Consider the following 111,110-nt stretch of genomic DNA (forward strand, 5'->3'; position numbering starts at 1 on the left):
GTGTATAAGCGACAGGCCCGGGGCGGGGGCGGACCGGCACGGCCGGTGTCACGGTGAAACGGGAGCCACTGGTGGTGCGGGTGTCACTTCTGCTTGATCGTGAAGACCTTCGTCGCGCCGGCGACGTTGGCGTTGCCGCCGTAGACCGCCTTCAGCTTGTTCTTGCCCTTCGCGAGCTTGAGCGTGAACGTCGCCTTGCCGCCCTTGAGCGTGGCGCTCTTGAGCGTCTTGTTGCCGAGCTTGATCTTCACGGTGCCGGTGGCGGTCGCGCCGTCGGCGACGACCTTGACGGTGCCCTTGGCCTTCGCGCCCGCCGCGACCGAGGCCGGGAAGGTCTCGGAGATGGTGGCGGAGGTCTTCACCCGCACGGTGGCGGTGCCCTCGGACGCCTCGAAGATCGAGCCCTCCGCGGGCTGGAACACCGCCCGGTAGGTGTGCGATCCGGCGGCCACGCCGGTGAGCGTGGTGCTAGCGGCACCCGAGACCATCGGCACGTCGTTGGCGACCTGGGTGTCGCCCTCGAAGAAGTCGACCGAGCCCGACGGCGGGGTCGAGCCGCTCACGGTGGCGACCAGGGTGGCCGTCTTCGCCTTGGCGCTGCTGGCCCGCAGCGAGGTGGTGGTGGTGACCTGCTGGTTGATCGTGAAGTTCGTGGTCGCGGTCTGGGTCGGCGAGCCGCACACGCCGCCGTGTGCCGCGGTGGCCAGCTGCTGGAACCCGGACTCCTCGATCAGTGCGCGAGCGTCGGTCGAGCACACGAAGCCGTCCTCACCGAAGACCGACTGGATGTCGGCGCGGGCGAGGTCGGCGCCGCGGACGACGGTGTACAGGGCGCGGTCGGCGCTCCAGCCCTTCTCGAGCTGCAGCGTGGTGCCGAGAAGCCCCGCGCGGCCCTTGGAGAACGGGGCGATCGCGTTCGGGTCGTTCTTGATCGGCGCGTCGTCGTGCTCCTGGACCTCGGCCACGCTCGCGCCGAAGTCGACCGCCACGCCGCCGTTCATCGCCTTGAGCTGGTCGGTGAAGAAGCCCCGGGTGCCGGAGCCCGGCTGCGGGATCTTGGGCGCGATCACACCGGCCTGGCCGCCGAGCTGCGACCAGTTGGTGACCTCACCCTTGTAGATCGAGACGATCTGCGCCGGCGTGAGCGTGTCAGGCGCGTGGGTGGGCGTGCTGTGGGACACGGCCATCACCAAGGTGTCCAGAGCGAACGGGATGCTCTGCAGACCGGCCTGGACCTCCTTCGTGCTGGGCCCCGAGGACGAGCGGGCGAAGTCGATGTCGACGTTGTTGCCGGCGCCGTACAGCAGCGCCTTGCCGGCACCCGAGCCGTTGGGCCGGGGGATCGTGCCGCTCGGCAGGGTGATGTTGCCGCCGCCCAGGGCCGCGAAGCTCGCGATCCTGTACGCGGGCGCGGGGGTCTGCGCGTTCCAGCCCCGCTCGGCGAGCAGGTGGAGGGTGGTCTGGATGGTGTCGGACCCGACGCCGATGAGGTCACCGGCGACGGGGGTGAACGTGGGGTCGTCTGCTTCGGCGGCCGAGGCCGTTCCGGCCGACAAGACGACGGCCGAGCCGGCGAGGGCGGCCGTGATGACGGCTGCGAGGGACTTGCGTACCAACATGTGTCGTTCGCTTCCTGTGATGATGTGCATTGGCTGTCGTGAAGACGCCGCCCCGAGACGGCACGGACGGTCAGATCAGGTTGGGCAGCAGTCGCATCACCACATCCGTGGAGGCCCAGGACAACGCGATCGCGAGGGGGCTGGCGACCACCCACACGAGCGCCGTCGACCATCGCTGACGGGCGGCGACGACCCCGAGGGTCAGCGCCAGGAGAAGGGCCAGGCACAGGGCGAGGAGCGGCAACGCTCCGGCGTCCGCGGCCATCGCCTTCTCCGAATCGGGGACCACCGAGGGGCGGCCGGGAGGCGCGGGGTACGCCTTGGTCGTGTCCGCGTCCACGTAGACGACGGACTCCGGCGCGATCGCGCCGAGGCGACCGGCGCCCTCCGCGGTGACGAGCGTCAGGCGGCCGCCGCCCTCCACCACGGGCTGCGGCAGCGGGTCGCCCGCGCGGCGCACCCCGAGGACGGTGTAGGTGGCGACGCCCTGGGCGCCGGTCACCTCGATCTCGTCGCCCGCGTGCAGGTCTGGCAGGTCGGCGAAGGGCGCGCCGTACGACGCCGCCCGGCCGTAGACGACCGAGGTGCCGACCTGACCCGGGAGCACGGTGTCGCGGCGGTGGCCGGGACCGGCCAGGAGGTCGCCGGAGGCGGTGCCCTCGACGACCACCTGCTCGATGCCCAGAGAGGGGATCGTCAGCAGCGCGATGGGGTCGCCGACCGGGACGACCGGGCCGACCGGCGCCGTGGCCCCGGCCAGGTCGGTGCGCAGCTCGCCGTAGAGCAGGTCCTGCGCACGCTGCTGGGAGATCGAGCCGAGGAACAGCAGTTGGGCGGCCATCCAGAGGCAGACGATCGCGATCATCGTGAACGACGTGGACAGCACGGAGGCCGCGGTGTCCGTGCTCGACGGTGGCCCCGCGGGTCGCGGCGCCGGGCGCGGTCGACGGTCCGCCTGCCGCCGACCCGGTCGCGCGCCGGGCAGCTGGGGCCTCCGCAGAGACCGCGGCCGGCCCGCCGGCTTCTCGAGCGTCACCGTCATCCCCGCCTCCGGACCACGGGCGCCGCCACCCGCAGCGCCGTCGCCGCGACGCAGCCGACGGCGCCGAGCAGGATGAGCAGGGGCAGCAGGCCTCCGGCGAGTTCCGAACCCACCGGCTCGGTGGCCGGCATCGAGACGGCGGTCGGAGGCGCCGACGGGGCAGCGGACGGGACCGGCTCGGTCGACGGCTCCTCCTCGTCGGGCACACCCGGCGGGGGGGCGACCGAGCCACCGTCCGAGCCGCCAGCATCCGGACCGTCGGTCGGTGCCGGTCCTGTGGTGTGCTGCGCCTCGATCGCGTCGGCCGTCTCCTGGGCGGCGTCGAAGAGCTTCGCGGTCGGCCCGGTCCGGGTGATCGGCAGGAAGCCGCCGGGCAGCTCTCCGTTCCCACTACCGGTCTTCTGGCCCTCGGTCGTGGAGATCCGGATGAACTGGGCGACCTTGGCTGCGTCGTCCTTCGCCAGGTTCTGCAGCCGGGCCGCGGTGTAGACGACCATGGTCCCCGGGTAGGCGGCGCCGGATCGACGCACGTCCCCCTGGTCGAGTGCGAACGGGTGGTACTTCTTGCGCTGGTCGGCCAGCTGCACAGCGGCGGCCAACGACCGGGAGTCGGGTTCGACGTACGTGCCCGGCTTGGCCTCGAGCGCGGCCGCGCGCAGTCCGTAGCGATCGGCGTCACCCAGGCTGACGATGCCGAGCATGAACCGGGAGCCGTAGGACTGCCGGTCGATCCGGCCGAGCTTGTAGAGGCCCGTCCCCAAGTCCTTCTCGCACCGCGTCTGGACGTTGGGCCAGGAGTCGAGCAGGGCGTCCGCGATGTCCCGCATCGTGCTCACCGGGGCGGCCAGCTGGCTGAAGTACACCGCCGGGTTGTCCTGGCGGCACGTGTTCTGCGTCTCGGGGACGTAGGTGTCGAGCATCGGCCAGTCGGCCCGCGGCACGTCGATGTTCTTGTACTTCGGGTTGACGACCATCCCCCACGGGTCCTTCTTCCCGTGGATGAACGCCATCGCGGCCTGGTCGTGGGCGATGTAGTCCGTCAGCTGCTCGATGACGTCCGAGGAGTTCGAGAGCGACAGGACGGTCGCGCCGGCCTCTTGGGCGTTCGGGCTGAGCCCCGGGTTCAGCTTGATGAACTCCGGGTCGCTCATGATCGCCAGCGGGTTGTCGCCGATGCCTGGGTGGGCTCGCCCGAGGTCGGAGCCCAGGTAGGACTGGGTCAGCAGCTTGGCGAGCAGCCGCCCGTTGAGCCTGAGGTCGGTGTACTCGCCGGCGTTGTCCGGCTTGTCGATCTGGTAGCCGATCGCGAAGCCGGTCACGGCGGTCGGGGCGTAGCCGATCGGGTCGGTGCCGCTGCGCGGGTGCTCGGAGGACACCTCCGCCGCCACGCCGCCGCCGTTCTCCATCAGGTTCCAGCCCGCGATGTCCGGCATCTGGTTGAGCTGGAACTTGAAGCGCTGCTTGTTCAGGCAGTACGCCGGCGCCCACTGCAGCGCGGCCTGGGCGAGCAGCTCGGAGCCGTAGAAGCCGGTCGGCGGCCGCGGGTCGAGCAGGTCGCAGGTGTCCGGCGGCAGACCAAACGTGATCGGGATCGAGAAGCGGTTCTGCCAGTTCGACGGCGCCCACCACAGCGCGGGCGAGGCCGCCTGGTCGACGCCCTCGTTGGCGAAGTTGCTGGAACCCGCGGGGAACCTGCCGCCCTTGCGGCAGGCCTGGTCGGAGATCGTCATCGGCGTCGACGGCTGGTCACAGCTCAGGCCGACGATCGGGATCACCACGATCGAGCAGGCCACCTTGTCGCTGCAGCCCAGCGACTCGTTCTCGACGTCGGTGCGCACCTCGAACTGCACCGACCCGGTGCCGTCGGTGTCGGTGAAGGCGGCGATCTCGGCGGGCGGGAAGGCCGCGTCCACGGCCGCCTCCGGCGGCATGTGGTCGGCGTCGCAGGCCACGAACGTCTCACCCTTCGCGGTGGCGAACGGGGTCAGCTTCGTGAAGTACGGCGAGATGTCCGCCGCCGGGCACTCCTCGGCCGTGGGGAACGGGTCGAGCCCGGTGATCCGGCCCTTGTCCTCGGGCGCCGCCGCCAGGTCGTGGGTCCAGGACGCCTCGCCCTCGGAGCGGGTGATCTGCGAGCGCTGCACGACCGAGGCGGTCCAGCAGGTCTCGGGCCGCAGCTGCTTCTTCGCCGGCAGTGAGAGGTCGTCGACGCCCCGGCACTGCATGACGACCACCGGGTACTCCTGGTTGAGCCCGTTCTCGCCGTACGGGTTGCTGGCCCGGCCACCGCTGGGCTGCGCGCCCTTCCAGCGGATGAGGATCCGCTGGCGGCCGCGCAGGTTCGTGGTCTCGTCCGCGGTCACGGTGACCGTGTGGCTCGGGAAGGAGTACGTCGAGCCGTCCGCCTGGACGAACTTCCGGGACAGCGTCTTGGTCTCGCTCCACCCGCTCTTGGCCGTGCGCCGGTCGAGGTGCGAAGGCGCGCCAGCGCGAGCCGTCCGCCGGTCGAGGTGCGAAGGCGCGCTAGCGCCTGAGCCTCGAGACCCCTCAAACCCGCCGCCGACAACAGGCCGCGCACCAGCTGCCGCGGGCACAGCGAGCCCGATCACCAGCAGCGCCAGTGCCAGCGCGCGCCTCACGACCGGCCACCGTTCACCCGGCGGCGCAGCGCTGCGACGTAGAACCCCGGCAGCAGCACGAGCGCCAGCAGCTCGAGCACCGCCAGCCAGCCAAAGGTCCGCTGGTCGACGGCCCGGTTGGCGGCGAGCTCGGTCGGGTTGGCGAACACCGCGTCCCCGGAGGTCGCCGTGCCCGTGTCGCCGACGGCCAGGCCGGTCTCCGGATCGATGGCGGCCGGCGCGTCACCCGGCCCGCCGGCGCCCGACCCGGCGCCCGCGTTCCCGCCGCCATCGCCACCGCCGGTGCCGTCACCGCCCGACGCGTTGGGGTCGTCGGTGCTGGGCTGGTTGGTGCCGGTGGCGGTTCCGCACGGGCCTGCGCCGACCTTGTCGCAGGAGGCGGGCTGCGGAGCCTTCTCCGCCAGCACGTTGTGGCTGAGGTTCTTGCCGTCGAACGTCGGGTTGTTGCAGCTGGTGACGTCCCGGTCGGTGAGGTCGACGTCCGGGTCCGCCGTCTTCAGCTTCGCGATCTGGGAGAACCCCGCCTGGACCAGGTTGAGCGGCAGTGGGGAGTAACCGTAGGGGCCGGCCTTCGTCTGACCGGCGCACAGCGAGTAGTAGGTGAAGTCCGCCAGCGTCTGCCGCTTCGCGGTCGTCATCCTCGGGTCGTCCTTGCCCGTCGGGATGATCATGTAGGAGTACGACGAGATCGGGTACGCCCGCGGGTCCGGGTTGGTGTAGACGTCGTCGAGGATCTGGGTCAGGTAGAGCTGGCTGTTCTTGTCCTGGTTGATCTTCGCCCTGGTCAGCGCGACGGCGGTGTTGTACTGCGTGGGCTCCACGAAGTAGCCCGCCTTGTTCAGCACCTTCACGACCGGGAAGTCGGCGTTGAGCGGGTAGGAGTACTCGACGTACCCGATGGTCCCGTTGCCGGCGAAGCCCTTGATCGTGTTCATCACCTGGTCGGAGCCGGCCTGGCTGATCATCTGCCCGCCGTGCTTGGGGTAGTACGACGTCAGCCCGGACTGCCCGAAGTAGGGACGCCAGATGCTCGGGTACTCGTGGTCCATCCACGTCGTGAACTGCGCGGTGGTGCCGGATCCGTCCGAACGGACGACAGGCTTGATCGGCATCGACGGGAACTTGCGACCGTTGTTGTCCTCGGTGATCGCCGGGTCGTTCCAGTTGGTGATCTGGTTGGTGAAGATCTTCGCGAGCGTCTCGCCCGAGAGCCGGAGGTTGCGGACCAGGTCGTTGCCGACCTTGAGCTGGTAGGTGAACGCCGTACCGCCGGCCACGATCGGCAGGTAGGCGAACTCGCGGCCGTTGCTCGTGTCGGCCTGACCCTGCTCGTCGGTGCCCTGGTAGGGGATCTCGGAGATCGCGAAGTCGGTGCTGTCCTGGGAGAAGTCCTTGCGGCCCTTGGTGGAGCCGCCCCCGGTGTAGACGACCTTCATGCCGTTGGCGTCGACGTCCGCGATCCACTGCTGGACGATCAGCTCCGACCAGGTCGAGCCGGTGCCCTCGATCTGCGCGTAGACGGTCGCGCTCGCCGTACCCGGCAGGGCCGCGATGCAGGCCAGGGTCAGGGCGAAGGCCACGATCGTGCGGATCAGGCGGGTCACGGGATCTCCTCGGTCGGAGCGGGTGGGTAGCGCTGCGCGAGCTCGTCGGCGGGGTTGACCGGGCCCATCGCGGCGAGCGGATCGCCCCGGCGCAGGTTGAGACCTCGCCGGTTCGTCCCGCCGGTGAGCCGCCGGCTGACCTTGGTCCGCTTGGTCCGCTTGGGCCGGGCCAGCAGGCGTGCGAGCACGAACAGGACGAGGACGATGGCCAGCAGGACGGTGGCGGCCGCGAACGCCCGGGCGATCGCGGTGGGCTCACCGGAGCGCACGAGCGAGTAGATGAACAGCGGGAGCGAGTTCATCACGCCGTCGGTCGGGTTCGTGACGAGGAACTGGGCGTTGCCCGAGGTCAGCAGCACCGGGCTCGTCTCACCCACCCCGCGCGCGACACCGAGGATGCAGGCCGTCGCGAGACCCGGACGAGCCGTCGGCAGCACGACGTGCCACACGGTCTTCCAGCGGCTCGCCCCGAGGGCGAGGCTGGCCTCTCGAAGGCCGCTCGGGACGACGCGCAGCACCACGTCCGAGGCGCGGGCGATGATCGGCAGCATCATCACGCCGATGGCGAGCCCGGCCGCCAGGCCCGACCGGGGATAGCCGAGGGCGACGATGAGCACGGTGTAGATGAAGAGGCCGGCCACGATGGAGGGCAGCGCCGTCATGGCCTCCACCACGGTCCGCACCACCCGGGCGTAGCGGCCGCCGACCTCGCTCATGAAGACCGCGGTCCCGATGCCGAGCGGCAGCGTGACCGCGACCGCGATGCCGACCTCGATCAGCGAGCCGACCACGCCGTGCAGGACACCGCCCTGGGTGAATGCATCCTTGGGCCCGACGCCCGCCATGTCGTCGGTGAAGAAGTTGAGGTGGGTCATCGGCCGCCAGCCGCGCAGCGCCACGAACACGATCGCGCTGACCAGCCCGGCACCGACGACGGCGGCGCCGGCGGTGATCGTGGTCGCCGCGATCCGGTCGCGGATGTCGACCGGTCCGCCCGACAGACCCGCGGTCACACCGGTGACGGCCAGCACGCAGACGAACCACACCACCAGCAGCCAGGGGAGGCCGGCCAGGGGCAGCAGTCGCTGGGTGATCAACCAGGCGAGAGCGAAGCCGGCCGCGACGGTGCCGTAGCGGACGAAGCGCTCGTCGGCCGTGGGCTTGCCGAGGGCGGGTCGCGGGATCGCGGGCGGGGCGTCGTCGTCGTACCCGGGCAGGTGCGTGGTGCCGGCGGCCGCGACGCCGGTCTCGGGTGCGAGCGTCATCTCAGGCGTCCGTCCCGGCGCCCGAGCGGCTGCGGTTGACGATCACGGCGGCGAGCGTGTTCACCGCGAGGGTGACGAGGAACAGCACGAACCCTGCGGCCAGGAGCGCCGAGAGCTGGGTGTCGTCGGCATCCCCGAAGCGGCCGGCGATCAGGGCGGAGACCGTGTTGCCGCCGATCTCGAGGATGCGGCCCTTGACCTCGAACGACGGCGAGAGGATCAGCAGCACGGCGATCGTCTCACCGAGCGCTCGACCCAGGCCGAGCATGGTGCCGCCGATGATCCCGCCGCGCCCGAAGGGGAGCACGACCGTGCGGACCATCCCCCACTTCGTCGCGCCGAGGGCGAGCGCCGCCTCCTTCTCACCCTCCGGGGTCTGGGAGAACACCTGACGCATGACGGCGCAGGACATCGGCAGCACCATCATCGCCACCGCGATGCCGGCGCAGAACATGCTGAAGCTGTACTGGGAGATCACGGTGTCGACGACCGCGGCGTTGGGATCGGCGTCGTGGACGTCGAAGAACGGCAGCCAGCCCAGGTTGCGGTCCAGCCACATCGCGAGCTCCGCGGCGTGGGGCATGATCAGGAAGAAGCCCCAGAGGCCCCAGATGATCGAGGGCACCGCGGCCATCAGGTCGACCAGGGAGACCAGCGTGTTCTTGAGGAACGCGGGTGCGTACTCGCTGATGTAGAGGGCGGTCAGCAGCGCGAGCGGGAAGGCGATGACCATCGCCACCGTCGCCACGCAGAAGGTGCCGGTCAGCACCGACGCGATGCCGACGACGTCGGCCTCCGGCAGCCACCTCGACTCGGTGAAGAAGCCGAGGCCGTAGTTCTGGGCCGTCGGGTAGGCCTGCCAGCCGAGGAACAGCCCGACCCCGCCGGTGATCACGAGGACGACGGTCCCGACGGTCCGGATGGTGTGGATGAATACCGCATCGGCTCCCGTGGACTTGCGGGAGATCTTGCGGGGACGGACGTCTGTGGACGTGCCCGGCACAGGAAGGGTGGTCACGCGGTGCCTTCTGACGATGCGCTCGGTGGAGCGGGGTGCTGGATCGCCTGAAGTGTCGAGACGTCACCAGAACGACGGGACCGTCGCCGATGAACGCCGCGCGAACAGCGCCGGCTCCTTTGACGAACTCACCGACCCTCGACGTTTCACCTGGTCGGATCGGGTCATACTCGCCCGTCGATCCGTAGTCCGAACGGGCCAGGGGTGCCTTCCCCGGGCTCGTTCACCTGTCGTTCTCCGTGCTGCGGCGGCTACCCCGCGAGCTCACCCTCCGAGCGCAGGATGCAGAACTCGTTGCCCTCGGGGTCGGCGAGCACCACCCAGCCCGTGCCGGGCCCGTGGAGCCCCCGCAGGTCGGCCACCTGCACCGCACCGTGGGCGAGCAGCCGCTCGACCTCCGCGTCCCGGGTGCCGCTGCGCGGTCGGAGGTCGAGGTGGAGCCGGTTCTTGCCGACCTTCTCCTCGGGCACCTCGATGAACAGCAGCCGGTGTCCGGTCTCGGGATCGCGGATCATGCACTCCTCGTGCCCGGGCAGGTTCGGGTCGCCGTCGAGGTCGACGTACCCGAGCACGCGCTTCCACCACTCCGAGAGCTCGTAGGCGTTGCGGCAGTCGATGGTCGTGTGTGCGACAAAGGCCGTCATGGGACGACCCTCGCGCTTGCGGCCGCCTCTGGCAACGGACTAGCGCCCCGGTTCGACGCCGTGGCCGGCGAGCAACGACCACAGCTCGGGCAGACCCCGGGTGAGCTCCCAGTGCTCGGCGGCGAGGCCGGCCGCCCGCGCCCCCTCGACGTTGGCGACGTTGTCATCGATGAACAGGACCTGCGCCGCCGGGACGCCGATCTGGTCCAGGGCCCGCTCGAAGTAGGCGCGCTCCGGCTTCACCGCCCCGAGATCGCAGCTGTAGCAGCTGACGTCGAACAGGTCGTCGTAGCCGAGGACCGTGCGCATGTACGCCGCGCGGTGCCGCTCCTGGTTGGTCCCCAGGTGCACGCCGTACCCACCCGCGCGCAGCTGGTGCACGAGGTCCACCGACTCCGGCGCCACCTCGATGGCGTTCCAGACGGCGCGGTAGAACTCCGCGGCGTCCACGTCGAGGCCGCGGCGCTCCACGGCGCGGGTGAACTCGGCGAGGAAGTCGCCCTCCCCACGCAGCGCGGGCAGCTCCTCGGCCCACGTCTGCTCCAGGAACTCGATCGCACCGTCACCGACGAACTGCTCGACGGCCGCGAGCCAGCCACCAGGCACGCTCTGCAGGACACCGTCGGCGTCGAGGAGCACATGCCGGATCGTCATTCGAGGCCGTGCTCCTTGATGAACGCGACGATCCGCTCGGCCAGCTCGGGACGGCACACGATGAGGTCCGGGAGGTAGACGTCCTCCTGGTTGTAGAGCAGCGGCGTGCCGTCGATGCGCGAGGTGAACAGGCCGGCCGCCCGGGCGACCGCCACCGGCGCGGCCGAGTCCCACTCGTACTGCCCGCCCGCGTGGACGTAGGCGTCGGTGAGGTCGCGAGCGACCGAGATGACCTTGACCCCGGCCGAGCCCATCGCGACCAGGTCGGCGCCGAGCTCCTCGGCGAGCGCGTTCACGAACGCGGGCGGGCGGCTGCGCGAGACGGCGATGCGCGGCCGCGGCGCGGTGCTCGGGGGTACGACGGGGGGCGCGCCGGTGTGGAAGGTCTCGCCGAGCGCCGGCTGGGCGACCGCGCCGGCGACCAGGTCACCGTCCGCCCACAGGGCGACGTGCACGGCCCAGTCGTCGCGCGGCACCTCGGAGAACTCCCGGGTGCCGTCGAGCGGGTCGACGATCCAGACCCGGCTGCTCGCGAGCCGCGCCTTGTCGTCCTTGCCCTCCTCGGACAGGACGGCGTCCCCCGGACGGTGCTCGGCGAGCAGGCCCATCAGCAGCTCGTGGGCGGCGCGGTCGCCGGCGTCCTTGAGCTCGCGGCCCTCCAGGCCCTCCGTGCGCACCTCGAGGAGGCGCTCGCCGGCGACGGTGGCCAGCCAGGCGGCGAGCACGTGGTCGTCGGTCGCGGCGGCGGCGGGCGGGGTGCCGGGGTCGAAGCTCATGTGCGGAACCCTATCGAGCACCGGATCCTGCGTTGACCCGCCCGAAAGTTTCGGGCGGGTCGACGTCGATCAGGAGTTGAAGCGCTGCTGCGTGGTCTCGAGCCCCTCGGTGATCAGCGTCTCCACGGCGTCGGCGGCGCGATCCACCTGGAACGGCAGGATCTTGCGCTCGGCGCTGGAGTAGTTCGACAGCACGAAGTCCGCGACGTCCTGTCGCCCCGGCGGACGGCCGATCCCCACCCGGACCCGGTAGAAGTCACCGGTGCCGAGCGAGGAGCGCATCGAGCGCAGGCCGTTGTGCCCGTTGTCGCCGCCGCCAAGCTTGACCCGCATCGTGTCGAACGGGATGTCGAGCTCGTCGTGGATCGCCACGATCCGCTCCGGCGGCACCTTGTAGAAGCCGGCGAGCTGCTTGACCGGGCCGCCGGACTCGTTCATGTAGCCGCGCGCCCGCATCAGCACGACGCGCGGGCCCGGCTGGCCGGGCATCCCCAGCCGGCCCTCGACCACCTCGGCACGCCCGGACTTGTGGGCACGGAACGACGCGCCCATCCGGGTGGCGAGCTCGTCGGTGACGAGGTAGCCCACGTTGTGCCGGTGGCCGGCATAGGAAGGGCCGGGATTGCCCAGCCCGACGACCAGCCACACGGGCGCGCTGGAGTCGGCCACGGGATCCCGGCCCTTTCTACGAAACAGGTGGAGCAGGGTCACTCCTCGGACGAGGACCCCTCGGAGGACTCGGCGCCAACCTCGTCGACGTCCTTGTCGGACTCCTCGCGCTCGATGCCGGCCTCGGCCTCGGCCTCCTCCAGCTCGGCCTCGAGGGCCTCGGCGGACTGCTGCGCGGTCACGTTGACGACCAGCGCCTCGGGGTCGAGGAGCAGGGTGCTGCCGGAGGGCAGCTTGAGGTCCGAGGCGTGGATCTGGGTGCCGGCCTCGGCGCCCTCGATGTCGACCTCGATGTACTCGGGGATGTGCGTGGCCTCGGCCTCGAGCTGGATCGTGGCGTTCTCGGTCACGACCAGGGTCTCGCGGGCGGCCTCGCCGACCAGCTGCACGGGCACGTCGACGGTGACCTTCTCACCCTTGATGACGGCGACGAAGTCGACATGCTCGAGGAGCCGCTTGATCGGGTCGATCTGGACCTGCTTGGTCAGCGCGAGCTGGGTCTTGCCCTCGATGTCCAGCTCGAGCAGGGCGTTCGCGCCGCCGTGCTTGAGCGCCATCATCGTCTCGTGGCCGGGCAGCGTGACGTGGATCGGGTCGTTGCCGTGGCCGTACACGACGGCCGGGACCTTGTTCTCGCGGCGGATCCGGCGGGCGGCGCCCTTGCCGAACTCGGTGCGGGTCTCGGCCTTGATCTTCTCGGACATGGTGGCTCTTCTCCTCGGTGGTGCTGGCTGTTTCAGGTCTCGGGCCGCGGCGCGCGGTGCAGATCGCGGGGGCACATCCGGACGGATCAGCCAGCCCTGTCGATCACGGAGCCCACTGGGGTGCTCCCTCGCCGAGGCAACCTCGAGAGTCTAGCGGGGTCACGGCGCTGGGAGCCAATCCGTAGGGTCGGACCATGTCGTTCAGCAGGTCCCTCACCCTCGCGGAGGCACGCGCCCGCGCCGCCGCCATCTCGGAGGTCTCGTACGCCGTCGACCTCGACCTGACCTCGCCCGCCGCCGGGACCTTCGGGTGCCGCACCAGGGTGCGTTTCACGACGAGCGCGCCGGAGACCTTCCTGGAGCTGACCGCGGCGACCGACCTGTCCGTCACACTCGACGGCCGCGTCGTGCCGCCGGCGTACGACGGCCGGCGACTGCGGCTGTCCGGGCTGGCGGGCGCGCACGAGCTCGTGGTGGCGGCCCGGCTGCCCTACGTCACCGACGGCGACGGCATGCACCGGATGACCGACCCGGCCGACGGGGCGACGTACGTCGGCGCCTACCTCGGCATGGACATCGCCCAGAAGGTGTTCTGCTGCTTCGACCAGAACGACGTCAAGGCGCCGATCGCGCTGACGGTCCGGGCCGACCCGGGCTCGACCGTGCTGGCCAACGGCCGGACGCTGTCCTCGCCGTCGGAGTCGGAGGCCGGCGAGTGGTCGTTCGCGCCGACGCCGCCGATCCCCCCGGCGCTGTTCGTGGTCGCCGCCGGGCCCTGGGTCTCGCGGCGCTGGGAGCACGCCGGGCTGCCGTTCGGCTGGCACGCCCGCGCCTCGCTCGCCGCCGAGCTGGACCGCGACGCCGAGGAGCTGCGGGCGATCACCGAGGGCTGCTTCGACCACTACGCCCGCATCTTCACCGAGCCCTACCCGTTCGACTCCTTCGACCAGGTCTTCGTCCCGGGCCTCAACTGGGGCGCCCAGGAGATGCCGGGCTGCGTCACCTACCGCGACGAGTACCTCCCCCGCGGCGCCGTCCCCGAGGACCTGCGGATGTTCCGCGCCGCGGTCATCGCCCACGAGATGTCCCACATGTGGTTCGGCGACCTGGTGACGATGACCTGGTGGGAGGACACCTGGCTCCAGGAGTCGTTCGCCGACTACATGGGCTACCGGGTCGCCGCCGACGGCGCCGGGTTCCCCGGCGCGCTGCTCGGGCACGAGGCCCTGCGCAAGCCCGGTGCGTACGACGCCGACGAGCGCCGGTCCACGCACCCCGTGGCCCCGGACGCCGAGGACGTGCCCGACGTCGACTCGGCCGCGACGATCTTCGACTCGATCTCCTACGCCAAGGGCAACTCCGTGCTGCGGCAGCTGGTGACCTGGCTCGGTGACGAGACGTTCCTGCGCGGGGTGAACACGTACCTGACCCGGCACCGCTTCGCGAACGCCACGCTCGAGGACTTCGTCGCCGCCCTCGACGAGGCCTCCGACCGGGACGTACGGGAGTGGGTGCGGCTGTGGCTGCGGACCACCGGCTTCGACACCGTCCGCGTGCAGCGCGGCGGCCCGGACGGCACCGTGCCGGTGCTGCACCGCGACGGCGTCCGGCCGCACCGGCTGCGGGTGACGGCGTACGACGACTCCTGGGCGGAGGTCGGCAGCGAGCTCGTCGACCTGGGCGACGAGCCGGTGCCCCTGCCCGCGTTCGCCGGACGAGTCGTCGTGGCGAACAGCCACGGCGAGACGTTCGCCCGGGTCGTGCTCGACCCCGCATCGCGGGCGGCGGTCGGGAGCGGACTCTGCCGGGTCGACGACGACCTGACCCGGGCGGTGCTCTGGACGATGCTCTTCGACGAGACGCAGACCCGGGCGCTCGACCCATTGGCCTTCGTCGACGTCGTCGAGCGGCACCTGGCCGGGGAGCGGAGCGCGTCGCTGGTGTCGGCGGTGCTGTCGCGGACGCTCGACCGGGTACTGCCGCTGCGGGTGCCCGCCGGGGCCGCGGCGACCACCCTCGACGGGATCGCGTCGGCGTGCGAGACCGGGCTCATGCACGCCTGCACCCCCGAACTCGCGCTGGCGTTCGCGTCCGGCTTCGCTGCGACCTCGCGCGAGGCCGCGACGCTCACCGGCTGGCTCGAGTCCGGCCGGGTCGGCGAGCTCCCGCTCTCCCCCGCGCTGCGCTGGCGTGCGGTGCGGCGGCTGGCGGAGACGGGCGCGGCGGACGCCGCGTTCGTCGAGGAGCAGCGGCTCCGCGAGCCCGGCGTGGAGGCCGAGCTCGGCGCGGCTGCCGCGCTCGCCGCCCGGCCGACCGAGCAGGCCAAGGCGGAGGCGTGGGCCGCGGCGGCCGACCCGGACGTCGACAATCGTCGCTTCGGCGCGCTCGTCAGCGGGCTCTGGTCGGCCGAGCAGGCCGGGCTGCTGGCGCCGTACGTCGACCGCTACCTGCGCGAGGCGCCGGGCTGGGCCGGCCGCGGGCAGGCCTTCGCCCAGGTCGTCGGCCGGGCCCGGCCGGCGCTGGCGCTCGACGCGGCGCAGGTCGCGGCGCTCGAGCAGGCGCTCAAGGGCGACCTGCCGACCGTGCTGCGCCGGCAGTGGGAGGACTGGCGGGACGATCTGAGCTGAGGTCGGTGACTAGGCGTGCCCGTCGAACATCGAGGTCACCGAGCCGTCCTCGAACACCTCACGGATCGCCCGAGAGACGAGCGGCGCGATCGAGAGGCTGGTGAGCTTGTCGAACTCCCGCTCCGGGGGCAGTGGCAGCGTGTTGGTGACCACGACCTCGGCGGCCGGGGAGTTCTTGAGCCGGTCGACGGCCGGGTCGGAGAGGATGGCGTGGGTCGCGGCGATGATCACGCCCGCGGCGCCGTCGTTCATCAGCGCCTCGGCGGCCTTCACGATCGTGCCACCGGTGTCGATCATGTCGTCGACCAGCACGCACATCCGGCCGTGCACGTCGCCGACGACCCGATTGGCGACGGTCTCGTTGGGCCGGTCGGTGCGGCGGGTCTTGTGGATGAACGCCAGCGGCGCGCCACCGAGGCGGGCCGACCAGCGCTCGGCGACCTTGATCCGGCCCGCGTCCGGCGACACCACCGCGAGCGGCTGGTGGCCGTACTTGTCGCGGACGTAGTCGGCGAGGATCGGCAGCGCCATCAGGTGGTCGACGGGACCGTCGAAGAAGCCCTGGATCTGGTCGGCGTGCAGGTCGACGGTGATCAGCCGGTTGGCGCCGGCCGTCTTGAACAGGTCGGCCATCAGCCGCGCCGAGATCGGCTCGCGTCCCTTGTGCTTCTTGTCCTGGCGGGCGTAGCCGTAGAACGGCATCACCACAGTGATCCGCTTGGCGGAGGCTCGTTTGAGCGCGTCCACCATGATCAGGTGCTCCATGATCCACTCGTTGATCGGAGCCGTGTGGCTCTGGATCACGAACGCGTCGCAGCCGCGCACCGACTCCTCGTAGCGCACGTAGATCTCGGAGTTGGCGAACTCGTAGGCCGACTGCGGAGTCAGCGGGGTGCCCAGCAGGGTGGCGACCTCCTCGGCGAGCACGGGGTGGGCCCGGCCACTGAAGACCATCAGGTTCTTCTCGGTGGTCTTCTTCATTCCGGTCACGGTGCGTTGCTCCTCGGTCGCCGGAGTGGGATGGTCAGGATTCTGCCACGTCCCGTTCACCGTCCGGACCGACGACCGGTCCGTCCTCGGCGGCGAGCGCCTCCTCGGCGGCACGCGACTGGGCGGTGCCGGCCCGCTTGGTCAGCGCCCAGCGCTCGATGTTGCGCTGGGGTCCGCTCGACACGGCCAGGGCGCCCGGCGGCACGTCGCGGCGTACGACGGTCCCAGCACCGGTGCCGGCCCCGTCGCCGATCTCGACCGGCGCGACGAAGGTGCTGTTGGAGGCGGTCTTCGCGTGCCGACCGACCTTCGTGCGGTGCTTGTCGACCCCGTCGAAGTTGGCGAAGATCGTGCCCGCGCCGATGTTGGCGCCCTCCCCGATGTCGGCGTCGCCGACGTACGAGAGGTGCGGCACCTTGGCCCCGTCGCCGATCGTCGCGTTCTTGGTCTCGACGAACGCGCCGATCTTGCCGCCGGCGCCGAGGTTGGTGCCCGGGCGCAGGTAGGAGAACGGGCCGACAGTCGCCTCGCCGCCGATCACGGCCAGCTCGGCGTGCGAGCGCACGACCCGGGCACCTGCCCCGATCTCGCAGTCCTTGAGCGTGGTGTCGGGGCCGATCACCGCGTCCTCGGCGACGACCGTGGTGCCGAGGAGCTGGGTGCCGGGCAGGATCGTGACGTCCGGCGAGAGCTCCACGTCGGCGTCGATCCAGGTCGTGGCGGGATCCATCACAGTGACGCCGTCGTGCATCCACCGGGTGACGATGCGCCGGTTGAGCTCGGCGCCGAGCCGCGCGAGCTGGGCGCGGTCGTTGACGCCCTCGGTCTGCATGACGTCCTCGATCGTGTGCGCCCCGACGGTGAGGCCGTCCTCGCGGGCGATCGCGATCGTGTCGGTCAGGTAGTACTCGCCCTTGGAGTTGTCGTTGCCGATGCGCGGCAGCGCGCTGCGCAGGAACTCCGCGTCGAAGGCGAGGATGCCGGAGTTGATCTCGCACACCTCGCGCTGCTCCGGCGTCGCGTCCTTCTCCTCGACGATCGCCTCGACGTCGCCCTCGTGGTTGCGCAGCACCCGGCCGTAGCCGAACGGGTTGTCGACGATCCCGCTGAGCACGCTCACCGCGCGCTCCGCGGCCTCGTGCTCCGCGGCGAAGACCCGCAGCGACTCGCCCTCCAGCAGCGGGGTGTCGCCGTACGCCACCACCACGGTGCCGGACGTGTCACCGACCGCCTCCATCGCGACCCGGACGGCGTGCCCGGTGCCGAGCTGCTCCTCCTGCACCGCGAGCACCACGTCCGGCCCGAGCTCGCGGATGTGCTCGGAGACCTGCTCGCGCTGGTGGCCCACGACCGCGACGATCCGGTCGGGCTGCATGGCCCGGGCCGCCGTCAGGACATGGCCGATCATGGTGCGCCCCGCGATCGGGTGCAGCACCTTCATGGTCTTGGACTTCATGCGCGTGCCGCCGCCGGCGGCCAGCACGATGACGGTCAGTCCGGTCGACTGTCCTGCGCTCACGCAGATCCCCCTCCGAGTGGTCGGAAGCATCACTCTATTGCGTGCAGGTCCAGCTCCCAGGTCTGGCCGACCAGTTCGTGCCCGAAGCTGTGGTGAGGCTGCTCGCCGACCAGCTCGAACCCGGCCGCCTGGTAGATCCGGCGGGCCGAGGTGAGGACGCTGTTGGTCCACAGCGTCACCCGCGCGTAGCCCGCGTCCCGGGCGAACTCCACGCACCGGGCCACGAGCTGCGTCCCCAGGCCGAGGCCGCGGTGCACCGGGTGGACCAGGAGGATCCGCAGCCGGGCGGTGTCCTCCTCGTCGCTGCGCATGCAGAACACGCAGCCGGCCCGCTCGCCGTCGACCTCGGCCACCCAGGCGCGCTCCCGGTCCGGGTGCCTCGCCGTGGCGTACTCCGCGACGATCCCGGCGACCAGCTCCTCGAAGGTCGCGTCCCAGCCGTACTCCCGCGCGTACAGCTCACCGTGGGCCATCACCACCCAGCCCAGGTCGCCGGGCCGCCCCAGCTCGCGGATCACCATGTCCATCTCGCCTCCCGCTACTGACACGACTGTTTCAGTGGTGTCACACTAGGCGGGTGCCACCTCCCTCGACAAGCCCCTCGGCCCGCGAGACCGAGCTGCTCGAGCTGGCCTATGAATGGACGCTCGAACACGGACTGAGCGACCTGTCACTGCGCCCGCTGGCCGCGGCGATCGGGTCGAGCCCGCGAGTGCTGCTGTTCCTGTTCGGCAGCAAGGAGGAGCTGGTACGCCGACTCCTCGCGCGGGCCCGCGAGGACGAGCTCGCGTGGCTGCGATCGCACGAGCCCGCCACCCGCGGGCTGGCCGGCACGCTCGTCGAGACCTGGGCCTGGCTCGCCGACCCGGCCCACGACGCACTGCTGCGCATCTGGGTCGAGGCCTACGCCCGCTCCCTGGTCGACCCGACCGGGCCCTGGGGCGACTTCGCCCGCACGACCGTCGAGGACTGGATCGGCCTGCTGGCGCGGGCCCAGCCCGCGTCCGAGCGCCGTACGGCCCGCGGCCGGAACCGGCGGACGCTCGCCCTCGCGGTGCTCCGCGGCGGCCTGCTCGACCTGCTCGCCACCGGCGACCGCGCCCGCGTCGACGCCGCCGTGCGGGTCGCCGCTGCGGAGCTGGAGCTCCCCGGGTAGGAGTCGAACCTACGTCGCTAGTCCTGATTCAAAGTCAGGCGGGCCCTGCCGGCAGACCAACCGGGGATAGGTGAGAAAGCCTAGGGCCCGCCTGGCGGGGCAGCACCTCGGCCCGGCAGACCAACCGGGGATAGGTGAGAAAGCCTAGGGCCCGCCTGGCGGGGCAGCACCTCGGCCCGGCAGACCAACCGGGGATAGGTGAGAAAGCCCAGGGCCCGCCCGGCGGGGCAGCACCTCGGCCCGGCAGACCAACCGGGGATAGGTGAGAAAGCCCAGGGCCCGCCCGGCGGGGCAGCACCTCGGCCCGGCAGACCAACCGGGGATAGGTGAGAAAGCCCAGGGCCCGCCCGGCGGGGCAGCACCTCGGCCCGGCAGACCAACCGGGGATTGTCAGCCCACAGGTTGCGCCGGCCGCCCAGCCCTCAGGTACCGGACCTTCCCGCCGATGCACACCACGGGGCCCGACCGATTTCCAGCGGAGAGCGGGCCACCTGCCGCAAACTCGGATGTGGAGGGAACACCGTGAGAACGCGCAGATCGACGTCTCTGGTCGCGCTGACCGCCATCGCCGCGATGGCCCTGGCCGGCGTCCTTGCGGCGCCCGGTGCACCGGCGGCCGGGTCGGCTCCGACGGCCACCGTCAAGCAGGCGGCCGGCACGGGGACGCTCGCCGTCTCCCCCGCCCGGTTCGTCGGCGGACAGTCGCTCACTTGGACCGGCCGGCTCCCGCGGCCGGGCGTGCGCACCATCACCATGCAGCGCTTCCTGAACCGCCCCGGCGACAGCTGGCTCGACGTCGACGGGTTCTCGGCCAGGACCCGGGCGGACGGGTCGTTCTCGTTCCGCTACCCGGCCCCGGACATGATCGACATCGGGTTCCGCGTGAAGTCCGGGGCGCTGGTCACCGAGAAGCTCGACCTCTTCCCGGACCAGCAGGACGTCGTGCTGTGGGCCGAGCAGCTCGTGCCCGGATCGGGGCGGGCGACGGCCACCACCACCGTCACGGCTGGGCTGCCGTTCGTGATCGTCGCCGACACCGCGCCCAAGGCGGGCATGCCGGTGTTCCCCGGCCGGGTGCTGACCCTGCAGCGCCGGGTCGGTGCGACCGCGTGGCTGCCCGTCGGCGTCACGGTCGTGGGGCCCACGGGCGAGGGCCGCTTCCTGGACCTCACCCAGGGCATCGGGACCCCCGTCTACCGGGTGGTCGAGGCCGACGTGACCAGCGATGGGAACCGGATCGGCTGGTACCCGTCGTTCCCGACCTACTTCGACGTCGTGGCGTCGACCGACCGGCCCGCCGTCGCCACCCGGACGCCGGAGCGGCCCGACCGGACGACGTACGCCGCCGCCCCCCGCCCCAGCCTGAGGCGGACGTCCCAGACCGCCGCCCTGCGGTGGAACTGGGGCTACCCGATCTTCGACTTCGACTGGACCTCCGGTGAGTCGCTGACCTCCAAGCCCTGGCGGGGCTCGCGGCCCCGGGGCGTGTGGACGGAGTACCTCGGCGGCACCGGGCGGGTCGCCAAGCGCAGCGGCCAGCTCGGGCTGTCGAGTGGACGCACCGACCGCTACGGCAGCGGCAACCGGGGGACGACCGCCACCACGCTGCACGGCAACGCGCAGAGCTACGGCCGGTGGGAGGTCAAGCTCAGGACCGTCACGCTGACCGGCGGCGCTCGCTACCTGGTCCGCGCCGAGCTGGTGCCCGAGCGGGCCCGGGACTACGACTGCGGCGCCCACAACATCACGATCGCCGAGGTTCAGCAGGGCCAGGCGACCGCCCTGATCGGCGCCGCGAAGGGCACGACCCGCTGGACGCGCACGATCAACCTCGGGGGCATCGAGGGCAAGGCGCCCTCCGTCGCCGTCGAGCTGATGGACGACCACGTCACCTGGTTCGCGGACAACCAGCCCGTCGGCGTGCTCAAGGCCCGCAGGATCACCGGCGGGGTGCCGATGACGCTGCGGCTGAGCCTGGTCGGCGTCGACGGTGGCGTCGAGATGGCCAACACCACGCTGCTCTCGGACTGGCAGCGCGGCTTCCCGCTCAACCGCTCGCCGGGAGTGCTCAAGGGCCCCTCGCTCACCAAGTCGACGCGCACGGCCTCCTGCGGAGGCTGACGAGCGGCGGCCGGATCGAGGCTGAGGCTAGCCTCGACCCCGTGGACCTGCCCGTGATGCCGCCCGTCCAGCCGATGCTCGCGAAGTCCGTGTCGGGGATCCCCGACCCGGCCAAGCACGGCGGCCTGAGCTTCGAGCCCAAGTGGGACGGCTTCCGCTGCATCCTGTTCAAGGACGGCGACGAGGTCGAGCTGGCCAGCCGCAACACCAAGCCGCTGACCCGCTACTTCCCCGAGGTCGTGGCGGCCGCCCGCGAGCGGCTCCCCGACCGCTGCGTGCTGGACGGCGAGGTCTTCGTCGCGCTGCGCAACGACCAGGGGCACCAGCGGCTGGAGTTCGAGGTGCTCCAGGAGCGGATCCACCCGGCCGCGTCGCGCATCGACATGCTCAGCGAGAAGACCCCGGCCTCGTTCGTCGCGTTCGACCTGCTGGCGCTCGGCGACGAGTCGTACGCCGAGCGGCCGTTCGCGGAGCGGCGGGCCGCGCTGGAGCAGGCGCTCGCGGGGCTGACCGGCCCCTGCTACCTCACCCGTACGACCACCGACCCGGGGCTGGCCGAGGAGTGGTTCCACCAGTTCGAGGGGGCCGGGCTGGACGGCGTGGTCGCCAAGCCGCTGGGGTCGGCGTACCAGCAGAACGCTCGCAGCATGCTCAAGATCAAGCACGAGCGCACCGCCGACGTCGTGGTCGCCGGCTACCGCGAGCACAAGACCAGCACGCCCGAGAAGCCGCTGCTCGGCAGCCTGCTGCTCGGGCTGTACGCCGATGGGGAGCTCCAGCACGTCGGGGTGAGCGCGAGCTTCACCGCGGCTCGCCGGGCCGAGCTGATCGAGGAGCTTCAGCCGCTCGTCGTGGACATCGCCGATCACCCGTGGGGACGTTGGAACGAGTTCCTGACCGCCAACCCGGACCGGGCGCCGGGCACCCAGAGCCGGTGGAGCCAGGGCAAGGACCTCTCGTTCACCCCCCTGCGGCCCGAGCGGGTGCTCGAGGTCGCCTACGACCACATGGAGGGCCGGCGGTTCCGGCACACCGCCCAGTTCCGGCGGTGGCGCCCCGACCGCGATCCCGAGTCGTGCGGCTACGACCAGCTCGAGGAGCCGGTCAACTACGACCTGGCTAGGATCCTGAGCGTCGACTGATTCGACGAACGGCCGACAGAGAGGCAGCGCTCCATGTCCGACAACTCATCCGACAACTCGTCCGGAGGCCCCGGCCAGGGTTACGCCGTCGTGCTTCTCGTCGAGCAGGCGCTCACCGCCCATGACGCCGCCCAGGTGCACTCGTTGCACGAGGCTCTCGAAGAGCCGGTGACCTATCACGTGCTGCTCCCACTCGAGGACGCCGCAGCCCGTATCGAGTCCGCGATGGGCTCGCTGACCGCCGGCGACATGCTCGCCACCCCGACGATGCCGATGGGGGAGGTCGACCTCGACGCGGTGCGCAAGGACTGCGAGGAGCGCTCGAGCGCCGAGCTCGCGACCACGATCGAAGCGCTGCGCGCGAGCGGCGCCACCGCGATCGGCGAGATCGTCACCGACCCGCCCATCGACGCGCTGGCCGCCAAGGTGGCCGCTGTGGACGGCCGCGAGGCGATCATCCTGACCAGGCCGCACGTGGTGGCGGAGTTCTTCCACCTCGACTGGACCTCCAAGGCCCGACGCCGGATCGGGGTCCCGATCCTCCATCTGCTCGAGCACGAGACCTTCGACGAGCAGGCCGAGGGTTACGGCGACGAGGGCGTCACGGGGCTCTGATCGCGGCGTGAAGCTCTCCCCCCGGCTGGGGCGTTCGACCGCTCAGGCCGACCTGCCCGCCTCCGACGACCCGCCGCCACCGCCGCCGCCGGCGCCACCGCGCGGCAGCCCGGTCGCCGCCTACGCCGGCGTCCTCGACGGGCACACCCTGTGGCTGGCGGTCGACGCGGTGCCCGGCACGCTCGCGCTGCGCGACGACGCGGGCGGGGTGCACGTGCTCGACAGCGACCTACCCGAGCACGACCCGGCGTACCGCTCGGTGCGCAGCGACCTCCTCGACCTGCCAGGCGCCGACGAGGGCGGCTACGACGTCGTCGTGGTGCCTGCCCGCGGGCGCACGCCGCGCACCGTGTGGACCGCGCCGTTCGAGCGCACACCGATGCGCGTCCCGCCCGCTCCCGGTGGGGATTGGCAGTTCGCTCTGGTGCGGACCGAGGAGGGCATGCTCCGGGTGCGGCGCTCCCGCCCCGAGCCCCGCGCCGACGTGCTCGAGGTCGGCCTCACCGACGACGGCATCCGCGTCGTGCTCGCCCAGCCCCCGCAGCTCGGCCGGGGCGAGCCCCTGCTGCTCGCGCTGGACGGCGGCGAGGTGGTGGCCCGCTATCGCGTCGAGCGCCACGACGACACGCTCGTCGCGGTCATCACCTGCGACGGTCTGCCCGAGGGCCGCGACCAAGTGGTCCGCTGGGCGCTCGGCTCCCCCGAGGCGTGGGTGCTGACCCGCCGCCGGGCCAACGACCTCGTCAACCCCAACGCGGCCGTCCTGCTGCCGGTGCTCCCGGGCCCCGACTCCGAGGACCGGCTGCGGCTCAGGTACGGACCCGACGGCGCGCTGGCGGCCCGGGTCGTCGGCGTCGCCGAGGAAGGCGAGGACGCGTGAAGATCGCCTACGTCGTGTTCAACCTCGACGGGATGGGAGGCACGTCCCGCTCGGCGATCACCCAGGCCAACGCCCTGGCGGATGACCACGACGTACGGCTGGTGAGCATCACCCGCAGCGCCGACCGCCCCCACTACGGCATCGCCCCCCGGGTCGCCGTCGACTACCTCACCGACCTGCGCGAGGAGGCCCTGACCGACCCCCAGGCCCAGACTCTCAGCGAGCGCGAGTCGGTGCTGGTCCCGCGACGCTGGGACGCGCAGTACTCCGCCCTCACCGACCTCGCGATGACCCAGGCGCTGCCGGCGCTCGACGTCGACGTGGTCGTGACCGTGACCCCTGCCCTGTTGGCGGCGGTCGCCCAGCTCGTGCCGGACCGCGCGGTGCTCGTCCACCAGGAGCACCGCTCCTCCTCCGACCGCACCTCGGGGCTCGAGCCGCTGCTCGCCTTCGCTCCTCGCGCCGACGTGGTGGCGATGCTCACGCCGACCAACGCCGACTGGCTGCGCGAGGAGTTGGGTGACCTCACGCCCGAGATCGTCGTGATGCCCAACCCCCTCCCGCTCGGCTTCGCCCCGCGCTCCAAGCTCGACGGCCGGTTGATCATGTCGGCGGGCCGCTTCGCGCTCGAGAAGCAGTTCCACAAGCTCGTCCAGGCCTTCGGCGAGGTGTCCGACCAGTTGCCGGGCTGGCGGCTGCGCATCCTCGGCGACGGCTTCCAGCGCCACGAACTGCGCCGCCAGGCCCGCAAGTTCGGCCTGTACGACCGGCTCGAGATGCCCGGCAGCACAACGGACATGGCTGGCGAGTGGGCCAAGGCCAGCATCGCGGCACTCACCTCGCGAGCGGAGGGATTCCCCCTCGTGCTGCAGGAGGCGATGGCCGCCGGGGTGCCGGTCGCGAGCTTCGACTGCCCCTCCGGCCCGCGCGAGATCGTGGAGCACGAGGTCAACGGCCTGCTCGTCGCTCCCGACTCGGTGGCCGGCATGGCGGCGGCGCTCCTGCGTCTCGCGACCGACGACGACCTGCGCGTCCGGCTCGGCGCCGGCGCGCTCCACTCCTCGCGGCAGTGGGACGCTCGCGTGCTGGCCGAGCAGTGGATCGGGATCTTCGCCGACGCCCGCGCCCGCCGTGGCTCGCTCGGACGGGTCGCCGCCCGGGTCCAGGCACCGCCCCGCCGGGTCACGGCGGCGCCCGAGGCTCCTGCCGAGATCAGCGGCGTCACCCCGGCGCAGGCGCGTCACGTCGCGCTCGCGGCTGCAGTTGCCGCCGCCCGCTCGGTCACCGAGGAGTGGTTCGTGATCCCCGAGCACGAGTCGTCCACTCCCGCGGTCGTGGTCCCGATGACCGCCCGCGACGGGTTGCTCGCCGCGCTCGCCGAGGCCGATCTGCCGGCGTACCTGTCGCTGCGCGACCCCGGCGCGCAGGGCTGGCCCGAGCGTCGCGGCCCGGTCGCCACGCTCGCCACCGAGCTGCGCCGCGGCCGCACCGGAGCGGTCGTCCTCGAGCCCTGGCCCGACGACGGTGAGCGGGCCAGCCTGCTCGGGCACGGGTGCGGGGTGGCGCTGGAGTTCTGGGAGACCAGCATCGACGACGAGCTGGTCTCGACTCGGCCCAACCGCTACGCGCGCCGTATCCCGCGCGGCATCGCCACCATCGAGGCCGAGGTCGACGGCGTCGCCGTGCGCACCCTGCCGCTCATGACGGAGCGCACGGTCAACGAGTGCGGCTTCCCCATCGACGTCGTCTACACCTGGGTCGACGGCAACGACCCCGATTGGAACGCCGCACGCCAGCGACGGCTGGCCGGGCTGAGCGGCACCGCCCTGACCCGCGAGTCGAGCGGGCGGGCGCGCTACATCTCGCGCGACGAGCTGCGCTACTCCATGCGCAGCCTGCACCTCTTCGCGCCGTGGGTGCGACGGATCCACCTCGTCACCGCCGGGCAGGTGCCCGACTGGCTCGACACCTCCCACCCGGCGGTCCGGGTCGTCGACCACGCCGACATCCTCCCGCCCGAGGCACTGCCCACGTTCAACTCGCACGCGATCGAGACCTCGCTGCACCACGTCCCCGACCTGACCGAGCACTTCGTCTACGTCAACGACGACGTGTTCCTCGGGCGGCCCGTGCGGCCCGAGGTCTTCTTCAGCCCGGCGGGCCTGTTCGCGGCCTTCATGTCGCCCACCCAGGTCGGCCTCGAGGACGCGGCGGGGGCCGCACCGTTCCTCAGGGCCGCCTGGAACAACCGCCGGCTGCTGCAGGACACCTTCGGTGCCGTCACCACCAACAACCTCGCCCACACGCCGCACCCGCACCGTCGGTCGGTGCTCGACGAGATCGAACGCCGGTTCCCGGAGGCCGTCGGCGCGACCGCGGCGGCGCCGTTCCGCTCCGACAGCGACGTGTCGATGCTCAGCTCGCTGGCGCAGCACTACGGCCTGCTGACGGGCACAGCCTACGAAGGTGAGGCGACGTTCGAGTTCGTGAACCTCAGCAACAGCGACCTCGTGCGCCAGCTCAACCAGTTGCTGCGGCGCGACCAGGACTTCTTCTGCCTGGGCGACCACCACGACTACGCGGTGCCCGCCGCGCGCCTCGACGAGGAGCTGTCGGCGTTCTTCTCGACCTACTTCCCCGTCAAGGCGCCCTGGGAGCGCTGAGCTGCTCCTCGAGGCGGGCGATGCGCCGGTCGCGATTGGCCAGCTTGCGGTTGAGGTTGCGCCGCACCCGGCCGACCTGCGCCGTGGTCTCGTCGAGCGCGATGGCGGCCGCGAACTCGTACATCTCGACGTACTCCCCGTGGAGCTGCTCGAGCACGCCCTGCGCGCCCGCGTCGTGCGGCTGGTCGACGAGCGTGTTCACCGCCGCCCAGGTGCGCTCGGCGAGGTCACGCAGCTGCGGGGCGACCTCGAGGTCGTCCCACGTCACCTGCGAGCGGTTGAGCCGCTGGTCGACGAAGTCGTCGACCGGGTGCGGCGCGGTCAGGTCGCCGTCGTAGGTGACCGCGAGCTGGTCACCGGCCCGGGTCATCGCACGACGCCAGTCGGAGACGAGGTCGGCGTACGGCACGAACGCCCGCCGGTGGCTGCGCGTGACCCGCTCGGTCTCGAACGCCGCGTTGACCCACGCCGCGACATTGGTGGTCTCGCGCTGGCGGCGGAACGCGGGCGACTGCTCGGTGAGGTACGCCGTGTCGCGGCTGCGGACCACCTCGGTCGGGTGGCGCAGCATCGTGAGCGTGGCGACCTCGGCGCCCAGGGCACCGGCGACCCTCAGCCACAGGTCGTGCACCCAGAACTCACGCGGGTCCTTGATGAGGACCTGCGGGTGGTCGAGTTGGCCGGCGAGCCAGTCGTGGAGGCGTTGCTCGACCTCGGGCGTCACCGCCGCGGACGCCTGCTCGGCGGCGGTCGGGCGCGAGTCGATCGTGCGGACCGGGATCGGGTTGAGCAGCTCCTTGTGGAACTCCGTGACCCAGAGCGGCTCGTAGTAGCCGCGCGGGTTGGACTCGTCTGCGCCGACCTCGGGCTGGGGCACGTGCAGGCCCAGCCGCTTGAGCGTGCCGGCGACGCTGCTCGTGCCGCTCCGTCCGGAGCCGGTCACGATCACGAGCTTGACGTTGGTGGGCACCCCGGGAGGCTATCGCGACGGCTCAGCCGAGCCGTGGGAAGGACAGGCGGTGCCAGCGGGGTCCGATCGGGGTGACCTCGACACGGCGCGGGTCCGGGCCATCTTCGGCTCCGTCCGGATCCTGGCCTCCGCCGCGCGAGATCACCACCTCGAGACGCGACTCCGCGAGGCCTTCGGCGAGGCCTTCGCCCCACTCGACCACGGTGACGGCGTCGTCGACGGAGGTGTCGAGGTCGAGGTCGTCGAGCTCCTCGAGACCGCCGAGCCGGTAGGCGTCGACGTGGACCAGGTCGGGGCCACCGACCAGGGACGGGTGCACCCGGGCGATCACGAACGTCGGGGAGGTGATGTCGCCGCGCACGCCCAGGCCCGCCCCCAGGCCCTGGGTGAACGTCGTCTTGCCCGCGCCCAGCGCGCCGGTCAGCACGATCAGGTCGCCGGCCGCGAGCTGCCCGGCCAGCGAGCGCCCCAGCCCGCGCATCGCGTCCGCGTCGGGCGCCTGCCAGACGTGGGTGCGCAACGGCCGGCGCAGCTCCACGTTGGGCGAGTCGCGCCGGATCTCGCGGAACCCCTGCCGCTGCCAGAACCGGATCGTGGCGGGCAGCTCCTCGCGGGCGACCACGGTCAGGTCGTCGGACCCGTCCGCGGCCTCGACCGCCGCCTCGATCAGGGCCGCGGCGACGCCGTGCCCCTGAGCGGCCGGCACCACCCCGAACCGGCGCAGGTACGTCGTGCTCCCGACCGGGTCGAGCACCAGTGCCCCCGCCGGCTCGCCGTCGAGGCGGGCGAGCAGTCCGCCGCGGGCGGCGAGCAGCCCGGCGATGCTCTCCTCGGTCTCGCTCAGCGCCGCGGCCGGCGGGTCGAGCGTGGGGCGGACCTCGAAGGCCGCCCGCACGACGGCCAGCACCGCTGCCGCAGACTCGGGGCCGACGCGAGTGATCTGCAGCGCGCTCTCGTGGCGGGTCACCGCGGCTCCACCGTGCCGGTGGCGTCGAGCACCCCGTCGAGCTCGCCGTTGACCTCGTCGGACCGCTCCAGGATCACCATGTGCCCCGCACCGAGGCACTCCAGCAGCGTCGAGCCCGGGATCAGCGAGTGCAGCTTGCGGCTGTGCCCGACCGAGGTGAGCCGGTCCTCGGTCCCGCACACGATCGCCGTGGGCACCTTCGCCAGCACCCCGACCGCGTGGAACTTGTCGAGGCTGCCGAAGCCGGGGAAGAACTCCGCGACGACCTCGAACGGGGTGTCGGAGAGCATCTTGTCGACGAACTCGACGTAGCTGGCGGGGACCGGATCCCCGAACGCGAGCTGGTCGGTCGCGACCAGGGCGATGTCGCGGCCGAGGCGGCGCACGACGTCCACGGCCCGGTGTCCCCGGGCCAGCGCGGCGACGCCGCGGTGGACGCCGACGCCCGCCCACGGCGGCGCGATCGGGAGCAGCACGCGGCTGGGGTCCAAGCCGCCGGCCGTCGTGGAGAGCAGGGCGGTGCCGACGACCCGGTCGCCGAACAGCTCGGGGTGCTCCTCGGCGAGCGCCACGATCGTCATGCCGCCCATCGAGTGGCCGACCAGCACGACCGGCCCGTCGGGCGCGACGGCGTCGAGGACGGTGAGCAGGTCGCGGCCCAGCTGGTCGATGGTGGCGTTGCCGATCGGCGACCGGCCGGACCGGCCGTGCGAGCGCTGGTCGTAGTAGACGGCGCGCACCCGGCCGCGGTAGTGCTCGCGCTGCAAGTGCCAGCAGTCGAGGCTGAGAGCGTAGCCGTGGCAGAACACCAGGGTCACCGGCGATCCCGCGCACTCGTCGACCTCGACGTGCAGCGGGGTGCCGTCGTCGGCGACCACGGTCACCGGCTCCGAGCGCAGCGAGCCGAAGGCCGGGTGGCGATCCGCCGGGCGCCGGTTGATGGCCCGGCGCTGGCGCGCGACCCCGACGCGGGCGCCGGCGGCGGCGAGCCCGGCGGTCGCCGCGGCGCCGATCAGGTGGGTGCGGAGCCTCATCTGCCGACGTACCTCCTGGCCATCCGGCCGCCGATCCTGGTGACGATCTCGTAGGAGATCGTGTCCGCCGCCTCGGCCCAGTCCTGGGCGGTCGGCTCGCCGCGGGTGCCGGGCCCGAACAGCACGACGTCCTCGCCCCGCTCGGGCAGGTCGCCGTCGAGGTCGACCACGAACTGGTCCATGCACACCCGGCCCCGCAGCGCGCGTCGCTTGCCCCCGACCAGCACGTGGGCGGTGTTGCTGGCGTGGCGCGGGATGCCGTCGCCGTACCCGGCGGGCACCAGGCCGAGGGTGGTCGCGGTGTCGGCGACCCAGGTGTGGCCGTAGGACACGCCGGCGCCGGCCGGGATCGACTTGACCATCGCGAGGCTGGCGCGGACGGTCATGGCGGGGATCAGGTCGAGGTCGGGCGTGTGCCCGGGCGCCGGGTCGAGGCCGTACGACGCGAGCCCGAACCGGACCAGGTCGAAGCGGCTGCTCGGGCGCAGGAGCGCGCCGGCGGAGTTGGACAGGTGCCGCACCTCGGGGCGCAGGCCGGCGCGGTCGGCGACGTCGAGCGCGTGCCGGAAGGCCGCCTCCTGGGCGTCGTTGGCGGGGTGGTCGGGCTCGTCGCTGCACGCGAAGTGGGACCAGATGCCGGTGACCCGCCAGCGGCCGACCTCCTCACCGGCGCGGGCCGCGGCAACGACCTCGGGCCAGGTGTCGAGGGGCGCCCCGTTGCGGGACAGGCCGGTGTCGACCTTCAGCTGGACGCGGGCCGCGGCGCCGGTGGCCGCGATCTCCTCGAGCTGGGCGACCGAGGAGGCGGTGACGTCCACGTCGGCGGCGATCGCCGCCGCGAAGTCCTCGCCGGGCACGGCCAGCCAGCACAGCAGCCGGCCGCGGTCGCCGGCGGCGCGCAGCGCGACCGCCTCGTCGAGGGTGGCGACGCCCAGCCACTCGGCGCCCGCCTCGCGGGCGGCCCGGGCGACCTCGACCATCCCGTGGCCGTAGCCGTCGGCCTTGACCACGGTCATCGTCGGCACGCCGGCGACCTCGCGGAGCCGGCGGACGTTGTGCCGGACGGCGTCGAGATCGACGACGATCTCGGCGCGCGCGGCCGGGTGGGGGTTCATTCGGGGTCCCCGCGGAATCGGGCGGTGGAGGAGCGCAGCGGGGGGACCGTGCGATTCCGTGGGGTGAAGCTCATGCAGTCGATTGTCCCATCACGCCCGGGGCAGGCTGCGGACGGCCGCCGGGATGGACCGGGCCACGTCGCCCGCCACGAGCGGGCCGCCGTCCGAGGCCAGGGTCGCGGCCGCGCCGTGCAGCCACGAGCCGACCGAGGCCGCGTCGTACGGTGTGAGGCCGCCCGCGAGCAGGGCGCCGACCAGGCCGCCGAGCACGTCGCCGGCGCCGGCCGTCGCCAGCCACGGGGTGCCGGTCGTGGTCACCCGGACCAGGCCCTCGGGGGTCACCACGAGCGTGTGCCGGCCCTTGAGCAGCACCACGCAGCGGTACGTCGCCGCCGCGTGGCGGGCGTGCTCGAGCGGCCGGGCCTCGATCGCGGCCCGCTCGACCCCGAGCATCCGGGCCAGCTCGCCGGCGTGCGGGGTCAGCACCGCGGGCACCGGCAGCGAACCGTCGACGTGCGCGAGGGCGTCGGCGTCGACCACCACGGGCACCCCGTCCGCGAGCGCCGCGTGCAGCTCCTCGCCGGCGTGGTCCCCGCCGCCGGATCCGACCACCCACGCCTGGACCTGCCCGGCGCCGACCACCTCGGGGTGGGCCTGGCGCACCCGGTCCGCGACCGACTCGTCGCCGACGTACCGCACCATCCCGCACAGGCCGCTGGACGCACCGGCCACGCTCAACAGCGCGGCACCCGGGTAGCGGGCGGAGCCGGCGCGCACCCCGACCACGCCGCGCTGGTACTTCTGCACCTCGCCGTGCGGCCGCGGCAGCAGCGCGGCCACGTCCTCGGGCTGGAGGGACTCGACCGGGGCGGGCGGCAGCTCGAGGCCGATGTCCACCAGGTGCACCACGCCGCTGGCCGCGGCCGCCGGGTCCACCAGGTGCGCGACCTTGTGGGTGCCGAACGTGACCGTGAGGGCCGCGGTCACGTGCGGTCCGTCGAGCTCGCCGGTGTCGACGCCCACGCCCGAGGGCGTGTCGACCGCGACCACCGGGACGCCCTCGACCGTGGCGAGGGCGGCGACCGCGTCGTCGCGCAGCCCGCCCTGGCCGCCGATGCCGACGATCCCGTCGACCACGAGGTCGGGCCGTCGCGGGTCGCCGGCGATCGTGCGCCCGCCGGCCGCGCGCAGCGCCGCGACCCCGCCCGGGTGCGCCCGCTCGGAGAGCAGCCACGCCTCGACCTGGACGCCGCGCCGGGCGAGCAGCGCCCCGGCGTACAGCGCGTCCCCGCCGTTGTCGCCCGACCCGACCAGCAACAGCACCCGCCGACCGTACGCCGAGCCGAGCAGGTCGAGCACCGCGTACGCCAGCCCGGCCGCGGCCCGCTGCATGAGTGCCCCGTCCGGCAGCCGCGCCATCAGCTCGGACTCCGCCGCTCGCACCTGGTCGACCGTGTGCGCGCTCCTCATGCCTCCACGCTAGCGGTGTCCCTCGGGGAGCCGTGGGCGGTACTCCCTGACGATCGGGCCCCGTGGGAACGATCCCAAGGGGCCCGATCGTCAGGGAGTACCCGTCCCGGACCTCAGGACTCGAGCACCACCACGGCGGACGCGATGCCGGCGTCGTGGGACAGCGAGACGTGCACGGAGGCGACGCCCAGGTCGGTGGCCTGGGCCAGCACCGAGCCGCGGATCTCGAGCAGCGGCCGGCCGGACTCCTCGGAGACGATCTCGGCGTCGTGCCAGTGCATGCCCACCGGGGCGCCGAGCGCCTTGGCCAGCGCCTCCTTGGCCGCGAACCGCGCCGCCAGCGACGCCAGCGGACGGACCGCCTCCCGGGGCGTGAAGAGGCGGTCGACGAGACCCGGCGAGCGCTCCAGGGAGACCCGGAACCGTTCGACGTCGACCACGTCGATGCCGACCCCGACGATCATCGCGCGGTGCTCATTCGGGGTCCCCGCGCGAAGGCAAGCGACGCGCGTTCGCGTGGGGTGATCATTCGACCGTGACGGACTTGGCGAGGTTGCGGGGCTGGTCGACGTCGTGGCCCATCACGGTCGCCAGCTCGCACGCGAACAGCTGCAGCGGCACCACCGCCACCAGCGGCTGCAGCAGCACCGGCACCCGCGGCAGCCGGATGATCGCGTCGGCGTACGGCGCGATCGCGTCGTCACCGTCCTCGACGAGGCAGATCGTCCGCGCGCCCCGCGCCCGGACCTCCTGGATCCCGCTGACCATCTTGTCCCGCAGCTGGTCCCGGCCGGCCGGCGGCACCACGCAGAACACCGGCAGCCCGTCCTCGACCAGCGCGATCGGCCCGTGCTTGAGCTCGCCGGCGGCGAACCCCTCCGCGTGCAGGTAGGCCAGCTCCTTGAGCTTGAGCGCCCCCTCGAGCGCGACCGGGTAGCCCGCGTGGCGGCCGAGGAACAGCACCGACCGGGACCCGACGTGCTGGCGGGCCAGCTCGTAGACGGCCTCGGCGCCTTCCAGCACCCGCTGGACGTGCGCGGGCATCTCCTCGAGCTGGCTCATCACCTCGTCGATCTCGTCGCCGTACCGGGTGCCCTTGACCTGGGCGAGGTAGAGCGCGAGCAGGTAGCACGCGACCAGCTGGGTGAGGAACCCCTTGGTCGAGGCGACCCCGATCTCCGGGCCGGCGTGGGTGTAGATCACCGCGTCGGACTCGCGCGGGATCGTCGAGCCGTTGGTGTTGCAGATCGCGAGCACCTTGGACCGCTGGGTCCGGGCGTGTCGGATGGCCTGGAGGGTGTCGGCGGTCTCGCCCGACTGGCTGATCGCCACGACCAGCGTCGAGTAGTCGAGGATCGGGTCGCGGTAGCGGAACTCCGAGGACAGCTCGACCTCGACCGGGATCCGGCACCAGTGCTCGATCGCGTACTTCGCCACCATGCCGGCGTAGAACGACGTGCCGGCCGCGATGATGATGATCTTGTCGACGTCGCGCAACTCCTGGTCGGAGAGCCGCATCTCGTCCAGGTGCAGGTGCCCCTCGGGCGTACGGCGTCCCAGCAGCGAGTCCGCGACCGCGTGCGGCTGCTCGAAGATCTCCTTGCGCATGAACCAGTCGTGGCCGTCCTTCTCGGCGGCCGAGAGGTCCCAGTCCACGTGGTAGCGCCGCCCCTCGGCCGGGGTGCCGTCGAACCCGGTCACCGACACGCCCTCGCGGGTGATCGTCACGACCTGGTCCTGCCCGAGCTCCAGCGCCTCGCGGGTGTGCTCGATGAACGCCGCCACGTCGGAGCCGAGGAAGTTCTCGCCCTCCCCGATGCCCACGACCAGCGGCGAGTTCCGCCGGGCGGCGACCACCCGGTCGGGGTCCTGGGCGTCGACGGCGACCAGGGTGAACGCGCCCTCGAGGCGGCGGACGACGCGCTGCATCGCCTCGGTCAGGTCCGCGCCCGCGGCCACCTCCGCCTCGAGGAGGTACGCCGCGACCTCGGTGTCGGTCTCCGAGACCAGCCCGCCCCCGGCGGACTCGAGCTCGTCACGCAGCTCGGCGAAGTTCTCGATGATGCCGTTGTGCACGAGCCCCACGCGCCCGGCGGGACCGAGGTGCGGGTGGGCGTTGACGTCGTTGGGCGCCCCGTGGGTGGCCCAGCGGGTGTGCCCGATGCCGGTGGCCGACGCGGGCAGCGGGGTGTCGACGATCGCCTTCTCGAGGTTCGCGAGCTTGCCGGCCCGCTTGTCCGCCGCCAGCGCACCGTCCGCGACCAGCGCGATCCCGGCCGAGTCGTAGCCGCGGTACTCCAGCCTCCGGAGCCCCTCGACCACGACGTCCTGCGCTGCCTGGTGGCCCACGTAACCGACGATCCCGCACACGGGTGTCACTGTAACGGCGGGGCTTTGCAACAATCGCCACCATGCCTTCCCACGGCGAGGTCACGCCCGCCGAAGCCGGACGCGAGTCCTCCCCCTACATCGAGCTCGACCGATCCGCCTGGGCCGCGCTCGCCAGCGAGGTCGAGAACCCGCTCAGCGCCGAGGAGATCCAGCGGCTGCGCGGTCTCGGCGACCAGCTCGACCTCGACGAGGTCCGGCAGATCTACCTGCCGGTCTCACGCTTGCTGAGCCTGTACGTCGAGTCCGCGAGCCGGCTCTACCGCCGGCAGGAGGAGTTCCTCCACCAGGACCAGCCGCCGCGCACGCCGTTCGTGATCGGCCTGGCGGGGTCGGTCGCGGTCGGCAAGTCCACCACCGCGCGCGTGCTGCAGCAGATGCTGGCCCACTGGCCGCAGCACCCCAACGTCGCGCTGGTCACCACCGACGGCTTCCTCTACCCCAACGCCGAGCTGGAGCGCCGGGGGCTGCTGGAGCGCAAGGGGTTCCCGGAGTCCTACGACCGCCGCGCCCTGCTGCGCTTCGTGGTCGACATCAAGTCCGGCAAGGACGAGGTGCTGGCGCCGACGTACTCCCACCTGGTCTACGACGTCGTGCCCGAGGAGAAGGTCGTGATCCGGCGGCCCGACATCGTCATCGTCGAGGGCCTCAACGTGCTGCAGCCCGCGCGCGCCCGCGACGACGGCCGCACCGGCCTGACGCTGAGCGACTTCTTCGACTTCAGCGTGTACGTCGACGCCGCGACCGCCACGATCCGCGAGTGGTACGTGTCGCGCTTCCTGCGGCTGCGCGAGACCGCGTTCCAGGACACCGGGTCCTACTTCGCCAAGTACGCCACGCTCTCCACCGAGGAGGCGGTCGCGGAGGCCGAGCGGATCTGGGACACGATCAACGGCCCCAACCTGACCCAGAACGTGCTGCCCACGCGGTCCCGCGCCACGCTGGTGCTGCGCAAGGACCGCGACCACTCGGTGCGCTACGTGCGGCTGCGCAAGCTCTGAGGCTCCCCTGCGTCCAGGTAGCGCCCCAGGTCGTGGAGCACCTCGCGGACCCGGGTCCGGCGCAGGTGGTAGAGCACGTACCACCCGTCCCGTTCGCTGCCGACCAGGCCTTGCTCGGCCAGGAGCTTGAGGTGCCGCGAGACCGTCGACGGGGCCATCGCCAGCATCGGGGCGAGCTCCTGGACCGTCCGCGGCTGCTCGGCCAGGACGTGCAGGAGTCGCAGCCGCGCGTCGCTGCCGGCCGCGAGCAGCGAGCCGACCAGCCCGGCGGGCGGACCGTCCTCGCGCACCAGCGCCTGCACCGGTACGGCGAACTGGAGAGCGGCCGGCGTCTCGGCGTCGACGTACACGTGCGGGGCGGCGAACAGGCTGGGCACGACGGTGACCGGCAGGTGGCGCGCCTCGAAGGTGATCGAGTCGTCCGGCGGGTCGGCGTCCTCCTCGGCCGTGCATGCGAACCGCACCTCGTGACGGGCCGGCAGGACCGCGATCCAGGGAGCCACCGAGTCGAGCAGGGCGAGCAGGCCGTCGGCGTCGATCGCGGCGCGCATCGCGTCCGCGGCTGACACCAGGCGCGGACGGCTCCGCTCCCACTCCGCCGCGAACGCGAGGCTCCAGAAGTCGGAGACGAGCGCGGCGGTGCCCGGCGGCAGGTCCACGCCGTGGAGCGCCTCGAGGAGGTCGCCGATCTCGGCGGCCGGGTCGGGGTGCGGGTTGATGAGCCGCTCGGGCGGGTGCTCGAAGGTCTCACGCAGCCGGTCCAGCTCGGCCCGGAAGCCCGGCGGCAGCGCCCGCATCCGGCGTACGAACGGGTGCTGGAGCGGGTGGTGGGCGGGCTCGGCCAGCGTGTGCAGCGCCAGCACGGTCTCGACCAGCGGCGCGCAGCAGACCCGGACCCGGCGGTCCACGTCCGGGCCGACCGTCACGATCGCAGCCATCCGATTCCCACATCCTCGAATCACATCCACCCACGCGCGCAGCCGACCCTACGGTGCCGCGCATGGAGACCACCACCGACCCGCGGGTGCCGCACCGTGCCCGCCATGCCGTCCTGACCGCCGTCGCCAGCCTCGCGCTCCTCGCCCCCGCCACGGCGAGCGCAGTCCCCGCCGGCGCCAGCCCGCACGCGCCCGTCTCCACGGTCGCGGCGCTCGACGACGCCGCCGGCCAGCACCCCGAAGGTCTCGCCGTTGCCCGCGACGGCTCGCTGTACGTCGGCATGGCGCCGACCGGCCAGCTGGCCCGGATCGGGCTGGACGGGACGGTCACCGCGCTCGGCGCGCCCGCGTTCCCGGCGGAGGCGGGGTACCTGCTCGGCCTCGCCCTCGACGGCGAGGATCGGGTGTACGGCGCCGTCGTCCGGTTCGACGGCCAGCCGAGCGGCGTGTGGAGGTACGACGCGACCACCGAGGCCTGGTCGCTGTTCGCCGCCACCGATCCCGGCGGGTTCCCCAACGGGCTGGCCTTCGAGGCCGACGGCACCTTGCTCGTCAGCGACATGACCCTGGGCACCATCTGGGCCGTGGACGAGGCGGGCCATGTCACGCAGTGGCTGCACCACCCGGCACTCGAGGGCGCGACGAACGACGCCGGCGTCAACGGCCTGGCCGTCGACCGAGAGGGAGACGTCTGGTTCACCAACACCGACGGTGGTGCCGTGGGGAGGATCCGCGTCGACCGGCACGGCGATCCGGTGGGACGGCCGCGGATCGTGGCGACCGATCCCCGGCTGGCCTCCGCCGACGGCCTTGCCCTGGACGTAGCCGGCAACGTCTGGGTCGCGGCGTCGTACGGCAGTGACCGGCTGCTGCGCGTGACCCCGCGTGGGCGCGTCGTCCTCGTCGCCGAGGACGCCGACGGGCTCGACTACACCGCCAGCGTCGCATTCGGCCGCACCCGGGACACCCGGCACACGCTGTTCTTCACCAACTCCGGCGACTCCTTCGCCACGCCGTCGGTGATGTCCACCCGCAGCGCCGAGCCGGGCCTGCGGCTCCGGTACCCGTGACCGGCCCGGCGACGGGGGCCGGGCCGGTCACGGCAGCCGGAGGCTGGTGAGGATCTGCGCGACCTGTTCCTCCTGCAGCGCTCCCGGCACTCCGGCGTCGGCGACGAGCACCACTCGGACGTCGCCGACGCGGACCATCGCGACGTCGGCGGCCGGCGCGGCGCACGGGCCCGACCCCACCAGGTCGACGTGTGCCCGCCTCAGCTGGGCCGCGGTGCCGTCCGCGAGCCTCACGCTGCTGGCCGTCTCGGAGGCCGCGCGCCCGAGGGCTTCGACCCAGGCACCGAACTCCTGCTCGGTGAACCCGGCGAAGGCGTGGTTGGAGCCTTTCGGTCGCGCGGCGCAGTAGCCGGATCTGAAGACGGCCGGACCGCGTACGACGGCCACCGGATCGCCGGCCGCGTCGGCGTAGTAGAGACGAATCCGCCGGTCCTCGACCTGCCAGTCGTCGCCCGGCACCTCGAACGACGCGCCGCTCGTGGGGTCGCGCACCGCCAGCGACACGGCGGCCGGCTCCGGACGGCTCGACCGGGAACGACCGTCGCCCTCGCGGGGGCGGGTCGCCGTCACCGCAGCCGTGCCGAGCACGGCCAGGGTGGCCACCACGGCCAACACCTGCGCCACCCGGAGCCTGGTCATGGCAGGGGTCTACCCCAGGTGCTCAGCCCCGACACCGCCGCGTCGGCGCCTGTGCACGCCGAGGGCTCAGGCCACGTCGCGGCGCAGGGTGGTGAAGCGGCCCGCGAGTGCGAGCGCACCGGCGTACGCGAGGAGGACGGCCAGCGCGACCGGCCGCGACAGCAGCTCGGCCCCGCCGCCGATCTCGGCGAACAGGCTCGAGCCGATCAGCCCGTCGGCGGCGGCGCCGGGCAGGAACTTGGCGATCGCGTCGGTGGCGTCGAACGCGCCGAGCGCGAGCCGGGCGATCGGCTCCACGAACTGGGTGAACGCGAGGATCACCACGATCGCGGCGACCTGGTTGGGGACGACGCTGCCGAACGCCGCGCCGATCATCGCCCATAGGGCGGTGACGACGATCCCGAGCGCGAGCACCTGCAGCACCGAGCCGTCGGTGAGGTACGCCCCGTCGCCCCAGCCGGCCAGCAACGGCGCGCTGGCACCGACCACCGCGACCGTGCCGACGACTCCGTAGAGCAGGCCGACGGGGACGGTCGCGAGCAGCTTCGCCCCGAGCATCACGCCGCGGCGCGGCTCGACGAGCAGCGTCTGGGTGATCGTCTGGTGCCGAAACTCCGTGGTGATCGCGAGGCTGCCGATCACCAGGGGGAAGACGTAGCCGACCGCGTTGGTCAGGCCGTAGATCGCCTTCGCGGCGTCGATCCCGTGCAGGGCGACCTCCCCGCTGTCGGGGTCCTCGGGCGCGAACACGAAGGACGCGGCCATCACGATGCCGATGAAGACCAGGTAGCCGGCGAGCACCAGCAGCAGCAGCCACCACATCCGGGTGCTCATCAGCTTGCGGTACTCCGCGACCAGGGCGGCCCTCATCGTGGATCCGCCGTGAGGCGCAGGAAGACGTCCTCGAGGCCGGTGCCCCGGCTGGCGAGCTGGTGCAGCTCGATCCCGGCCGCGTACGCCGCCGCGCCGGCCTCGGCCGCAGGCACGCCGGTGAGCACCAGGCCGGCCCCGTCGGGGCGAGCCGCCCACCCGCGCTCGCGACTCAGGTCGGCCAGTGCCTGGGCGGCTGGCGACTCGACGTAGGTCTCCGGCGCGGCGAGGCCCGCGAGCTCGGCGAGCGAGGAGGCGTGCACGAGCCGGCCGCGGGCGATGATCACCACGTCGTCGACGGTGTGCTGCACCTCGGCGAGGACGTGGCTGGAGACCAGCACGGTGCGGCCCTGGCCGGCGAAGGTCCGCAGCAGCTGGCGCAGCCAGACGATGCCCTCGGGGTCCAAGCCGTTGGCCGGCTCGTCGAGCACGATCGCCGGCGGGTCGCCGAGCAGCGCGGTGGCGAGAGCGAGCCGCTGGCGCATCCCCATCGAGTAGCCGCCGACCCGCCGGTCGGCAGCCGCGGCCAGGCCGACGAACTCGATGAGCTCACGGCAGCGCGCACGAGCCACCCCGGCCTGCGGCGCGTAGGCCTCGAGGTGGCCGAGGCCGGTGCGACCGGGGTGGAAGCCCGAGGACTCGATCGCCGCCCCGACCACGCGCGCCGGGGTGGCGTGCTCGGCGTACGGCCGGTCGCCGACCAGTGCGCGGCCGGCGCTGGGCCGGGTCAGGCCGAGCAGCATCCGCAGCGTGGTCGTCTTGCCGGCACCGTTGGGCCCCAGGAACCCGGTCACCGCGCCCGGCCGGACGCTGAAGCTCAGGTCGTCGACGGCGCGGATCGCTCCGAACGTCTTGCCCAGACCCTCCACGGCCAGCGGTGGGCCGGCCGTCCCCGGTATCCCCACAAGGGGAGACTAGTGCTCAGCGACGGAGGTTCGCCGGGAGGCGGCCGCTAGAGGCTGAGCTGCCGCTTCACGACGTCGGCCAGCCTGCCGGCCACCGAGACCGCCTCCGACTGCGTGGCGGCCTCGACCATCACGCGCACGAGCTGCTCGGTGCCCGAGGGGCGCAGCAGCACGCGGCCGCTGTCGCCGAGCGCGGCCTCCTCCTCGGCGATCGCGGCGGCGAGCACCGGGTCGTCGTCCGCGCGGCTCTTGTCGACGTCGGGGACGTTGACCAGCACCTGCGGGAGACGGGTGACGACGGACGCGAGCGACTGCAGGCTCTGGCCGGTCGCGGCCATCCGCTCCAGCACGTGCAGGGCGGTGAGGATGCCGTCGCCGGTGGTGGCGTGCTCGCTCATGATCACGTGGCCCGACTGCTCGCCGCCCAGGGAGTAGCCGGAGACCCGCATCGCCTCGAGCACGTAGCGGTCGCCGACCTTGGTCTGGCGCACGCCGACGCCCGCGGCGCGCATGGCCTGGACGAAGCCGAGGTTGCTCATCACGGTGGCGACGACGGTGTTCTTGGCGAGGTGCCCGGTCTCGGCCATGCCGAGGGCGAGGATCGCGAGGATCTGGTCGCCGTCCACGGTGTTGCCCTCGTGGTCGACGGCCAGGCACCGGTCGGCGTCGCCGTCGAGGGCGAAGCCGGCGTCGGCGCCGTGCTCGACGACCGCGGCCTGCAGGGGGCCCAGGTGGGTGGAGCCGCAGCCGTCGTTGATGTTCAGGCCGTCGGGCTCGACCCCGATCGCGATCACCTCGGCGCCGGCGGCGCGCAGCGCGCGCGGACCCGCCTCGTACGCCGCGCCGTGGGCGCAGTCGAGCACGACCTTCAGGCCGTCCAGGGGCCGGCTGATCGTGCCGACCAGGTGCCCGACGTACTCCTCGACGGGGGTGGCGTACGGCGTGACCCGCCCGACGTCGCCGCCCACCGGGCGGTCCCACTCCTCGGCGAGGTGCTGCTCGATGACCTTCTCGACGGCGTCGTCGAGCTTGTGGCCGCCGCGGGCGAGGAACTTGATGCCGTTGTCGGGCATGGGGTTGTGCGAGGCGCTGATCACGACGCCGAGGTCGGCGCCGAGGGCCTCGGTCATGTAGGCGACCGCCGGGGTGGGCAGCACCCGCAGGCGCAGCACGTCGACGCCGGCCGAGGCCAGACCCGCGACCACGGCGTGCTCGAGGAACTGGCCGGAGATGCGCGTGTCCCGGCCGACGACGGCGAGGGGGCGATGCCCCTCGAACTCGCCACGGTCGGCCAGGACCCGGGCTGCGGCGACGGACAGGTCCAGGGCCAGCTCCGCGGTCAGGTGACCGTTGGCCAGGCCCCGGACGCCGTCCGTGCCGAAGATGCGCGGCATCCGCGCGATTAGCGCTTGGAGAACTGGGGCGCCTTGCGGGCCTTCTTGAGACCGGCCTTCTTGCGCTCGATGACGCGGGCGTCACGCGTGAGCAGCCCGGCCTTCTTGAGCGAGGGGCGGTTGGCCTCGACGTCGATCGCGTTCAGGCAGCGGGCCACGCCGAGGCGCAGCGCGCCGGCCTGACCGGTGATGCCGCCGCCGTGGATGCGGGCGATGACGTCGAAGCGGCCCTCCAGCTGGAGGTTCGCGAACGGCTCGTTCACGACCTGCTGGTGCAGCTTGTTGGGGAAGTAGGAGTCGAGGGTGCGGCCGTTGACCGTCCACTGACCGGTGCCGGGGACGATCCGCACGCGGGCGACCGCCTCCTTGCGGCGGCCGGTGGCGTTCGCGGGGGCGATCGTGGCGGGACGCTGCGGGGCGTCGGCGGACGGCGAGCTCTCCGAGCTGTAGGCGATGCCCTGCTCGTCGGCCTCGTAGGTCTCCTCGACCTCGCTGGTGGTGTCGCTCATGTTCCTCAGGCTTTCTCGGTGCTCGTACAGACGGATTACTGGGAGATCTGCTTGATCTCGAACGGCGTGGCCTTCTGGGCCTGGTGCGGGTGGTTGGGCCCGGAGTAGACCTTCAGCTTCTTCAGCATCTGACGGCCGAGCTTGTTCTTCGGGAGCATGCCCCACACGGCCTTCTCGATGGCCTTGCGGGCGTCCTTCTCCAGGATCTCGCCGATCGGCGTGGCAGACAGACCGCCCGGGTAGCCGGAGTGCCGGTACGCCATCTTGGTGGTCGACTTGTCGCCGGACAGGGCCACCTTCTCCGCGTTGACGATGATGACGAAGTCACCGGTGTCGACGTGGGGGGCGAACATCGCCTTGTGCTTGCCCCGGATCAGGTTGGCGGCCTGGACCGCGAGACGGCCGAGGACGACGTCGGTGGCGTCGATGACGAGCCACTCGCGCTGGATGTCGCCGGGCTTGGGACTGTACGTGCGCACGGAGGTTCCTTCTTCGTTCGTCGGGCCCCGGAGAGCTGCTGCTCCCGGGCGGGTGGAGCCACGCCTTCTGACGAACACGGCCCGGCTCCCCACACAGTGGGGTCCGGATCTGCACCCGCTCCCCGTGGCACGAGACCAAGATCGGAGCGGGCGCGGCAGGAGGCGCGACTGACAAGACTACGGGGCGCCCGACGTACAGGTCAAAGCGACGGGCGTGCGGACCGCTGCCCGGACAACCGCCCATTGTCCACCCACGGACACCGGGTTTCACATGCCGCCACGCCGCAGACTAAGTTTGAGGGCGTGACTGATTCCCTCACCGTCCGCGACAACCGCACCGGACAGGAGTACGAGGTCCCGATCACCGACGGCACCATCAAGGCCGCTGATCTGGGCAAGATCAAGGCCGAGGAGGAGTCGCCGGGTCTGGCGGTCTACGACCCGGGCTTCGTCAACACCGCCTCGTGCCGCAGCTCTGTCACCTTCATCGACGGCGACAAGGGCATCCTCGAGTACCGCGGCTACCCCATCGAGCAGCTGGCGGAGAGCTCCAGCTTCCTCGAGGTGGCCTACCTCCTGATCCACGGCAGCCTGCCGACCAAGGCCGAGTACGAGGCGTGGGTGCACGAGATCACCTACCACACGTTCGTGCACGAGAACGTCAAGGAGTTCATGCAGGGCTTCCGCTACGACGCGCACCCCATGGGGATGCTGATGGCGTCGGTCGGGGCCCTGTCGACGTTCTACCCCGACGCCCGCAACATCAGCGACGCCGACAACCGGCACATGCAGATCGTGCGGATGATCGCGAAGATGCCGACCCTCGGCGCCTGGTCCTTCCGGCACGCGCAGGGCAAGCCGTTCGTCTACCCCGACAACGAGCTCGGCTACACCGCCAACTTCCTCTCGATGCTGTTCAAGATGAGCGAGCACCGCTTCGAGGCGGACGAGCGGCTGGTCAAGGCCCTCGACGTGCTGTTCATCCTGCACGCCGACCACGAGCAGAACGCCTCGACCAACGCCGTCCGCTCCGTCGGGTCGACCCAGGTCGACCCGTACTCCTCGGTCGCGGCCGGCGTGGGCGCGCTCTACGGCCCGCTGCACGGCGGCGCGAACGAGGCGGTGCTGCGGATGCTGCGCCGGATCGGCACCAAGTCGAACATCCCGTCCTTCATCCAGGGCGTGAAGGACGGCAACGAGCGGCTGATGGGCTTCGGCCACCGGGTCTACAAGAACTACGACCCGCGGGCGAAGATCATCAAGAAGGCCGCCGACGACGTCTTCGAGGTCACCGGCGTCAACCCGCTGCTCGAGATCGCGTTGGAGCTGGAGAAGATCGCGCTCGAGGACGAGTACTTCGTCAAGCGCAAGCTCTACCCCAACGTGGACTTCTACTCCGGCCTGATCTACGAGGCCTTCCAGTTCCCGCCGGAGATGTTCACGGTGCTGTTCGCGATCGGCCGGACCCCGGGCTGGCTGGCCCAGTGGCTCGAGCTGGTGCAGGACAAGGAGCAGAAGATCGCGCGCCCCAAGCAGATCTACACCGGCCAGCGGGGATTGGAATTCGTCCCGGCCGCCGAGCGCTGGGCGTGACCGGAGAGCGTCTCAGGTTCGCCACTCCCGAGGCCGTCGTGTTCGACCTGGGGAACGTGTTGATCGACTGGGACCCGTTCCCCGCGATCGCGGCGGGGGTGGGGCCCGACGAGGCGCGCCGGTTCCTCGAGGCCGAGGACTTCGACTTCTGGGCGTGGAACCTCGGCCCCGACTCCGGGGACACGTGGGCGGACGCGGAGGACGCCGTACGCCGCAGCCACCCGCACTGGCTCGAGCACGCGCTGGCGTACCGCACGCACTTCCTGGAGTCGCTGGTCGGCGAGGTGCCCGGGACCGCGGACGTGGTGCGCGACCTGCACGCCGCGGAGGTGCGGCTGTTCGCGCTGACCAACTGGTCGCACGAGCTCTACCCGCACGCCCCGGAGAACTTCGACGTGCTGGCGCTCTTCGACGACGTGGTGGTGTCCGGTACCGAGAAGATCGCGAAGCCCGACCCCCGGGTGTTCCGGATCGTGGCCGAGCGCAGCGGGCTGCCGCTGGACCGGCTGCTCTTCGTCGACGACAAGCAGGCGAACGTCGACGCCGCCGCGGCGCTCGGCATGCAGGCGATCCTGTTCACCGACGCGGCCGCGCTGCGCACCGAGCTGCGCAGCCACGGCCTGCCGGTCTGATCCGCCTGGGTCCTACCGCTGGACCGCCACGCTCTGGCGCACCGTCCTGCCGCGCGTCGGGTCGACGCTGACCGCCACCCGGTCGAGCCCGGCCAGCTGCCGGCGCCCGGCGTCGGTGAGCCGCAGCGTGGCCGTGACCGCGCCGCCGGCGCGCAGGCCGACGGAGCCACGGGCCAGCAGCGCGCCCTTCGAGCGCACCGCGAGGGCCCCCTTGCCGGGCATCGACGACAGCACCCGCAGGCTGACCGTCGATCTTCCGACCACGGCCCGACCGGCGAAGCCGGCGGTCGAGGACCCGGGCACGACGGTCACGGTGGCGCTCGCTGCGTTGTTGGCCGCGTTGGCGTCGGTCGAGACGGACGAGACGGTCGCGGTGTTGACCACGGACACCGGCTCGTCGGTGCCCATGTCGGTGCCCACGCGGTCGTGGAGGCAGACCAGGTCGAGGGTCGCGTCCTTCGCAGCGCCCGACTGGTTGAACAACCGGAAGGCGCGCTCCTTGAGCCGGGGGTCGTTGCCCCAGGTGGTGACGCCCGGCGGCAGGTCGAAGGTCGCCACGACTCCCTTGGCGTCGTCGGGGCAGGTCACCTTGAACTCGGTGCCTTGGGCTTCCGTCACGCCCGGCACGCTGACGGTCCTCGCCACGTGCGTGAACCGCAGCTGATGGGTGTGGCCCCCCACCGCACTGGTGGTCGTCGACAAGCACAGCGCGCTCGCAGTGACAGTGGCCAGCGACGGCGTCTCGAACGTCAAGGTCCAGGTCCGCGCGGCGTAGCTCGTCTCCGAGCCGACCACGCGGGCACCCGCCGACGAGAGGTCGTAGCCCGGGGCGATCGGCACCGAGCCGGGACGGCAGGTCAGGGTCACCTCGGTGCGGCCGACGGCCAGGGGCTGGGTCAGCGCGACAGGCGCGGCGTCGACCGACAGGTGGTGACGGTGCCCGTCGTCCCCACCCTCGGTGTCGCCGGGCAGGCAGACGATGAACGCCTTCGCCTGCACCCGGCCGGTCGCGTCGTTGCGGATGACGCCCTTCCAGGTGTCGGTCGCTGTGCTCCGCGAGCTGAGGACCTTCACGTCGGAGAAGACACCGGTGCCCTGGTCGACGTGGTCGACCCGGAAGCTGCCGTCACTGAGGATGTCGCCGGGGTCGCAGCTCAGCGAGACGCTCCGCTGCTGCCCCGGCTCCAGGTCCACCTGCATCTCGGGGTGGTACGGCGTCATCCAGTGGTCGCCGCCGGGGTGGACGACCGGGCCGGCGCCGGCGATCGGGTTCGCGGTCACCGTGACCGTCACCGTGGCGGACGCGCCCGGGGCGAGGCTGCCGACGGCGCAGGTCACGACGCCGGCCGACTGCGTGCACGGCGAGGTGGCGGACACGAAGGTGACTCCGCCCGGGAGAGCGTCCCGGATCTCGACGCCGGTCGCGGTCGCGTCGCCGACGTTCGTCGCGGTCAGCGTGTAGCTGAACGTGCTGCCGCCGTGGGGCGTCGCCGTCGACGCCGACTTGGCGATGGTCACGTCGGACGTCCCCGGGGTGCTCGGAGGCGTCGGGACGCACGCCTGGCTGGGGAACAGGTTGAGGTGCGTCTCGAACCCCGAGGAGAAGCTCTTCGCGATCACCTGGCCGATCGTGTGGCCGGCGGAGGTCACACTCACGGCGGCGCGAGGGGCGAAGAGGTGACCGACCCAGGCCGAGCCGTAGTCCAGCGTCAGCGAGGTCGCATCCGGGAAGTTCCACACGATGCCGTTGGAGACACCCTTGACGTTGCCGTCGTTGACCTGGTTCCAGCTCGCACCGCTGCGGATCCACGCCTGGCCGGCGATCGCCACGGTCGACCCGGGGACGTTGACGATCGTGGTCGCGCTGCTCGGTACGTCGTACCCGACGTGCTTGCCGGCCGCCAGGTCGGCGGCCTGGGCACCGGTCAGGTTGAAGACGTTGAGCGTGGGGCTGGTGCCGGCGAGGACCAGCGCGGCGTTGCCGCCGGTGACGCCGGCGGTGACGGTGCCCGTCGCGGCAGCGGCGCCCCACTGGTCGGAGAGGGCGCGCAGCTGGGTGAACGCGGCGCCGAAGTCGACGGGGTTGGTGGCCAGGTAGTGGCCGCCGCCGTTGAAGTTCACGCCGGTCTGCGGGCTGAGGTAGGCGCTGCCGTACTGGAGGTTGTACGTGCCGTGGCTGCCGGCCACGACGAGCGCGGCCGCCCCGGTCGGGAACCCGACGGCGTCCTTGTTGACGGTCATGCCACCAGCGCTGTGGTTGCCGCCGTAGGCGATGGCCCCCTCGGACTCGGCGCCGCGGCTGCCGTTGCCCTCGACGAACTCGGTCCAGCCGGTCGCCGGGCCGAACGCGTTGGACACCGGTGTGCAGGTCGCCGGCGTGGTGGCGTCGGCACGCTCCACCGTGAGCGTCTGCAGCCCGGCGAAGGTGAGCGCTCCGGCGGCGACGGCCGCGACGAGCGGCAGATGGACGGCGCGACGGGCGCGCGAGGACACAGACGTGCTCATGAAACCAACCCCCCAGTAGGCATGCAGCCTCGACGGTGCCAGAGACGGAGCCCGCCCGCGGCCGAATGCGGCGAACCTCGCCGGGGCGGACTGGACCGGGCGGCCGGGCTCAGCTCTGCCGCTGCAGCCGCCGCACGTCTCCGGACGAGAGCGAGATCAGCGCCGACCCGCTCATCACGCACCCGACGACGACGAGCCAGTGGTCGAACCCCACGGCCTCGGCGATGGGGCCGGTGGCCGCCAGCCCGATGGGGCGGGCGATGAACGAGCCCACGAGGTCGAAGGAGTAGACGCGGGCGAGCTTGTCCTCGGCGATGTTCTCCTGGATCGACACCTGCCAGAACACGTCGAAGATCTGCAGCCCGACCCCGTGGAGGAAGGCGCCGACGAGGATCGGCCAGAGGTGGTCGGACAGCGCCATCGCGAGCGGGAACGTCCCGGTGAGCGAGAGCAGGACCGTGCCGATGAACAGCGCGCGCCGGGGCTTCCACCGCAGGCAGATGAGCCCGCCGACGACGAAGCCGGCCATCAGCACCCCGAGGGCGAGACCCCAGCTCGACCGCCCGAACTCGTCGCCCATCACGATCGGCCCGACGACGGACTGCGCGCCGCCGTAGAACAGGTGGTAGAGCAGGGCCTGCCCGATCAGCAGCCACAGCCAGGTGTGCCGGAGCACCTCCCTCAGGCCTTCGGCCATGTCGCCGAACATCGAGGCCCTGGCGCCCTCGGGACGGGTGTGCGGGACGTCGAGGCGTCCGAAGCAGAAGGCGGCGACCGCGAACGTCGCAGCATCCACGCCGATCGCCCAGCCGGGCCCCACGCCGGCGACCAGCACGCCACCGACGGCGTACCCGACCACGGCCGCGCTCGTCTGCAGCAGGCCGCGCAGCGCGACCGCGGAGCCGAGCAGGTCGGGCGGCACGGTCATCCGGGTCATCGCCGAGGACGAGGGCCCGCTCAGCGCGCCGAGGCAACCGTTGACCACGCCGAGCAGCGCCAGGAGCGGCACCGTCGCCCATCCCCCGATGATCAGCACGGCCACCGCGGCCTGGCTCAGTGCGCAGACGGCGTTGGAGCCCTCCATCAGGACCTGGCGGGCGACCCGGTCGCCGAGCACGCCGCCGAACAGGACGGTCACCACGTCGGCGAGGGCGTACGCCGCGACCACCAGCCCAAGGTCCGAGGCCGAGCCCCCCAGGTCGAGCACCGCGAAGGCAAGGGCGACCGGGGCGATCGCGTTGCCGAGCGAGCTGGTCGCGCTGCCCGTCACCAGCAGGCGGAAGTTGCGGTGCCGAAGCGGGCGCGGCCGCTCCGCGCGGGCCGTCTCGTCGTCGAGCGAGGTCACTCCCACATTTAATTCGCCAGCGAACTATTCGTCAACGAAGTTTTCCCTAGGATGGGCTCATGGAGAGCGCCGACGAGCGGGAGGACTGGGCGGACCGGCACGTGGCACGCTGGCGCGACCACTGGATCGACGTCGACTTCGAGGACGACGTCGAGGCGATCGTGGTGCGGATCAGCCGGCTGGTCCAGCACTTCCGCGGCGCCACCCAGAAGGCGCTGGCGGAGGTCGGGCTCCAGGACTTCGAGTACAAGACCCTGCACCACCTGATGATCCGGGACACGCCCGGGCACGCGAGCCCGTCGGCGCTCGCCGCCGATCTCGGCATCAGCGGGGCCGGCATGACCGGCCGCCTGGACGCACTGGAGAAGGCCGGCTGGATCCAGCGCCGCGCCCACGCCGACGATCGCCGGCGCGTCGAGATCGAGGTCACCCGCAGCGGCGCGCGGATCTGGCGACAGGCGATGGACCTGCGCGGCCGCGCGGAACACGACGTCGTCCACGCACTGACGTCTGCCGAGCGGGCGACCCTCGCCGGGCTGCTGAAGAAGATGACCCTCACCGTCGAGGCCGAGGACGACTGAGCGCGCCCCACGTTTCTTCGGACCACCCCAGCGGCGTCTCAGCAACGTCACAGGCTGCCCTCGCATGGTTGAGGCATGAACGACCAGCCCACCAGTCCGCCACCGGGGCCGCAGAACCCGTACTTCTCCTCCCCGTCTCCGGAGGGCCAGCCCCCGCAGGGACCGCCTCCGGGGGGACCGCCGGCCGCGGCGATGGCGCAGCCGGCTCAGCCGCCGGTCCAGCGTCGGCCACGCCGGACCGGCTTCGCCGCCGCGGTCGTCGCGACCGCGCTGGTGGCGGGTGGCGCTGCGGGTGTCGGCGGCGCAGCCGCCTGGAGCGCGCTCGATGACGAGGGATCCTCGAGCGCGGGCAGCCCCGGCACCCGCACGACGTCGCAGGTCGTGGACACCCCCGACTCCGAGGCGCCGGCCGGCTCGGTCGAGCAGGTCGCGGCCAAGGTGCTCCCCTCGGTGGTCAAGATCGACGTCTCCGGCGCCCAGGGCGCCGGCTCCGGCTCGGGCATCATCCTCAGCTCCGACGGGGAGATCCTCACGAACAACCACGTGGTCGAGGTCGCCGGCAACGGCGGCTCGATCAGTGTCTCGTTCAACGACGGCTCGACGGCGAAGGCCGAGGTCCTCGGCACCGATCCGCTGACCGACACCGCCGTGATCAAGGCCCAGGACGTGTCCGGGCTGACGCCGGCGACCATCGGCAAGTCCGGCGACCTCAAGGTCGGCGAGAGCGTGGTCGCGATCGGCTCGCCGTTCGGCCTCGACTCGACCGTGACCAGCGGCATCGTCAGCGCCCTGGACCGGCCCGTGGACGTCGGCTCCGACGGCCAGGGCAACAGCACGACGTACCCGGCCATCCAGACCGACGCGGCGATCAACCCCGGCAACAGCGGCGGCGCCCTCGCCGACCTCGACGGCAACGTCGTCGGCATCAACTCCTCGATCCGCACCGCCAGCAACTCGCAGGGGGAGGCCGGCTCGATCGGCCTCGGGTTCGCGATCCCCATGGACGAGGTCATGCCGATCGTCGAGCAGATGCGCAACGGCGAGACCCCGACCCACGCCCGGCTCGGCATCTCGGTCTCCCCGGTCGCCGCGCAGCCCGGCGCCGTGGTCAGCCAGGGCGCGGAGATCCAGGAGGTCACCAACGGCTCGACCGCCGACAACGCCGGCCTGGCCAAGGGCGACGTCATCACCAAGGTCGACGACCACCTGATCACCGACGCCGACTCACTGGTGGCCACGATCCGGTCCTACCGGCCCGGCGACAAGGTCACCGTCACCTACGAGCACGACGGGGACACCAAGACCGTCACCCTCGAGCTGGACTCGGACGCGAACGCCTCCAACTCCTGATCCCGCCCCTGATCCAGCTCCGCCACAGACCCCTCTCGCCTCCGAGATGGGATCGGAGGCCCCACCGGCCAGCAGGTCCGTCTCCCGTCAGCCGGTGGGGCCCTCGTCTGCGTTCGGCATCAGCCGGTGCTGGAACTCCCCCAGCCGTCCGATCGGCGTGAAGCCAAGCCGGTCGTTGACCGCGACCATGTGCGCGTTGACCTCGGCGTTGTACGTCGTGAGCAGCTCGATGTCGGGCCGCTCGGCCTGCAGCAGCCGGAGGTTGGCGACCTTCACCGCCAGGCCCAGCCGGTGCCCGCGGGCGTCGGGTCGCACCAGCGTCCCCCACTGGTAGGCCCTCCCGGGCTCGTGGATCGTCGTCGCGACGTCGGTGTAGGCGACCACCTCGCCCAACGGGTCGAGGGCCACGGTGTTGTACTTCGTTCGGCCCTGCCGGGCCTGGTTGGCCTCCGCCTCGCGCAGCACGGCCACGTCGGCCGTCTCCTCCTCACGGTGCATCTCTCCCGCGGGCGCCTCGGTCCCGAGGGTCGCGGTCAGGCGCACCCAGCCCTCGGCCAGCTCGTCGGGCACCGGGCCGGCCCACGAGCGCAGGACGTAGCCGTCGTGGTGCAGCGCCGTCTCGGCCGCGAGCTCGTCGAGCAGGCCGGCGGCCACCGGCAGCCGGAGCACCCGCTTCACGTCGCCGAGCGCCAGCGTGAACCCCCGGGCAGCAGCGAACGACGGGCCCGGCTCACCGGTGCCGTCCGGCCCGGCGTCGTACGGCCAGAACGACTCGGCCTGCAGCACCGTGCGGCCGTGCTCGCGGGCCACCCTCTCGAGGTGGGCGAGCATCGCGGACCCGTGGCCGCGGCGCCGCGCGCCCGGCACGACGTGGACCATGATCTCGGCGGTGTCGGTGTTGTCGAGCAGCGGCAGCCGTACGAATCCGGAGCCGACCACGCGGTCGCCGACCAGGCCGGCGTAGCCGAGCAGCCGGTGCCGGGTGCCCTGGTCCTGCATCATCGCCCGCACCTCCTCGACCTGCCACGGCGACGTGACGCCTTCGGGAGCGGCCAGCTCCGCGTCGAGGTAGGCCTGGTGCCACGCGTCGAACAGCTCGCGGTCGAACGGGTCGACCTCGACGATCGTGTGCTCCACCGGGTCGCTCATCGGGCCCGCTGCACCCGGCCCTCGTCCCACACCGGGCCGTCGGACTCGTAGACCTCGCCGTCCGAGCCGTACACCAGGAACCGGTCGAAGCCGCGGGCGAACCAGCGGTCGTGGGTGACCGCCAGCACCGTTCCCTCGAACGCCTCGAGCCCCTCCTCGAGCGCCTCGGCCGACTGCACGTCGAGGTTGTCGGTCGGCTCGTCGAGCAGCAGCAGGGACGCTCCGGACAGCTCCAGCAGGAGGATCTGGAACCGGGCCTGCTGGCCGCCGCTCAGCGACTCGAACCGCTGCTCCCCGGCGTGCGCGAGCTCGTAGCGGTCGAGCACCCGGCTGGCCTGCTCGCGGCCCATGCCGTCGCGGCGCTCGTCGCCGCGGTGCAGGATCTCCAGCAGCGTGCGGCCGACCAGCTCGGGGTGCTCGTGGGTCTGGACGAACCATCCGGGACGCACCCGCGCCCCGAGCTTGGCCAGGCCCCGGTGCTGGACCGGCTTGATCACTCCCTGGGAGAGAGCGTCGCCGACCGGCTCGTGCTCCTTGTCCGGACGGGTGCCGCCCGCGGCCAGGAGCCGGAGGAAGTGGGACTTGCCCGACCCGTTCGAGCCGAGCACGGCCACGCGCTCGCCGTACCAGACCTCGAGGTCGAAGGGCTTCATCAGCCCGGTGAGCTCGAGCTGCTCGCACACCACGGCGCGCTTGCCGGTGCGGCCGCCCTTGAGCCGCATCGTGACCTGCTGCTCGCGTGGCTGCTCGGTCGGTGGGCCGGCCTCCTCGAACTTGCGCAGCCGGGTCTGGGCCGCGCGGTACTGCGAGGCCATGCCGTCGTTGTACTCGGACTTGATCTTGTAGTGCAGCACCAGCTGCTTGAGGTTCGCGTGCTCCTCGTCCCAGCGCCGGCGCAGCTCCTCGAAGCGCGCGAACCGGTCGGCGCGCGCCTGGTGGTAGGAGCCGAAGCCGCCCGGGTGGGTCCACACGGTGTTCCCCGCCGCGCCGAGCTCGACGGTGACCACGCGGGTGGCGGTGTTGTTGAGCAGCTCACGGTCGTGGCTGATCATCAGCACGGTCTTGGCGGACTCGCGGATCCGCTCCTCGAGCCAGATCTTGCCGGGCACGTCGAGGAAGTTGTCGGGCTCGTCGAGCAGCAGCACCTCGTCAGGCCCTCGCAGCAGGTACTCCAGCACCAGCCGCTTCTGCTCTCCGCCCGACAGCGTGCCGAGCTCGCGGTACTTCACGCGGTCGAACGGCATCCCGAGGGCGGCGGTGGCGCACACGTCCCACGTGACCTCGAGGTCGTAGCCACCGGCGTCGGCGTACTCCGAGAGCGCGTGGGCGTAGGCCATCTGCGACCTCTCGTCGTCGGTGTCCATCAGCGCCCGCTCGCAGGCGTCGACGTCGTACGCCGCGGCGCGGACCCGGGCCGGCGCCACGCTGAGCAGCAGGTCGGCGACGGTGGGCGCCTCGCCGAGCCCGGCCCCCACCATCTGCCGCATCACCCCCAGTCCGCCCGACCGGGTCACGACGCCCGCGTGGGGGACCAGGTCACCGGTGATGATCCGCAGCAACGTGGTCTTGCCGGCACCGTTCGCGCCGACCAGCGCGACCTTGGCGCCCTCGCCGACCCGGAACGACACGTCGTCCAGCAGCACTCTCCCGTCGGGGAGCTCGTACCGCACCCCGGCCACGTCCACGTGTCCCACGTCGGAGCATTGTCCGGCATGCGGCGGTGACCGGCACCCGGTTTAGGTGGCGTCCAGTTGAACGAGACGACGACCACCGGCCCAGAGACGACAGCGCACGGCTCCCAGAATCGGCTCATGACGCGGTGGCGGCTCGAGCTACCCGCTTGCGATGTCGACCGCACTGGTCTACACCGCCGAGCACTACGTCATCGACATCGTCGCGGGCGCGCTGCTGGCCGCCGTCGTCCTCGTCGGCTGCCAGCGCTGGGAGGACGGCCCGGACCGGGCCGTCACTCCGCGGTCGACCGCGCCCAGAGGTTGATCCCCGCCTCGACGGCATGGCCGTCGATGGCCGTGAGCTCCTCGTCCGTGAGGTCCGGGAAGCTCAGCGCGTCGAGGTTGGCGTCGAGCTGCTCGACCGAGCTCGCGCCGATCACCGCCGACGTCACCCGCGGGTCGCGCACCGCCCACTGCAGCGCGAGCTGGGCGAGCCTCTGCCCGCGCGACTGCGCCAGGTCGTTGAGCCGGCGGACGTGGGTGAGCGTGGCCTCGTCGAGGTGGTCGCCGGGCAGCGAGGATCCCTGGCGGGCGGCGCGCGAGTCGGCCGGCACGCCGTCGAGGTAGCGGTCGGTCAGCAGTCCCTGGGCCAGCGGAGAGAACACGATGCAGCCCATGCCCTGCTGCTCGAGCTCGTCGAGGAGGTCCTCCTCGATCCAGCGGTTGAGCATGGAGTACGACGGCTGGTGGATCAGCAGCGGCGTGCCGAGGTCGCGGGCGATCGCGGCCGCCTCGTTGGTCTTCGCGGCGGAGTACGACGAGATGCCGGCGTACAGCGCCTTGCCCTGCCGCACCGCGTGGTCGAGCGCCATCATCGTCTCCTCGAGCGGCGTCTCGGGGTCGAAGCGGTGGCTGTAGAAGATGTCGACGTAGTCGAGCCCCATGCGGCCCAGCGACTGGTCGAGCGAGGCGAGCACGTACTTGCGCGAGCCGCCGCCCTGGCCGTACGGCCCGGGCCACATGTCGTAGCCGGCCTTCGTGGAGATGACCAGCTCGTCGCGGTAGGACGCGAAGTCCTCGCGCAGGTAGCGCCCGAAGTTCTCCTCCGCCCGGCCGTACGGCGGGCCGTAGTTGTTCGCGAGGTCGAAGTGGGTCACGCCCCGGTCGAAGGCGCGGCGCAGGATCGCGCGCTGGGTCTCCTCGGGACGGTCGTCACCGAAGTTCTGCCAGAGCCCCAGCGAGATCACCGGCAGCTGCAGCCCGCTGCGACCGGTGAAGCGGTAGCGCATCCCGGTGGCGTCGGTGTCGTAGCGGTCAGGGGCGGCGACGTAGGTCATGCCCCGATCCTGCCACCGGCCGCAGGCGGCGCTCAGCCGGTACGGCGGTCCAGGTCCGCGACCGCGCTCCGCAGGTCTCCCAGCGTGATCTCGAAGGCCGCCAGCGTCCCGAGGACGACGCGGTCGTCGGTGCGCGCGAGACCCAGCAGCAGGTGCTCGGTGCCGATGAACCCGTCCCCGAGGTGGATCGCCTCGCGGAGCGCCAGCTCGAGCGCCTTCTTCGAGGAGCGGGTGAACCGGAGGTGCCCGCGGCGCGACGCCGCACCACCGGCGTCGCCCCCGAGGTCGCTGCCGATGCGGCGCACGACCTCGTCGAGGTCGATGCCCAGCACCTTGAGCGCCTCGGCGTCGTCGGCGTCCAGCCCCTCGGCGTACGGGCTGCGCAGTCCGGCGACCACCCCCCAGACCTCCTCGACGGGCGCCCCCATCCCCACGAGCACGCGGACCGCGGTCGAGGTGTCGTCGGCCAGCAGCCCGGCCAGCACGTGCTCGGGCCGCACCTCGGCCGCACCCTGCTCACGCGCACTCTCGACCGCCTGCTCGACCACGCGCCGCGCGGCTCGGGTGAATCGCTCGAACATCTCTCGCTCCCTCAGCTCTCGGTCAGGTCCAGGTCAGCTGCGGCCGTGCTTCTTGTGCACGGCCTGCCTGCTGACGCCGAGCACCTCGGCGATCTCCTGCCACGACCACCCGGCGGCCCGGGCCCGCCGGACCTGGGTCGCCTCGAGGTGCTCGACCAGGCGCCGCAGCGCACGCACCGCCCGCAGCCCCACCCGGGGATCCGCGTCGGTGGCCGCGGTCGCGGTGGCGGCCGCGTCGCTCGTCTCGGTCATGCCTGTCAACATAGGTTGACGGATCCGATCTGTCAACCCTGGTTGACATGGCAGGATCGCCGGGTGACCTCGTGGCGACCGGACTGGGACGCGTTCCCCCAGGACCTGCTGGACTTCTGGACCGAGCGGCACCTGTGCACGCTGACGACCCTGCGCGCCGACGGCAGCCCGCACGTGGTCCCCGTAGGGGTCACGGTCGACGTCGAGCAGCGCTGCGCCTGGGTGATCACCTCGCGCACCTCGGCCAAGGTGCGGCACGTCCAGGGCAGCCCGACGCTCGCCGCCTGCCAGGTCGACGGGCGACGCTGGTCGACGATCGAGGGACGCGGCGAGGTGCGCGAGGACGACGAGTCGGTACGCCGGGCGGTCGAGCGCTACGCGACCCGATACCGCCAGCCGCGGGTCAACCCCGCCCGGGTCGCGGTCCGCATCGAGGTGGACCGCTTCCTCGGCAACGTGTGACCCACCGCCACCCACCGGGACGTCATACAGCTGGAGCGAACGGTTGCTCTGTCCGTATGACCTCCTGACCGATCCACCTCCGGCCGAGGCCTGGACCACCCTCAGCCGTGTCGTTCTCGCGCGGCGCGCACGAACTCCCTGTAGATCTGCGCGAAAGGGTCGCGCGGGGGCCGGGTCACCGGAGCCGCAGACAGCACCACGGAGCCGGGCGGCACCAGACCTGCGCGCTCGGCCGCCACGACGGCGGCGCCCACGGCCACCGGCTCCTCCTGGGCGACGACGCGCAGCGGACGGGGCAGCACCTCGGACTTCACCCGCGTCCAGGCGGCATTGCGCGCCCCGGGTCCCCCGAGGAGCACGACCGGGCCGTCGGCGGCACCGGGGTCGAGCCGGCGCTGCTCGTCGTACATCCAGCGAGCCTGGAGGCACAGCCCCTCGAGGACCGCCTTGGTGAGCGCCCCGGGACCGGCGGGCCCGACGTCCCCGACCACGCGCATCGTCGCCCCCGGATCCGGGTCGGGGCACTGGCGCCCACGCAGATAGGGCAGCACGAGGAGGCCGGTGGGGCCCGCGGGGAGGTCGTCGCTCTCGGGATGGTCCGCGACCCAGGCGGCGTACGCCGATCCCGCGGCGCTGTTGCCCGCGACCAGGGCGAGCTCGCGGCCGCCGACGGTGCGGACCAGGCTCATCCCCGCGCGACGCACGCCCTCGCGGTCGGGCTCGCCGTCGAGCACACGCAGCAGCACCTCGGTGGTGCCGAGGGAGTCGGCGGTGTCGCCGGGGCTGCGGACGCCGCAGGCGTGGGCACCGACCTGGTGGTCGTGGCCCGCGACCACCACGGGGACGCCGCCCGCCCGGCCGGCGACCTCGTCGGGCCCGACCACCTCGGGCAGCACGGCGGGGCTCACCCCGACCAGCCCGAGGAGGTCCTCGGCCCACCCGTCCCGATCGAGGAGGTAGACCCCGGTCCGGCCGGCGAGCGTGTGGTCGGTGACGATCCGGCCCGTGAGCGCAAGCGCGACGAGGTCGGCCGCGCCCGCCCAGTGCCGCATCCGGGTGCGCACGTCCGGGCGGGAGTCGGCCAGCCAGGCCCAGGTGGCCAGCGGCACCTTCGGGGAGAGCCGGACCCCGGTCCGGGCGAACAGCGTCTGGGGGTCCAGGTCGCCGAGGGCGGCGCTCGGGAGGCGGCGGGCGTCCCAGGTCAGCAGCGGCGTCAACGGCCGTCCGTGCTCGTCGAGCGGCACGCCGGTCTCGGCCATCGACGCGACTCCGACCGCCGCCACCGGCCCGGCCTCCTCGGTGACCTCGCGGAGCAGGCCCACCGCGGCGGCCACCAGGTCCTCCGCGCCCGACGGGGTCGGCTCCCGGCGCAGGGCGACGAGCGCCGCCGGGCGCTCCGATGCCGGGTCGAGGTCGACGCAGACGGCCTTGAGGTACGACGTGCCGACGTCGATGCCGGCGACGCGGAGGCCGGTGCGCGGAGGTGACACCCGTTGCCGCCCCTCAGGCTCCCGGTCGTTCGGTGGCGGTCACCGTGTGGGTGCGCCGGGCGAGGTCCGCCCGCAGCTCGGCCCGGTGCTCTCCGTGGCTCCACGTGAGCACCAGGACGCCCTCGCCCGCCCGCGCGCAGGAGAACTCGCCGTCGAACGCCGGATGGCTGCCGCGCAGCCGGATCAGCTCGAGCTGGTCGCGGACGACCGGTCGCTCCAGGGCCGCGTCGATCTCGGCGTCCGTGAACCGGTGCCGGTTGATCTCGCGCCCCACCCCGGTCTCCTCGGAGAGCGCGACGTCGTTGGAGCCGGCGAGCAGCCCGACGTAGTAGACCTGCGGGCGGCCCGGGGTGAACAGCTGGAACGCGCGGGCCAGCAGGTAGGCGTCGTCGTCCTCGCCGAGCACGCTGTAGAACGTGGAGTTGACCTGGTGCGGCAGCTCCGCCCACGCGACCGGGGTCGAGGCCCGCGCCGACTCGCCGTCGGTACGGCGGGCCGCAGCCTCGAACACCGCAGCCATCTCGTCGTGGTCCATCAGGCCCGGCCACTCGCGAGCCGGACCGGCGTCGATCACGCCGATCCCGTCATGGGTGTCGAGGACCGTGATCGCGTTCGCCGGACGCACCTCGAGCCACTCCGCCAGCCGGTCGGTCTGCCCGGTCTCGAGCGCGTGCAGCAGCAAGGGCGGCAGCGCGAAGTCGTAGACCAGGTCGGTCACGGCGGCGACCGCCCGCTGCTGGCTGTGGTGGGCGTGCACCTCCACGAGCACCTCGAGCCCCTCGGCGTGCGCGAGCTCGGTGACCTCGGCGACGAACGCGAGCGTGTCGTCGGTCATGAAGCTGTCCGTGCCGGCCGTCTTCACGGCGTACCCCACCGCGTCGAGGCGCGCCGTGCGCACTCCCGCCTCGGCGAACGTGCGCATCACCCGGCTCAGGTAGTCGCGGGCGACCGGGTGGGCGACGTCGAGGTCGACCTGCGAGGGCATGAACGTCGTCCAGACCAGGCGACGGGTGCCGTCGGCCATCTCGTACGGCGTGAACGGCAGCCCGGCGCGCGGCCGGTAGATCGCGGTGATCCCGGCCTCGGTGCCGCCCTCGGGGAAGACGGTGTCGAAGGTCAGGAACATGCCGGCGTACGGCGAGTCCGCGCCGCGCGCGAGCCAGTCGCGGAACTCCGCGGAGTCGGCCGAGACGTGGTTGACGATCACGTCCGCGGTCACGTCGATGCCGGCGTCGCTCAGGGCGACCACGTCGGACCAGTCGCCCAGGCGCGGGTCCACGGTCGTGTGGTCGACGGGGTCGAACCCGGCGTCGTCGCCGTCGTACGGCGTGAAGAACGGCAGGATGTGCACACCGGAGAACACCGCGAACGGACCCTCGGTGAGCAGCCGGCGGAGTCCGGCCAGGTCACCCCCGAACCGGTCCGCGTAGGTCAGCAGGTGCACCCCGTTGCGCTGCTCCTCCACCGTCGCCCCTTCCGTCGTCTGCGGCTGCTGGTGCGGTCGCTGCAGCCACGATGGCACTCCGGGGCGCCGGGCGGCACCGGGGGCATCTGGACCGGTCGGCGCGGGACCGCGCGTGGGCTCGCGGGGAGGTCTAGCCTGCGGCCAGGTGGCACCGGGGGGCGGCCGCCCACATCCATGCCCGGTCTCGGGCCTGACCCGATTGGCTCCCCATGAGCTGGAACGTCGTCTTCCTGGTGCTCGTCGTGCTCGCGGTCGCGGCCGCGATGCGGGCCGCCTCCTGACGCAACGCACGCGTCCCGGCCGACCCGAGGGGCCGACCGGGACGAGACGTGCGTTCGATCAGGAGAGGTCGAAGCGGTCGAGCTCCATGACCTTGACCCAGGCGGCGACGAAGTCGTGCACGAACTTCTCGCGCGCGTCCTCGCTCGCGTAGACCTCGGCCAGGGCCCGCAGCTCGGAGTTCGAGCCGAAGACCAGGTCGACCGCCGTGGCGGTCCACTTCACGTCGCCGCTGCCCGCGTCGCGGATCTCGTAGACGTTCTCCTGCGACTCCGAGGCCTTCCACACCGTGCCCGGCGAGAGCAGGTTGACGAAGAAGTCGTTGGAGAGCACGCCCACGCGGTCGGTGAGCACGCCGTGGGCGACGCCGCCGACGTTCGTGCCGAGCGCGCGCATGCCGCCGACCAACGCGGTCATCTGCGGGGGCGTGAGGTCCAGCAGGTACGCCCGCTCCACGAGCTGCTTCTCCGGCTGCAGCTTGTCGCCGGACCGCAGGTAGTTGCGGAACCCGTCGGCGCGCGGCTCGAGCACGCGGAAGGAGTCGACGTCGGTCTGCTCCTGGGTCGCGTCGGTGCGACCGGCGCGGAACGGGACCGTGACCTCGACGCCCGCGTCGGCGGCGGCCTTCTCGACCGCAGCGTTGCCGGCGAGCACGATCAGGTCGGCCAGGGAGACCTGGGCGCCTCCGGCCGCGTTGAACTCGCTCCGGACGGACTCCAGCCTCTCGAGGACGGCGGCCAGCTGCTCGGGCTGGTTGACCGCCCAGCCGCGCTGCGGCTCCAGGCGGATCCGGGCGCCGTTCGCGCCACCGCGCTTGTCGGTGGTGCGGAACGTCGAGGCGGACGCCCAGGCGGTCGTGACGAGCTCGGAGACCGAGAGGCCCGACTCGAGCACCTTCGCCTTCAGCGTCGCGACGTCGGCGTCGCCGACGAGCGCGCCCTCGTGCGCCGGGACGGGGTCCTGCCACAGCTGCGGCTCGGCGACCCAGGGACCCAGGTAGCGGGAGACCGGGCCCATGTCCCGGTGCAGCAGCTTGTACCAGGCCTTGGCGAAGGCGAGCGCGAACTCGTTCGGGTTCTCCAGGAAGCGCCGCGAGATCTTCTCGTACGCCGGGTCGAAGCGCAGCGCGAGATCGCTGGTGAGCATGGTCGGCTTGCGCTTGGGCGAGTCCGGCGTCGGGCCGGGGATGATGTCCTCGGCGTCCTTGGCGACCCACTGGTGGGCGCCGGCCGGGCTCTGGGTGAGCTCCCACTCGTAGCCGAACAGGATCTTGAAGTAGTCGTTGCTCCAGCGGGTCGGCGTCGTGGTCCAGGTGACCTCGAGACCCGAGGTGATCGTGTCGGCGCCCTTGCCGGAGCCGTACGAGCTCTTCCAGCCCAGACCCTGGTCCTCCAGCGGCGCCGCCTCCGGCTCGGGGCCGACGAGGTCGGCGTCACCGGCGCCGTGGGTCTTGCCGAACGTGTGGCCACCGGCGATCAGCGCGACGGTCTCCTCGTCGTTCATGGCCATCCGCGCGAACGTGTCGCGGATGTCCTTGGCCGACGCGACCGGGTCGGGGTTGCCGTTGGGGCCTTCGGGGTTGACGTAGATCAGGCCCATCTGGACCGCGCCGAGCATCTCGTCGAGCGTGCGCTCCTCGGCGTACCGCTCGTCGCCGAGCCAGGTGTCCTCGGGGCCCCAGACGACCTCCTCGGGCTCCCAGATGTCCTCACGACCGAAGCCGAACCCGAACGTCTGGAAGCCCATGTCCTCCAGCGCGACGGTGCCGGCGTACACCAGCAGGTCTGCCCAGGAGATCTTGCGGCCGTGCTTCTGCTTGACCGGCCACAGGAGCCGGCGCGCCTTGTCCAGGTTGGCGTTGTCGGGCCAGCTGTTCAGCGGCGCGAACCGCTGGCTGCCGTCACCGGCGCCGCCGCGGCCGTCGTAGATGCGGTAGGTGCCGGCGGCGTGCCAGCTCATCCGGATCATCAGGCCGCCGTAGTGGCCGAAGTCGGCGGGCCACCAGTCCTGCGAGGTGTTGAGGACCTCGACGATGTCGCGCCGGAGCGCGGCGAGGTCGAGCTTCTTGAACTCCTCGGAATAGTCGAAGTCCGGGCCGAGCGGGTTGGTCTTCGACGACTGGGTGCGCAGCACCGACAGGTCGATCTGGTTGGGCCACCAGTCCTTGTTGGTGTGTGGCCGGCCGCCGTTCTTCGGCGTCGGGGAGTCGATGGCCGGGTTCTCGCTCTCGCTGCCCTGGCCGGTCACGCCGTCGTGGGCGACGGGGCACCCACCCTCGGCCTTGCGGTCCACCCCCTGCGGGCTGGCTCCCTCGGTGGGGGCGGTGACGTTGTCCTGGCTGTCGGTCATGATCTTCCTTCCGGGCGGTGGTGTGAGGTCACGAACGGGTGGGTGAGCAGGCGGGGCACAGGCCCCAGAAGACGACCTCGGCCTCGTCGATGGTGAAGCCGTGGTCGTCGGAGGCGGTCAGGCAGGGCGCCTCACCGACGGCACAGTCGACGTCGACGACGGTGCCGCACGAGCGGCACACGAGGTGGTGGTGGTTGTCGCCGATCCGAGCCTCGTAGCGCGCGACCGAGCCCGCCGGCTGGATGCGGCGTACGAGCCCGGCCGCGGCGAGCGTGCGCAGGGAGTCGTAGACGGCCTGGTGCGACACCTCGGGCAGATCGGCACGCACGGCCCCGATGATCGACTCGGTGTCGGCGTGCGGGTGGGCGTGCACGGCACCCAGCACGGCGACCCGAGGACGGGTCACCCGCAGGTCCGCCCCGCGCAGCAGCTGGGGGTAGTCCGGGGTCGGGTGCACGACCCGCATCCTGCTCCGTTTTCTTGAATGAGTCAAGAAACGGTGGGTGAAGTTCCCGGGGGTTTCGGCTGCTGGCAGCCGATCCCCGCACGACACGCCCGTGGCTCNCGCGACGTGCTGCGGCGCCAGCCCGGGGAGATGGCCTGGAACTCCACGCGGCCCTTCGACCCCGACCTCAACTAGCTTTCGCACGGGGGAGGCGGAGGGTTTCGGATGCTGGCAGCCGATCCCCGCACGACACGCCGGTGGCTCTCGGCGTGTCGTGCGGGTTTGGGCTGCCAGCAGCCGAACCCCGCATGCCTTCCCCAGCACACGCCGACGTGTCCGCGCTCGGCGCGCCAAGCCACGACATGCCCGATCTCGCCCATCACTCCAGCCTGTGCGAGCCGGGTCACCCGCGCCGGTGAGAGCGGCTCACCGGGACTTGTAGAGCACCAGCCCGTTGCCCTGGCTGTCGTACACGACCGCGCGACGCTCGTGAGCGTCGTCGTACGGCGAGGTCACGATCGCCCCGCCGCTCTCCTCGATCGACCTGGCGAGTGCGTCGACGTCCTCGGTCCGCAGGGCGACGACGGTCTTCCCGGGGAGCGGGTGGTCCAGGGCGGTCGCGAGCGCGATCGTGATCGAGCCGCCGTCGAGGGCGGCGTAGTGGGTGCCGTCCCGGAACTTCAGCGCGAAGCCGAGGGTCTCGGTGTAGAACCTGATCGACTCGTCGAGGTCCTCGGTGGACAGGACGATCTGGCGCACCTCGTGGTCACTCATCGATGTCTCCTCGTGCTCTCGTGTCCTCAGGCTCGAGAGCACCCTCCCATGCCGTTGCCCGCGCGGCGTCGCCGAGTCGGTCCAACGTTGCGGCGCGGCCCGCGGCCGCGCCCGAGGGAGACCTGCCGCGGCACCCACGTCCCCGACTCCCTCACCAGGGACGGCGGGCACCGCGGCAGGACCGGGCGGCGCGCGCCTCAGCCGAGGCGCAGCCGGCCCAGGATCTGGTTGAGCAGGTCGGTCAACCGGCCGAGCAGCCCCTGCAGCCCACCGTCGAGGAGACCGGTGACCGCGCACAGCAGGTTGCCCAGGAGCCGGCCGCCGCCGGTGGCGGCCACGATGTCGAGCACCACGCGGTCCAGGTGCACCTTGAGACCGAGCAGGTCGAGGTCGAGCGGAGCGAGCACCAGGTGCAGGATGTCGCAGGCCCGGCCCTCGGCAGCGGCCCGGCTCGCGACCGGCCGGGTGCCGTTCACGGACTTGACCCGCATGGTCCTCAGCTGGGCGAACGTGGTGCGGCTGCCGTCGCGCTCGTGGACGACCCCCTCGACGAGACCGCGGACGAAGAGCTTGCCGTTGCGCTTGACGAAGCGCAACGGCACGAACGCGCCGGAGACCTGACGCCCGTTGCCGGTGGCGCCCACGACGCGGGACGTCAGCTCGCCTGCGGGCGTCACCGCGACCGGGCGGTCGGACGTACCGGCACTGGGTGCGCTCGTGGCGGTGGCGGCCTGGCTCCCCAGCAGGCACAGCGACAGGACGACGGCGAGCACCATCAGGCGACCGACGGGTGACGCGAGGATCTTCTTCATGGGGTTCCCTCCCGAAGTTGAGTGGTAGCCCTCACATCTCGCGAGTGACCCGGAGCGTTACATCGGCGACCGGATCGGGCCTCGACCCGGACCGACTCCGCCGACCCAACAGCCGGCGCAGCCGGCGCAGGCCGCGGTGATGGGCGACGCGGACAGTGCCGGGGCTGAGGCCCAGCGCGCGGGACGTGGCGGCGACGTCCAGACCGACCACGTCGATGCAGGCGATCACCTGGCCCTCCCGCTCCGGGAGCACCCCGACGAGGCGGCGAGCGAGGTCGTCCCCGACCACGGTCCCCGCGTGGTCGTCGATGCAGCCGCCGAGGTCCTCGATGCCGCGCGGCCCGAGCGGTGCGGTGCCCCGGCTGCGCGTGGTCCGATAGCGGTTGCGCGAGATGTTCCGGGCGATGCCGAAGAGCCAACCCGCGAAGTCGTTGCCGTCGCCGGAGAAGTCCGCGATCCGGCGGGCCGCCGTCAGCCAGGCCTCGGCTGCGATGTCCTCGGCGTCCACGGCCGCATCGAGCTGGTGCAGGTGCTGCAGCCACACGACCAGCCGTTCGGCGTGGTCGGCGTACAGCTCCGCCCACGCCGACTCGTCGCCGGTTCTGGCGCGCGCGACGACCTCGGCTCCCTCCCGCACGTGACCACCTTCCGCAACGACTCCCGACGGGACCGTGCCCGTTCGGGGCACTTCAGTCACCTCCGGTTTTCGAGGACGTCCTGGGTGGCACTGTTCAGGCATGACCCGTCCCCCGTCGCGCCGGGAGTTGCGCCGTGCCCTCCGCGCGGACACGTCCCGACGACGACGCGACCCCGGACTCACCGCACACCTCGCCGCGGAGGCGGCAGCCTCGACCCCGACCGGGGTCCGACGATCGCGTGCACGATCGGCCGCCGTGGCGGTCGCCGCCACCCTCGCCCTGCTGCTCGCGACGCTCGGCGTGGCATCAGCCGCCGGCGTCTCGTGGGCGCCCTGGTCGCCCTCCTCGCCCGACCCGACGCCCACCGCTCCCACGAACAGCACGTCACCGCCGCGCCCCGTGTCCTCGCCCCCGGGCTCGCCCACCGGATCCCCTACCGGGCCCACGGCGCGGCCGACCGGCTCACCCTCGACGGGATCCCCCGCGCCGCCGCCGACCACACGCTCGGGGACGCCGAGCGAGACCCCGGCCCCGGCCCCGGCCCCGACCAGCCTCGGCCCCAGTGCCGAGGCGAGCGTGAGCGGCGGCACTGCTCCCCGTCCGCCCGGGTCGGTCCGCACCTCCGCGCCGCCAGGCCTCCCCGCGGCGCCCGGCATCACGCGAGCGCCCGGCATCACGCGAGCGCCCGGACTCGCGCACGCCCCGGGAGCAACGCACGCACCGGGAGTGCCCCGACCGTGAGCCATGGGCGCGACGCCGCACCGACGATGGGCGAGGTGCCCTCCTTCCTAGACTCACCCCGTGGACGCCGCCGACCCGACCGCACGTCTCGCTCAGCAGCAGGCCGGCGCCGGCGAGCCGGTGCGGGTGGGGGCGCTCGCCCCGCTGAGCCCGCCCGGCTGGGTCGCGGCCGGCCAGCACCTGGTCGCGGGCCTCGAGCTCGCCGCGACCGAGGTGAACGAGGCGGGCGGGATCGCCGGCCGGCCGCTGAAGCTGGTGGTGCGTGACACCGCCGCCGATCCGGGACGGGCGGCGGCCGCGGTCGACGAGCTGGCCGATCTGGGCGTGGTCGCCCTGGCCGGGGAGTACCACAGCGTCGTCGCACGCGGCGCTGCAGCGCGGGCCCACGCCCGCCAGGTGCCGTTCCTGTGCTCCTCCGCCGTCCTGGACCAGCTGGTCGACGAGCCGACGGACTGGGTCGCGCGCCTCGCCCCTGCCCAGTCTCACGGGTGGGGGCTGTACGCCGACTTCCTGGTGGAGACCGGCCATACCCAGGTCGCCCTCGCGACCCAACGCAGCATCTACTGGGCGTCCGGCGCAGCCATCCTGCGGACCCACCTTGCCCGCCACCACGGCGGCGTCGTCGAGCTCGACATGGACGACCTCACCGTCGAGGCAGCCTGCACCCGGCTCGCCGACAGCGGCGCCAGCGCCCTCCTGCTCCTCACCGGCTACCCCGGCCCCGCCGTACCCCTCGTGAACGCCGTGCGCCTCGACCCGCGGCTGCACGGCCTGATGATCGGGGCACCAGCAGGCCAACCCGAGCTCGCCGACCGGATGGCTCTGTCGGGCGCCGGCTCCGGCGCGATCCCGTTCCTGCGCTACCTGCCGCGGCGCCTGGACGCCTCCGGCGAGCGCGTCGAGCGTGCCCTGCTGCGCCGCCTCGGTGTCGCGCCGTCGTTCGTGGCCCTCGAGGGCTACGACGCGATTCTGGTCCTCGCCCACCTCATGGCCGCGAACGGTGCCGGACGGGCCGCGATCGCCGGCTCGTGGGGCGAGGTGGCCACCGAGGGCACCCGCGGGACGATCGCGTTCTCCCGCGAGCCGGGGCTCGACCTGTGGCAGTGGCGCTGGGCTCCCACCCAGGTCACCCAGCGCGACCCCGCCCGCCCCGAAGAGTTCCAGGTCCTGCGCTCGCGCTGACCGCTCCGCGAACGCGGACCGCCCCTCCTCAGCTCGTGGCTGATGAGGGGCGGTCTCTGTCTGGTGGAGCTGAGGGGATTCGAACCCCTGACCTTCTCATTGCGAACGAGACGCGCTACCAACTGCGCCACAGCCCCGGATGCGCCGCAGGACGGCGCGGTGGGAAACGTTAGCACCAGCCCCAGGCCTCCGCCGAATCGGATCCGGGGGTTACGGCCGCGGCACCAGGAGCCGCTCGATCTGCTCCATCCCCTGACGGGCGTAGCCCTGCCACATCCGCGCGAACACCGGCATCGCGGCCCGGCCGAGGCCGCCGCGAGGGTGCACGATCCAGGCCCAGGTGATCCGGACGCCGGTGCCCGCGGGGACGAAGCGCCACTCTCCCTCGACCTCGGTCACCAGCGGCTTCATCGGCCCGGTGATGTCGGCGAGCCGGTACCCGAACGACCGCGGCCGGTCCAGCGAGGTCAGCGTCTCGCGCAGCGTCCCGCCGTCGGCGAGCCGGATGGTGCGGGTCTGCCCGACGGTCTCCCACGGGCCCTGCTGGTCGCGGACCTCGCGGATCGGCGGGATCGCGGCGTACCGGCGAGAGAACAGCTCGGGCAGCGGCGTCGGCAGCACCACGTCGAAGGCACGGTCGACGGCGACGGGGAACGTGCGGGCGTGCTCGAGCGAGAGGGCCATGCCCCCAGCGTAGGAGCTGTCAGGAGCCGACGGCGCGGTGCTCGTCGCCGTCCTTGCGCGCCGTGCGGGCGGCCCGGTCGGCCTCGTCGGCCTCGCGGGCGATCTGGGCGTCGGCGTCGGTGCGGCCCGAGGTCCAGACACCGCTGTCGTCGAGGGCGATCGTCCGGACCGTGCGGCGGGCGGCGGCCGGCTTGCCGACGTACGTCGGGAGCGTGACCGGCACCGGGTCCCACAGCGCCGGGTCGACGATCGCGGCCATGCCGGCGGACGTGTCGGCCAGCGGGTCGATCCCGCCCGTGGCGTCCGGGTCGTCGGCGAGGGTCCGGTCGGCCGGCACCTCGACCGGCTCGTCCTCGGCCGGCTGCTCGATCGGCATCCGGGCCGCCGGAGCCAGCGCGCGCCGCTCGCCCTTGACCATGATCCGGCAGGTGACGAGCCAGGCGGCCAGCACGCCCACCGGGATCGCGACGTACCACCAGGCGATGACACCGAAGGCCGCGACGCCGGCCACCGCGAGGTTGGCGAGGAGGATCAGAGCGAGCACGTTGCGGCGCCGCCTGGTCGCGCGCTTGGCGGCCGCGCGCCGGGCCCGCAGCTGGGCGGGCGTGAGCTCGACGGGCGCCGGGACCGGCTGCCGCACCGGGGCCTGGACCGGGACCGCCTCGGCGGCCGGACGGCCGGGCGTCACGAGCCGGGCGCTGCGCCTGTCCACCGGCTCGCGGCGCGCCAGCACGCGCATGGTGTGGGAGAACCGGTCCACCGAACGGCTGCGCGCCACGTCGTCGTGGTGACGGAGCGCCTTCGGGACGAGATAGACGGCCCACGCCACGGCGAGGGCGACGAAGATCAAAGCGCTCAGGTCCACAGGTCAGAGGTTAGGAGCGTTAGCGCAGCTGACCGCGGATGTCCACAGGTGTGTCGCAAATTCACTCGTGTGACTGATGTGATCGGACCCGGGCCACCATGCCGTCGGGACACTCCTCGACGGTGACCGCGTAGAGCCGATGGTCGCGCCACGCGCCGTCGATGTGCAGGAACTTCGGGGCGTAGCCGACCTCGCGCAGGCCGAGCTTCTCCACCACCCGCAGCGAGTTGGAGTTCTCCGGACGGATCGCGATCTCGATGCGGTGCAGGCCCGCGGTCGTGAAGCAGTGGTCGATGACGAGCGCGACCGCACGGGGCATCACCCCGCGGCCGGCGTACTCGCGATCGAGCCAGTAGCCGACCGAGGCGAACTGCGCCGACCCGCGGACGATGTTGTTGACGGTCACCTGCCCGGCGAAGCGGCCGTCGACGTCGATCGCGAACGGGTAGGTGGTGCCGGCCCGGGCCTGCCGGTGCAGCCGCCGGACCAGCTGGCCGAACGTCGAGGGCCGGGCGTCGGCCCCCGGTGGCACCGTGGCGTCCCACGGCCGCAGCCAGGCGACGTTGCGGCGCCGGGCGTCACGCCAGGCGCGCGCGTCCGAGGCCGCGAGCGGTCGGACCGTGACCTCGTCGGAGCTCAGCCGCGCCGGCCAGCCGGTCAACGGTCGCTCCCCATGCTCCGGCTCAATGGTCGCTCCCCACGACCTGCTCCACCGCATGCACCAGGACCGGCCGCAGCACCGCCAGCCCGTCCTTCACTCCCCCGCGCGAGCCGGGCAGGTTGACCACCAGGCAGCTGCCGACGATCCCCGCGAGACCCCGGGACAGCACGGCGGTCGGCACACCCTGGGCGACGCCGTACGCCCGGATCGCCTCGGCGATGCCGGGGACCTCCCGGTCGAGCAGGGGTCGGGTGACCTCGGGGGTCCGGTCGGTCGGCGTGAGCCCGGTGCCACCCGTGGTGAGCACGACCCGCGCACCACCCTCGGCGGCCGCCGAGATCGCCGCAGCGACCGGCTCACCGTCGGGGACGACGACCGGGTCGCCGGCCGCGAAGCCCAGCTCGCGGAGGAAGTCGACGATCAGCGGGCCGGTGGTGTCCTCGTAGACGCCGGCCGCGGCCCGGTTGGAGGCCACCACGACCTCGGCCCGCAGGCTCATGCCCGGCTCCAGTCCCCGGACTTGCCCCCGGTCTTGGTCTCGACCCGGACGTCGGTGATCACCGCGCCCTTGTCGACCGCCTTGACCATGTCGACGACGGTGAGCGCCGCGACCGTCACGGCGGTCAGCGCCTCCATCTCGACGCCGGTGCGGTCGGTCGTCCGCACGGTCGCGTGGATCTCGACCGCATCGTCTGTCACCGCGAGGTCGACGGCCACCCCCGAGATCGCCAGCGGGTGGCACAGCGGGACGAGGTCGGGCGTGCGCTTGGCGGCCATGATCCCGGCGATCCGGGCGACGGCGAGCGCGTCGCCCTTGGGCACGCCCTCGCCGCGCAGCAGCGCGACCACCGCGGGTGACACCAGCACCCGGCCGGACGCGGTCGCGGTCCGCGCCGTCACGTCCTTGCCGGAGACGTCGACCATCCGGGCCGCCCCGGACTCGTCGACGTGGGTGAGGCGGTCGGACGGTGACATCGCTAGAACTCCTCGTCGAGCCTCAGGACCTGGACCTGCTCGCCCGCCTGGAGGGAGACGACCTCCTCCGGCACCACGACCAGTGCGTCGGACGATGCCAGATCGCCGATCAGGTGGGAACCGTGGCCACCGACCGGGGTCACCGACGCGCCACCCCGGCCCGCCGGATCCACGGCGTACTCCGCTCGGACGAACTGCCGCTTGCCGACCGGCGAGCTGATCGCGTGGGTGAGCCGGGCCTGGGTCGTCGGCCGGGTGTACGGCGTGCGGCCCATGAGCTTGCGGATGGCGGGCAGCACGAACTGCTGGAAGGAGATGTACGACGACACCGGGTTGCCCGGCAGGGTGAAGACCGGGGTGCGGTCCTCCCCGACATGGCCGAAGCCCTGGGGCTTGCCCGGCTGCATCGCCACGCCGCCGAACCACACGGTGCCGAGGGGGCTGAGCGCCTCCTTGACCACGTCGTAGTCGCCCTGGGAGACACCGCCGCTGGTGACCACGAGATCGGCGCGCACGAGCTGGTCGTGCAGCGCGTCGAGGAACGCCCGCGGCTCGTCGGGCACGATGCCGACCCGGTAGGCGATCGCGCCGGCCGCCCGGGCGGCCGCGGCGAGCAGGAACGAGTTGCCGTCGTAGATCGAGTCGTGGCCGAGCTCGGTGCCGGGCTCGCGCAGCTCGGAGCCGGTCGAGATCACCACGACCCGCGGCCGCGGCCGGGACCGGACCGAGGCGCGGCCGACCGAGGCCAGCAGGCCCAGGTGCCGCGGCCCGAGCACGGTGCCGTAGGACACGACGACGTCACCCGCGGACACGTCCTCGCCGGCGGACCGGACGTGCTGGCCGGGCGAGGGGGCGCGCTCGATGCGGACCTGGGCCACGCCGCGGTCGGTCCACTCGTAGGGCACCACGCTGTCCGCGCCGGCGGGCATCGGCGCACCGGTCATGATCTTGACGGCCGTGCCCGGCGACATCGCCAGCAGCTGGGCCTGGCCGGCGCCGATCTCGCCCACCACCGGCAGCTGGACGGGGCTCTGCTCGCCGGCGCCGGCGACGTCCTCGTGGCGTACGGCGTAGCCGTCCATCGCGGAGTTGTCGAAGGACGGCAGCCCGATCGGCGCGACGACATCCTCGGCCGCGGCCAGGCCGAGCGCGTCCATCAGCGGCTGCGGGAAGTCCGGCAGCGGCTCGACGGATCCGAGGATCCGGGCCAGGTGGTCGTCGACCGAGATCAGGGCGTCAGCCATCGGTGAGGACGGTGCCGGCGTCGATGCGCTGCGCGGAGGTCGCCTCGAGGGACACGTCGCCGACGACCTCGACCCCGTGGGCGAAGGTCCAGTCACCCTCGACCCGCAGCGAGCTGGCCTTCTTCATCGACGGCGCCCCCTCGGGGAACCGCTTGTCGAACTCGCCGACCAGCTGGTAGTAGTCGGTGTCGAGGTCGATGTAGGGCAGCTCGGCCGCGGCCTGGTCGAGGACGTAGTCGGTGCCGAGGTCGTAGACGTCCGAGCGCAGCACCAGCAGGTCGTTGGTCGTCTTGACGGGGACGAACCGCTCGCGGCCCACCTCGATCAGCCGCGACCCCTCGAAGATCTCGATCGCCGCGCCCATCGCGGTCTCGATCTGGATCACCTCGGGGGTGGACTTGTCGGCCGGGTCGAGCGTCTTGACGTTGCGGATCAGCGGCAGTCCGAGGATGCCCTGCCGCACGTCGAGGGCCTGCTTCATCGCGGCGAGGTCGAACCACAGGTTGTTGGTCGAGCAGAACCTGTGGCGCTCGAGGTCCGCGAGGGCGTCCTTGTCCTGGTCGGGGGTCTGCGCGGTCTCGCGCAGCACGATCCGGCCGTCGATCTTGCGGCGGGCGAAGTGGCCGCCCTTGCGGTCGGACGGGGTGCGGCGCACGGCCTCGATCGCGAACGGCGCCCCGGAGGCGGCGAACCACCCGGCGACCCGGGCGTCGGGGACGGCGCCGAGGTTGTCGGAGTTGGAGACGAAGACGCGCTCGTAGCCGTGCTCGATCAGCCGCTCGAGCAGGCCGGTGCCGCGCAACGCCGTGTAGAGGTCACCGTGGCCGGGCGGGCACCACTCGAGGTCGGGGTCCTTGGGCCAGCTCGCCGGCGAGAGGTCCTTGGCCAGCAGCTTGGGCTCCTTGTTCTGCAGGAACTCCAGCGGCAGCCCCTCGACGGGCAGGTCGGTGTAGCGCGCCAGCGCCGCCATCGTGTCGGCGGAGGTGCGGAAGCTGTTCATGAAGATCAGCGGCAGCGTCGCGTCGTACTCCTTGCGCAGGTGCATCACCTGGCGCGCGATGATGTCGAGGAACGACAGCCCGCGGCGCACGCAGAGCAGCGACTTGGCGCGGTCCATGCCCATCGACGTGCCGAGGCCGCCGTTGAGCTTGATCACCGCCGTCGTGCGGATCGCCGCGGACGCGGTCTCGTCGGAGACCTCCACCGACGCGAGCGACTCCATGTCGACCGGCTCGATCGACGACTCCGGGATCATGCCGGTCTCGCCGTGCTCGAGCAGTCGGAAGTAGTGGGCGAACGTCTCGATCGCGACCTCGTCCACACCGGCCGCGACCATCTTGTCGCGTGCCCGTTTCAAGCCAGGGCTTCCCATGCTCACGATCGTAGGCTTCCCCCATGACGGGCACCCAATCACCCGGTCAATCACCCGGTCAATCACCCACCGGATCGCCCGCGAAGACGGCGGTCCGGGACCGGCTGCTGACCACCCGTCACCGGCGAGCGTTGGCGGAGCTGGGCGAGGCGGCGCGCGCGCTGGCCGAGCACCTCATGGCCCGCCCGGAGGTACGCCGGGCGGCGACCGTGGCGGCGTACGTCTCGGTCGGCGGGGAGCCCGGCACCGGCCCGCTGCTCGACGCGCTGGGCGGGGCCGGCAAGCGGGTGCTCCTCCCCGTGGTGCTGCCCGACCTCGACCTCGACTGGGCGGTGCACGAGGGCGAGCTGGTGCCCGCCCGCCGGGGGTTGCTCGAGCCGGCTGGGCCTCGGCTCGGCCCCGACGCGATCGCGACGGCGGACGTGGTGCTGGTGCCCGGACTGGCGGTGTCGCGCGGCGGGATGCGACTGGGCCGCGGCGGTGGCTGCTACGACCGGGCCCTCGGGCGGGTCCCGGTCGGCACGTTCACCTGCGTGCTGCTCTACGACGACGAGGTCGGCGTCGAGGTCCCGGTCGAGCCCCACGACCGCCCGGTCGGGTTCGCCGCCACGCCGTCCGGGGTCGTCCGGCTCGGGTGAGTCGAGGGCGTGATCAGTCGGCCTGGGGCGGCTGCAGCGTGAGCACGTCCTCGCCGGCGTCGTCGACGGCGGCGCGGCTGAACACCCACGGCAGCGTCTTGCCGTCCGCCCAGAGGTCGGTCTGGTCGGTGTAGTGCGCGTTGAACGGGTGGCCGGAGACGCCGGTGAGGCTGATCCAGCGCGACTCGTCGAGGTCGGCCAACGACACCACCATCCGCATCGACGGGGCGCTGGTCACGGCGTACCCCTTCGCCGCGTCCCAGGCGGTCGCGTCGACGGCCGCCGACCCGCCGCCGACGTCCCACCCGCCGCGGTCGGCCAGGGACCGCAGCGGCCAGGGGCCGGTCCGGGCCGGGCCGTGCAGCGCGAGCCGGTGAAGGTGGCCCCACGTCCAGTCCGCGGGGTCGAGGGCCTGCCGGCGGGTCAACTCGGCCCGGGCATCCCGCAGCGCACGCGCCAGGATGTCGTCGCGGGTCTCCTCGACGCCCTCGGTGCGCTTGTCGTCCCACCACGGGTCGCTCGGCCGGTCGAGCAGGTCGGTGACGACCGCGACCCACCGGTCGCCGCCGTCGGGCCAGGCCGCCTCGGGCAGGTCGTCGTGGAACAGGTCGGCGAGGAGCTCGCGCCACACCACGTCGAAGTACGCCGCCGCGCCGCTGTCGGCCTGCTGGCGGAAGTCCCAGCTCCGCAGCAGCCGCTGCCCGGCCGAGTAGTAGCCGCGCGGCAGGTCGACGTCGAGGAGGTACGGCGTCAGGACCGGCCCGAGCGGGTTGAGGTCGTCGAGCTGCAGCTGCGTGGTCGTGTCCACCGACACCGAGCCGGCGTCGACCTGCGGCTGCAGCAGGTCTCGGATCCGCTGCGCGCGGTAGCCGAGGTCCCAGTCCACGCCGAGGGGGTAGGTGTAATCCTCGCCGACCACCTGCTGGTTGGCCGCGACGATGACCCCGCTGTCGGGGTCGAGCAGCCGGGGCAGCCCGTCGAAGGGCACGTCCTGCCCGGTCCAGTCGTTCTCGGGCCGCCAGCCGGCGGCGGGCACGAGGCCGTCGTTGCCGGACCGCCGGATCGGGATCCGGCCGGTCGCCTGGTAGCCGATGTGGCCGGCGCGGTCGGCGTACAGGAGGCTCTGCGCGGGCGCCTCGAGGGACGCCGCCGCCGACCGCACCGACGTCCAGTCGGTCGCGGTGTCGAGCGCGAGGATCGCGTCCGCGGTCGTCGTGGGGTGCAGCGCGGTCGACTCGACCGCGACCGCGTAGTCGCCGTCGCGCACGCCGTGCGGGTCGTGGCCGAGGCCGGCGAGCTCCTCGTCGACGTCGGAGAGCAGCGGCCCGTGCGCGGTGGCGCGCACGGTGATCGTGACGTCGTCTCCGCCGTGCACGCGGATGGTCTCGGTGCGGGTGCCCAGCGGCCGCCAGCGCCGGTCATAGCGCCACTGGTCGCCCTCGACGCGCTCGAGGTAGAGGTCGCTGGTGTCCGCGCCGAGGTTGGCGAAGCCCCACGCGATGTCGGCGTTGTGCCCGATGACGACGCCGGGGACTCCGGGGAGGGTGAAGCCGGCCACGTCGAGGGGGCAGTCCGGGGTCACCGTGCGGCAGTGCAGGCCCATCTGCATCCAGACGCCGGGCAGGGACGTGCCGAGGTGCGGATCGTCGGCCAGCACCGGGCCGCCGGTCGTGGTGTGGTCGCCCGAGACCACCCAGCCGTTGCTGCCGAGACCGTCGCCACGACCGAGGAGCACCGGCATCCGGTCGAGCGCGGCGCGCAGCCGGGTCAGCGTCGCCGGGGCGCCGCCGCCCGCGCGCTGGAGGTACGCCGGGCGGCGCGGGTTGCGGGTCGCGGGCATCGTGGCGTCCTGCTCGAACACGCCGTCGACGACCGCGCCCTGGTCGACGATCGGCGGGTGCTGGCCGGTGGGGTACGCCGGGTAGAGGTCGGCCACCTCGGCCCGGGTGTGCCCGGCCAGTGCGAGGGCCCGGTCGATCTCGTCGGTCATGTTGCCGCGCAGGTCCCAGGCCATCGCCTTGAGCCAGGCCAGCGAGTCGGCCGGGGTCCACTCCTCCGGCCGGTAGTGGAGGCCGTGCGCGTTGAGCACGGTGTACTCGACCGCGACCTGGCGCGGCGCGTGGGTGTCGAGGTAGGCGTTGACGCCGTCGGCGTACGCCTCGAGGGCGGCGCGGGTCTCGGGCCGCACGAGCGCGAGCTCCTGCTCGGCGACCCGGCGCCAGCCGAGCGTCCGGGCGTACGCGTCGCTGTCGACCGCCGAGGCCCCGAACAGCTCCGCGAGCCGGCCGGCTGTCTGGTGCCGACGCACGTCCATCTCGAAGAAGCGCTCCTGGGCCTGCACGTAGCCCTGGGCGCGCATCAGGTCCTCGACGGAGTCGCCGTAGAGCTGGGGGATGCCGTGGTCGTCACGGATCACCTCGACCGGGCCCTCGAGCCCTGGCAGGTCGGCCGCGCCCGTGGTCTGCGGGAACGGCGTGCGCACCAGCTGGACGACGGTCACCAGGCCGGCGAGCAGCACCAGCACGAGCGCGAGGACGACGTACGTCGCGACCCGGGCGAGGCGCGGCCAGGCCCGGAAGCGGCGCCACCACCCGCCGGGCGCGTCGTCCGTGGTCGTCGCAGGCATGGTCCGGACATTGTGCCGTGTCGTATCATTGGCACTCGCCAGGGTCGAGTGCCAAGTCGACGAGGACAGCGGCCCCAGCAACGATCATCGTCCGGAGGAGAACCGTGCCGACCTACCAGTACGCCTGCACCGAGTGCGGCCACGCCTTCGAGGAGTTCCAGAGCTTCCACGACGACGCGCTCACCGAGTGCCCCTCGTGCGAGGGCCGTCTGCGCAAGCTCTTCAACGCCGTCGGAGTGGTCTTCAAGGGCTCCGGCTTCTACCGCACCGACAGCCGGCCGAGCAGCTCGGCCAGCGACACCGCGGCGCCGAAGGCCGAGACCAAGAGCGAGTCCAAGAGCGACTCGAAGCCGGCCGTGGCGGCAAGCTCCACGTCCTCCTCCGACTGACCCGATCCGACCCCTGTGGAGAGCCGGCACACCGGCGCCGGGATCCGCCTAGCGTCGCGGCATGCGCCGTGACCGTCTGATCGCCTCCGTCCGCGCGGTACGCCGTGCCGTGCTCGCCCGGCGCCGACTGCTCGCCGCGCTGCTGACCGCGGTGGCGGTCGCGACCGGCATCCATGCCGCCGCGGCCCCGCCGCCCGCCACCGTCGACGTCGTCGTGGCCGCCCGTGATCTCCCGTCCGGCACGGTGCTCGGGCCCGACGACCTGCGCGTCGTCGGGTTCGCCCCGGGTTCGGTGCCCGTGGGTGCGGCCGACGACGCCACCGGCCGCACCCTCGCCGCGCCGGTGCGGGCCGGGGAGCCGGTGACCGACGTGCGGGTCGTCGGGCCCGCGCTGACCGACGGCTACCCCGGGCTCACCGGCGTGCCGGTCCGGCTCCCCGACGCCGGCATGGCCGACCTGCTGCGGGTCGGCGACGTGGTCGACCTCGTCTCGGCCGACCCGCAGGGCGGCGGCGCGAGCGTGGTCGCCTCCGGCGTACCGGTGCTCGCGGTGCCCGCCGACGCCCCCGAGGTGGGCGCCTCGGGCCTGCCGGGCCGGCTCGTGGTGGTGGGTGCGCACCCCGCCGACGTGCCCCGCATCGCAGACGCCTCGGCGCGGACCTTCCTGACGGTGGCCTTTCCCGACTAGCGTGCCGGGATGACCGGATTCAGGAACTTCATCCTCCGCGGCAACCTCGTCGAGCTCGCCGTCGCCTTCATCATGGCCGGCGCGTTCGCAGCCGTCGTGACCGCCACCGTCGACGTCATCATGGACCTGATCGGCAAGGTCGGCGGCACACCCAACTTCTCCAGCTACGTGTGGCACGGCATCTCGATCGGCCTCTGGCTGACCGCGGTGATCTCGTTCGTGATCATGGCGGCCGTCGTCTACTACCTGATCGTGCTGCCGTACACGCAGGCCAAGGAGAAGTTCTTCCCGGCCGAGGCGACCGGCACCCCGGCCGACGTTGCGCTGCTCCAGGAGATCCGCGACCTGCTCGCCGCCCAGCAGGGCCGGCCGCCGACAGCCTGACCACGACCCCGTCCGCGGCGACCGTTTCGCCGTCGAGACACCTGAACTGGCTGCCCCGGAGCCCCGCCGACAGCCATTTCGGGTGCCTCGACGGCAGACCGCCGGCTCACGACCCGTGGTGGGGGGGCACCTGCTCCCGCAACCACCGGTCGGTCGACGACTCGGCCCCCGGCTGGGCACCGGTCTGCCTCTCGGGCGAGGCGTCGTCGCGCTCGTCGCTGGTGGTCTCGGGCAGCGTGTCGCCGAAGACCTCGGCGAGCCGCTTGCGCCGCTCCCAGTCCGACTCCGCCCCCGAGCTCGGAGCGCCGTCCGGGCCGGTCACGTGCACAGACCCGCGTCCTCGAGCGCCTGCTTGTCGGCCTCGCTCCTGGCACCCGCCGAGCCCGAGCCCGAGCCCGACCCGGAGCTGGATCCCGAGCCCGGCAGGTTGCCGGCAGAGATGACGTCGCTGCTCAGCTTCTTGGTCAGCGGCTCGTCGGTGGCGACCTTCCGCCAGACCTGCTTGGCCTCGGGCTCCTGCCAGACCAGCCGGTTGGGGTCGGCGGGGTCGGGGATGTTCGGAATCGTGAGGAACTGGACGTTGTCCAGGCCGATGCCCTTGAACTCCACGCCGAGCTTGGCGATCTTCCACACGTTCTTCAGGCCGGGGTCGACGGTCAGCGACTTGGTCGCCGAGTTCAGGAAGCCGACCAGATGGTCGGGGCGGGCGAGCGTGCCGGCGGTGACGACCTGGTGGGCCATCGACCCGATGAACGCCTGCTGCCGCTTCATCCGGCCGATGTCGGAGCCGTTGCCGACGACGTACCGCTCACGGACGTAGTTGAGCGCTTCCTTGCCCTTGATCTTGCGGGTGCCGGCCTCGATGTTGATGCCGTGCGCCGGGTCGACGATCGGCTCGGGGATGCAGACCTCGACCCCGCCGATCGCGTCGACCATGCCCTGGAAGCCCTCGAAGTCGACGACCACGAAGTGGTCGAGGCGCACCCCCGTGAGCTGCTCGAACTGCTGGATCGTGCAGGCGGGCCCGCCGAGCGCGAACGCCTCGTTCCACATCACGTTGTCGGCGCCTGGGATGGTGTCGCCGTCCTCGGTCTCGCAGTCGGGCCGGTCGACCATCGAGTCGCGCGGGATGCTGATGCCGTACGCCCGCTCCCGGTCCGCCGAGAGGTGGAAGAGGATCGTGGTGTCGGAACGCTGCCCGCCGCCGGTGAGGTTGTCGATGTTGCAGCCCTCGCAGTCCCGGCTGTCCGAGCCCATCACCAGGACGTTGAGCGGCTCCTTCGGGCCCTCGACCACGACCTTGTCCGGCCGATTGGACAGCTGGGCGGTCGGGTCGAGCACGTTGAGGTTGCCGTTGAGGTGGCGGTAGAGCCACACCGTGCCGAGACCGGTCGCCATCGCCAGCGTCAGCGCGGTCGCGAGCAGGATCTTGCCGACGGTGTGCCGCTTACGAGCCTTGCCCCGGCGCTTGGGGACGCTGGAGTCCGGCTGGGCGCTCTCGGGCACAGCGTCGGACATCGACAACCTCTGGGATCGGGGTTCGGGGGCACGGCGAGGGTAGGTCGCGAACCTTAAGTGTCCCTGTGAGCAGCGGGTTCGGACAAAATGAGGCCGCTCCGGCAGCCCCGCCAGCCGGTCGACGGGCGCCGCGCGGGCGGCTCGTGGAACACTGTCCGCCGACGCCCGACCTCGGTCGGGCGCGGCCCCAGTAGCTCAGTGGATAGAGCAGCCGCCTCCTAAGCGAAAGGTCGCCAGTTCGACTCTGGCCTGGGGCACCCGAGCCTCGACGCTGTGCCGGGTGACCGACCGTAGGCCCGCCCAGGATTGGCGTATCCCGGCGCCTCCACCTAGTGTCGACAGCCGATCATCGTCACCTGGAGGGATCGACCCTGATGCGCCTCTTCGGCATCGCCAGCACCCTGCTCATCGCACTCGCCGGCCTCACGGCCATCGGCGGCCCGGCCGCGGCCGACCGCCCGCCGCTGATGCTCGGCCCCGGGGACGCCCACGTCTCCGGCATCGGGCACGAGGCGATCATCCGGAAGTCGAAGTTCGGCTACGTCTACATCTCGGGCAAGCACGACAGCCACCTGCGGGTCACCTACCTCGAGGACCGCGACGCGCTGCGCTACCGCGACACCCGCACCGCACGACTCCGCCTGCCCGAGCACGGGTGCGTGCGCGAGCAGGTGAAGACCGGGATCTCCGCGGTCTGCAAGACCCCCAAGCGCCTCGACGGCAAGAAGGTGTTCGTGCAGGTCTGGCCGCGGCTCGGCAACGACTACGTCGACGGCCGCACCCTGCCGAGCCGCTTCCGTCTGTGGGTGCTCGCGGACGCCGGTCGCGACGTGGTCTACGGCGGCGACGGTGCCGACTTCGTCAACGGCGCCAAGGGCGACGACCGGATCTGGGGCGGCAAGGGCCGCGACTGGCTGCGCGGGGGGCCCGGCCACGACCGCATCTTCCCCGGTGACGGCCGGGACCGCGTCTCCCACGGCTGACCCGCACCACTCGGCCCCGATTCACCGCGTGGACCTGCGCCGGCGCGCCGTTCGTGCGATCTTGGGGTCCGAGTCGTGCGACCAGGCGCCGGCCGATCGATCGAGGTGAGCGGCGTGGAGAGAACGGCGTTCGCCCTGCTCCGGTCGTTGAAGGGCACCACGGTCACCGTCATCGACGACCACGGCCGCTTCGAGGTCTTCACCCGCGCCTCGCTGGACCAGCTCGCCCTCGAGGACGAGCCGGTCGACCAGGCCGACCTGCTACGGCAGCGCACGCTCTACGCCGAGGACGGCGTCACGCCCCTGACCCTCGACGAGCTGGCCGGCAGCCGAGCACTCGCCGGCGAGGTCGTCGAGGACATGCTGGTGTGCGTCCGGGCGCCGGACGGCTCGGTGCGCTACCAACGGGTGAGTGCAGCGCCCGACGTCGAGGACGACGGGAGTGGCCGGATCCGGGGCGCGGTCATCCTGGTGCGCGACGTCACCGATGAGCACGTGCTCGCCCTGCGTGAGGCGGACCTCCGCCACCGCCTGATCGACGTGATCAACCATCAGTTCCGCACCCCGTTGTCGTCGATCCTCGGCAACATCGAGCTGCTCGAGGACATGGAGGTCGACCTGCCGCCTGCCGCCACCACGAGCCTGGCCCGGGTGCTCGCGGCCAGCCGCAGGCTGGCCGAGCTGACCCGGGAGGTGTCCGAGCTCGTCGACCTCGAGGCGGCCACGCACGCCACCTACACCGACGCCGACCTGATGCACGTGCTGCGGCCCGTGCTCGAGGCGCAGCAGCGGGGGGCGCGCGACCGGGACGTCGACGTGACCGTCGACCTGCCGCCGCGCCTCACCGCGCTGGTCGACCGCAGCCTGGTCGCCCGCGCGGTCGGCGCGCTGGTCGAGAACGCCATCACCCACGCCCCGGCCGGCTCGAGCGTCACGGTCCGGCACGCGCGCGACGAGGACACGCTGCAGATCATCGTCGAGGACCACGGCCCGGGCATCCCCGTGACCGACCGGGAGCGGCTGCTCGCGCCGTTCGAGGTCGGGTCCGGTGTCGGCGGCGGCGTCTACGGCCGAGGCCTCGGCCTGGCGCTCGCCGCGACCGTCGCCTCCGCGCACGGCGGCCGCATCGAGCTCGGCGACCACCAGCCCCGCGGGCTCCGGGCCACGATGTCCCTGCCGCGTCGCCCGGCTCCGCGCCGTACCCCCAGACGCTGACGGTCGCGCCGGATCAGTCCAGCGTCTCGAAGCGCATGCCCGCGGCCTGGAGGCGCGCGAGCAGGTTGTCGCCCATCGCCTGGGCGGTGGTGACCTGCCCGGCGGTCGGCGGGTTGTCGTCGAGCGCCAGACAGAGGGCCGACTCGGCGAGCATCTTCGCGGTCTCGTCGTAGCCGGGGTCACCTCCGGACACCCGGGTGTGGATCGTCCGCCCGTCGCCCTCGCCGACGAAGTCGACGGTGAACCACGACTTCGACCGGCGCCGCTCGTCAGGACCGTCGCCCTGCTTGATCCGGCCGAGCAGCAGCCTGCGCAGCGGCGGCACCTGCGCGCTCGTGAACATCGCGGTGACCGCCGCGGCGCCGCCGGCGGCGTAGCGCAGCGTCTTGGTGCCGGCGTAGTGGGAGTAGGTGAAGTCCGGGCCGTACGACGGCAGCGCGGCGCCGCTGCGGGCCACGATGATCGGGTCGATCGTCGGGAGCGGGAGCAGCCAGTAGCCCAGGACCGGGTCGCGGTGCGGCTTGCCGCCGGACGTGCGCGATCGGCGGCCTTCGGGCCGGGGCTCGACGCGGCGGCGCTCCTGCATGGTCGCCCGCATCTGCCGGGCGCGCGAGAACTGGCCGAGGGCCGAGTGGAAGGTGCCGCCGGAGAACGTGCCGCTCGACCGGACGACGCCGCGCACGCGCACCGGTCCGGTGGCGGCGAGCTGCTGCACGGTGTAGAGCACCCCGAGGTCGTGCGGGACCGAGTCGAAGCCGCAGGCGTGCACGATGCGGGCCCCGGTCCGCTCGGCCGTGGCGTGATGGGCGAGGTACATCCGGTCGACGAACTCCGGCTCGCCGGTGAGATCGACGTAGTCGGTGCCCGCCTCGGCGCACGCGGCGACCAGCGGCTCGCCGTGCGCGAGGTAGGGCCCGACGGTCGTGATCACGACGCGGGTGCGGGCGGCCACGTCCGCGAGCGAGGCGGGGTCGGTGACGTCGGCGTGGAGCAGGGGCAGGTCGCCCGCCGCGGGATCGATCGTCGCCAGGTGCCGGCGTACGGCCTCCAGCTTCTCCGGGTTGCGCCCGGCCAGCGCCCACCGCAGCCCGGCGGGAGCGTGGCGGACGAGGTACTCGGCGGTGAGCCGGCCGGTGAAGCCGGTGGCGCCGAACAGGACGATGTCGTAGTCCGGGTCGAGCTCGCGTGCGTCAGCCATGGGCCCACCCTGCCAGGTCTCGGCCGGCTCGGTCGCGGCCGTCCGCCGTCGTACCCTCGGTGGCATGTGCCGCAACATCCGTCCGCTCAACAACTTCGAGCCGCCGGCCACCCGCGACGAGGTCACCGCCGCCGCGCTGCAGTACGTGCGCAAGGTCAGCGGTACGACGAAGCCGTCCCAGGCCAACCAGGCCGCGTTCGACCGCGCGGTCCACGAGATCGCCCACATCACCGAGCACCTGCTCGACTCGCTGGTCACCACCGCGCCCCCGAAGGACCGGGAGGTCGAGGCAGCGAAGGCCCGCGCGCGGGCCCAGATGAGGTACGCGCGTTGACCCTGGCCGCCGGGCCGGTCACGGCCCTGGACCTGCTCGCCGACCGGCCGCTCGTGGTCCTCACCGGTGCCGGTCTCTCGACCGACTCCGGCATCCCCGACTACCGCGGTCCCGGTGCACCCGACCGCACCCCGATGACCTACCAGGAGTTCGTGTCCGGGCCCGCCGCGCGCCGGCGGTACTGGGCGCGCAGCCACCTCGGCTGGGGGCGGATGCGGCACGCCGAGCCCAACGCCGGCCACCACGCGCTGGCCCGGATCGCCCCCGACCTGCTCATCACCCAGAACGTCGACGGCCTGCACGAGCGGGCCGGCACCCCGCGGCTGGTCGCCCTCCACGGCCGGATCGCGGACGTCGTGTGCCTCGGCTGCCGCACCACCTCGACCCGGTCGACGCTCCACGGGCGGCTGACCCGGCTCAACCCCGACTTCGCGGAGCGGCATGCGACGGCCGCCGTACGCCCCGACGGAGACGCGGAGGTCGAGGCAGAGCTGGAGGACATCGAGGACTTCGTGGTGCCCGCCTGCGAGCACTGCGGCGGGATCCTCAAGCCCGACGTCGTGTTCTTCGGCGAGAACGTCCCCGCCCCGCGGGTGGAGCGCTGCTACGCCGCGGTCGACGCGCTCGCGGACGCCGGCGGGGCGCTGCTGGTCGCGGGGTCGAGCCTCGCGGTGATGTCGGGGTTCCGCTTCGTCCGCCGGGCCGCGGCGACCGGCACCCCCGTGGTGATCGTCAACCGGGGCGCGACCCGCGGCGACCAGCACGCGGCGTGCACGGTCGACGCCGGCTGCAGCGAGTTCCTCACCGAGCTGGCCGCACGACGGCAGCGCTGACGGCTAGGTCGACTCGCGCCGGTCGTCGCCGCGCGGGCGGGCCAGCTCGCCGAGCAGGTCGACGATCTCGTGCAGCGCGAGGTCGTGCTTCGTGGGGTCGAGGCCCTCGATCCGCTCCCGGGCCAGGTTCTCGGGCAGCCGGGCGCCGAGCGCGAGCGTGTAGACGGTGTCCTCGGGCCAGAACCCGATGTCGATCACCTCGGCGGCGTAGAGCTCGCCCTTGTCGGTGCGGAGGACGACAGCCTCACCGTGGTCCAGACCGCGGGTGAGCGCGGTCGAGGAATGGGAAATGACGAGCACGTGCTCGCCCGACACGCGGGCAGGGCTGTTCAGCTCGATGAACTCCATTGACTTCCCCCACGTCGCCCACCCCCGACCGACGACATCGCTGACCCAAGACGGACCAACGCTGTCGGAAATCTATCCCGAGGATTTCCACGTGCGGTGAACAGAGTGTCAAATACTTGTCAACACGATCCCATGACACGCACCCGCGCCTCGGTAAAACTTTCGGGCCCGTTCACAACTTGCGAACGAAGATGTGGTCGGCGGCCTCGGGCACGATCTCGGCGGTCTCGCCGCCGGACCCGACCAGCACGCCCTCCTCGGTGGCGACCACGGTGACGGTCTTGTCGGGCAACGCACCGACCCGTCGCATCGCGCTCATCAGCACCTCGTCCTTCTGCATCTCCTCGGAGATGCGGCGCACCAGCACCCGGCCCTCGGCCGGTCCGGCTGCCTGCGAGAGCGGCTCGACGCCCTCCATGAAGTGCTCGCCGGCGCCGTGGTCGCCGAGCTCGTCCAGGCCCGGGATCGGGTTGCCGTACGGCGACTCCGTGGGGTGGTCGAGCAGCTCGATCAGCCGGCGCTCCACGGTCTCGGACATCACGTGCTCCCAGCGGCACGCCTCCTCGTGGACGAGCTCCCAGTCGAGACCGATGACGTCGGTGAGCAGCCGCTCGGCGAGCCGGTGCTTGCGCATCACCCGGGTCGCGAGCCGCATGCCCTCCTCGGTCAGCTGGAGGTGGCGGTCGCCCTCGACCGTCAGCAGGCCGTCGCGCTCCATGCGGGCCACGGTCTGCGAGACCGTCGGGCCGCTCTGGTGCAGCCGCTCGGCGATCCGGGCACGCAGGGGGACGATGCCCTCCTCGACCAGCTCGTAGATGGTCCGGAGGTACATCTCGGTGGTGTCGATCAGGTCACTCACCAGCCCATCCTCTCCTATTCACCAACCCGCTGGCATCGTGGAGCCCGATGCCGACTCCCCCACCCGGGCCGACCCCCGCGATCATGTGGTTCCGACGCGACCTCCGGCTGCGTGACAACCCCGCCCTCCTCGAGGCAGCGACCGACGGTCCGGTGCTCCCCCTGTTCGTCCTCGACCCCCGGCTGTGGGGACCCGCCGGCCCGAGCCGCCGGGCTTACCTGACCGCCTCGCTGCGGGCCCTGGACGCGTCGTTGCGCGAGCACGGCACCCGGCTCTCCGTGCTGCACGGCGACCCGGCGCACCAGGTGCCGCTCGCCGCCGGCGCGGTCGGTGCGCGGCGGGTCCACGCCGCGGGCGACTACGGCCCCTACGGGCGGCAGCGGGACGGCGCGGTCGAGCACGCCCTCGCCGGCGCCGAGGTCGAGCTGGTCCGCACGGGCTCGCCGTACGCCGTGGCCCCGGGACGGGTGACCACCGGTGCGGGCGAGCCCTACAGGGTCTTCACGCCGTTCCACCGGGCCTGGGCCGAGCACGGCTGGCGGGCGCCCGTCGACGCCCCGAGACCGGGCGACTGGCTGGCGCTCGACGAGTCCGGCGAGATCCCCGACGCGGATCCGCCGGCCGGCCTCACCCTCCCCGAGGCGGGCGAGGACGCGGCACTCCGTCGCTGGGCGGACTTCCTCGACCGAGTGGACGCCTATGCCGAGGACCGGGACCGCCCCGGCGTGGACGGCACCTCGCGGATGTCGGTGCACCTGAAGTGGGGCGAGATCCACCCCCGCACGCTGCTGGCCGACCTGGCGCGGCTGCGCAGCGACGGCGCGGCGACGTACCGCAAGGAGCTGGCCTGGCGGGAGTTCTACGCCGACGTCCTGCACGCCCGGCCGGAGACCGCCCGCGACTACCTGCGGCCGGAGTTCGCGCGGATGCGGTACGACGAGCCGGGCGCCCGCCTCGAGGCCTGGCGCGAGGGTCGCACCGGGTTCCCGGTGGTCGACGCCGGGCTGCGCCAGCTGCGGGCGACCGGCTGGATGCACAACCGGGTGCGGATGATCGCGGCGAGCTTCCTGGTCAAGGACCTGCACCTGGAGTGGCATCACGGCGCCCGGCACTTCATGCGCTGGCTGGTCGACGGCGACCTCGCCTCCAACCAGCACGGGTGGCAGTGGACCGCGGGGTGCGGCACCGACGCGGCGCCGTACTTCCGGGTCTTCAACCCGACCGCGCAGGGCCGCAGGTTCGACCCCCGGGGCGACTACGTGCGCCGCTGGGTGCCCGAGCTGGCCGACCCGGAGGCGGTGCCCGACCCGCACGACCCGGGCCCGGAGGAGCGGGCGACCGTGGGCTACCCCGAGCCGCTCGTCGACCACGCGGCGGAGCGCCGGGAGGCGCTCGACCGGTGGGAGGAGATCCGCTGACTTAGGTCGGGGTCGGTGGGCTACCCGCGGCCGATCCGCTCCCCGCCGTACCGACCTAGCGTCGGAGCGTGCGCACCGCCCGGCTGCCCGCCCTGGGCCTCTTCCTCGTGGCTCCGGTGTGCGCGGAGTACCTCTGGGGCTATGACGACAGCACCGGCCACCCGGCCACGCTGCTCGGCAACCTCATCGTGTTCTCGCCTCTGTACGGCGCGCCCGCGCTGCTGATCCGCGAGGCCGCCCGTCGCCTCGGCCTCGGCTGGCCCGGCCTGCTGCTGCTGGCCGCCGCGTTCGGAGTGGTCGAGGCGGGCGTCGTGGACCAGTCGATGTGGAGCACCGACTACCGCGACATCCCGTACTGGACCGACATGGCGGCGCCGACGTACCTGGCCCCGATCGGGCTCAGCGTCTATCTGGCGGTCTCGTTCGTGGGTGGCCACGTGATCCTCAGCATCGGCTCCCCGGTGGTGCTCGTGGAGACGCTGACCGGGCGGCGCCGGCACCTCCCGTGGCTGGGCCCGGTGGCGCTGGTCGTGGTCGCCCTCCTGTACGCCGCGGCGTGCGGGCTGGTGGCCAAGGACGCCTACGACACCGGGGAGGCGACCGCCACCTGGGGGCAGCTGGCGGGCTCGAGTGCGGTCGCCGCCGGGCTGGTCGTGGCAGCGGTGACGCTCGGCCGCCGACCGGGCTTGATCGTGCCGGGGCCCGTGCCGCGTCCCGCGCTCGTGGCGGGCGCGGCCGGCCTCGCGATGCTCGGCTGGGTGGCGATCCCTCCCACCCGGCTGGGGACCGCGGCCGTGGTGCTGCTCGCCCTCGGCGCGATCGGGACCGTGCAGGCGCTCTCGCGCCGAGGCGACTGGGGCCGACGCCACGAGCTCGCCCTCGCGTCGGGTGCACTCGTGGCCGCCGGCGCCTTCGCTTTCCTCACCACGCCGATCGGTGACGTCAGCGACGCGGAGAAGTACGGCCACAACGTCGCGCTGCTGACGCTGGTGGTCCTGCTGTGCGCGGCCGCCTCTCGGCGGGCCGGCCGGGCTGGACCTGGGCGCGCCGTCGTGCCAGCGTGAGGCTCCCCGCATCTCACGACCCCGCGTGGAAGGTCCTCGATGGCTGAGCTGCTCGTCCCCCGCCGCTTCTGCGGCCCACCGTCATCGGGCAACGGCGGCTGGTCGGCCGGCGCGCTGGCCGCCCTCGTCGACGCCGGCCCGGGCGCCGGGATCACGGTCTCGCTCCGGCGGCCGCCCCCGCTCGACACCCCGATGCCGGTGACGGCCGCGGGCGGGGTGACGATCGCCTCGCTGGGTGGCGCACCCGAGGACGACGTGGTCGCCCGGGCCGAGCCGACCGAGGCCGAGCCACCGCTGGCCGACCCGGTGTCGCCCGAGGAGGCCCGCGCCGCGGAGGCGTCGTACGCCGGGCTCACCTTCCACCCGTTCCCGACGTGCTTCTCCTGCGGGGTCGACCGCGCGGAGGGCGACGGGCTGCGGATCTTCCCGGGGCGGGTCGCCGACCAGGAGGGCGCCGCCCGGGTCGCGGCCACCTGGACCCCCCACCCCAGCGTCTGCGAGGACGGGGTCGCGACCGTGCCGACGACCTGGGCGGCACTCGACTGCGCGGGCGGCTGGGCCGGCGACCTCGAGGAGCGGCTGATGGTCCTCGCCCGGATCACCGCCCGCCTCGACGCGCTCCCGCGCATGGGCGAGGAGCACGTCGTCGTCGGGCTCGCCGGCCGCAGCGAGGGCCGGCGTACGCACACCTCGGCGACGCTCTACGACGCCGACGGCCGGGTCGTCGCCCGCGCCGAGCACGTGTGGGTCGCGGTCGACCCGGCGGACTTCCGGTGAGCTGTCCTCTACGATGGTCGGCATGAATTTGAACGATCAAATGCAGGGCTCGGGCAGCGAATGGTGGCGACACGCGGTCACCTACCAGATCTACGTCCGCAGCTTCGCCGACGCGGACGGCGACGGCATCGGCGACCTGCGTGGGATCACCTCGCGCCTCGAGCACGTGCGCGACCTCGGGGTGGACGCGATCTGGCTCAACCCCTTCTACACCTCCCCGCAGCACGACCACGGCTACGACGTCGCCGACTACTGCGACATCGACCCGCTCTTCGGCACGCTCGCCGACGCCGACGCGATGGTCGAGCGCGCGCACGACCTCGGCCTCAAGGTGATCGTCGACCTGGTGCCCAACCACACCTCGAACGAGCACGAGTGGTTCCGGGCCGCGCTCGCCGCCGGCCCCGGCAGCCCGGAGCGCGACCGCTACGTCTTCCGCGACAGCACCGACGGACCGCCCAACAACTGGAAGTCCGTCTTCGGCGGCCCCGCGTGGACCCAGGTGTCCGACGGTCAGTGGTACCTCCACCTCTTCGACTCCACCCAGCCCGACCTCAACTGGCGCAACCCCGAGGTCGGCGAGATGTTCGTGGACGTGCTGCGCTTCTGGCTGGACCGCGGCGTCGACGGGTTCCGCGTCGACGTCGCGCACGGTCTGTTCAAGGAGGAGAGCCTGCGCGACCAGGTCTTCGCGACGAGCGAGGAGCCGGTCAGCGGCGCCTCGGCGGGCGAGTCCATGGTCGAGCGGACCGCGGTCGACGAGCCGATGTGGGACCAGCCCGAGGTCCACGACGTCTACCGCCGCTGGCACGAGGTGCTGGCCAAGTACGACGGCGACCGGATGATGGTCGCCGAGGCCTGGACCCAGAGCGCGGAGTCGATGGCGCGCTACATCCGGCCCGACGAGTTCAGCCAGGCGTTCAACTTCGCGTGGCTGCTGGCCCCGTGGTCGGCCGAGGCGTTCGCGAAGGTCATCACCGGCACCTTCGAGGCCGTCGGCCACGTTGGTGGATCGCCGACGTGGGTGCTGTCCAACCACGACGTCGACCGGCACCCGAGCCGCTACGGCGGGGGCGCGGTCGGCCTGGCTCGTGCGAAGGCCGCCACGCTGACGATGCTCGCGCTGCCGGGCTCGGCGTACGTCTACCAGGGCGAGGAGCTGGGCCTGGAGCAGGTCGAGGTCGAGCCGGAGTTCCGGCAGGACCCGTCGTGGTTCCGCACCGGCAAGCCCGGCCGGGACGGCTGCCGCGTGCCGCTCCCGTGGAGCGGCGCCACGCCGCCGTTCGGCTTCGGTCCCGGCCAGGGCCAGCCCTGGATCCCCCAGCCCGCGGAGTGGGCGGAGCTCACCGTCGAGGCCCAGGCGGCCGACCCGGGGTCGACCCTCGCGTTCTACCGCGCGGCGCTCGCCGCCCGCCGGGAGTTCTCCGAGACGGCCGGGGAGGAGATCGAGCTGGTCGACGCCGGCGAGCAGGTGCTGTCCTTCCGGCGCGGTCCGGTCACCGTGCTGGTCAACTGCGGCACCGAGCCCGTGCCGCTGCCCGACGGCGACGTCCTAATGGCGAGCGGCCCGGTCGAGGGCGCGCTGCCCCCGGACACCGCTGTGTGGATCGGCTGAGCACACCGGCCCGGATCAGGAGGTCTCCCGCTCGGGCGGGTGCTCCTCCAGCGCCAGGTTGTAGCGGCGCAGCAGCTCGACGAGCGTGGTGAGGTCCTCCTCGGACCAGTCGCCGAGCCGCTCGTCGAGCCACCGGCGGCGCTCCGCGGTGACCGCGGTCATCCGGCCCACCGCGGTCGCGCCGGCGGAGACCAGGGTCGCCCGGCCGTCGTCGGGGTCGGGTGTGCGGTCGACCAGGCCGAGGTCGACCAGGTGCTGGACCTGCCGGCTGATCGCTCCCTTGTCGATGCCGAACGCGTCGGCCATCGCCGAGGCGCGCTGCGGGCCGTGCTGGAGCAGCCAGGACAGCATCAGGTACGACGACGTCGGCAGCTCGGGGTGCACCGCGTGCGCCCGCTCGCGGAGCACCCGCCGGATCCGGCGGATCATCACGCCCACCTGCTGCTCGAGCCCCCGGAGCAGGTCGGTCCGGGGCAGGTCGGTCCGGGGCAGGTCAGTGCGGGAGCCGGTCCCGGCGCTCGGGTCGCTCACGGCTTGATCGCGATCGCGGTGTGCAGCTCGGCGGCGACCTCGGGCGAGGCCTGCGCCTCCGCGTCGAGGTTGGAGGTGCGCAGCGGCACCTCGCGGATGAACAGGACGCAGACCAGCGCGACGAGGGCGAACGGCGTGGCCACCAGGAAGATCTCGCCGAACGACGCGCCGAACGCGTGCTCGACGACCAGGCGCGCCGGGCCGGAGAGCGTGCTCATGTCGGGCACGTCGTGGCTCTCGTGATCCACCGGCGTGCCGGTGGCGTCGGAGATGCGGTTGGCGACCTGCGTGCTGAGCAGGGCGCCGAGGACCGAGACGCCGATCGAGCCGCCCATCGAGCGGAAGAACGCCACGACCGAGCTGGCCGAGCCCATGTCGGCGAGGCTGACGTTGTTCTGCACCGAGAGCACCAGGTTCTGCATCGTGGCGCCCAGGCCGACGCCGAGGATCGCCATGAAGGCGCCGATCACGACCAGGCTCGTGGTCTCGTCGATGGTGCCGAGCAGGCCGAGTCCGATCACGACCAGCACCATGCCACCGACCAGCCAGTGCTTCCACCGGCCCGTGTCGCTGATGATCCGGCCGCTGACGATGCTGGAGACGAACAGCCCGCCGACCATCGCGATCGACATGAGGCCGGCCTCGGTGGGCGTCATCCCCCGGGCGGTCTGGAAGTACTGGCTGAGGTAGACGGTGGAGCCGAACATCGCCACGCCGATCATCACCGAGGCGACCGTCGCCAGCGCGATGGTCCGATCCCGGAACAGGCGCAGCGGGATCACCGGCTCGACCGCGACCCGCGCCTCGACGTACACCGCCAGCACGAGCACGACGACTCCGACGGCCACGAGGACCGCCGTCGTGGTGGACGCCCACGCGAACTGGTTGCCGGCGAGGCTCACCCAGACCAGGAGGATCGAGACGCCCGCGACGATCAGCGTGGCGCCGAGGTAGTCGATGTGCACCGGGCGCTTCACGACCGGCAGGTGCAGGGTCTTCTGGAGCAGGAAGAACGCAGCGACCGCGAACGGCAGGCCGACGAAGAAGCAGCCGCGCCACCCGAGCGCGGAGTCCACGATCACGCCGCCGATCAGCGGCCCGCTCACGGTCGCGAGCGCGAACACCGCGCCGAGGTATCCGGAGTAGCGGCCGCGCTCGCGCGGGGAGATCATCGTCGCGATCACAACCTGCACCAGCGCGGTCAGGCCGCCGACCCCGAGGCCCTGCACCACCCGGGCGCCGATGAGCACCTCCATGCTGGGCGCGAAGGCGGCGATCAGCGACCCGACGATGTAGATGACCAGCGCGAGCTGCACGAGGAGCTTCTTGCTGAACAGGTCGGAGAGCTTGCCCCAGATCGGGGTGGTCACGGTCATCGCGAGCATCGTCGAGACCACGACCCAGGTGTAGCCGGTCTGGGTGCCGTGCAGGTCGCTGACGATGCGGGGCAGCGCGTTGGTGACGACGGTGCTCGACAGCATCGCGACGAACATCGCGAGCAGCAGGCCGCTGAGGGCCTCGAGGATCTCGCGGTGCGTCATCTGCGCGGGCTCCCCGGTGGGACCGGTCGAGCCGGCTGCGCCGGCGGACACGGACACGGGTGCGGGGGGGACCTGGGACACGGGAGCTCGCTTCACGACGAGTAGAAGGTTGTCGTGGGCAACTATATTCCCGGGACCGGTACTCCCTGACGAACGGGCACCGGATCCGGCCGGAATGGGGCCCGTTCGTCAGGGAGTACCGGGGTCAGTCGTCCTGGGCGGGGTGGTCGAGCGCCCGCGCGAGGTTGGCGACGACGTCCTCGCTGGGGGACGCGGCCTGGCGGTTGGTCTCCTCGAGCTGGGCGAGGAGCTCGGCGCGGTGGACCTTGACCGAGCGCGGAGCCTCGATGCCGACGCGTACGACGTCTCCTCGCACCTCGAGGATCGTCACCACGATGTCGTCGCCGAGCACGACGCTCTCTCCGGCGCGACGACTGAGAACCAGCATATGGTCACGCTACCTGGCGGAGCCGGGCGGTGGGGCCCGGCTCGCAGGTCACGAGACCAGCGGCGCCGCGAGCGGCAGGTCCGCGTCGTCCAGCACGATCTGCCCGCCGCGGAGGCTGGTGGTGTTCACCAGCACCGGCGCGGCCAGGTTCGCCGTGGTCGAGGCGAGCGACTCGCCGGCGTTCAGCACGACCAGGAGCAGCACGTCGTCCGCGGAGCGGATCTCGAGGTCCGTCAGCACGTCGTCGCCGACGGCCGGGGCATAGTCGGGGAAGAACCGCCCCGGCGGCACCACCAGGAAGCTGAGGTCGGGCCGGTCGACCGAGGTGAGGCGGCACAGGTCGCCGGCCTCGTCGAGACGCACGAGAGCGAAGCGGCGCAGGCCGTCGAACCCGAGCATCGGTCGTTCCAGCTCGATGACAGGCAGGTCGGTCTCGTGGGGAGGCATCGTGGCCATCATGGCACCGGCGGTCATCGCAGGAAGTCCAACAGGCTGGGCTGCATCACCCGCGCGGTGGCGGACAGGGCGGCCTGGTAGGCGACCTCCTGCAGCTTCAGGTCGACGCTCGCCTTGACCAGGTCGGTGTTCTCGACCTCGGAGAGCGAGGAGGTGAGCCGGAGCTCGGCGTCGCTCGCGGCGTCGCGCGCCTGCTCGACCCGTTTGGTGCGGGCGCCGATGTCGGCCTGGACGTTGGTGACGCGCTCGCGGTCGGCTCCGAGGACACCGACGGAGCCGCTGATGCCGGCGCTGCTCCCGGACCGCAGGGCGGACGAGAGGTCCGCGAGATGGTCGAAGATCGAGTTGCCGTCGGCGCCGAAGACGTCGGGACCCTCGACGTCGACTCGCACGGTGGCGCCGTCGGAGACGGCCCGCACGACGCCGTCGGTGGTGACCGCGGTCGGCTGGTACGTCACGACACCGGTGATCGGGTCAGCGGCGTACGCCACGGTGCCCGCGGTGACGCCACCGAAGACCGGGCGGTTGAGGTACGCCGCGTTCGACGTGGACACCAGGCCCTGGCGGATCTGGTCGACCTCAGTGGCGAGCGCCTCGCGCGCCTCGGCGCCCATGCTGCCGGTGTTCGCACCCTGGAGCGCGATCTCGTAGGCACGGCGCACCTGGTCGGTCACGCTGGAGAGCGTCGAGTCGGCCTGGTTGAGCCAGCCGAGACCGTCGTTGGCGTTGCGGACGAACTGCCGCTGGTCGGCGACCGAGGCGCGGATCCGCATTGCGGACGTCGCGGCGGTCGGGTCGTCGGACGGGCGGTTGAGCACTCGCCCGGTCGCGAGCTGCTCCTGCACCTTCGCGAGCCGGTTCAGGCCCGCCTGCAGACCGGTCTGGGCCTGCCGGTTCATCATGCCCTGGGTCATCCGCACGGTGCTCATCAGCGCACCAGCCCGGTCCGGTTGATCAGTGTGTCGAGCACCGAGTCCATCGTGGTCATCACCCGGGCGGCTGCCTCATAGGCGCGTTGGGCCGAGATCATGTTCACCGTCTCCTCGTCGAGGCTGACACCGGCCATCTGCTCCCGGGTCGAGTCGACCTGGTCGGTCAGCGCCTGCTGGTTCTTGGCCAGCTGCTGTGCGGAGGCGACCTTGCTGCCGAAGCCGTTCACCAGTCGCTGGTACTGGTCGTCGACCTTGACCGCCTGGGCGAGCGCGGCGGCGTTGTTGCCGTCGTTGCTGGGCCCCGCCACCTTCGAGACGGCCAGCTTGCTCACGTCGGTGATGACGACGTCGATCGTGCCGAGGATGTCGGCGGCGTTGTAGTCGAAGAGCTTCCCGCCCGCGACCCCGCTCGAGTCGTAGCCCGCCATGTGCGCGGCGTTGACGTCGTCCGCCAGACCCTTCGCCACGGCCGCGAGGCCGGCCACGTAGGACGGCAGCGCATCGTCGAGCACCTGGACGGTGGCCCCGACGTCGCCGCCGAGGCTTCCGACGACGGCGGTCGTGCCGCCAGAGGTGTCCGGACTGAGCGCGAACGTCACGGGCCCGCCGGAGGCGGTGCCGTCGGGAGCGACCCCGCCGGTGACGACCAGCTGGGCCGCCGTGATGCCCTTGACCAGGGGCTCCCCGTTGAGCTCGACCAGCATGGTGCCGTCGTCCTGCACGGTCGCCTTCGCGCCGGTCAGCTCGGAGAGCCGGAGGGCGAGGGCGTCGCGCTCGTCCATCAGCGTCGTGGTGTCCGACCCACCGCCGAGGGCGGCCGCGATGGTGCGGTTGGTCGCCGCGAGCTCGCTCGCGACCGAGTTCACCTCCTTCACCGAGGCCAGCAGGTGGGAGCGCTGATCGGCTCCCTCGTCGCTGAGGTGGGCGGCCTGGAGCTTGATCGCGTCCACCACCGTCGCGGCGGCGCCGAGTGCCTGGCTGCGGGCCGCATCGCTGCCCGGAGAGTTGCCGAGGTCGGCGAGCGTGGCCCGGAAGTCGGCGAGGGCGGCCGAGACCCCGGACGGTCCCGGCTCGGCGAGGCCGGTCTCGATCCGGCTGAATGCGTCGGCGATGCTGTCGAGGTAGGTCTGCCGGCCGTGCTCGCGACGCATGCGGCTGTCGAGCAGCGTGTCGGTCATCCGGTCGACCCGGGACGCCTGCACCCCGCTGCCGGTCTCGGTGGAGCGAGACCACCGGGCGGGCGCACTCGCGGCACCGAGGGTCTCACCGACGACGCGACGGCGGACGTAGCCGTCGGTGCCTACGTTCGCGACGTTGGTGCTCGCGATGTCCAGCGCCACCTGCTGGTAGCGCATCGCGGTCAGCGCGGTGTTGATCGAGGCGAAGGACCCTGCCATGTCAGAGGCTCCGATCCACGTACGCCGGCGCGCCGACCCCCGCGGCCACGGCACCGGCCGCGGTGTAGGTCGGAGCGTCGTTGCCGAGGCCGAGCAGGGACTCGTGAGCTGCCCGCAGGCCGGCCGAGATCAGGCTCCGGCTGACGTCGGCCGCACGGACGATGTCGTCGCTCAGGGTGGCGAACGCCTCGCGGTGCTCGGCCAGGATCGAGGCCCAGGGCTCGTCCGCGACCGCGACCAGCGCGCGCAGGCTCGGGTTGGGGCCCAGCCCCACCCCGGCGGCGGCCTCGTCGGCAGCGACCGCACGCAGCAGCTCGATCTCGCGTACCTGCCGTGCCGCGTCCTCGACGTCGCGAGCCGCGGCCGGTAGCCACCGGGTCCGCCCGCTGGACATCACCAGCGCCTCCGTCTCGAGCCGGTACAGCAGACCCTCCAGGAGCTCGCGCTCCCGCCAGAGGACCCACGTCAGCTTCTCCACGATGCCGCTCCCTTACCGATCGGTTGTCCGTGCAAAAGAACCCATCGGGTGCGCGGGGTCGTTGCTGAGGAGTTCTGCCCGAGCTCGCGCACGACGTGGGCGAGCTCGACGGGAGCAGAAACCGCGGGACGAGATGTGACCCACGTCTCGGGTGTCGGTGTAACGCTCGTGGACCTATGCCGTGTAACGCCGGGACTTAGGTCACCGGTCAACTACCTGTCGCTGCGTCCACACTCGGTCGTGTGAACGCGCACAACGAGACGCCTGAGGTCGAGGCGCTGATCCTCTCCCACACCGCACTGGTCGGACACATCGTCCGCGAGACGATGTCGCGGGTCCCCTCGCACGTCGATCGCGACGACCTGACGTCGGCCGGGCTGCTGGCGCTCGTCCAGGCCGCCCAGGCCTTCGACGCCGGCCGCGGGGTGCCCTTCAACCGCTACGCCGCCACCCGGATCCGGGGCGCGATCGTCGACGAGCTGCGCCGCGTCGACTGGGCCTCCCGCTCGGTACGACGCCGCTCCCGTGAGCTCGACGCCACCCGGTCCCGGCTGGCGACGATGCTCGGCCGGCCGGCGACCCAGACCGAGGTCGCCGACGCGGCCGGCCTCAGCGTCGGGGAGGTCGTCGGCAACGACGACGACATCGCCCGGGCCCAGGTGCTCTCACTGCACGCCTCGGAGGACGACGGCATCGGCGAGACGCTGGTCGGCGACGCCCCCGACCCGCAGCGGGCACTGGAGCACCGGGAGCAGCTCACCTATCTCACCGAGGCCGTCGCGGAGCTGCCCGAGCGGCTGCGGCTGGTCGTGGAGCAGTACTTCCTCAACGAGCGGCCGATGGCCGAGATCGCGCAGACCCTCGGCGTCACCGAGTCTCGGATCTCCCAGCTGCGGGCCGAGGCGCTGGTGCTGCTGCGCGACGCGCTCAACCACGAGCTGGACCCCGATCTGCTCGCGCCGCACACCCGTCCCGACGGCTGCGCAGCCAAGCGGCGCGAGGCCTACTTCGCCGCCGTCGCGAGCCGGCACAGCGCCGGCCTGCGCCGCTCCGCGGCCGAGCCCGCGAACGAGCCGGTCGGCGCGCCGGTGAGCGCCATCGCATAGCGCCAGCAGCATCCGAGCTCCCCCTGAGGCGGCCGGTCCGGAAAAATCCTCAAGATTTCTGGGCCGACCGCCTCAGGCCGTTCCTGGATCTGCCGAAGGTGGTCGTGAAGGAACCCACGGAAGGGTTCCCCTCCGACTCACATTCCAGGAAGGAAATCATCATGAGTCTCCGCATCAACCAGAACATCGACGCCCTCAACTCCTACCGCAACCTGTCGGTCACCCAGGGCCAGATGAGCAAGTCGCTGGAGAAGCTGTCCAGCGGCTACCGGATCAACCGTGCGGCCGACGACGCTGCCGGTCTGGCGATCTCCGAGGGCCTGCGTGCGCAGGTCGGCGGCCTCAAGGTCGCGGTCCGCAACGCCCAGGACGGCATCTCGGTCGTGCAGACCGCTGAAGGTGCGCTGACGGAGACCCACTCCATCCTGCAGCGCATGCGCGACCTGGCCGTCCAGGCCTCCAACGGTGGCGCGAACGACGTCGACTCCCAGGCCGCGGCCGACACGGAGTTCAAGGAGCTCGCCAAGGAGCTCGACGACATCGCGAACAAGACCCAGTTCGGTGGCACCAAGCTGCTTGACGGCTCCTACGACGCCAACTTCCAGATCGGCGCCAACACCGGTGACCAGCTGGCCGTCGTGATCAACAACGGCACCGCGCTGGCGGGCTTCGACTCGACCGACCTCGGCGTCAACGGCGACACCCTCACCGGTGCCACCGTCGCGGACGGCGTCACCGCCGCCCAGACCGCGCTGACCAACGTCGACGGCGCCATCAAGACGGTCTCGACCTCCCGCGCGACCCTCGGTGCCACGCAGAACCGGCTCGAGCACAAGATCAACAACCTCAACGTGGCCGTCGAGAACCTGTCGGCCTCCGAGAGCCGGATCCGCGACACGGACATGGCTGCCGAGATGGTGAACTTCACCCGCTCGCAGATCCTGTCCCAGGCCGGCACCGCGATGCTGGCCCAGGCGAACCAGGCCCCGCAGGGCGTGCTGTCGCTCCTGCGCTGACCTGACCGGTAGGTCGGCCACGAGCCGATCCGCCATCGCAGCACCCGGCCCCCGGGAGAGCGCCACCCCGCTCTCCCGGGGGGCAACCGGGGATCTCACGGTCCCCGTCCCCAACCCGATCAGGAGGACCCGGTGGTCACCAGCAGCGTCAGCGGCCTGGCGAGCGGTCTCGACACCGCCAGCCTGATCGACCAGCTGATGCAGCTGGAAGCGGTGCCGCAGAACCGTCTCAAGGCACAGCAGATCACCGAGAAGTCGGTCCTCACCGCGCTGCGCGCCCTCAACACCGACACCCTGCTGCTCGCGAGCAAGGCCGCTGCCCTCGCGAAGCCCGCCACCTGGCAGACCCTCAAGGCCACGGTGACCGGCACCGGTGTGTCCGCGACCGCCGGCGCCACCGCCGCCGCGACCAGCCTCTCGTTCACCGTCGGCTCGTTGGCTGCGACCCACCAGCTCGGGTTCGCGACCGGTGCGGCCCTGGACGCGCGAGTCGTGTCCGGCACGTCGGTGAAGATCACCGGCGTCGACGGCGTGGTGCACGACGTCGCGACCGGCGGCGGCACGCTCAGCGAGCTCGTGTCCGCCATCAACGGCGCCAGTGCGACCACCGGGGTCAAGGCGACCGCGGTCAAGGTCGCCGACGGCTCCTACCGGCTGCTCGCCGAGTCGACCACGACAGGTGCGGCCTCCTCGTTCACGCTGACCGACGCCGACGGGTCCGCACTCCTCGGCGGCGCCGCGGTCCGGGCCGGCACCGACGCCCAGATCGACCTGGGTCTCGGCATCACGGCGACCTCGGCCACGAACACGTTCACCGACATCACCCCGGGCGTCACCGTCACGCTCGGCGCGACCACCACGGTCGGCAGCACCGCGACCGTGACCGTCGCCCAGGACTCCTCGACGATCCGCTCGTCGGTGAGCGGGCTCGTCGACCAGGTCAACTCGCTGCTGTCGCTGATCGACAAGCAGACTGCGACCAAGTCCGAGACCGACGCGGCCGGCGCGCTCGCCGGTGACACCATGGCGCGGACATTGCGCAACAACCTGCTCAACACCGTCTTCGGCGACTCGACGAGCTCGATGGCCACCCTCGGCATCCAGACCGACCGCTACGGCAAGCTGGTCTTCGACGGCGACAAGTTCGACAAGGCGTACGCCGCGGACCCAGCAGGCGTGGCGGCCAGGTTCACGACCGGCGCCACCACCGCGACCGACGGCTGGGCGGCCCGGGTCGTCGCCGTGACCAAGAGCGCGACGGGCTCGTCGGGCACGATCGCCGCGGCCATCGAGGGACGCAACACCGCCCTCGGCCGGCTCTCCAAGAGCATCGCCGCCTGGGACGACCGCCTCGAGCTGCGGCGAGCCTCCCTGGAGCGCACCTACACCGCACTCGAGACCGCGCTGTCGAACCTGCAGGGACAGGGGAACTGGCTGGCTGGCCAGATCTCGTCGCTGCCGTCCTACTCATCGTGACCACGGAAGGAACACCGATGACCGCCTACCTCAACCCGCGCGAGACCTACCTCGCTGCCTCGGTCTCGACCGCGAGCCCGCAGCAGCTGCTGGTGATGCTCTACGAGCGCCTCACGCTCGACCTGCAGCGGGCCTCGGAGGCACTCCGCAACGGCGAGCCGAGCAAGGCCCACGAGCCGCTGCTGCACGCGCAGGAGATCGTGCTCGAGCTCAACGCGAGCCTGGACCTGAAGGCCTGGGACGGCGCGAGCGGGCTGGCCTCGCTCTACGACTACCTCCACAGCGAGCTGGTGAAGGCCAACATCGGCAAGAACCTCCGCATCACCGACTTCTGCCTCAACATCGTCTCGACGCTGCGCGACACCTGGCGCGACGCCGCCATGGGCATGATCGCCGAGTCGGCATGAGCACCGAGGCCGTCGCTCGCACCTCTCCGGGGACCGACGAGCACCTCCACTGGGAGACCGCCCTCGACCGGCTCGAGCTGGACGTGATGCTCGCCGAGCGCACGCTCGCCGACCCGAGCCGGGCCGGGCACCTGGACGATCCCTGGGACGAGCCGATGCTCGCCGGGCCGATCCCAGCCGACCTGGTGGAGCGGGCCCTCGCCATCCGCGAGCGGCAGCTCCGCGTCGAGGCCGAGCTCGTGCAGGCCGTGGGCTCGGCCCGTCGCCAGCACCGCTTCGCCGACCGGGTCGACCGCGCCACCGGACGCGGCCCCGGGCGTGCCGTGTACGTCGACCTCGAGGCCTGAGCCAGCCCACCCCGTCATCGATCGCGTCGTTCGGCCACGCACGTGGCCCGGTCGGCGCGATCGGCCCATTGCGAGACCGTCCACGACCCGGCGGGCATCCTCCCGATCACGCCCGTCTAGACCGTCCGCGAGACTCACCGGACCGAATCGGATCGACCTCGTCGGTTTCGCTCAGGTCCCCGCACCGAGCGCCGAAGGTCCAGGCGAGCACGGATCGCTCACCCCCCGCCGATGGACCGGCAACGACCACCCCTCTTCTTTCGGAGGCTTGGCAATGCCGTTCGCAATCTCTGATCCTGTCGGCGCCGTTCTCAACGCCGCGCTCGACGGGGTCGCCCTGCGTCAGCGCGTGACTGCGGACAACATCGCGAACGTCGACACCCCCGGGTACCGCGCCAGCAGCGTCGACTTCGAGTCCAGCCTGCGCGCCGCGATCGCCGCCGGAGACCCGGCCGGCGCCGCGCCCGCCACGACGCTCGCCACCAGCACGCCGGTCGGCGCCAACGACAACAACGTCGACCTGCGCAAGGAGACGCTCTCGGCCGTCCAGTCGCAGTTCCAGTACCAGATCCTGACCCGGGCGACCACCGACCGGTTCACGCTGATCAAGACCGCAGCGGGCGTGGCCTGATGGGCGCGTTCGACACCCTCGCCATCGCCGGCTCGTCGATGGGCGTGCACCAGACCTGGCTCGACGTGCTGGCCTCGAACATCGCCAACGTCAACACGGTCACCCCCACCAGCCAGAGCGCCTTCCAGGCGCAGATGCTGATCGTGCGCTCCGCCCCCGGCGGCGGCGTCGAGGTCGCCGGCCTCGCCGAGAGCGACCCCGCGGGCCGCCTCGTGTCCGATCCGGGCAACCCGATGGCCGACGCCGACGGCTACGTCCGCGCCCCCGACATGGACATGTCCTCGCAGATGACCCAGCTGGTGATGGCCCAGCGCGGCTTCCAGGCGTCCGTCCAGGTCACCAAGCAAGCCCAGGAGACCTACACCGCCGCGTTGCAGATCGGTCGTGCCTGATGAGCATCAACGCCATCGAGGCCATCGGCGGCTTCACCCCGACCGTCGCGCCCCAGCTCACCGGCGCCCAGACGATCCACGGCAGCTCGAAGGTCGACTCGTCGTTCGGCGACCTGGTCATCGACGGCCTCGACCGGCTCGAGGCCGTGCAGGATCGCTCCGACCAGCTCGCCGTCAAGGCCGCCACCGGTGACCTCGACGACATCCACGACTACACGATCGCCTCCACCGAGGCCGCGGTCACCACGCAGCTCACCGTCGCGGTGCGCAACCGGGCCCTCGAGGCGTTCAACGAGATCATGCGGATGCCGATCGGATGAAGCAGAGACTCAACCGCAGCCTCGGCAACCTGCGGACCACGTTCACGTCGTTCACCCTCGGCCAGCAGGTCGTGGCCGTGGTCGGCACCATGGCCATCCTGCTCGCGGCGTTCATGGTCTTCCGGTGGGTGTCCACCCCCGACTACGCGCCGCTCTACAGCAACCTCGCGGCGTCCGACGCCTCCGCGATCGTCGACGAGCTCGACTCGCAAGGCACGCCGTACAAGCTCGCGAACGGCGGCTCCACGATCATGGTGCCCCGCGACTCGGTCTACTCGACCCGGATCTCGCTGAGCGGCCAGGGCCTCCCCGAGCAGGGCAGCGCCGGAGGCGGTGACGGCTACTCGCTGCTGGACAACCAGGACATCTCGACGTCGGAGTTCCAGGAGCAGACCGACTTCAAGCGCGCCATGGAGGGTGAGCTGGCCTCGACGATCGAGGCGGTCGACGGCGTCAGCACCGCCGTGGTCCACCTCGCGCTCCCGCCGGCGAAGGTCTTCGCCGACGAGCAGGACCCGCCGACCGCCTCGGTGCTCATCGACACCGCCGCCGGCGCGACCTTCGAGCCGCAGCAGGTCCAGGCGATCGTGCACCTGGTCGCCTCGAGCATCGACGGCCTCGACCCCGACAACGTCACGGTCGCAGACTCCTCCGGCAAGGTCCTCTCCTCCAGCGACGCCGGAGCCCTGGGCGCCAGCACCCGCGACCAGCAGGTCACCACGTTCCAGCAGCAGACCAGCCAGCGCATCCAGGCCATGCTCGACCGGGTCCTCGGCCCCGGCAACTCGACGGTCCAGGTGACCGCCGACCTCGACTTCGACAAGTCGGTCTCGGAGTCGACGACCTACGGCAAGAACGCCAAGGCCCCGCTGTCCTCGAGCTCGAGCACCGAGAAGTACGACGGCCCGGCCGGCGGCTCGAGCAGCACCGGCGTCGTCGGCCCGGACGGGCAGATGGACAGCTTCGGCACCACCGCGAACGGCAAGTCGTCCTACGTGAAGGAGTCGCAGACCTCCGACAACGCCGTGGAGACGACCGTCGAGCACCGCGAGACCGCACCGGGCAGCGTCAACTCGCTCCACGTCGGCGTCGTGCTCGACACCGTCGCCGCCCAGGGCCTCAACGCCACCGACGTGCAGGACCTGATCACCGCCGCTGTCGGCATCAACCCCAACCGGGGCGACACCGTCCAGGTGACGACGATGCCGTTCGATCGCACCGCCGACAAGGCCGCCGCAGCCGAGCTGGCCGCCGCGGCGAAGGCCGCGAAGACCGCCCGGATGTGGGACATGGTCCGCAACGGCGGGATCGCGCTCGCCGTCCTCGCCATGCTGCTCATCGCCTGGCTGCGGGGCCGCCGCAAGGCGAAGCGTCGCGACCAGAACACCACTTACCTGGTGGAGCAGCTGCGCAGCGACGCCGCCGACCGGGCCGCCGCGACCGCGGCCGTCATGGAGGCAAGCCCGGCCCTGGCGGCCCTGGAGAGCGCCGACAACGCCTCCTCGGAGCTGCGCCGCGAGCTCGCCGACCTGGCCGAGGACCAGCCTGAGGACGTTGCCGCGCTGCTGCGTGGCTGGCTGGTGGAGCGTCCCTGATGACCACGATGAACCTCACCGCCGCCGGTGTGCGCAAGGCAGCGGTCGTGCTGATCCAGCTCGGGCGGGACAGTGCCGCAGCGGTGCTCGGCCACCTCTCCGACGCCGAGGTCGAGGCGATCTCCGCCGAGATCGCCCGGCTCGAGTACGTCGACGCCAACGAGAGCATGGCCGCGCTCACCGAGTTCCGCGACATGGCCAACGCCAAGGCGAACATCGCCCGCGGCGGCCTGGCCTTCGCCCGCACCATGCTCGAGCAGTCGCTCGGGGCCGACCGGGCCGGCGAGATCATGGAGCGCCTGCAGGCCGCGGCCGTCCAGATGCCGTTCCAGTTCGTGCACCGCGCCGACCCCTCCCAGCTGCGCACGTTCATCGCCGACGAGCACCCCCAGGTGATCGCGCTCGTGCTCGCCCACATGACCGCCGAGAAGGCCTCGCTGGTCCTCTCCGGGCTGCCGTCGACCCTCCAGGCGGAGGTCGCGCACCGGATCGCGGTCATGGACCGGACCTCCCCCGAGATCATCCACGCGGTCGAGCAGAGCCTGGAGCGCAAGCTCTCCTCGGTGCTCCAGCCGGCCGAGATGTCGCGCGTCGGCGGCGTGGACCCACTGGTGAGCATCATCAACCGCTCCGACCGGGTCACCGAGCGCCAGATCGTCGAGGGACTCGAGGCCCTGGACGCCGAGCTGGCCGAGGAGGTCCGCAGCCGGATGTTCATGTTCGAGGACATCGTCAAGCTCGAGGACCGCTCGGTCCAGCTCGTCGTGCGCCAGGTCGACCAGGCCGAGCTGGCCATGGCGCTCAAGGGCGTCAGCGACGCCGTGCGCACCAAGATCACCTCCAACCTCTCCAGCCGTGCCGCCGAGACCCTGCTCGAGGAGGTCGACCTGCTCGGCCCGGTCCGCCTCGCCCAGGTCGAGGAGGCCCAGCAGTCCGTGATCCGGCGCATCCGCCAGCTCGAGGAGCAGGGCCAGATCATCATCAACCGCGGGAGCGACGATGAGCTCGTCTCCTGACGGCCGGCAGACGATGTACCGCCCTGCCGACCGGCCGGACCTGCGCACCGGGGTGTGGACCCGCCTCGGCGACTCCGCGGTCCTCGGCGACACCGTCACCGAGGCCGCGCTCGACGGCCTCGCCGAGCGCACCCACAGCGCCGCGCGCTCCCAGGGGTACGCCGTGGGGTGGGCCGAGGGACGCCAGGAGGCGATGGTCCGCATGTCGGCCGCCGAGGCGGCCGCCGAGCAGCGGCACCGCGACGAGGAGGACCGGCGCGAGCACGAGCACCGCGCCGCGATCGCCGCGCTCGCCGACGCGGCCGACGCACTGCGCCGCGCGACCCAGGACGCGACCACCCGGATCGCCGGCCAGGCGACCGACCTCGCGTTCGAGCTCACCCAGACCCTGGTCGGCCACGAGCTGGCCACCGCCGCCGAGCCCGGGGCGGCCGTGATCGCCCGGGTGCTCGCAGCGCTCCCCGACGACCCGTCCACCGTGGTGCGGGTCGGCTCCACCGCCGCCGGCTCCCACGCGGCCGTCCTGCTGCAGGAGCACGGCGTCCGCCTCGTCGTGGACCCGGACCTCGGGCCCGGCGACGCCGTGGTCGAGACCGACACCACGGCGATCGACCTCTGCGTCACGTCCGCGCTCGCCCGGCTCCGCGAGGTGCTGTCATGAGCGCCCTGCTCGAGAGCCACCGTCGCGAGGCCCAGCTCGCGGTCCGGCCGGTCCACCTCGGCCGGGTCGTCGGGCTGCTCGGCCTGCGGGTGACGGTCTCCGGGGTCTCCGCGGCGCTCGGCGACCTGCTCGAGGTCCGCGGTCTGGGTGGCCCGGTCCCGGTCGAGGTCGTGGCCAGCGGCGACGGGCTGCTCACCTGCCTTCCTCTCGGCGACACCACCGGCCTGCGCGCCGGCGACCACGTGATCAACAGCGGCGAGGGCCTGCGGATCCCCGTCGGCGAGGCGCTGCGCGGCCGGGTCCTCGACGGCCTCGGCCGGCCGATGGACGGCGGCCCCGACCTCGGGCACCTGCCGGTCGTCACCGTCGACCACCTGCCGCCCGCCGCCCTCAGCCGCCCCCGGATCGACCAGCAGCTCGGCCTCGGCGTACGCGCCCTCGACGGGCTCATCTCCTGCGGCCGCGGCCAGCGTCTCGGCATCATGGCCGGCTCGGGCGTCGGCAAGTCGAGCCTGCTGTCGATGGTCGCCCGCGGCACCGACGCGGAGATCTCCGTGATCGCGCTGATCGGCGAGCGCGGCCGCGAGGTCCGGGAGTTCCTCGAGAACGACCTGGGCCCCGAGGGCCTGAAGCGCTCGATCGTCATCGTGGCCACCTCCGACGAGCCACCGGTGGTCCGGCTGCGCGCCGCCTTCGTCGCCACCCGGATCGCCGAGTGGTTCCGCGACTCCGGCCGCCACGTCGTGCTGATGATGGACAGCCTCACCCGGGTCGCCCTCGCCCAGCGCGAGATCGGCCTCTCCGCGGGCGAGCCGCCGGCGACCCGCGGGTTCCCGCCCAGCGTGTTCGCGCTGCTCCCCCGCCTGCTGGAACGAGCCGGCACCTCCCCGGAGGGCAGCATCACCGGCCTCTACACGGTGCTGGTCGAGGGCGACGACATGCAGGACCCGATCGGCGACTCGGCCCGCTCGATCCTCGACGGCCACGTGGTGCTGTCGCGCGACCTCGCCACCTCGGGCCACTTCCCGAGCATCGACGTCCTCGAGTCGATCTCCCGTGTCGCGACCGCCGTCATCGGGCCCGAGGGCCGCCAGGACGCCACCCGGCTGCGCCGCCTGCTCGCGGCGTACCGCTCCGTGCGCGAGCTGGTCGAGATCGGCGCCTACGTCAGCGGCACCGACGCCGACGCGGACGACGCGCTCGCGCTGATGCCGCGCATCAACGACTTCCTGCGTCAGGACATGTCCGACGTGACCGACACCGCGGACACCTGGTCCGCCCTGCACGAGCTGGTGAACCCATGACGAACCGAGGCGAGTCCAGCCTGCGCGGCCTGGTCCGGCTGCGCAACCTCCGCGAGCGCGACAGCCGGCTCGGCCTCGCGACCGCGCTCATCGAGGAGAACGCCGCGGCCGCCCGGGTCCGGGCGATCGAGGACCAGATGACCGACGCCCCCGAGCGCGACGTCAGCGACCTCGAGGCCTTCCGGGCCCGGCACCACCGGCTCGAGGCCCTGGTCATGGCGCTCTCGGACGCACGCGCCGCCCATGCCTCCGCCCACCAGCTCGCCCTCGCGGCCAGGAGCAGGTGGATGGAGGACCGCACCCGCCTCGCCGCGGTCGAGTCGCTCATCGCCCGGCGCGCGGCCGCCGTCCGCGTGGAGCGCCTGCGCCGCGAGAACCGCGAGATGGACGCGATCGGCGAAGACCTGTGGCGCCGCGCCCAGAGCGCCGCGGAGGTGTCCTGACCATGAGCCTCACCGACGCCACCGCCCGGATCAGCCAGATCCAGTCCCAGCTCGCGCTGCTCGCACCCCCGGTCGCCACGACCAGCTCCTCCTCCGCCGCGTTCGCGACGTCGCTGCGCACCGCCGCCACGGCGGTCACCCCCGGCACGCTCGGCACGACCGGCACGACGGAGTCGGGCGACGCGGTCGTGGCTGCGGCGAAGAAGTACCTCGGCGTTCCCTACGTCTGGGGCGGCACCGACCCGAACAAGGGCCTGGACTGCTCCGGCCTCGTGCAGCAGGTCTACGAGGACCTCGGCTACGAGCTGCCACGCGTGTCCTACCAGCAGGCCGAGGCCGGCCGCGCGGTGAGCGGCGGTCTGGCCAACGCCCAGCCCGGCGACATCCTCGCCTTCGGGTCGCCGGTCCACCACGTGGGCATCTACATCGGCGACAACCGGATGATCGAGGCGCCGCGCCCCGGCCTGGACGTGCGGATCGGGCCCGTATACGAGACGCCGACCGCGATCCGGCGGATCGTGCCGGACGCCGGCTCGGTGAGTCCGGTCAGCACCGTGGGCGGCACCGGCTCGCCCGCGCCGCTCGCCGCCAACGTGGCCGGCCGGGTGGCGGCGAGCACGCCGTACGCCTCGCTCTTCGAGGCTGCTGGGCAGCGCTACGGCGTCAGCGCCGAGCTGCTCTCGGCCGTGGCCCGCCAGGAGTCGGGCTACAACCCGCGGGCCACCAGCCCAGCCGGCGCCCAGGGCCTGATGCAGCTGATGCCAGGCACCGCCGCCGGGCTCGGCGTGAAGAACGCCTACGACCCGGCTCAGGCCGTCGACGGGGCCGCGCGGCTGCTGAGCAGCCTGCTCGACCGGTTCGGCTCCACGCCGCTCGCGCTCGCCGCCTACAACGCCGGACCCGGCGCCGTGCTCCGCTACGACGGCATCCCGCCGTACCCCGAGACCACCAACTACGTCCGTTCCGTGATGTCGATGCTGGGAGCCGCCGCATGACCACCATCCCGATCGGGGCCACGGTCCCGGCGATCGACCAGGGCGCACCCGGGTCGCCCGGCAACACCGGCGGCGGAGACGTGTTCCTCGCCCTGGTCCAGGGGCTCCTTGACGCCCAGCCCGTGCTGCCGCCGCTGGCGCAGCCCGGGTCCCAGGAGGCCACCGAGGCCGCGCTCGGGGAGGTCGTGCCCGGAGAGGCCGAGGAGCAGTCCGCCGATGCGGGTCTCCCCGACCCGGCGTCGGCGGCCGCGCTGGCCGGCTCCCTCACCTCCCCGCTGATGACCGGCCTCGCGGCTGCTCTCGTGCCCGGGCTCGTGACGCCTCCGTCCGCTCCGCGCGCCGGTGACCCGAGCGTCACCGCCGACCTGGTCGGGGCCGGTGACGCCGCACCCGACGACGGGCTGACCGCCCTCGCCGGGCCGAGCGCCGAGGTCTCGGGCGCCCAGACCGCTTCGGCGGCAGCGGTGCCGGGTCCGCGCCCGGAGCCCGCCCGGCCCGACCTGGGTGCCACGGACACCCGCCCGGCCGCCACCGACGCGACCGCCACCGACGCGACCGCCACCGACGCGACCGCCACCGACCGGCCCGCCACCACCGACCAGCCGGCCACCACGCCGGCCGCGCCGCCGAGCGCCACAGCACCGACCGCGGCCTCGGCGCCCACCCCGGCACCGACGCTCGCCGGCGTCGCCGCGCCCACCGCGCCCGCCGCCGTGGGGACGGCCCCCACCACGCCGGTCGCACCGGTCGCCCACCAGGTCTTCCCCGAGGTCGTCAAGCTCACCACGAGCACCGACGGGCCGCAGCGGGTGACCATCCGACTCAACCCCGAGGCGCTCGGCGAGGTCCGCGTGGTGCTCACGGAGCGTCGCGGCACCCTCGAGGTCAGCCTGAGCGCGGGCAGCGACGCCAGGCGTGCGCTGCTGGAGGGCACGCCCGAGCTGCAGCGACTGCTCGACGCGGTCGGCCGCGGCGACTCCCGCATCGTCGTGCGCGACGCGACCGGGCTCCCGGTCACGGCGCCCGCGCCGGGCTCTGCCACCAACTCGTCGTCCGGCCAGACCGGCCCGGGCACGACCTGGTCCGGCGACCTCGCGGGCGGCGCCCAGACCGGAGCCGGACGCAACGGAGCCGATACCGCACCCGACCAGGACCGGCGTCACGCGCCTGGAGGCAGCACCATCACGGACGCCATCGCCAGCGCGACGAACAGGTCGCGGACCACCGAGACGGTCACGGGGGCCCGACCGGGCCTCGACGTGACGATGTGAGGAGGGACCCGTGTCCGTATCGGCAACCGAAGCCGTCACCCCGACCGGGATGTACCAGCCGACGGTCGCTAGCGCGTCCGCCGACGACAAGGAGATGTTCCTGAACCTGATGGTCGCCCAGCTGCGCTACCAGGACCCGATGAACCCGGCCGACTCGGGCGAGTTCCTCGCCCAGAACGCCCAGTTCACGGCCCTGGAGAAGATGCAGGACGTCGCCGACCAGACGGCGGCGCTGCTCGCTGCCCAGATCTCCTTCGGTGCCAGCGGGCTCGTCGGCCGGTACGTCACGTACCTGAACGCCGACGGGACGTCGACGGCCGGTCACGTGGGGTCGGTGACCTACGACGCCGCCGGTCCGATGCTCGTCGTCGACGGCGAGTCGGTCAGCCTCGGCCAGGTCCAGTCGGTCACTGCCGACGCCCCTGCCGGCAACCCCGACAACACCGCCGGATCCGGCACCACCCCCTCCGACGCACCCACCACCAACGCCTGACCATCCGCTCCACCCACCCACCAGGAGACACCCATGCTTCGCTCCCTCTTCGCCGGCATCAGCGGCCTGCGGGTCAACCAGACCATGCTCGACGTCACGGGCAACAACATCGCCAACGCGAACACGGTCGGCTTCAAGTCGAGCTCGACGGTCTTCCAGGACACGCTCTCCCAGATGCTCACCGCCAGCTCCGCACCCAGCGGGACCACCGGCACCGGCCTCGGCGGCACCAACCCGATCCAGGTCGGACTCGGTGTCCAGGTCGCGGCGACCAACACGAACTTCAACCAGGGCTCCAACCAGACCACGGGCCGGCCCACGGACCTGATGATCAACGGCGACGGCATGTTCGTCGTCATGCGGGGCAACGAGGCGACCTACACCCGGGCAGGCGCGTTCACCTGGGACCGGAACGGCACGCTGGTCTCTCCCGGCGGCGGCCGGGTCCAGGGCTTCAAGCTCGACGCGGCCGGTGCCCCGGTGACCCCCCGCACCCTCGTCGACATCGTGCTGCCCGAGGACGACGGGACGACCCCGGTGCCGGCCGACCCCAACGAGCTCTCGTCGTACGAGATCGGCAAGGACGGCAAGCTCAGCGTCACCTACGAGGACGGCACGAAGGCGACGCTCTTCCAGGTCGCCATCGCCGACTTCAACAACCCGATGGGCCTGGCCAAGGTCGGCGAGACCAGCTTCACCACCACGGCCAACTCGGGCGATGCCGAGATCGGCGTCGCGGGCGAGGGCAGCCTCGGGTCGCTCAGCACCGGCGCGGTCGAGATGTCCAACGTCGACCTGGCCGCCGAGTTCACCAACCTCATCCTCGCCCAGCGCGGCTTCCAGGCCAGCTCCCGGGTGATCACGACCTCGGACCAGGTGCTCGAGGACCTCGTCAACATCAAGCGATAGGCGACAGGACCAAGCGTCGATCCGACGGCGTCGGTGGACCGGACCACTCAGGTCCGGACCACCGACGCCGATCAACATTGCGAGCGCCACGGACGGTCGCTCAGAACGGCCCAAGGACGGTGCACATGATCACACTCAGGCGACTCTCGGGAACGGTGTTCGCACTCAACTCCGATCTGATCGAGCGAGTCGACTCCACTCCCGACACCGTGGTCACGCTGGTGGACGGCAAGAAGTACGTCGTCACCGACACCCTCGAGGAAGTGGTCGCTGCGGTGCGCTGGTACCGCGGCGAGGTCCTCGCCCTCAGCACCTTCATCGACGTCGACACCCGGCCGCACGAGCACCAGCGCCTGGGCACCGTCACCGAGCACCCGGCTGCGCACCTGAGCCGGATCGACCGAGCTGACGCCTGATGGACCCGGCAACCCTGATCGGGGTCCTCGGCGGGTTCCTCGTCGTCATCGTGGCGAACATGCTCGAGGGCGGCAACCCGATGGCCCTCCTCCTGCTCCCACCCATGCTGCTGGTCTTCGGGACCACGCTGCTGATCTCGCTGGCCGGCGGCACGACCGGCGACGCCAAGCTCGCGGCCCGAGGACTGGTCCGCGCGTTCACCGGCAAGGCACCCAACGGCGCCCTGCTGGTGCCGCACCTCGTCGCGGCCGCCGACAAGGCCCGCCGCGAGGGCCTCCTGGCCCTCGAGGACACCGTGGCCGAGCTCGACGACCCGTTCCTCGCCAAGGCCCTGACCATGGCCATCGACGGCACCGACCCCGAGGAGCTCCGGGACATCCTCGAGGCCGAGGTCCACGCGACGAAGGCCGAGTCCAGGCAGGCCGCCCGCTACTTCAACGCCTGCGGCGGCTACGCGCCGACCATCGGCATCGTCGGCACCGTGATGGGCCTCGTGCACGTCCTCGAGCAGCTCGCCGAGCCCGAGAAGCTCGGCCCCCTCATCGCCGGCGCGTTCGTCGCCACCCTGTGGGGTGTCGCGTCGGCCAACATCATCTTCCTGCCCCTCGGTGCCCGCCTGATCCGGCTCGGCGAGCTCGAGGCCGCCCAGATGGAGCTCGTCATCGAGGGTGTCGCCGCCGTCCAGGCCGGCTCCAACCCCCGCATCGTCGCCCAGCGGCTGCGGTCGCTGCTCCCGATGGGCCAGCGCGAGGAGGAGGCCGCCTGATGAGCGCCCCGTCACGCCGCCGCAAGAGGCCGGAGGAGCCCGAGGAGCACGTCAACCACGAGCGTTGGCTCGTCACCTACGCCGACATGCTCACGCTGCTGATGGTGCTGTTCATCATCATGTTCGCGATGAGCCAGGTCAGTGAGGACAAGTACGAGGCCCTCAAGTCCGGCCTGGCCGTCGGGTTCGGAGGCCAGCAGTCGGTCCTGAACGGCGCCAGCTCGGTGCTCGAGGACGACCTCAGCGAGTACGGCACCGAGCTGGTCTCCAGCGCCGCCTTCCGCGGGATGCCCGCCGACCAGCAGAAGATGGTCCTGAGCGCGCTCGACTCGGAGGAGAAACGACGCATCCAGGCGACCTACGCCGAGGCGGAGGCCGAGGCCAAGCGGCTCGAGGCGGTCCGCGACCAGCTGATGGCCGCCCTGCGCAGGGCCGGCCTGGAGAAGGATGTGCGGACCACGATCGATGACCGCGGCCTGGTCGTCAGCCTGGTCTCGCGGCACGTGGTGTTTCAGCCAGATATCGCGCAGCTCAGCCCACGCGGCCAGCGCGTGGTCGACGCTCTCGCGCCGGTGCTCCTCGACGTGCCCAACGACCTCCGCATCGACGGCCACACGAACCAGGAGCCGGTCAAGCCCCGGCTCTTCGCCACCGACTGGGACCTGTCCGCGGCCCGGGCCGTGACCGTCCTGCGCAGGCTCAACGAGCGGGACGACATACCGAAGCGGCGCCTGTCGCTCTCGGCCTTCGGCCACGAGCGGCCGCTGATCGACCCGGACACCCCGGGCTCACAGGAGATCAACAAGCGGGTCGACATCGTCGTGCTCCCGCAAACCAGCGTCGAGGCCACCCAGCTGATCGACGAGGTGCTGAGCGCCCGGCCGGGCGGACAGGGGGAAGAGGGATGAGCGTGACCACCATCAAGGCCGCCAAGGCCGCCAAGAACGCCGAGGCCGAGGACAGCTCCGAGGCCAAGGCCAAGGGCAAGGGCAAGAAGGGCGCGAAGGTCGACAGGAAGAAGCTGGTCATGATCCTCGCGGCCGTGCTGGCCGTCGCGGGAGCGGCGTACTGGTTCGTGCTGAAGCCGAGCGCCCCCGCGGACGAGGCGCCGAAGCCCGGCCACATCCTGCCGCTGGACTCCACCCAGATCAACCTGGCGTCCGGCCACTACCTCAAGATCGGCATCGCGCTCCAGCTCGTGGAGGGTGCGCCGGAGGAGGTCGACGGCAGCAAGGCGCTGGACGCCACCATCGACCTGTTCAGCGGGCTCACGATCGAGGAGGTCGCCACCGCCCGCGACCGCCGGGCACTGAAGGAGGAGCTCGAGTCCACGCTGGAGAAGT

General features: G+C 72.4%; 110 protein-coding genes, 3 tRNA genes and 1 pseudogene (1 of these 114 only partly in view). 50 read left to right on the top strand and 64 right to left on the bottom strand.

Translation table 11 applies throughout. The annotated features are described in order from the left end of the window. Positions 1–83: 83 nt before the first annotated feature. The 11 genes from QQZ14_RS00310 to QQZ14_RS00360 all read right to left on the bottom strand — a co-directional run bounded on the left by QQZ14_RS00310 (position 84) and on the right by QQZ14_RS00360 (position 12,634). Positions 84–1,619: an Ig-like domain repeat protein gene (locus QQZ14_RS00310; protein ID WP_284532156.1), complete on the bottom strand. Its 1,536-nt coding sequence runs from the start codon at positions 1,617–1,619 to the stop codon at positions 84–86. A 70-nt stretch (positions 1,620–1,689) separates the two neighbouring features. Then, a complete protein-coding gene (locus QQZ14_RS00315; protein ID WP_284532157.1) occupies positions 1,690–2,505 on the bottom strand; it encodes a sortase in 816 nt (271 codons plus the stop codon). Positions 2,506–2,657: 152 nt separating this feature from the next. After that, positions 2,658–5,024 (bottom strand): hypothetical protein, encoded by a 2,367-nt coding sequence (locus QQZ14_RS00320; RefSeq protein WP_284532158.1) that lies wholly within the window; start codon positions 5,022–5,024, stop codon positions 2,658–2,660. A 272-nt stretch (positions 5,025–5,296) separates the two neighbouring features. After that, positions 5,297–6,904: a phosphate ABC transporter substrate-binding protein PstS gene (locus QQZ14_RS00325; RefSeq protein ID WP_284532159.1), complete on the bottom strand. Its 1,608-nt coding sequence runs from the start codon at positions 6,902–6,904 to the stop codon at positions 5,297–5,299. Further along, a complete protein-coding gene (gene pstA, locus QQZ14_RS00330) occupies positions 6,901–8,169 on the bottom strand; it encodes a phosphate ABC transporter permease PstA (RefSeq protein WP_284532160.1) in 1,269 nt (422 codons plus the stop codon). Before pstA ends, QQZ14_RS00325 begins: the two co-directional genes overlap by 4 nt. A 1-nt stretch (position 8,170) precedes the next feature. Then, positions 8,171–9,187 carry a phosphate ABC transporter permease subunit PstC gene (gene pstC, locus QQZ14_RS00335; RefSeq protein WP_284532161.1) on the bottom strand — a complete coding sequence of 339 codons (1,017 nt, stop codon included), beginning with the start codon at positions 9,185–9,187 and terminating at the stop codon, positions 8,171–8,173. A 251-nt stretch (positions 9,188–9,438) separates the two neighbouring features. Further along, on the bottom strand, positions 9,439–9,831 hold the full coding sequence (locus tag QQZ14_RS00340; protein ID WP_284532162.1) for a VOC family protein: 393 nt from the start codon (positions 9,829–9,831) through the stop codon (positions 9,439–9,441). A 39-nt stretch (positions 9,832–9,870) separates the two neighbouring features. Further along, complete coding sequence (locus QQZ14_RS00345) at positions 9,871–10,485, bottom strand: HAD family hydrolase (RefSeq protein WP_284532163.1); 615 nt, start codon at positions 10,483–10,485, stop codon at positions 9,871–9,873. Then, positions 10,482–11,261: a 3'(2'),5'-bisphosphate nucleotidase CysQ gene (locus QQZ14_RS00350; RefSeq protein WP_284532164.1), complete on the bottom strand. Its 780-nt coding sequence runs from the start codon at positions 11,259–11,261 to the stop codon at positions 10,482–10,484. Before QQZ14_RS00350 ends, QQZ14_RS00345 begins: the two co-directional genes overlap by 4 nt. A 69-nt stretch (positions 11,262–11,330) precedes the next feature. Further along, positions 11,331–11,930, bottom strand: coding sequence for an aminoacyl-tRNA hydrolase (gene pth, locus QQZ14_RS00355; RefSeq protein ID WP_284532165.1), 600 nt, complete (start codon positions 11,928–11,930; stop codon positions 11,331–11,333). A gap of 38 nt (positions 11,931–11,968) precedes the next feature. After that, positions 11,969–12,634, bottom strand: a complete 666-nt coding sequence (locus tag QQZ14_RS00360; protein ID WP_284532166.1) for a 50S ribosomal protein L25/general stress protein Ctc — start codon at positions 12,632–12,634, stop codon at positions 11,969–11,971. A 194-nt stretch (positions 12,635–12,828) separates the two neighbouring features. Here QQZ14_RS00360 and pepN point away from each other — a divergent pair, with 194 nt between their 5' ends. After that, a complete protein-coding gene (gene pepN / locus QQZ14_RS00365) occupies positions 12,829–15,261 on the top strand; it encodes an aminopeptidase N (protein ID WP_284532167.1) in 2,433 nt (810 codons plus the stop codon). 9 nt (positions 15,262–15,270) lie between these two features. On the opposite strand, the gene QQZ14_RS00370 is transcribed toward pepN, so the two are convergent. The 3 genes from QQZ14_RS00370 to QQZ14_RS00380 are packed head-to-tail and all read right to left on the bottom strand — an operon-like array spanning position 15,271 to position 18,297. Continuing rightward, a complete protein-coding gene (locus QQZ14_RS00370; RefSeq protein WP_342395212.1) occupies positions 15,271–16,242 on the bottom strand; it encodes a ribose-phosphate diphosphokinase in 972 nt (323 codons plus the stop codon). A gap of 43 nt (positions 16,243–16,285) precedes the next feature. Further along, positions 16,286–17,770, bottom strand: a complete 1,485-nt coding sequence (gene glmU / locus QQZ14_RS00375; RefSeq protein ID WP_284532169.1) for a bifunctional UDP-N-acetylglucosamine diphosphorylase/glucosamine-1-phosphate N-acetyltransferase GlmU — start codon at positions 17,768–17,770, stop codon at positions 16,286–16,288. 29 nt (positions 17,771–17,799) lie between these two features. Further along, positions 17,800–18,297 carry a GNAT family N-acetyltransferase gene (locus tag QQZ14_RS00380; protein ID WP_284532170.1) on the bottom strand — a complete coding sequence of 166 codons (498 nt, stop codon included), beginning with the start codon at positions 18,295–18,297 and terminating at the stop codon, positions 17,800–17,802. A gap of 50 nt (positions 18,298–18,347) precedes the next feature. Here QQZ14_RS00380 and QQZ14_RS00385 point away from each other — a divergent pair, with 50 nt between their 5' ends. Further along, complete coding sequence (locus tag QQZ14_RS00385; protein ID WP_284532171.1) at positions 18,348–18,926, top strand: TetR/AcrR family transcriptional regulator; 579 nt, start codon at positions 18,348–18,350, stop codon at positions 18,924–18,926. Here the strand turns inward: QQZ14_RS00385 and QQZ14_RS00390 are convergent. After that, positions 18,915–18,993 (bottom strand) — tRNA-Gln (locus QQZ14_RS00390). The two genes, QQZ14_RS00385 and QQZ14_RS00390, sit on opposite strands and share 12 nt — an antisense overlap. Before the next feature lie 455 nt (positions 18,994–19,448). On the opposite strand from QQZ14_RS00390, the gene QQZ14_RS00395 reads away from it, so the two are divergent. Genes QQZ14_RS00395 through QQZ14_RS00415 form a run of 5 tightly spaced genes read left to right on the top strand, consistent with a single transcriptional unit; the run spans position 19,449 to position 26,347 of the window. Then, positions 19,449–21,047, top strand: a complete 1,599-nt coding sequence (locus QQZ14_RS00395) for a hypothetical protein (RefSeq protein ID WP_284532172.1) — start codon at positions 19,449–19,451, stop codon at positions 21,045–21,047. Between the two features lie 41 nt (positions 21,048–21,088). Then, on the top strand, positions 21,089–22,189 hold the full coding sequence (locus QQZ14_RS00400) for an ATP-dependent DNA ligase (protein WP_284532173.1): 1,101 nt from the start codon (positions 21,089–21,091) through the stop codon (positions 22,187–22,189). A gap of 33 nt (positions 22,190–22,222) precedes the next feature. Then, on the top strand, positions 22,223–22,804 hold the full coding sequence (locus QQZ14_RS00405; RefSeq protein ID WP_284532174.1) for a hypothetical protein: 582 nt from the start codon (positions 22,223–22,225) through the stop codon (positions 22,802–22,804). A gap of 7 nt (positions 22,805–22,811) precedes the next feature. Further along, positions 22,812–23,684 carry a hypothetical protein gene (locus QQZ14_RS00410; protein WP_284532175.1) on the top strand — a complete coding sequence of 291 codons (873 nt, stop codon included), beginning with the start codon at positions 22,812–22,814 and terminating at the stop codon, positions 23,682–23,684. Beyond that, positions 23,681–26,347: a stealth conserved region 3 domain-containing protein gene (locus QQZ14_RS00415; protein ID WP_284532176.1), complete on the top strand. Its 2,667-nt coding sequence runs from the start codon at positions 23,681–23,683 to the stop codon at positions 26,345–26,347. Before QQZ14_RS00410 ends, QQZ14_RS00415 begins: the two co-directional genes overlap by 4 nt. Here the strand turns inward: QQZ14_RS00415 and QQZ14_RS00420 are convergent. The 7 genes from QQZ14_RS00420 to glmS all read right to left on the bottom strand — a co-directional run bounded on the left by QQZ14_RS00420 (position 26,325) and on the right by glmS (position 34,273). Next, positions 26,325–27,317 (bottom strand): sulfotransferase family protein, encoded by a 993-nt coding sequence (locus QQZ14_RS00420; RefSeq protein ID WP_284532177.1) that lies wholly within the window; start codon positions 27,315–27,317, stop codon positions 26,325–26,327. The two genes, QQZ14_RS00415 and QQZ14_RS00420, sit on opposite strands and share 23 nt — an antisense overlap. A 22-nt stretch (positions 27,318–27,339) precedes the next feature. Further along, positions 27,340–28,284 (bottom strand): tRNA (adenosine(37)-N6)-threonylcarbamoyltransferase complex ATPase subunit type 1 TsaE, encoded by a 945-nt coding sequence (gene tsaE / locus QQZ14_RS00425; RefSeq protein ID WP_284532178.1) that lies wholly within the window; start codon positions 28,282–28,284, stop codon positions 27,340–27,342. Then, positions 28,281–29,318 (bottom strand): alpha/beta fold hydrolase, encoded by a 1,038-nt coding sequence (locus tag QQZ14_RS00430; RefSeq protein WP_284532179.1) that lies wholly within the window; start codon positions 29,316–29,318, stop codon positions 28,281–28,283. The genes tsaE and QQZ14_RS00430 overlap by 4 nt, the downstream gene beginning before the upstream one ends. Then, positions 29,315–30,433 carry an alanine racemase gene (gene alr / locus QQZ14_RS00435; protein WP_284532180.1) on the bottom strand — a complete coding sequence of 373 codons (1,119 nt, stop codon included), beginning with the start codon at positions 30,431–30,433 and terminating at the stop codon, positions 29,315–29,317. The genes QQZ14_RS00430 and alr overlap by 4 nt, the downstream gene beginning before the upstream one ends. 90 nt (positions 30,434–30,523) lie before the next feature. Continuing rightward, positions 30,524–31,903 (bottom strand): NAD(P)H-hydrate dehydratase, encoded by a 1,380-nt coding sequence (locus QQZ14_RS00440; protein WP_284532181.1) that lies wholly within the window; start codon positions 31,901–31,903, stop codon positions 30,524–30,526. Positions 31,904–32,016: 113 nt separating this feature from the next. Continuing rightward, on the bottom strand, positions 32,017–32,367 hold the full coding sequence (locus tag QQZ14_RS00445) for a holo-ACP synthase (RefSeq protein WP_284532182.1): 351 nt from the start codon (positions 32,365–32,367) through the stop codon (positions 32,017–32,019). A gap of 61 nt (positions 32,368–32,428) precedes the next feature. Beyond that, positions 32,429–34,273: a glutamine--fructose-6-phosphate transaminase (isomerizing) gene (gene glmS / locus QQZ14_RS00450; RefSeq protein WP_284532183.1), complete on the bottom strand. Its 1,845-nt coding sequence runs from the start codon at positions 34,271–34,273 to the stop codon at positions 32,429–32,431. A gap of 41 nt (positions 34,274–34,314) precedes the next feature. On the opposite strand from glmS, the gene coaA reads away from it, so the two are divergent. Then, a complete protein-coding gene (coaA, locus tag QQZ14_RS00455; protein WP_284532184.1) occupies positions 34,315–35,292 on the top strand; it encodes a type I pantothenate kinase in 978 nt (325 codons plus the stop codon). Here coaA and QQZ14_RS00460 read toward each other — a convergent pair. Beyond that, positions 35,268–36,230, bottom strand: coding sequence for an ArsR/SmtB family transcription factor (locus QQZ14_RS00460; protein WP_284532185.1), 963 nt, complete (start codon positions 36,228–36,230; stop codon positions 35,268–35,270). The genes coaA and QQZ14_RS00460 overlap by 25 nt on opposite strands. Positions 36,231–36,292: 62 nt before the next feature. Here QQZ14_RS00460 and QQZ14_RS00465 point away from each other — a divergent pair, with 62 nt between their 5' ends. Beyond that, entirely contained in the window at positions 36,293–37,300 is a 1,008-nt protein-coding gene (locus QQZ14_RS00465; protein ID WP_284532186.1) for an SMP-30/gluconolactonase/LRE family protein, read from the top strand. A 27-nt stretch (positions 37,301–37,327) separates the two neighbouring features. On the opposite strand, the gene QQZ14_RS00470 is transcribed toward QQZ14_RS00465, so the two are convergent. The 6 genes from QQZ14_RS00470 to rplM form a co-directional block, all read right to left on the bottom strand. Next, positions 37,328–37,939 (bottom strand): hypothetical protein, encoded by a 612-nt coding sequence (locus QQZ14_RS00470; protein ID WP_284532187.1) that lies wholly within the window; start codon positions 37,937–37,939, stop codon positions 37,328–37,330. A gap of 66 nt (positions 37,940–38,005) precedes the next feature. After that, positions 38,006–38,809, bottom strand: a complete 804-nt coding sequence (locus QQZ14_RS00475) for an ABC transporter permease (RefSeq protein WP_284532188.1) — start codon at positions 38,807–38,809, stop codon at positions 38,006–38,008. Then, the gene (locus QQZ14_RS00480) at positions 38,806–39,714 is read right to left on the bottom strand and encodes an ABC transporter ATP-binding protein (RefSeq protein ID WP_284532189.1); all 909 of its coding nucleotides are present in this window, start codon (positions 39,712–39,714) and stop codon (positions 38,806–38,808) included. Before QQZ14_RS00480 ends, QQZ14_RS00475 begins: the two co-directional genes overlap by 4 nt. Before the next feature lie 47 nt (positions 39,715–39,761). After that, positions 39,762–41,108 (bottom strand): phosphoglucosamine mutase, encoded by a 1,347-nt coding sequence (gene glmM, locus QQZ14_RS00485; RefSeq protein WP_284532190.1) that lies wholly within the window; start codon positions 41,106–41,108, stop codon positions 39,762–39,764. Between the two features lie 8 nt (positions 41,109–41,116). Continuing rightward, a complete protein-coding gene (rpsI, locus tag QQZ14_RS00490; RefSeq protein ID WP_284532191.1) occupies positions 41,117–41,617 on the bottom strand; it encodes a 30S ribosomal protein S9 in 501 nt (166 codons plus the stop codon). 35 nt (positions 41,618–41,652) lie between these two features. Continuing rightward, the gene (rplM, locus tag QQZ14_RS00495) at positions 41,653–42,096 is read right to left on the bottom strand and encodes a 50S ribosomal protein L13 (protein ID WP_284532192.1); all 444 of its coding nucleotides are present in this window, start codon (positions 42,094–42,096) and stop codon (positions 41,653–41,655) included. A gap of 303 nt (positions 42,097–42,399) precedes the next feature. Between rplM and QQZ14_RS00500 the strand changes: the two genes are divergently transcribed. Together QQZ14_RS00500 and QQZ14_RS00505 are read left to right on the top strand one after the other, a co-directional pair. Next, complete coding sequence (locus QQZ14_RS00500) at positions 42,400–43,689, top strand: citrate synthase (protein WP_284532193.1); 1,290 nt, start codon at positions 42,400–42,402, stop codon at positions 43,687–43,689. Further along, complete coding sequence (locus QQZ14_RS00505; RefSeq protein WP_284532194.1) at positions 43,686–44,321, top strand: HAD family hydrolase; 636 nt, start codon at positions 43,686–43,688, stop codon at positions 44,319–44,321. Before QQZ14_RS00500 ends, QQZ14_RS00505 begins: the two co-directional genes overlap by 4 nt. 12 nt (positions 44,322–44,333) lie before the next feature. Here the strand turns inward: QQZ14_RS00505 and QQZ14_RS00510 are convergent, their stop codons facing one another. Next, on the bottom strand, positions 44,334–46,826 hold the full coding sequence (locus tag QQZ14_RS00510) for a choice-of-anchor A family protein (protein WP_284532195.1): 2,493 nt from the start codon (positions 46,824–46,826) through the stop codon (positions 44,334–44,336). A gap of 109 nt (positions 46,827–46,935) precedes the next feature. After that, positions 46,936–48,171 carry an MFS transporter gene (locus QQZ14_RS00515; protein WP_284532196.1) on the bottom strand — a complete coding sequence of 412 codons (1,236 nt, stop codon included), beginning with the start codon at positions 48,169–48,171 and terminating at the stop codon, positions 46,936–46,938. 59 nt (positions 48,172–48,230) lie between these two features. Here QQZ14_RS00515 and QQZ14_RS00520 point away from each other — a divergent pair, with 59 nt between their 5' ends. Together QQZ14_RS00520 and QQZ14_RS00525 are read left to right on the top strand one after the other, a co-directional pair. Further along, the gene (locus tag QQZ14_RS00520; RefSeq protein ID WP_284532197.1) at positions 48,231–48,752 is read left to right on the top strand and encodes a MarR family winged helix-turn-helix transcriptional regulator; all 522 of its coding nucleotides are present in this window, start codon (positions 48,231–48,233) and stop codon (positions 48,750–48,752) included. 75 nt (positions 48,753–48,827) lie between these two features. Beyond that, entirely contained in the window at positions 48,828–50,102 is a 1,275-nt protein-coding gene (locus QQZ14_RS00525) for a S1C family serine protease (protein ID WP_284532198.1), read from the top strand. 87 nt (positions 50,103–50,189) lie between these two features. On the opposite strand, the gene QQZ14_RS00530 is transcribed toward QQZ14_RS00525, so the two are convergent. Together QQZ14_RS00530 and QQZ14_RS00535 are read right to left on the bottom strand one after the other, a co-directional pair. Then, on the bottom strand, positions 50,190–51,251 hold the full coding sequence (locus QQZ14_RS00530) for a GNAT family N-acetyltransferase (RefSeq protein ID WP_284532199.1): 1,062 nt from the start codon (positions 51,249–51,251) through the stop codon (positions 50,190–50,192). After that, positions 51,248–52,945, bottom strand: a complete 1,698-nt coding sequence (locus QQZ14_RS00535) for an ABC-F family ATP-binding cassette domain-containing protein (protein WP_284532200.1) — start codon at positions 52,943–52,945, stop codon at positions 51,248–51,250. The genes QQZ14_RS00530 and QQZ14_RS00535 overlap by 4 nt, the downstream gene beginning before the upstream one ends. Before the next feature lie 145 nt (positions 52,946–53,090). Here QQZ14_RS00535 and QQZ14_RS00540 point away from each other — a divergent pair. Further along, a pseudogene (locus tag QQZ14_RS00540) lies at positions 53,091–53,249 on the top strand (hypothetical protein); the annotation flags it as partial. On the opposite strand, the gene mgrA reads toward QQZ14_RS00540, so the two are convergent. Genes mgrA through QQZ14_RS00555 form a run of 3 tightly spaced genes read right to left on the bottom strand, consistent with a single transcriptional unit; the run spans position 53,218 to position 55,094 of the window. Next, entirely contained in the window at positions 53,218–54,261 is a 1,044-nt protein-coding gene (gene mgrA, locus QQZ14_RS00545) for an L-glyceraldehyde 3-phosphate reductase (RefSeq protein ID WP_284532201.1), read from the bottom strand. The pseudogene QQZ14_RS00540 and the gene mgrA sit on opposite strands and share 32 nt — an antisense overlap. Positions 54,262–54,293: 32 nt before the next feature. Then, positions 54,294–54,842 carry a Clp protease N-terminal domain-containing protein gene (locus QQZ14_RS00550; protein WP_284532202.1) on the bottom strand — a complete coding sequence of 183 codons (549 nt, stop codon included), beginning with the start codon at positions 54,840–54,842 and terminating at the stop codon, positions 54,294–54,296. Positions 54,843–54,875: 33 nt separating this feature from the next. Then, a complete protein-coding gene (locus tag QQZ14_RS00555; protein ID WP_284532203.1) occupies positions 54,876–55,094 on the bottom strand; it encodes a helix-turn-helix domain-containing protein in 219 nt (72 codons plus the stop codon). 63 nt (positions 55,095–55,157) lie between these two features. Between QQZ14_RS00555 and QQZ14_RS00560 the strand changes: the two genes are divergently transcribed. Further along, a complete protein-coding gene (locus QQZ14_RS00560) occupies positions 55,158–55,556 on the top strand; it encodes a TIGR03618 family F420-dependent PPOX class oxidoreductase (protein ID WP_284532204.1) in 399 nt (132 codons plus the stop codon). Positions 55,557–55,657: 101 nt separating this feature from the next. Here QQZ14_RS00560 and QQZ14_RS00565 read toward each other — a convergent pair whose 3' ends face one another. The 7 genes from QQZ14_RS00565 to QQZ14_RS00595 all read right to left on the bottom strand — a co-directional run bounded on the left by QQZ14_RS00565 (position 55,658) and on the right by QQZ14_RS00595 (position 63,807). Then, positions 55,658–57,046 carry an FGGY-family carbohydrate kinase gene (locus QQZ14_RS00565; RefSeq protein ID WP_284532205.1) on the bottom strand — a complete coding sequence of 463 codons (1,389 nt, stop codon included), beginning with the start codon at positions 57,044–57,046 and terminating at the stop codon, positions 55,658–55,660. A gap of 13 nt (positions 57,047–57,059) precedes the next feature. Next, positions 57,060–58,511 carry a sucrose phosphorylase gene (gene gtfA, locus QQZ14_RS00570; protein WP_284532206.1) on the bottom strand — a complete coding sequence of 484 codons (1,452 nt, stop codon included), beginning with the start codon at positions 58,509–58,511 and terminating at the stop codon, positions 57,060–57,062. Positions 58,512–58,850: 339 nt separating this feature from the next. Continuing rightward, positions 58,851–61,139 (bottom strand): catalase/peroxidase HPI, encoded by a 2,289-nt coding sequence (gene katG, locus QQZ14_RS00575; RefSeq protein WP_284532207.1) that lies wholly within the window; start codon positions 61,137–61,139, stop codon positions 58,851–58,853. Positions 61,140–61,167: 28 nt separating this feature from the next. Further along, a complete protein-coding gene (locus QQZ14_RS00580) occupies positions 61,168–61,596 on the bottom strand; it encodes a Fur family transcriptional regulator (protein ID WP_284532208.1) in 429 nt (142 codons plus the stop codon). A 414-nt stretch (positions 61,597–62,010) separates the two neighbouring features. Beyond that, the gene (locus QQZ14_RS00585) at positions 62,011–62,358 is read right to left on the bottom strand and encodes a VOC family protein (RefSeq protein ID WP_284532209.1); all 348 of its coding nucleotides are present in this window, start codon (positions 62,356–62,358) and stop codon (positions 62,011–62,013) included. Between the two features lie 197 nt (positions 62,359–62,555). Beyond that, positions 62,556–63,170, bottom strand: coding sequence for a hypothetical protein (locus tag QQZ14_RS00590; RefSeq protein ID WP_284532210.1), 615 nt, complete (start codon positions 63,168–63,170; stop codon positions 62,556–62,558). Positions 63,171–63,201: 31 nt separating this feature from the next. After that, a complete protein-coding gene (locus QQZ14_RS00595) occupies positions 63,202–63,807 on the bottom strand; it encodes an RNA polymerase sigma factor (RefSeq protein ID WP_284532211.1) in 606 nt (201 codons plus the stop codon). Between the two features lie 802 nt (positions 63,808–64,609). On the opposite strand from QQZ14_RS00595, the gene QQZ14_RS00600 reads away from it, so the two are divergent. Further along, positions 64,610–65,731: an ABC transporter substrate-binding protein gene (locus QQZ14_RS00600; protein WP_284532212.1), complete on the top strand. Its 1,122-nt coding sequence runs from the start codon at positions 64,610–64,612 to the stop codon at positions 65,729–65,731. Positions 65,732–65,792: 61 nt separating this feature from the next. Here QQZ14_RS00600 and QQZ14_RS00605 read toward each other — a convergent pair. From QQZ14_RS00605 to QQZ14_RS00640, 8 genes are all read right to left on the bottom strand, one after another. After that, positions 65,793–65,868: transfer RNA gene (locus tag QQZ14_RS00605), tRNA-Ala, on the bottom strand. A gap of 73 nt (positions 65,869–65,941) precedes the next feature. After that, positions 65,942–66,415, bottom strand: coding sequence for an SRPBCC family protein (locus tag QQZ14_RS00610; protein ID WP_284532213.1), 474 nt, complete (start codon positions 66,413–66,415; stop codon positions 65,942–65,944). Between the two features lie 19 nt (positions 66,416–66,434). Beyond that, on the bottom strand, positions 66,435–67,280 hold the full coding sequence (gene sepX, locus QQZ14_RS00615) for a divisome protein SepX/GlpR (protein WP_284532214.1): 846 nt from the start codon (positions 67,278–67,280) through the stop codon (positions 66,435–66,437). A gap of 61 nt (positions 67,281–67,341) precedes the next feature. Beyond that, positions 67,342–67,941: a GNAT family N-acetyltransferase gene (locus QQZ14_RS00620; protein WP_284532215.1), complete on the bottom strand. Its 600-nt coding sequence runs from the start codon at positions 67,939–67,941 to the stop codon at positions 67,342–67,344. Between the two features lie 22 nt (positions 67,942–67,963). Next, positions 67,964–68,440 carry a MogA/MoaB family molybdenum cofactor biosynthesis protein gene (locus tag QQZ14_RS00625; protein WP_284532216.1) on the bottom strand — a complete coding sequence of 159 codons (477 nt, stop codon included), beginning with the start codon at positions 68,438–68,440 and terminating at the stop codon, positions 67,964–67,966. After that, complete coding sequence (gene moaC / locus QQZ14_RS00630; RefSeq protein WP_284532217.1) at positions 68,437–68,916, bottom strand: cyclic pyranopterin monophosphate synthase MoaC; 480 nt, start codon at positions 68,914–68,916, stop codon at positions 68,437–68,439. The genes QQZ14_RS00625 and moaC overlap by 4 nt, the downstream gene beginning before the upstream one ends. Before the next feature lie 2 nt (positions 68,917–68,918). Continuing rightward, positions 68,919–70,160 (bottom strand): molybdotransferase-like divisome protein Glp, encoded by a 1,242-nt coding sequence (glp, locus tag QQZ14_RS00635; protein WP_284532218.1) that lies wholly within the window; start codon positions 70,158–70,160, stop codon positions 68,919–68,921. After that, a complete protein-coding gene (locus tag QQZ14_RS00640) occupies positions 70,153–71,532 on the bottom strand; it encodes a UTP--glucose-1-phosphate uridylyltransferase (RefSeq protein WP_284532219.1) in 1,380 nt (459 codons plus the stop codon). Before QQZ14_RS00640 ends, glp begins: the two co-directional genes overlap by 8 nt. Positions 71,533–71,555: 23 nt before the next feature. On the opposite strand from QQZ14_RS00640, the gene QQZ14_RS00645 reads away from it, so the two are divergent. Beyond that, positions 71,556–72,170, top strand: a complete 615-nt coding sequence (locus tag QQZ14_RS00645) for a 5-formyltetrahydrofolate cyclo-ligase (RefSeq protein ID WP_284532220.1) — start codon at positions 71,556–71,558, stop codon at positions 72,168–72,170. A gap of 13 nt (positions 72,171–72,183) precedes the next feature. Here the strand turns inward: QQZ14_RS00645 and QQZ14_RS00650 are convergent, their stop codons facing one another. Beyond that, positions 72,184–74,796, bottom strand: coding sequence for a penicillin acylase family protein (locus QQZ14_RS00650; RefSeq protein ID WP_284532221.1), 2,613 nt, complete (start codon positions 74,794–74,796; stop codon positions 72,184–72,186). 104 nt (positions 74,797–74,900) lie between these two features. Here QQZ14_RS00650 and QQZ14_RS00655 point away from each other — a divergent pair, with 104 nt between their 5' ends. From QQZ14_RS00655 to QQZ14_RS00665, 3 genes are all read left to right on the top strand, one after another. Next, on the top strand, positions 74,901–75,185 hold the full coding sequence (locus tag QQZ14_RS00655; RefSeq protein ID WP_284532222.1) for an FmdB family zinc ribbon protein: 285 nt from the start codon (positions 74,901–74,903) through the stop codon (positions 75,183–75,185). 61 nt (positions 75,186–75,246) lie between these two features. Next, positions 75,247–75,873 carry an SAF domain-containing protein gene (locus QQZ14_RS00660; RefSeq protein WP_284532223.1) on the top strand — a complete coding sequence of 209 codons (627 nt, stop codon included), beginning with the start codon at positions 75,247–75,249 and terminating at the stop codon, positions 75,871–75,873. A 9-nt stretch (positions 75,874–75,882) separates the two neighbouring features. Further along, entirely contained in the window at positions 75,883–76,257 is a 375-nt protein-coding gene (locus QQZ14_RS00665) for an MscL family protein (RefSeq protein WP_284532224.1), read from the top strand. 106 nt (positions 76,258–76,363) lie between these two features. On the opposite strand, the gene QQZ14_RS00670 is transcribed toward QQZ14_RS00665, so the two are convergent. Continuing rightward, positions 76,364–76,579, bottom strand: coding sequence for a hypothetical protein (locus QQZ14_RS00670; protein WP_284532225.1), 216 nt, complete (start codon positions 76,577–76,579; stop codon positions 76,364–76,366). Then, the gene (locus QQZ14_RS00675; RefSeq protein ID WP_284532226.1) at positions 76,576–77,775 is read right to left on the bottom strand and encodes an LCP family protein; all 1,200 of its coding nucleotides are present in this window, start codon (positions 77,773–77,775) and stop codon (positions 76,576–76,578) included. The genes QQZ14_RS00670 and QQZ14_RS00675 overlap by 4 nt, the downstream gene beginning before the upstream one ends. A gap of 184 nt (positions 77,776–77,959) precedes the next feature. Between QQZ14_RS00675 and QQZ14_RS00680 the strand changes: the two genes are divergently transcribed. The 3 genes from QQZ14_RS00680 (at position 77,960) to QQZ14_RS00690 (ending at position 79,973) form a co-directional block, all read left to right on the top strand. After that, positions 77,960–78,032, top strand: a tRNA-Arg gene (locus QQZ14_RS00680). Between the two features lie 117 nt (positions 78,033–78,149). Further along, positions 78,150–78,758 carry a calcium-binding protein gene (locus QQZ14_RS00685; protein ID WP_284532227.1) on the top strand — a complete coding sequence of 203 codons (609 nt, stop codon included), beginning with the start codon at positions 78,150–78,152 and terminating at the stop codon, positions 78,756–78,758. Between the two features lie 114 nt (positions 78,759–78,872). Further along, entirely contained in the window at positions 78,873–79,973 is a 1,101-nt protein-coding gene (locus tag QQZ14_RS00690) for a sensor histidine kinase (protein WP_284532228.1), read from the top strand. Between the two features lie 13 nt (positions 79,974–79,986). Here QQZ14_RS00690 and QQZ14_RS00695 read toward each other — a convergent pair whose 3' ends face one another. Further along, positions 79,987–81,171 carry a saccharopine dehydrogenase family protein gene (locus QQZ14_RS00695; RefSeq protein ID WP_284532229.1) on the bottom strand — a complete coding sequence of 395 codons (1,185 nt, stop codon included), beginning with the start codon at positions 81,169–81,171 and terminating at the stop codon, positions 79,987–79,989. A 64-nt stretch (positions 81,172–81,235) separates the two neighbouring features. Here QQZ14_RS00695 and QQZ14_RS00700 point away from each other — a divergent pair, with 64 nt between their 5' ends. Both QQZ14_RS00700 and QQZ14_RS00705 read left to right on the top strand, forming a co-directional pair. Then, positions 81,236–81,505 (top strand): DUF2277 domain-containing protein, encoded by a 270-nt coding sequence (locus QQZ14_RS00700; RefSeq protein WP_284532230.1) that lies wholly within the window; start codon positions 81,236–81,238, stop codon positions 81,503–81,505. Beyond that, positions 81,502–82,338 carry an NAD-dependent protein deacetylase gene (locus tag QQZ14_RS00705; RefSeq protein ID WP_284532231.1) on the top strand — a complete coding sequence of 279 codons (837 nt, stop codon included), beginning with the start codon at positions 81,502–81,504 and terminating at the stop codon, positions 82,336–82,338. Before QQZ14_RS00700 ends, QQZ14_RS00705 begins: the two co-directional genes overlap by 4 nt. A gap of 3 nt (positions 82,339–82,341) precedes the next feature. Here QQZ14_RS00705 and QQZ14_RS00710 read toward each other — a convergent pair whose 3' ends face one another. Next, positions 82,342–82,686 (bottom strand): hypothetical protein, encoded by a 345-nt coding sequence (locus QQZ14_RS00710; protein WP_284532232.1) that lies wholly within the window; start codon positions 82,684–82,686, stop codon positions 82,342–82,344. Between the two features lie 172 nt (positions 82,687–82,858). Beyond that, a complete protein-coding gene (locus QQZ14_RS00715; RefSeq protein WP_284532233.1) occupies positions 82,859–83,545 on the bottom strand; it encodes a metal-dependent transcriptional regulator in 687 nt (228 codons plus the stop codon). A 47-nt stretch (positions 83,546–83,592) separates the two neighbouring features. On the opposite strand from QQZ14_RS00715, the gene QQZ14_RS00720 reads away from it, so the two are divergent. The 4 genes from QQZ14_RS00720 (at position 83,593) to QQZ14_RS00735 (ending at position 88,419) form a co-directional block, all read left to right on the top strand. Continuing rightward, positions 83,593–84,963, top strand: coding sequence for a cryptochrome/photolyase family protein (locus QQZ14_RS00720; RefSeq protein WP_284532234.1), 1,371 nt, complete (start codon positions 83,593–83,595; stop codon positions 84,961–84,963). Between the two features lie 68 nt (positions 84,964–85,031). Further along, positions 85,032–86,027 (top strand): hypothetical protein, encoded by a 996-nt coding sequence (locus tag QQZ14_RS00725; RefSeq protein WP_284532235.1) that lies wholly within the window; start codon positions 85,032–85,034, stop codon positions 86,025–86,027. 39 nt (positions 86,028–86,066) lie between these two features. Then, complete coding sequence (locus QQZ14_RS00730; protein ID WP_284532236.1) at positions 86,067–86,804, top strand: hypothetical protein; 738 nt, start codon at positions 86,067–86,069, stop codon at positions 86,802–86,804. A 22-nt stretch (positions 86,805–86,826) separates the two neighbouring features. Further along, positions 86,827–88,419, top strand: coding sequence for a glycoside hydrolase family 13 protein (locus QQZ14_RS00735; protein ID WP_284532237.1), 1,593 nt, complete (start codon positions 86,827–86,829; stop codon positions 88,417–88,419). A 15-nt stretch (positions 88,420–88,434) separates the two neighbouring features. Here the strand turns inward: QQZ14_RS00735 and QQZ14_RS00740 are convergent, their stop codons facing one another. The 7 genes from QQZ14_RS00740 to flgN form a co-directional block, all read right to left on the bottom strand. Next, entirely contained in the window at positions 88,435–88,950 is a 516-nt protein-coding gene (locus tag QQZ14_RS00740; RefSeq protein ID WP_284532238.1) for a MarR family winged helix-turn-helix transcriptional regulator, read from the bottom strand. Next, on the bottom strand, positions 88,947–90,491 hold the full coding sequence (locus QQZ14_RS00745; protein ID WP_284532239.1) for an MDR family MFS transporter: 1,545 nt from the start codon (positions 90,489–90,491) through the stop codon (positions 88,947–88,949). Before QQZ14_RS00745 ends, QQZ14_RS00740 begins: the two co-directional genes overlap by 4 nt. 205 nt (positions 90,492–90,696) lie before the next feature. Further along, positions 90,697–90,939 (bottom strand): carbon storage regulator CsrA, encoded by a 243-nt coding sequence (gene csrA, locus QQZ14_RS00750; protein ID WP_284532240.1) that lies wholly within the window; start codon positions 90,937–90,939, stop codon positions 90,697–90,699. A gap of 48 nt (positions 90,940–90,987) precedes the next feature. After that, complete coding sequence (gene fliW, locus QQZ14_RS00755) at positions 90,988–91,413, bottom strand: flagellar assembly protein FliW (RefSeq protein WP_284532241.1); 426 nt, start codon at positions 91,411–91,413, stop codon at positions 90,988–90,990. Continuing rightward, entirely contained in the window at positions 91,410–92,324 is a 915-nt protein-coding gene (locus QQZ14_RS00760) for a flagellin N-terminal helical domain-containing protein (RefSeq protein WP_284532242.1), read from the bottom strand. Before QQZ14_RS00760 ends, fliW begins: the two co-directional genes overlap by 4 nt. Then, positions 92,324–93,724: a flagellar hook-associated protein FlgK gene (gene flgK / locus QQZ14_RS00765; RefSeq protein WP_284532243.1), complete on the bottom strand. Its 1,401-nt coding sequence runs from the start codon at positions 93,722–93,724 to the stop codon at positions 92,324–92,326. The genes QQZ14_RS00760 and flgK overlap by 1 nt, the downstream gene beginning before the upstream one ends. A 1-nt stretch (position 93,725) precedes the next feature. Next, complete coding sequence (gene flgN / locus QQZ14_RS00770) at positions 93,726–94,202, bottom strand: flagellar export chaperone FlgN (protein ID WP_284532244.1); 477 nt, start codon at positions 94,200–94,202, stop codon at positions 93,726–93,728. A gap of 242 nt (positions 94,203–94,444) precedes the next feature. Between flgN and QQZ14_RS00775 the strand changes: the two genes are divergently transcribed. The 21 genes from QQZ14_RS00775 to QQZ14_RS00875 all read left to right on the top strand — a co-directional run. Next, positions 94,445–95,308: a sigma-70 family RNA polymerase sigma factor gene (locus tag QQZ14_RS00775; RefSeq protein WP_284532245.1), complete on the top strand. Its 864-nt coding sequence runs from the start codon at positions 94,445–94,447 to the stop codon at positions 95,306–95,308. Positions 95,309–95,469: 161 nt separating this feature from the next. Continuing rightward, positions 95,470–96,324 (top strand): flagellin N-terminal helical domain-containing protein, encoded by an 855-nt coding sequence (locus tag QQZ14_RS00780; protein WP_284532246.1) that lies wholly within the window; start codon positions 95,470–95,472, stop codon positions 96,322–96,324. 132 nt (positions 96,325–96,456) lie between these two features. After that, positions 96,457–97,800, top strand: a complete 1,344-nt coding sequence (gene fliD / locus QQZ14_RS00785) for a flagellar filament capping protein FliD (RefSeq protein ID WP_284532247.1) — start codon at positions 96,457–96,459, stop codon at positions 97,798–97,800. A gap of 17 nt (positions 97,801–97,817) precedes the next feature. Continuing rightward, a complete protein-coding gene (fliS, locus tag QQZ14_RS00790) occupies positions 97,818–98,207 on the top strand; it encodes a flagellar export chaperone FliS (protein ID WP_284532248.1) in 390 nt (129 codons plus the stop codon). Next, positions 98,204–98,554, top strand: a complete 351-nt coding sequence (locus QQZ14_RS00795) for a hypothetical protein (RefSeq protein WP_284532249.1) — start codon at positions 98,204–98,206, stop codon at positions 98,552–98,554. Before fliS ends, QQZ14_RS00795 begins: the two co-directional genes overlap by 4 nt. A gap of 274 nt (positions 98,555–98,828) precedes the next feature. Continuing rightward, positions 98,829–99,185, top strand: coding sequence for a flagellar basal body rod protein FlgB (locus tag QQZ14_RS00800; RefSeq protein ID WP_284532250.1), 357 nt, complete (start codon positions 98,829–98,831; stop codon positions 99,183–99,185). Continuing rightward, complete coding sequence (locus QQZ14_RS00805) at positions 99,185–99,577, top strand: flagellar basal body rod protein FlgC (RefSeq protein WP_284532251.1); 393 nt, start codon at positions 99,185–99,187, stop codon at positions 99,575–99,577. Before QQZ14_RS00800 ends, QQZ14_RS00805 begins: the two co-directional genes overlap by 1 nt. Beyond that, entirely contained in the window at positions 99,577–99,897 is a 321-nt protein-coding gene (fliE, locus tag QQZ14_RS00810; RefSeq protein ID WP_284532252.1) for a flagellar hook-basal body complex protein FliE, read from the top strand. The genes QQZ14_RS00805 and fliE overlap by 1 nt, the downstream gene beginning before the upstream one ends. Beyond that, a complete protein-coding gene (fliF, locus tag QQZ14_RS00815) occupies positions 99,894–101,492 on the top strand; it encodes a flagellar basal-body MS-ring/collar protein FliF (protein ID WP_284532253.1) in 1,599 nt (532 codons plus the stop codon). The genes fliE and fliF overlap by 4 nt, the downstream gene beginning before the upstream one ends. Continuing rightward, positions 101,492–102,508 (top strand): flagellar motor switch protein FliG, encoded by a 1,017-nt coding sequence (gene fliG / locus QQZ14_RS00820; protein WP_284532254.1) that lies wholly within the window; start codon positions 101,492–101,494, stop codon positions 102,506–102,508. The genes fliF and fliG overlap by 1 nt, the downstream gene beginning before the upstream one ends. After that, entirely contained in the window at positions 102,492–103,169 is a 678-nt protein-coding gene (locus QQZ14_RS00825; RefSeq protein WP_284532255.1) for a FliH/SctL family protein, read from the top strand. Before fliG ends, QQZ14_RS00825 begins: the two co-directional genes overlap by 17 nt. Beyond that, entirely contained in the window at positions 103,166–104,473 is a 1,308-nt protein-coding gene (locus tag QQZ14_RS00830; RefSeq protein ID WP_284532256.1) for a FliI/YscN family ATPase, read from the top strand. The genes QQZ14_RS00825 and QQZ14_RS00830 overlap by 4 nt, the downstream gene beginning before the upstream one ends. Then, positions 104,470–104,916, top strand: a complete 447-nt coding sequence (locus QQZ14_RS00835) for a flagellar FliJ family protein (protein ID WP_284532257.1) — start codon at positions 104,470–104,472, stop codon at positions 104,914–104,916. The genes QQZ14_RS00830 and QQZ14_RS00835 overlap by 4 nt, the downstream gene beginning before the upstream one ends. A 2-nt stretch (positions 104,917–104,918) precedes the next feature. Next, the gene (locus QQZ14_RS00840; protein WP_284532258.1) at positions 104,919–105,911 is read left to right on the top strand and encodes a transglycosylase SLT domain-containing protein; all 993 of its coding nucleotides are present in this window, start codon (positions 104,919–104,921) and stop codon (positions 105,909–105,911) included. Beyond that, a complete protein-coding gene (gene fliK / locus QQZ14_RS00845; protein WP_284532259.1) occupies positions 105,908–107,182 on the top strand; it encodes a flagellar hook-length control protein FliK in 1,275 nt (424 codons plus the stop codon). The genes QQZ14_RS00840 and fliK overlap by 4 nt, the downstream gene beginning before the upstream one ends. A 10-nt stretch (positions 107,183–107,192) precedes the next feature. Continuing rightward, positions 107,193–107,675: a flagellar hook assembly protein FlgD gene (locus tag QQZ14_RS00850; protein WP_284532260.1), complete on the top strand. Its 483-nt coding sequence runs from the start codon at positions 107,193–107,195 to the stop codon at positions 107,673–107,675. A gap of 33 nt (positions 107,676–107,708) precedes the next feature. Then, positions 107,709–108,584, top strand: a complete 876-nt coding sequence (locus tag QQZ14_RS00855) for a flagellar hook protein FlgE (RefSeq protein ID WP_284532261.1) — start codon at positions 107,709–107,711, stop codon at positions 108,582–108,584. Between the two features lie 125 nt (positions 108,585–108,709). Next, positions 108,710–109,000 (top strand): flagellar FlbD family protein, encoded by a 291-nt coding sequence (locus tag QQZ14_RS00860; protein ID WP_284532262.1) that lies wholly within the window; start codon positions 108,710–108,712, stop codon positions 108,998–109,000. Beyond that, entirely contained in the window at positions 109,000–109,767 is a 768-nt protein-coding gene (locus QQZ14_RS00865; protein ID WP_284532263.1) for a motility protein A, read from the top strand. The genes QQZ14_RS00860 and QQZ14_RS00865 overlap by 1 nt, the downstream gene beginning before the upstream one ends. Further along, entirely contained in the window at positions 109,767–110,675 is a 909-nt protein-coding gene (locus QQZ14_RS00870; protein WP_284532264.1) for an OmpA/MotB family protein, read from the top strand. The genes QQZ14_RS00865 and QQZ14_RS00870 overlap by 1 nt, the downstream gene beginning before the upstream one ends. Beyond that, positions 110,672–111,110: the 5' portion of a flagellar basal body-associated FliL family protein gene (locus QQZ14_RS00875; RefSeq protein WP_284532265.1), read on the top strand. Its footprint extends 53 nt past the window's final position; 439 of the gene's 492 nt are visible here — the first part of the coding sequence; its start codon is at positions 110,672–110,674; its stop codon lies off the right edge, out of view. The genes QQZ14_RS00870 and QQZ14_RS00875 overlap by 4 nt, the downstream gene beginning before the upstream one ends.

It is taken from the genome of Nocardioides sp. T2.26MG-1, from assembly GCF_950101795.1.
Taxonomy (GTDB): Bacteria; Actinomycetota; Actinomycetes; order Propionibacteriales; family Nocardioidaceae; genus Nocardioides.

Coding starts and splice junctions, on each gene's coding strand:
- QQZ14_RS00310 (WP_284532156.1), bottom strand. CDS start 1,619: ATGTTGGTACGCAAGTCCCTCGCAGCCGTCATCACGGCCGCCCTCGCC.
- pstA (WP_284532160.1), bottom strand. CDS start 8,169: ATGACGCTCGCACCCGAGACCGGCGTCGCGGCCGCCGGCACCACGCAC.
- QQZ14_RS00340 (WP_284532162.1), bottom strand. CDS start 9,831: ATGACGGCCTTTGTCGCACACACGACCATCGACTGCCGCAACGCCTAC.
- QQZ14_RS00345 (WP_284532163.1), bottom strand. CDS start 10,485: ATGACGATCCGGCATGTGCTCCTCGACGCCGACGGTGTCCTGCAGAGC.
- QQZ14_RS00350 (WP_284532164.1), bottom strand. CDS start 11,261: ATGAGCTTCGACCCCGGCACCCCGCCCGCCGCCGCCGCGACCGACGAC.
- QQZ14_RS00360 (WP_284532166.1), bottom strand. CDS start 12,634: ATGTCCGAGAAGATCAAGGCCGAGACCCGCACCGAGTTCGGCAAGGGC.
- pepN (WP_284532167.1), top strand. CDS start 12,829: ATGTCGTTCAGCAGGTCCCTCACCCTCGCGGAGGCACGCGCCCGCGCC.
- QQZ14_RS00370 (WP_342395212.1), bottom strand. CDS start 16,242: ATGAAGAAGACCACCGAGAAGAACCTGATGGTCTTCAGTGGCCGGGCC.
- QQZ14_RS00380 (WP_284532170.1), bottom strand. CDS start 18,297: ATGGACATGGTGATCCGCGAGCTGGGGCGGCCCGGCGACCTGGGCTGG.
- QQZ14_RS00405 (WP_284532174.1), top strand. CDS start 22,223: ATGTCCGACAACTCATCCGACAACTCGTCCGGAGGCCCCGGCCAGGGT.
- QQZ14_RS00430 (WP_284532179.1), bottom strand. CDS start 29,318: ATGAGGCTCCGCACCCACCTGATCGGCGCCGCGGCGACCGCCGGGCTC.
- alr (WP_284532180.1), bottom strand. CDS start 30,433: ATGAACCCCCACCCGGCCGCGCGCGCCGAGATCGTCGTCGATCTCGAC.
- QQZ14_RS00440 (WP_284532181.1), bottom strand. CDS start 31,903: ATGAGGAGCGCGCACACGGTCGACCAGGTGCGAGCGGCGGAGTCCGAG.
- QQZ14_RS00445 (WP_284532182.1), bottom strand. CDS start 32,367: ATGATCGTCGGGGTCGGCATCGACGTGGTCGACGTCGAACGGTTCCGG.
- coaA (WP_284532184.1), top strand. CDS start 34,315: ATGCCTTCCCACGGCGAGGTCACGCCCGCCGAAGCCGGACGCGAGTCC.
- QQZ14_RS00460 (WP_284532185.1), bottom strand. CDS start 36,230: ATGGCTGCGATCGTGACGGTCGGCCCGGACGTGGACCGCCGGGTCCGG.
- QQZ14_RS00465 (WP_284532186.1), top strand. CDS start 36,293: ATGGAGACCACCACCGACCCGCGGGTGCCGCACCGTGCCCGCCATGCC.
- QQZ14_RS00470 (WP_284532187.1), bottom strand. CDS start 37,939: ATGACCAGGCTCCGGGTGGCGCAGGTGTTGGCCGTGGTGGCCACCCTG.
- QQZ14_RS00475 (WP_284532188.1), bottom strand. CDS start 38,809: ATGAGGGCCGCCCTGGTCGCGGAGTACCGCAAGCTGATGAGCACCCGG.
- glmM (WP_284532190.1), bottom strand. CDS start 41,108: ATGCCGCGCATCTTCGGCACGGACGGCGTCCGGGGCCTGGCCAACGGT.
- rpsI (WP_284532191.1), bottom strand. CDS start 41,617: ATGAGCGACACCACCAGCGAGGTCGAGGAGACCTACGAGGCCGACGAG.
- QQZ14_RS00510 (WP_284532195.1), bottom strand. CDS start 46,826: ATGAGCACGTCTGTGTCCTCGCGCGCCCGTCGCGCCGTCCATCTGCCG.
- QQZ14_RS00520 (WP_284532197.1), top strand. CDS start 48,231: ATGGAGAGCGCCGACGAGCGGGAGGACTGGGCGGACCGGCACGTGGCA.
- QQZ14_RS00525 (WP_284532198.1), top strand. CDS start 48,828: ATGAACGACCAGCCCACCAGTCCGCCACCGGGGCCGCAGAACCCGTAC.
- QQZ14_RS00530 (WP_284532199.1), bottom strand. CDS start 51,251: ATGAGCGACCCGGTGGAGCACACGATCGTCGAGGTCGACCCGTTCGAC.
- mgrA (WP_284532201.1), bottom strand. CDS start 54,261: ATGACCTACGTCGCCGCCCCTGACCGCTACGACACCGACGCCACCGGG.
- QQZ14_RS00550 (WP_284532202.1), bottom strand. CDS start 54,842: ATGTTCGAGCGATTCACCCGAGCCGCGCGGCGCGTGGTCGAGCAGGCG.
- QQZ14_RS00555 (WP_284532203.1), bottom strand. CDS start 55,094: ATGACCGAGACGAGCGACGCGGCCGCCACCGCGACCGCGGCCACCGAC.
- katG (WP_284532207.1), bottom strand. CDS start 61,139: ATGACCGACAGCCAGGACAACGTCACCGCCCCCACCGAGGGAGCCAGC.
- QQZ14_RS00585 (WP_284532209.1), bottom strand. CDS start 62,358: ATGAGTGACCACGAGGTGCGCCAGATCGTCCTGTCCACCGAGGACCTC.
- QQZ14_RS00590 (WP_284532210.1), bottom strand. CDS start 63,170: ATGAAGAAGATCCTCGCGTCACCCGTCGGTCGCCTGATGGTGCTCGCC.
- QQZ14_RS00610 (WP_284532213.1), bottom strand. CDS start 66,415: ATGGCCCTCTCGCTCGAGCACGCCCGCACGTTCCCCGTCGCCGTCGAC.
- QQZ14_RS00625 (WP_284532216.1), bottom strand. CDS start 68,440: ATGAGCCTGCGGGCCGAGGTCGTGGTGGCCTCCAACCGGGCCGCGGCC.
- moaC (WP_284532217.1), bottom strand. CDS start 68,916: ATGTCACCGTCCGACCGCCTCACCCACGTCGACGAGTCCGGGGCGGCC.
- glp (WP_284532218.1), bottom strand. CDS start 70,160: ATGGCTGACGCCCTGATCTCGGTCGACGACCACCTGGCCCGGATCCTC.
- QQZ14_RS00640 (WP_284532219.1), bottom strand. CDS start 71,532: ATGGGAAGCCCTGGCTTGAAACGGGCACGCGACAAGATGGTCGCGGCC.
- QQZ14_RS00645 (WP_284532220.1), top strand. CDS start 71,556: ATGACGGGCACCCAATCACCCGGTCAATCACCCGGTCAATCACCCACC.
- QQZ14_RS00650 (WP_284532221.1), bottom strand. CDS start 74,796: ATGCCTGCGACGACCACGGACGACGCGCCCGGCGGGTGGTGGCGCCGC.
- QQZ14_RS00660 (WP_284532223.1), top strand. CDS start 75,247: ATGCGCCGTGACCGTCTGATCGCCTCCGTCCGCGCGGTACGCCGTGCC.
- QQZ14_RS00665 (WP_284532224.1), top strand. CDS start 75,883: ATGACCGGATTCAGGAACTTCATCCTCCGCGGCAACCTCGTCGAGCTC.
- QQZ14_RS00675 (WP_284532226.1), bottom strand. CDS start 77,775: ATGTCCGACGCTGTGCCCGAGAGCGCCCAGCCGGACTCCAGCGTCCCC.
- QQZ14_RS00685 (WP_284532227.1), top strand. CDS start 78,150: ATGCGCCTCTTCGGCATCGCCAGCACCCTGCTCATCGCACTCGCCGGC.
- QQZ14_RS00695 (WP_284532229.1), bottom strand. CDS start 81,171: ATGGCTGACGCACGCGAGCTCGACCCGGACTACGACATCGTCCTGTTC.
- QQZ14_RS00700 (WP_284532230.1), top strand. CDS start 81,236: ATGTGCCGCAACATCCGTCCGCTCAACAACTTCGAGCCGCCGGCCACC.
- QQZ14_RS00710 (WP_284532232.1), bottom strand. CDS start 82,686: ATGGAGTTCATCGAGCTGAACAGCCCTGCCCGCGTGTCGGGCGAGCAC.
- QQZ14_RS00720 (WP_284532234.1), top strand. CDS start 83,593: ATGCCGACTCCCCCACCCGGGCCGACCCCCGCGATCATGTGGTTCCGA.
- QQZ14_RS00730 (WP_284532236.1), top strand. CDS start 86,067: ATGGCTGAGCTGCTCGTCCCCCGCCGCTTCTGCGGCCCACCGTCATCG.
- QQZ14_RS00735 (WP_284532237.1), top strand. CDS start 86,827: ATGAATTTGAACGATCAAATGCAGGGCTCGGGCAGCGAATGGTGGCGA.
- QQZ14_RS00745 (WP_284532239.1), bottom strand. CDS start 90,491: ATGACGCACCGCGAGATCCTCGAGGCCCTCAGCGGCCTGCTGCTCGCG.
- csrA (WP_284532240.1), bottom strand. CDS start 90,939: ATGCTGGTTCTCAGTCGTCGCGCCGGAGAGAGCGTCGTGCTCGGCGAC.
- fliW (WP_284532241.1), bottom strand. CDS start 91,413: ATGACCGCCGGTGCCATGATGGCCACGATGCCTCCCCACGAGACCGAC.
- QQZ14_RS00760 (WP_284532242.1), bottom strand. CDS start 92,324: ATGAGCACCGTGCGGATGACCCAGGGCATGATGAACCGGCAGGCCCAG.
- flgK (WP_284532243.1), bottom strand. CDS start 93,724: ATGGCAGGGTCCTTCGCCTCGATCAACACCGCGCTGACCGCGATGCGC.
- QQZ14_RS00780 (WP_284532246.1), top strand. CDS start 95,470: ATGAGTCTCCGCATCAACCAGAACATCGACGCCCTCAACTCCTACCGC.
- fliS (WP_284532248.1), top strand. CDS start 97,818: ATGACCGCCTACCTCAACCCGCGCGAGACCTACCTCGCTGCCTCGGTC.
- QQZ14_RS00795 (WP_284532249.1), top strand. CDS start 98,204: ATGAGCACCGAGGCCGTCGCTCGCACCTCTCCGGGGACCGACGAGCAC.
- QQZ14_RS00800 (WP_284532250.1), top strand. CDS start 98,829: ATGCCGTTCGCAATCTCTGATCCTGTCGGCGCCGTTCTCAACGCCGCG.
- QQZ14_RS00805 (WP_284532251.1), top strand. CDS start 99,185: ATGGGCGCGTTCGACACCCTCGCCATCGCCGGCTCGTCGATGGGCGTG.
- fliE (WP_284532252.1), top strand. CDS start 99,577: ATGAGCATCAACGCCATCGAGGCCATCGGCGGCTTCACCCCGACCGTC.
- fliF (WP_284532253.1), top strand. CDS start 99,894: ATGAAGCAGAGACTCAACCGCAGCCTCGGCAACCTGCGGACCACGTTC.
- fliG (WP_284532254.1), top strand. CDS start 101,492: ATGACCACGATGAACCTCACCGCCGCCGGTGTGCGCAAGGCAGCGGTC.
- QQZ14_RS00825 (WP_284532255.1), top strand. CDS start 102,492: ATGAGCTCGTCTCCTGACGGCCGGCAGACGATGTACCGCCCTGCCGAC.
- QQZ14_RS00830 (WP_284532256.1), top strand. CDS start 103,166: ATGAGCGCCCTGCTCGAGAGCCACCGTCGCGAGGCCCAGCTCGCGGTC.
- QQZ14_RS00835 (WP_284532257.1), top strand. CDS start 104,470: ATGACGAACCGAGGCGAGTCCAGCCTGCGCGGCCTGGTCCGGCTGCGC.
- QQZ14_RS00840 (WP_284532258.1), top strand. CDS start 104,919: ATGAGCCTCACCGACGCCACCGCCCGGATCAGCCAGATCCAGTCCCAG.
- fliK (WP_284532259.1), top strand. CDS start 105,908: ATGACCACCATCCCGATCGGGGCCACGGTCCCGGCGATCGACCAGGGC.
- QQZ14_RS00855 (WP_284532261.1), top strand. CDS start 107,709: ATGCTTCGCTCCCTCTTCGCCGGCATCAGCGGCCTGCGGGTCAACCAG.
- QQZ14_RS00860 (WP_284532262.1), top strand. CDS start 108,710: ATGATCACACTCAGGCGACTCTCGGGAACGGTGTTCGCACTCAACTCC.
- QQZ14_RS00865 (WP_284532263.1), top strand. CDS start 109,000: ATGGACCCGGCAACCCTGATCGGGGTCCTCGGCGGGTTCCTCGTCGTC.
- QQZ14_RS00870 (WP_284532264.1), top strand. CDS start 109,767: ATGAGCGCCCCGTCACGCCGCCGCAAGAGGCCGGAGGAGCCCGAGGAG.